The sequence below is a fragment of the Catellatospora vulcania genome, assembly GCF_009720385.1.
Taxonomy (GTDB): Bacteria; Actinomycetota; Actinomycetes; order Mycobacteriales; family Micromonosporaceae; genus Catellatospora; species Catellatospora vulcania.
Genome location: NZ_ML769301.1, coordinates 569535 through 684877, shown reverse-complemented (window position 1 = coordinate 684877; position 115343 = coordinate 569535). Strand labels below are relative to the sequence as shown.

General features: G+C 71.9%; 103 protein-coding genes (1 of these 103 only partly in view). 34 read left to right on the top strand and 69 right to left on the bottom strand.

The window, feature by feature from the left end:
* Window positions 1-81: 81 nt before the first annotated feature.
* Window positions 82-384, top strand: a complete 303-nt coding sequence (locus F6W97_RS03005) for a putative quinol monooxygenase (RefSeq protein WP_155368528.1) — start codon at window positions 82-84, stop codon at window positions 382-384.
* Window positions 385-393: 9 nt separating this feature from the next.
* On the opposite strand, the gene F6W97_RS03000 is transcribed toward F6W97_RS03005, so the two are convergent.
* From F6W97_RS03000 to F6W97_RS02900, 21 genes are all read right to left on the bottom strand, one after another.
* Window positions 394-705 (bottom strand): hypothetical protein, encoded by a 312-nt coding sequence (locus F6W97_RS03000; protein WP_155368527.1) that lies wholly within the window; start codon window positions 703-705, stop codon window positions 394-396.
* 56 nt (window positions 706-761) lie between these two features.
* Window positions 762-1403: a response regulator gene (locus tag F6W97_RS02995; RefSeq protein ID WP_155368526.1), complete on the bottom strand. Its 642-nt coding sequence runs from the start codon at window positions 1401-1403 to the stop codon at window positions 762-764.
* A 5-nt stretch (window positions 1404-1408) separates the two neighbouring features.
* On the bottom strand, window positions 1409-2668 hold the full coding sequence (locus F6W97_RS02990; RefSeq protein ID WP_155368525.1) for a sensor histidine kinase: 1260 nt from the start codon (window positions 2666-2668) through the stop codon (window positions 1409-1411).
* 182 nt (window positions 2669-2850) lie between these two features.
* Complete coding sequence (locus F6W97_RS02985) at window positions 2851-3123, bottom strand: hypothetical protein (RefSeq protein ID WP_155368524.1); 273 nt, start codon at window positions 3121-3123, stop codon at window positions 2851-2853.
* An 11-nt stretch (window positions 3124-3134) separates the two neighbouring features.
* Window positions 3135-6377 (bottom strand): DUF6519 domain-containing protein, encoded by a 3243-nt coding sequence (locus F6W97_RS02980; protein ID WP_155368523.1) that lies wholly within the window; start codon window positions 6375-6377, stop codon window positions 3135-3137.
* 26 nt (window positions 6378-6403) lie between these two features.
* Complete coding sequence (locus tag F6W97_RS02975; protein WP_155368522.1) at window positions 6404-8329, bottom strand: hypothetical protein; 1926 nt, start codon at window positions 8327-8329, stop codon at window positions 6404-6406.
* On the bottom strand, window positions 8326-10812 hold the full coding sequence (locus F6W97_RS02970; protein ID WP_155368521.1) for a putative baseplate assembly protein: 2487 nt from the start codon (window positions 10810-10812) through the stop codon (window positions 8326-8328). The genes F6W97_RS02975 and F6W97_RS02970 overlap by 4 nt, the downstream gene beginning before the upstream one ends.
* The gene (locus F6W97_RS02965) at window positions 10809-13427 is read right to left on the bottom strand and encodes a putative baseplate assembly protein (protein ID WP_155368520.1); all 2619 of its coding nucleotides are present in this window, start codon (window positions 13425-13427) and stop codon (window positions 10809-10811) included. The genes F6W97_RS02970 and F6W97_RS02965 overlap by 4 nt, the downstream gene beginning before the upstream one ends.
* Entirely contained in the window at window positions 13424-13789 is a 366-nt protein-coding gene (locus tag F6W97_RS02960; protein WP_155368519.1) for a GPW/gp25 family protein, read from the bottom strand. Before F6W97_RS02960 ends, F6W97_RS02965 begins: the two co-directional genes overlap by 4 nt.
* On the bottom strand, window positions 13786-14100 hold the full coding sequence (locus tag F6W97_RS02955; RefSeq protein WP_155368518.1) for a hypothetical protein: 315 nt from the start codon (window positions 14098-14100) through the stop codon (window positions 13786-13788). Before F6W97_RS02955 ends, F6W97_RS02960 begins: the two co-directional genes overlap by 4 nt.
* 2 nt (window positions 14101-14102) lie before the next feature.
* Window positions 14103-14651, bottom strand: coding sequence for a phage baseplate assembly protein V (locus F6W97_RS02950; protein WP_155368517.1), 549 nt, complete (start codon window positions 14649-14651; stop codon window positions 14103-14105).
* Window position 14652: 1 nt separating this feature from the next.
* The gene (locus F6W97_RS02945) at window positions 14653-15783 is read right to left on the bottom strand and encodes a hypothetical protein (protein ID WP_155368516.1); all 1131 of its coding nucleotides are present in this window, start codon (window positions 15781-15783) and stop codon (window positions 14653-14655) included.
* Window positions 15776-16126, bottom strand: a complete 351-nt coding sequence (locus F6W97_RS02940) for a hypothetical protein (protein WP_230686359.1) — start codon at window positions 16124-16126, stop codon at window positions 15776-15778. The genes F6W97_RS02945 and F6W97_RS02940 overlap by 8 nt, the downstream gene beginning before the upstream one ends.
* The gene (locus F6W97_RS02935) at window positions 16123-16782 is read right to left on the bottom strand and encodes a CIS tube protein (RefSeq protein WP_155368515.1); all 660 of its coding nucleotides are present in this window, start codon (window positions 16780-16782) and stop codon (window positions 16123-16125) included. The genes F6W97_RS02940 and F6W97_RS02935 overlap by 4 nt, the downstream gene beginning before the upstream one ends.
* Window positions 16779-17048, bottom strand: coding sequence for a hypothetical protein (locus F6W97_RS02930; RefSeq protein ID WP_155368514.1), 270 nt, complete (start codon window positions 17046-17048; stop codon window positions 16779-16781). The genes F6W97_RS02935 and F6W97_RS02930 overlap by 4 nt, the downstream gene beginning before the upstream one ends.
* Entirely contained in the window at window positions 17045-18835 is a 1791-nt protein-coding gene (locus F6W97_RS02925; RefSeq protein ID WP_155368513.1) for an ATP-binding protein, read from the bottom strand. The genes F6W97_RS02930 and F6W97_RS02925 overlap by 4 nt, the downstream gene beginning before the upstream one ends.
* On the bottom strand, window positions 18832-20106 hold the full coding sequence (locus F6W97_RS02920; protein WP_155368512.1) for a Pvc16 family protein: 1275 nt from the start codon (window positions 20104-20106) through the stop codon (window positions 18832-18834). Before F6W97_RS02920 ends, F6W97_RS02925 begins: the two co-directional genes overlap by 4 nt.
* A complete protein-coding gene (locus F6W97_RS02915; protein WP_155368511.1) occupies window positions 20103-20759 on the bottom strand; it encodes a hypothetical protein in 657 nt (218 codons plus the stop codon). Before F6W97_RS02915 ends, F6W97_RS02920 begins: the two co-directional genes overlap by 4 nt.
* Window positions 20752-21300: a hypothetical protein gene (locus F6W97_RS02910; RefSeq protein ID WP_155368510.1), complete on the bottom strand. Its 549-nt coding sequence runs from the start codon at window positions 21298-21300 to the stop codon at window positions 20752-20754. The genes F6W97_RS02915 and F6W97_RS02910 overlap by 8 nt, the downstream gene beginning before the upstream one ends.
* Window positions 21301-21419: 119 nt before the next feature.
* Window positions 21420-21947, bottom strand: a complete 528-nt coding sequence (locus F6W97_RS02905) for a phage tail protein (RefSeq protein ID WP_155368509.1) — start codon at window positions 21945-21947, stop codon at window positions 21420-21422.
* Between the two features lie 8 nt (window positions 21948-21955).
* Window positions 21956-23560 (bottom strand): phage tail sheath family protein, encoded by a 1605-nt coding sequence (locus F6W97_RS02900; RefSeq protein WP_155368508.1) that lies wholly within the window; start codon window positions 23558-23560, stop codon window positions 21956-21958.
* Window positions 23561-23865: 305 nt separating this feature from the next.
* On the opposite strand from F6W97_RS02900, the gene F6W97_RS02895 reads away from it, so the two are divergent.
* Window positions 23866-26565 carry an eCIS core domain-containing protein gene (locus F6W97_RS02895; protein ID WP_155368507.1) on the top strand — a complete coding sequence of 900 codons (2700 nt, stop codon included), beginning with the start codon at window positions 23866-23868 and terminating at the stop codon, window positions 26563-26565.
* Window positions 26566-26637: 72 nt separating this feature from the next.
* Window positions 26638-27987: a methyltransferase domain-containing protein gene (locus F6W97_RS02890; protein ID WP_155368506.1), complete on the top strand. Its 1350-nt coding sequence runs from the start codon at window positions 26638-26640 to the stop codon at window positions 27985-27987.
* Window positions 27988-28001: 14 nt separating this feature from the next.
* Here F6W97_RS02890 and F6W97_RS02885 read toward each other — a convergent pair whose 3' ends face one another.
* On the bottom strand, window positions 28002-28646 hold the full coding sequence (locus tag F6W97_RS02885) for a nitroreductase family protein (protein ID WP_155368505.1): 645 nt from the start codon (window positions 28644-28646) through the stop codon (window positions 28002-28004).
* A gap of 102 nt (window positions 28647-28748) precedes the next feature.
* On the opposite strand from F6W97_RS02885, the gene F6W97_RS02880 reads away from it, so the two are divergent.
* Window positions 28749-29228: a nucleoside deaminase gene (locus F6W97_RS02880; RefSeq protein WP_155368504.1), complete on the top strand. Its 480-nt coding sequence runs from the start codon at window positions 28749-28751 to the stop codon at window positions 29226-29228.
* Window positions 29229-29282: 54 nt separating this feature from the next.
* Here F6W97_RS02880 and F6W97_RS02875 read toward each other — a convergent pair whose 3' ends face one another.
* Window positions 29283-30704 (bottom strand): glutathionylspermidine synthase family protein, encoded by a 1422-nt coding sequence (locus tag F6W97_RS02875; protein WP_155368503.1) that lies wholly within the window; start codon window positions 30702-30704, stop codon window positions 29283-29285.
* A gap of 3 nt (window positions 30705-30707) precedes the next feature.
* Window positions 30708-31274: a hypothetical protein gene (locus F6W97_RS02870; RefSeq protein WP_155368502.1), complete on the bottom strand. Its 567-nt coding sequence runs from the start codon at window positions 31272-31274 to the stop codon at window positions 30708-30710.
* 84 nt (window positions 31275-31358) lie between these two features.
* Here F6W97_RS02870 and F6W97_RS02865 point away from each other — a divergent pair, with 84 nt between their 5' ends.
* The 3 genes from F6W97_RS02865 to F6W97_RS02855 all read left to right on the top strand — a co-directional run bounded on the left by F6W97_RS02865 (window position 31359) and on the right by F6W97_RS02855 (window position 33526).
* Window positions 31359-31793, top strand: a complete 435-nt coding sequence (locus tag F6W97_RS02865) for an NUDIX hydrolase (RefSeq protein WP_155368501.1) — start codon at window positions 31359-31361, stop codon at window positions 31791-31793.
* A complete protein-coding gene (locus F6W97_RS02860) occupies window positions 31790-32386 on the top strand; it encodes a histidine phosphatase family protein (RefSeq protein WP_155368500.1) in 597 nt (198 codons plus the stop codon). The genes F6W97_RS02865 and F6W97_RS02860 overlap by 4 nt, the downstream gene beginning before the upstream one ends.
* A gap of 171 nt (window positions 32387-32557) precedes the next feature.
* The gene (locus F6W97_RS02855; protein WP_155368499.1) at window positions 32558-33526 is read left to right on the top strand and encodes an ArsR/SmtB family transcription factor; all 969 of its coding nucleotides are present in this window, start codon (window positions 32558-32560) and stop codon (window positions 33524-33526) included.
* Window positions 33527-33533: 7 nt separating this feature from the next.
* On the opposite strand, the gene F6W97_RS02850 is transcribed toward F6W97_RS02855, so the two are convergent.
* On the bottom strand, window positions 33534-34496 hold the full coding sequence (locus F6W97_RS02850; protein WP_155368498.1) for a hypothetical protein: 963 nt from the start codon (window positions 34494-34496) through the stop codon (window positions 33534-33536).
* A gap of 3 nt (window positions 34497-34499) precedes the next feature.
* Between F6W97_RS02850 and F6W97_RS02845 the strand changes: the two genes are divergently transcribed.
* Window positions 34500-34841, top strand: coding sequence for a hypothetical protein (locus tag F6W97_RS02845; protein WP_155368497.1), 342 nt, complete (start codon window positions 34500-34502; stop codon window positions 34839-34841).
* Here the strand turns inward: F6W97_RS02845 and F6W97_RS02840 are convergent.
* Window positions 34822-34959: a hypothetical protein gene (locus F6W97_RS02840; RefSeq protein ID WP_155368496.1), complete on the bottom strand. Its 138-nt coding sequence runs from the start codon at window positions 34957-34959 to the stop codon at window positions 34822-34824. The genes F6W97_RS02845 and F6W97_RS02840 overlap by 20 nt on opposite strands.
* A gap of 126 nt (window positions 34960-35085) precedes the next feature.
* Here F6W97_RS02840 and F6W97_RS02835 point away from each other — a divergent pair, with 126 nt between their 5' ends.
* Window positions 35086-35853, top strand: coding sequence for a hypothetical protein (locus tag F6W97_RS02835; RefSeq protein WP_155368495.1), 768 nt, complete (start codon window positions 35086-35088; stop codon window positions 35851-35853).
* 27 nt (window positions 35854-35880) lie between these two features.
* On the opposite strand, the gene F6W97_RS02830 is transcribed toward F6W97_RS02835, so the two are convergent.
* The 4 genes from F6W97_RS02830 to F6W97_RS02815 form a co-directional block, all read right to left on the bottom strand.
* On the bottom strand, window positions 35881-36090 hold the full coding sequence (locus F6W97_RS02830; RefSeq protein WP_230686358.1) for a ferredoxin: 210 nt from the start codon (window positions 36088-36090) through the stop codon (window positions 35881-35883).
* A complete protein-coding gene (locus F6W97_RS02825; RefSeq protein WP_155368494.1) occupies window positions 36087-37283 on the bottom strand; it encodes a cytochrome P450 in 1197 nt (398 codons plus the stop codon). The genes F6W97_RS02830 and F6W97_RS02825 overlap by 4 nt, the downstream gene beginning before the upstream one ends.
* 88 nt (window positions 37284-37371) lie before the next feature.
* Window positions 37372-37866, bottom strand: coding sequence for a universal stress protein (locus F6W97_RS02820; protein WP_330164951.1), 495 nt, complete (start codon window positions 37864-37866; stop codon window positions 37372-37374).
* A 17-nt stretch (window positions 37867-37883) separates the two neighbouring features.
* A complete protein-coding gene (locus F6W97_RS02815; protein WP_230686357.1) occupies window positions 37884-39725 on the bottom strand; it encodes an MDR family MFS transporter in 1842 nt (613 codons plus the stop codon).
* A gap of 86 nt (window positions 39726-39811) precedes the next feature.
* Here F6W97_RS02815 and F6W97_RS02810 point away from each other — a divergent pair, with 86 nt between their 5' ends.
* Both F6W97_RS02810 and F6W97_RS02805 read left to right on the top strand, forming a co-directional pair.
* Window positions 39812-40405 carry a TetR/AcrR family transcriptional regulator gene (locus F6W97_RS02810; RefSeq protein ID WP_230686356.1) on the top strand — a complete coding sequence of 198 codons (594 nt, stop codon included), beginning with the start codon at window positions 39812-39814 and terminating at the stop codon, window positions 40403-40405.
* Between the two features lie 331 nt (window positions 40406-40736).
* A complete protein-coding gene (locus tag F6W97_RS02805) occupies window positions 40737-41828 on the top strand; it encodes a lysylphosphatidylglycerol synthase transmembrane domain-containing protein (RefSeq protein WP_196278947.1) in 1092 nt (363 codons plus the stop codon).
* Between the two features lie 9 nt (window positions 41829-41837).
* Here F6W97_RS02805 and F6W97_RS02800 read toward each other — a convergent pair whose 3' ends face one another.
* Genes F6W97_RS02800 through F6W97_RS02785 form a run of 4 tightly spaced genes read right to left on the bottom strand, consistent with a single transcriptional unit; the run spans window position 41838 to window position 44320 of the window.
* Entirely contained in the window at window positions 41838-42539 is a 702-nt protein-coding gene (locus tag F6W97_RS02800; RefSeq protein WP_196278946.1) for a DUF998 domain-containing protein, read from the bottom strand.
* A gap of 37 nt (window positions 42540-42576) precedes the next feature.
* On the bottom strand, window positions 42577-43770 hold the full coding sequence (locus F6W97_RS02795; protein WP_155368490.1) for an MFS transporter: 1194 nt from the start codon (window positions 43768-43770) through the stop codon (window positions 42577-42579).
* A gap of 42 nt (window positions 43771-43812) precedes the next feature.
* Window positions 43813-44148 (bottom strand): DUF3140 domain-containing protein, encoded by a 336-nt coding sequence (locus F6W97_RS02790; protein ID WP_155368489.1) that lies wholly within the window; start codon window positions 44146-44148, stop codon window positions 43813-43815.
* On the bottom strand, window positions 44138-44320 hold the full coding sequence (locus F6W97_RS02785) for a hypervirulence associated TUDOR domain-containing protein (RefSeq protein WP_330164950.1): 183 nt from the start codon (window positions 44318-44320) through the stop codon (window positions 44138-44140). Before F6W97_RS02785 ends, F6W97_RS02790 begins: the two co-directional genes overlap by 11 nt.
* 136 nt (window positions 44321-44456) lie before the next feature.
* Here F6W97_RS02785 and F6W97_RS41175 point away from each other — a divergent pair, with 136 nt between their 5' ends.
* Window positions 44457-45785: a vWA domain-containing protein gene (locus F6W97_RS41175; RefSeq protein WP_196278945.1), complete on the top strand. Its 1329-nt coding sequence runs from the start codon at window positions 44457-44459 to the stop codon at window positions 45783-45785.
* A 15-nt stretch (window positions 45786-45800) separates the two neighbouring features.
* Here the strand turns inward: F6W97_RS41175 and F6W97_RS02775 are convergent, their stop codons facing one another.
* Together F6W97_RS02775 and F6W97_RS02765 are read right to left on the bottom strand one after the other, a co-directional pair.
* Window positions 45801-47669, bottom strand: a complete 1869-nt coding sequence (locus F6W97_RS02775) for a CASTOR/POLLUX-related putative ion channel (RefSeq protein WP_155368486.1) — start codon at window positions 47667-47669, stop codon at window positions 45801-45803.
* Between the two features lie 286 nt (window positions 47670-47955).
* Window positions 47956-49272 (bottom strand): ThuA domain-containing protein, encoded by a 1317-nt coding sequence (locus F6W97_RS02765; RefSeq protein WP_230686355.1) that lies wholly within the window; start codon window positions 49270-49272, stop codon window positions 47956-47958.
* A 237-nt stretch (window positions 49273-49509) separates the two neighbouring features.
* Between F6W97_RS02765 and F6W97_RS02760 the strand changes: the two genes are divergently transcribed.
* Window positions 49510-50895, top strand: a complete 1386-nt coding sequence (locus F6W97_RS02760) for a serine/threonine protein kinase (RefSeq protein WP_155368484.1) — start codon at window positions 49510-49512, stop codon at window positions 50893-50895.
* Between the two features lie 26 nt (window positions 50896-50921).
* Window positions 50922-52682 carry an extracellular solute-binding protein gene (locus tag F6W97_RS02755; RefSeq protein ID WP_230686354.1) on the top strand — a complete coding sequence of 587 codons (1761 nt, stop codon included), beginning with the start codon at window positions 50922-50924 and terminating at the stop codon, window positions 52680-52682.
* A gap of 41 nt (window positions 52683-52723) precedes the next feature.
* Here F6W97_RS02755 and F6W97_RS02750 read toward each other — a convergent pair whose 3' ends face one another.
* Window positions 52724-54784, bottom strand: a complete 2061-nt coding sequence (locus tag F6W97_RS02750) for a putative bifunctional diguanylate cyclase/phosphodiesterase (protein WP_196278944.1) — start codon at window positions 54782-54784, stop codon at window positions 52724-52726.
* A 353-nt stretch (window positions 54785-55137) separates the two neighbouring features.
* Window positions 55138-55485 carry a hypothetical protein gene (locus F6W97_RS02745; RefSeq protein WP_155368482.1) on the bottom strand — a complete coding sequence of 116 codons (348 nt, stop codon included), beginning with the start codon at window positions 55483-55485 and terminating at the stop codon, window positions 55138-55140.
* Window position 55486: 1 nt separating this feature from the next.
* Between F6W97_RS02745 and F6W97_RS02740 the strand changes: the two genes are divergently transcribed.
* Both F6W97_RS02740 and F6W97_RS02735 read left to right on the top strand, forming a co-directional pair.
* A complete protein-coding gene (locus F6W97_RS02740) occupies window positions 55487-55624 on the top strand; it encodes a hypothetical protein (RefSeq protein ID WP_155368481.1) in 138 nt (45 codons plus the stop codon).
* A 77-nt stretch (window positions 55625-55701) separates the two neighbouring features.
* Window positions 55702-57393, top strand: coding sequence for a pectinesterase family protein (locus F6W97_RS02735; protein WP_155368480.1), 1692 nt, complete (start codon window positions 55702-55704; stop codon window positions 57391-57393).
* Between the two features lie 55 nt (window positions 57394-57448).
* On the opposite strand, the gene F6W97_RS02730 is transcribed toward F6W97_RS02735, so the two are convergent.
* The 3 genes from F6W97_RS02730 to F6W97_RS02720 form a co-directional block, all read right to left on the bottom strand.
* Entirely contained in the window at window positions 57449-58282 is an 834-nt protein-coding gene (locus F6W97_RS02730) for an alpha/beta fold hydrolase (protein WP_155368479.1), read from the bottom strand.
* A 157-nt stretch (window positions 58283-58439) separates the two neighbouring features.
* Complete coding sequence (locus F6W97_RS02725; protein WP_155368478.1) at window positions 58440-58949, bottom strand: mycothiol transferase; 510 nt, start codon at window positions 58947-58949, stop codon at window positions 58440-58442.
* 67 nt (window positions 58950-59016) lie between these two features.
* Window positions 59017-60813 (bottom strand): bifunctional metallophosphatase/5'-nucleotidase, encoded by a 1797-nt coding sequence (locus F6W97_RS02720; protein WP_155368477.1) that lies wholly within the window; start codon window positions 60811-60813, stop codon window positions 59017-59019.
* 215 nt (window positions 60814-61028) lie between these two features.
* Between F6W97_RS02720 and F6W97_RS02715 the strand changes: the two genes are divergently transcribed.
* Entirely contained in the window at window positions 61029-61469 is a 441-nt protein-coding gene (locus F6W97_RS02715; protein ID WP_155368476.1) for a VOC family protein, read from the top strand.
* Between the two features lie 80 nt (window positions 61470-61549).
* On the opposite strand, the gene F6W97_RS02710 is transcribed toward F6W97_RS02715, so the two are convergent.
* Window positions 61550-62590, bottom strand: a complete 1041-nt coding sequence (locus F6W97_RS02710; protein WP_155368475.1) for a hypothetical protein — start codon at window positions 62588-62590, stop codon at window positions 61550-61552.
* A 206-nt stretch (window positions 62591-62796) separates the two neighbouring features.
* Here F6W97_RS02710 and F6W97_RS02705 point away from each other — a divergent pair, with 206 nt between their 5' ends.
* Window positions 62797-65994, top strand: a complete 3198-nt coding sequence (locus tag F6W97_RS02705; protein ID WP_155368474.1) for an ATP-binding protein — start codon at window positions 62797-62799, stop codon at window positions 65992-65994.
* Between the two features lie 22 nt (window positions 65995-66016).
* On the opposite strand, the gene F6W97_RS02700 is transcribed toward F6W97_RS02705, so the two are convergent.
* From F6W97_RS02700 to F6W97_RS02690, 3 genes are all read right to left on the bottom strand, one after another.
* A complete protein-coding gene (locus F6W97_RS02700) occupies window positions 66017-66865 on the bottom strand; it encodes an ABC transporter permease (protein WP_155368473.1) in 849 nt (282 codons plus the stop codon).
* On the bottom strand, window positions 66862-67851 hold the full coding sequence (locus F6W97_RS02695) for an ATP-binding cassette domain-containing protein (protein WP_155368472.1): 990 nt from the start codon (window positions 67849-67851) through the stop codon (window positions 66862-66864). Before F6W97_RS02695 ends, F6W97_RS02700 begins: the two co-directional genes overlap by 4 nt.
* 155 nt (window positions 67852-68006) lie before the next feature.
* Window positions 68007-69926: a family 43 glycosylhydrolase gene (locus F6W97_RS02690; RefSeq protein WP_196278943.1), complete on the bottom strand. Its 1920-nt coding sequence runs from the start codon at window positions 69924-69926 to the stop codon at window positions 68007-68009.
* 254 nt (window positions 69927-70180) lie between these two features.
* Here F6W97_RS02690 and F6W97_RS02685 point away from each other — a divergent pair, with 254 nt between their 5' ends.
* On the top strand, window positions 70181-70855 hold the full coding sequence (locus tag F6W97_RS02685) for an esterase/lipase family protein (RefSeq protein ID WP_155368471.1): 675 nt from the start codon (window positions 70181-70183) through the stop codon (window positions 70853-70855).
* Window positions 70856-70901: 46 nt separating this feature from the next.
* Here F6W97_RS02685 and F6W97_RS02680 read toward each other — a convergent pair whose 3' ends face one another.
* From F6W97_RS02680 to F6W97_RS02660, 5 genes are all read right to left on the bottom strand, one after another.
* A complete protein-coding gene (locus F6W97_RS02680; protein WP_155368470.1) occupies window positions 70902-72812 on the bottom strand; it encodes a hypothetical protein in 1911 nt (636 codons plus the stop codon).
* Window positions 72797-73597 (bottom strand): ABC transporter ATP-binding protein, encoded by an 801-nt coding sequence (locus tag F6W97_RS02675; protein ID WP_407924530.1) that lies wholly within the window; start codon window positions 73595-73597, stop codon window positions 72797-72799. The genes F6W97_RS02680 and F6W97_RS02675 overlap by 16 nt, the downstream gene beginning before the upstream one ends.
* A 2-nt stretch (window positions 73598-73599) precedes the next feature.
* Window positions 73600-73956, bottom strand: a complete 357-nt coding sequence (locus F6W97_RS02670) for a CU044_2847 family protein (RefSeq protein WP_155368468.1) — start codon at window positions 73954-73956, stop codon at window positions 73600-73602.
* A 2-nt stretch (window positions 73957-73958) separates the two neighbouring features.
* On the bottom strand, window positions 73959-78068 hold the full coding sequence (locus F6W97_RS02665) for an nSTAND1 domain-containing NTPase (protein WP_155368467.1): 4110 nt from the start codon (window positions 78066-78068) through the stop codon (window positions 73959-73961).
* Window positions 78069-78180: 112 nt separating this feature from the next.
* The gene (locus tag F6W97_RS02660) at window positions 78181-78615 is read right to left on the bottom strand and encodes a nitroreductase family deazaflavin-dependent oxidoreductase (protein WP_155368466.1); all 435 of its coding nucleotides are present in this window, start codon (window positions 78613-78615) and stop codon (window positions 78181-78183) included.
* Between the two features lie 263 nt (window positions 78616-78878).
* Here F6W97_RS02660 and F6W97_RS02655 point away from each other — a divergent pair, with 263 nt between their 5' ends.
* Entirely contained in the window at window positions 78879-81245 is a 2367-nt protein-coding gene (locus F6W97_RS02655) for an FdhF/YdeP family oxidoreductase (RefSeq protein ID WP_230686353.1), read from the top strand.
* Here the strand turns inward: F6W97_RS02655 and F6W97_RS02650 are convergent.
* Window positions 81229-81597 (bottom strand): winged helix-turn-helix transcriptional regulator, encoded by a 369-nt coding sequence (locus tag F6W97_RS02650; protein WP_230686352.1) that lies wholly within the window; start codon window positions 81595-81597, stop codon window positions 81229-81231. The two genes, F6W97_RS02655 and F6W97_RS02650, sit on opposite strands and share 17 nt — an antisense overlap.
* A 141-nt stretch (window positions 81598-81738) precedes the next feature.
* On the opposite strand from F6W97_RS02650, the gene F6W97_RS02645 reads away from it, so the two are divergent.
* Together F6W97_RS02645 and F6W97_RS02640 are read left to right on the top strand one after the other, a co-directional pair.
* Window positions 81739-82323, top strand: a complete 585-nt coding sequence (locus tag F6W97_RS02645) for an NADPH-dependent FMN reductase (RefSeq protein ID WP_155368465.1) — start codon at window positions 81739-81741, stop codon at window positions 82321-82323.
* A 138-nt stretch (window positions 82324-82461) separates the two neighbouring features.
* Window positions 82462-83106 carry a VOC family protein gene (locus tag F6W97_RS02640; RefSeq protein ID WP_155368464.1) on the top strand — a complete coding sequence of 215 codons (645 nt, stop codon included), beginning with the start codon at window positions 82462-82464 and terminating at the stop codon, window positions 83104-83106.
* A 230-nt stretch (window positions 83107-83336) separates the two neighbouring features.
* Here F6W97_RS02640 and F6W97_RS02635 read toward each other — a convergent pair whose 3' ends face one another.
* The 4 genes from F6W97_RS02635 to F6W97_RS02620 form a co-directional block, all read right to left on the bottom strand.
* Window positions 83337-83903, bottom strand: coding sequence for a hemerythrin domain-containing protein (locus F6W97_RS02635; protein ID WP_230686351.1), 567 nt, complete (start codon window positions 83901-83903; stop codon window positions 83337-83339).
* 43 nt (window positions 83904-83946) lie between these two features.
* Complete coding sequence (locus F6W97_RS02630) at window positions 83947-84441, bottom strand: GNAT family N-acetyltransferase (RefSeq protein ID WP_155368463.1); 495 nt, start codon at window positions 84439-84441, stop codon at window positions 83947-83949.
* An 87-nt stretch (window positions 84442-84528) separates the two neighbouring features.
* Window positions 84529-85095, bottom strand: a complete 567-nt coding sequence (locus tag F6W97_RS02625; RefSeq protein WP_230686350.1) for a type III PLP-dependent enzyme domain-containing protein — start codon at window positions 85093-85095, stop codon at window positions 84529-84531.
* A gap of 312 nt (window positions 85096-85407) precedes the next feature.
* Entirely contained in the window at window positions 85408-86517 is a 1110-nt protein-coding gene (locus F6W97_RS02620; protein WP_155368461.1) for a tetratricopeptide repeat protein, read from the bottom strand.
* Window positions 86518-86613: 96 nt separating this feature from the next.
* On the opposite strand from F6W97_RS02620, the gene F6W97_RS02615 reads away from it, so the two are divergent.
* Together F6W97_RS02615 and F6W97_RS02610 are read left to right on the top strand one after the other, a co-directional pair.
* Window positions 86614-86988, top strand: a complete 375-nt coding sequence (locus F6W97_RS02615) for a PadR family transcriptional regulator (RefSeq protein ID WP_155368460.1) — start codon at window positions 86614-86616, stop codon at window positions 86986-86988.
* Window positions 86985-88358, top strand: coding sequence for a permease prefix domain 1-containing protein (locus F6W97_RS02610; RefSeq protein ID WP_155368459.1), 1374 nt, complete (start codon window positions 86985-86987; stop codon window positions 88356-88358). The genes F6W97_RS02615 and F6W97_RS02610 overlap by 4 nt, the downstream gene beginning before the upstream one ends.
* A 58-nt stretch (window positions 88359-88416) precedes the next feature.
* Here the strand turns inward: F6W97_RS02610 and F6W97_RS02605 are convergent, their stop codons facing one another.
* Window positions 88417-89355 (bottom strand): helix-turn-helix domain-containing protein, encoded by a 939-nt coding sequence (locus tag F6W97_RS02605; protein ID WP_155368458.1) that lies wholly within the window; start codon window positions 89353-89355, stop codon window positions 88417-88419.
* Between the two features lie 81 nt (window positions 89356-89436).
* Here F6W97_RS02605 and F6W97_RS02600 point away from each other — a divergent pair, with 81 nt between their 5' ends.
* On the top strand, window positions 89437-90399 hold the full coding sequence (locus F6W97_RS02600; protein WP_155368457.1) for a hypothetical protein: 963 nt from the start codon (window positions 89437-89439) through the stop codon (window positions 90397-90399).
* 221 nt (window positions 90400-90620) lie between these two features.
* Here the strand turns inward: F6W97_RS02600 and F6W97_RS02595 are convergent, their stop codons facing one another.
* The 3 genes from F6W97_RS02595 to F6W97_RS02585 all read right to left on the bottom strand — a co-directional run bounded on the left by F6W97_RS02595 (window position 90621) and on the right by F6W97_RS02585 (window position 92092).
* Window positions 90621-91184 carry a GNAT family N-acetyltransferase gene (locus F6W97_RS02595; RefSeq protein WP_155368456.1) on the bottom strand — a complete coding sequence of 188 codons (564 nt, stop codon included), beginning with the start codon at window positions 91182-91184 and terminating at the stop codon, window positions 90621-90623.
* 128 nt (window positions 91185-91312) lie between these two features.
* The gene (locus F6W97_RS02590) at window positions 91313-91762 is read right to left on the bottom strand and encodes a helix-turn-helix domain-containing protein (RefSeq protein ID WP_155368455.1); all 450 of its coding nucleotides are present in this window, start codon (window positions 91760-91762) and stop codon (window positions 91313-91315) included.
* A gap of 60 nt (window positions 91763-91822) precedes the next feature.
* Complete coding sequence (locus F6W97_RS02585) at window positions 91823-92092, bottom strand: hypothetical protein (protein ID WP_155368454.1); 270 nt, start codon at window positions 92090-92092, stop codon at window positions 91823-91825.
* Between the two features lie 307 nt (window positions 92093-92399).
* Here F6W97_RS02585 and F6W97_RS02580 point away from each other — a divergent pair, with 307 nt between their 5' ends.
* Both F6W97_RS02580 and F6W97_RS02575 read left to right on the top strand, forming a co-directional pair.
* A complete protein-coding gene (locus tag F6W97_RS02580; protein WP_155368453.1) occupies window positions 92400-92969 on the top strand; it encodes a hemerythrin domain-containing protein in 570 nt (189 codons plus the stop codon).
* Complete coding sequence (locus tag F6W97_RS02575; protein WP_230686349.1) at window positions 92966-95578, top strand: catalase; 2613 nt, start codon at window positions 92966-92968, stop codon at window positions 95576-95578. The genes F6W97_RS02580 and F6W97_RS02575 overlap by 4 nt, the downstream gene beginning before the upstream one ends.
* Before the next feature lie 50 nt (window positions 95579-95628).
* Here the strand turns inward: F6W97_RS02575 and F6W97_RS02570 are convergent, their stop codons facing one another.
* Window positions 95629-97674: an amylo-alpha-1,6-glucosidase gene (locus F6W97_RS02570; RefSeq protein WP_155368452.1), complete on the bottom strand. Its 2046-nt coding sequence runs from the start codon at window positions 97672-97674 to the stop codon at window positions 95629-95631.
* 109 nt (window positions 97675-97783) lie between these two features.
* On the opposite strand from F6W97_RS02570, the gene argG reads away from it, so the two are divergent.
* Window positions 97784-99235: an argininosuccinate synthase gene (gene argG, locus F6W97_RS02565; protein ID WP_155368451.1), complete on the top strand. Its 1452-nt coding sequence runs from the start codon at window positions 97784-97786 to the stop codon at window positions 99233-99235.
* Window positions 99236-99254: 19 nt separating this feature from the next.
* On the opposite strand, the gene F6W97_RS02560 is transcribed toward argG, so the two are convergent.
* The 3 genes from F6W97_RS02560 to F6W97_RS02550 all read right to left on the bottom strand — a co-directional run bounded on the left by F6W97_RS02560 (window position 99255) and on the right by F6W97_RS02550 (window position 102522).
* Window positions 99255-99509 carry a hypothetical protein gene (locus F6W97_RS02560; protein ID WP_155368450.1) on the bottom strand — a complete coding sequence of 85 codons (255 nt, stop codon included), beginning with the start codon at window positions 99507-99509 and terminating at the stop codon, window positions 99255-99257.
* 157 nt (window positions 99510-99666) lie between these two features.
* Entirely contained in the window at window positions 99667-100086 is a 420-nt protein-coding gene (locus F6W97_RS02555) for a DUF6086 family protein (RefSeq protein ID WP_155368449.1), read from the bottom strand.
* A 135-nt stretch (window positions 100087-100221) separates the two neighbouring features.
* Window positions 100222-102522 (bottom strand): HelD family protein, encoded by a 2301-nt coding sequence (locus tag F6W97_RS02550; RefSeq protein ID WP_230686348.1) that lies wholly within the window; start codon window positions 102520-102522, stop codon window positions 100222-100224.
* Window positions 102523-102840: 318 nt separating this feature from the next.
* Here F6W97_RS02550 and F6W97_RS02545 point away from each other — a divergent pair, with 318 nt between their 5' ends.
* Window positions 102841-103353, top strand: a complete 513-nt coding sequence (locus F6W97_RS02545; RefSeq protein ID WP_155368448.1) for a winged helix-turn-helix domain-containing protein — start codon at window positions 102841-102843, stop codon at window positions 103351-103353.
* Window positions 103354-103437: 84 nt separating this feature from the next.
* Here the strand turns inward: F6W97_RS02545 and F6W97_RS02540 are convergent, their stop codons facing one another.
* Window positions 103438-107793 (bottom strand): S8 family serine peptidase, encoded by a 4356-nt coding sequence (locus F6W97_RS02540; protein ID WP_230686347.1) that lies wholly within the window; start codon window positions 107791-107793, stop codon window positions 103438-103440.
* 329 nt (window positions 107794-108122) lie between these two features.
* Here F6W97_RS02540 and F6W97_RS02535 point away from each other — a divergent pair, with 329 nt between their 5' ends.
* Complete coding sequence (locus tag F6W97_RS02535) at window positions 108123-108650, top strand: winged helix-turn-helix domain-containing protein (protein ID WP_230686346.1); 528 nt, start codon at window positions 108123-108125, stop codon at window positions 108648-108650.
* A 138-nt stretch (window positions 108651-108788) separates the two neighbouring features.
* Here F6W97_RS02535 and F6W97_RS02530 read toward each other — a convergent pair whose 3' ends face one another.
* From F6W97_RS02530 to F6W97_RS02510, 5 genes are all read right to left on the bottom strand, one after another.
* Window positions 108789-110120 carry a YibE/F family protein gene (locus F6W97_RS02530; protein ID WP_230686345.1) on the bottom strand — a complete coding sequence of 444 codons (1332 nt, stop codon included), beginning with the start codon at window positions 110118-110120 and terminating at the stop codon, window positions 108789-108791.
* Between the two features lie 150 nt (window positions 110121-110270).
* A complete protein-coding gene (locus F6W97_RS02525) occupies window positions 110271-110678 on the bottom strand; it encodes an arsenate reductase ArsC (RefSeq protein ID WP_155368445.1) in 408 nt (135 codons plus the stop codon).
* Window positions 110675-111424: an aquaporin gene (locus tag F6W97_RS02520; protein ID WP_155368444.1), complete on the bottom strand. Its 750-nt coding sequence runs from the start codon at window positions 111422-111424 to the stop codon at window positions 110675-110677. The genes F6W97_RS02525 and F6W97_RS02520 overlap by 4 nt, the downstream gene beginning before the upstream one ends.
* Complete coding sequence (locus tag F6W97_RS02515; RefSeq protein WP_155368443.1) at window positions 111424-111741, bottom strand: ArsR/SmtB family transcription factor; 318 nt, start codon at window positions 111739-111741, stop codon at window positions 111424-111426. Before F6W97_RS02515 ends, F6W97_RS02520 begins: the two co-directional genes overlap by 1 nt.
* A 92-nt stretch (window positions 111742-111833) precedes the next feature.
* On the bottom strand, window positions 111834-112187 hold the full coding sequence (locus F6W97_RS02510) for an ArsR/SmtB family transcription factor (RefSeq protein WP_155368442.1): 354 nt from the start codon (window positions 112185-112187) through the stop codon (window positions 111834-111836).
* Between the two features lie 89 nt (window positions 112188-112276).
* On the opposite strand from F6W97_RS02510, the gene F6W97_RS02505 reads away from it, so the two are divergent.
* The 4 genes from F6W97_RS02505 to F6W97_RS02490 all read left to right on the top strand — a co-directional run.
* Window positions 112277-112624, top strand: a complete 348-nt coding sequence (locus F6W97_RS02505; protein ID WP_155368441.1) for an ArsR/SmtB family transcription factor — start codon at window positions 112277-112279, stop codon at window positions 112622-112624.
* Between the two features lie 11 nt (window positions 112625-112635).
* Window positions 112636-113121, top strand: a complete 486-nt coding sequence (locus tag F6W97_RS02500; RefSeq protein ID WP_155368440.1) for a GNAT family N-acetyltransferase — start codon at window positions 112636-112638, stop codon at window positions 113119-113121.
* Window positions 113122-113203: 82 nt separating this feature from the next.
* Window positions 113204-114601, top strand: coding sequence for an FAD-dependent oxidoreductase (locus F6W97_RS02495; protein WP_155368804.1), 1398 nt, complete (start codon window positions 113204-113206; stop codon window positions 114599-114601).
* On the top strand, window positions 114601-115343 hold the 5' portion of the coding sequence (locus F6W97_RS02490; protein ID WP_155368439.1) for an MFS transporter. 505 nt of this gene lie beyond the right edge of the window; 743 of the gene's 1248 nt are visible here — the first part of the coding sequence; its start codon is at window positions 114601-114603; the stop codon falls past the right edge of the window. The genes F6W97_RS02495 and F6W97_RS02490 overlap by 1 nt, the downstream gene beginning before the upstream one ends.

Genomic DNA, 115343 nt, shown 5'->3' with positions numbered 1-115343 from the left:
TAATCGGCTATATCGGACCGGCGATCTCGATACTCTCGCGTGGGACGACCCCTGAATCCTCCGCCCGCGACAGGAGCGCAGATGGTCACGATCGGCCTCATGGCGACGCTGCACGCCGCCCCGGGCATGGCGGACGAGGTCGCCTCGTTCCTCACCGGCGCGCTACCGCTGGTCCAGGCGGAGAAGGGCACCGTGGCCTGGTTCGCCTTCCGCATCGACGAGTCGACGTTCGGGCTGTTCGACGCGTTCGCCGACGAGGCCGCGCTGCAGGCCCACCTCGACGGCGACCTCGCCGGCGCGCTGATGGGCCACGCCGGCCAGCTGCTCGCCAAGCCGCCCGAGATCCGCACCGTGCACCTGCTGGCCGCCAAACTGCCGGGCTGAGCGCTCCGTTCAGTAGTGCTCGACGACCACGTAGACGTCGGGTGCGGTGTCCGTGCCCGCCACCTGGACGGTCATGTCGTTGCGCCCGTCGCGGGCGGAGTACCGGGGCGCGGCCGCGTCGAGTCGCCAGCCGTACTCGCCGGGCACCGGCCGCGGCGGGAACGGCTCTTCCGACGGGCGGAGCCCGTGGTACTCGCGCGCGTCCCCCGACCACCACGCCCAGCTCGCCAGTACCAGGGCAGCCGCGGCGAGCACGATGCCACCGAGGCGGAGCAGGCGCGGGCGCCGCGGCGCGTCGAGGTCGGGAGGAGAAGCCGTCACGGCTCGGCACGATAACAGAACCGCAGGTCAGAGCCTGTCGGCTGGACCGGGCGCGCTCAGGAGCGCAGGTACGCCAGCACGGCGAGCACCCGGCGGTGCTGGTCGGCGTCAGGGGCCAGGTCGAGTTTGGCGAAGATGTTGCCGATGTGCTTCTCGACCGCCCCGTCGCCGATGACCAGCGCCCGGCCGATCGCGGTGTTCGAGCAGCCCTGCGCCATCAGTTCGAGGACCTCGCGCTCGCGCGGAGTCAGGGTCTGCACCGGGTCCCTCCTGCCACGCAGCATCAACTGGGCGATGACCTGCGGGTCGAGCACGGTCGCGCCGGAGCCGACCCGGTCCAGCGCGTCCAGGAAGCCGTCGACGTCGACCACGGCGTCCTTGAGCAGGTAACCGACGCCGCCGCGCCCGTCGGCGAGCAGTTCGTCGGCGTACGCCAGCTCGACGTACTGCGACAGCACCAGCACCCGGGTGTCCGGGGCGGAGCGGCGGGCCTGCACCGCGGCGCGCAGGCCCTCGTCGGTGTGGCTGGGCGGCATGCGCACGTCGACCACCGACACGTCGGGCGCGTGCGCGGCGATGACGGCGACCAGGGCCGGCCCGTCGCCCACCGCGGCGACGACCTCGTGACCGGCCTCGATCAGCAGCCGGACGATGCCTTCGCGCAGCAGCACGCTGTCCTCGGCGACGACGACGCGCATCCGCCTCACGCCACCGGCACGTTCGCCGGGGCCTGCGCCACCAGGATCGTCGGGCCGCCCGCCGGGGAGTCCACCGCGAACTCGCCGTCCACCGCGCGCAGCCGGTCGGCCAGCCCGGCCAGGCCGTGGCCCTTGGCCAGGTGCGCGCCGCCCACGCCGTCGTCGGTCACCATCAGGTACACGCGACCATCCTGCTCGGTCAGCTCCAGGCGGGCTGAGGCGGCCCCGCTGTGCTTGGCGACGTTGGACAGCGCCTCGGCCGCGACGAAGTACAGGGCGTTCTCGGTCGCCGCGGGCAGCCTGCCCTCGACGGCCAGGTCCAGCGTGACCGGCACGGTCGAGCGCTCGGCGAGCGAGGTCAGCGCGGCGGCCAGGCCCCGGTCGGCCAGGATCGGCGGGGCGATGCCGCGCGACAGCGCCCGCAGCTCGTCCAGTGTCTCCTTGGCCTGCCCGAGCGCGCCGTCGATGGTCTGCCCGGCGCCGTCCGGGTCGTCGGTGAGCTGGCGTCGCGCCCGGGACAGCTCCATCGCGAGCCGGATCAGCCGCTGTTGCGGGCCGTCGTGGATGTCGCGCTCCAACTTGCGCAGCGCCGCCGCCTCCGCCGACACCGCCGCCGCGCGGCCCTCGGTCAGCTGGTCGATGCGGCCCTGCAGCTGGGCAAGGCGGGTCAGCAGCATCGAGGCGAACCCGGCGTGCAGCGCCGCCATGCCACGCTGTACCGCGTACACGGTGACCAGCGCGAACACGCCCGCGAGGGTGTTGAAAACGGTCCGGGTGGACTCGTTGTCGGCCCCGAGAAGTTTCTCGATCACGATGTTCTGGCCGTCGGTCTCCGGCACGAACCGGCCCCAGATCCAGTAGGTCAGCCCGCCGAGCACCATCGCCCACCAGGTCACGGTGAACACGAAGGCGACGATGGCCACGGGCAGGTTGACGATGCCGTAAAGCAGGTCGAGCCAGCTCTGGCCCTGGCGCAGCGGGTTGGTCAGGCGGCGGATCCAGCCGGCGCCCTCGGGTGCGGGCTGGTAGCGCGGGCGGGGCACCGGCCGGTCGTAGAGCTTCTGCAGTCGCAGCCGCTCGATGTCGGCGAAACCGCGGGCGACCAGCAGCGCGGCGGCGAGCACGGCCACCCCGATGAAGAAGGTGACCAGCGTGCCGACGCCCGCGGCGAACAGCGCGATGCACAGCGCGAACGAGGCGACCGCGAGCGGCAGGCCCAGCAGGTTGTACGCGGCGTCGAGCCCGAGGCGGCGAAGGATCGTCATGTCGCATGACGTTATGCGCCCTGGCAGCCCGTTCCCATCCCGCTGCCCGCCGAGGTGATGGTGGGGACAACCCCACCATCACCGCTGCCCGGTGACGCGGCGGCCGCCCTCTCCAGGAGCGGGCTCGCCAGGGTGCGGGCACAGGGGCGGTCCGGTGATTGCCGCCGGACCGCCCCGCGCGGTCAGATCGTCGGGCCCGGGTGCAGCCGGGACAGCTTGTCCAGGCTCGCGTCCCAGCGTTTGTGGGCCTCGGTGAGTGCCTTCTGCCAGGACGCGGCGGCCTTGGCCTGCTCGGTCAGCACGTCGTTCACCTCGGCGAGGTGCGCCGACAGGTCCTTGTCGGCGTCGGCGGCCTTGCGCACGTCCTTGGCCGACAGGACCTTGCCCAGGTCGGTGCGGGCGGCGGCGGCCAAGCGCAGGTCGCGGGCGACCACCTCGACTGTCTTTCGTGGCATCGTCGGTCTCCTCAGGCGATGGGGTTGAGGGCGGCCCACGGCGCCTGCAGCGGCGATCCGTCGACCTGTATGCCGCCGGTGGTGATGTTGCCGACGACGGCGGCGGCGGCCGCTTCGCCGCTCGCGTCCTTGCCGACCATGATCGTCATCGACGGGTAGCCGCCCTGGACACGGTTGCCGTGCACCGCCGCGGTCGCCCCGGCCAGCCGTACGACGGCCTGCTCGGCGCCGCCCGGCTGGGCGCAGCGGTTGCCGCTCATCAGCACGTCGCCAGGGGTCTGCACGGTGACGGCCACGTCGTCGGCCCCGCCGTGCAGCGTATTGCCGGTCAGCTCGGCGTGGCCCGGCACGTCCTCCTGCAGGTAGGCGAAGCTGCCCGCGAACGACACCCGCCCGGCGGTCGTATCCATCGCGCGCACTCCCCCGGCCCGCTGGCTCACCCCGTTGACCATCGCCAGCGCCGTCCAGCCGGGCCGGGCGACCGGTGCCGGGCCGCCGCTGAGCACGATGTTGTCCGCGACGAGCGCGGTGTCCTGCCAGCCGCCGCAGATGATGCCGTAGGCGTTGCCGACCGCCGCGTTCGGGCTGCCCACCCGGTTGACGGTGTTGCCGGAGATGCGGACCTCGCGGTTGGTGGCGGCCATGATGCCGTAGACGTGCCGGCCCCGGCCTGCGTCGGCCTCGTCGGCGGCGAGCCCGTCGACGGTGTTGCCGACGACCGCGCCGTCCGCGGCGCCGACGACGGCGATGCCGATCGTCGCGCCCGCGCGGCTGAACAGGCCGGCAGCCCGGCCGGCCGACGCGCCCGACGCTGCGGGGTCGTGCGCCGCCGACGGCGCGCCCCCGACCGGCGGGCCGAGCACGATGGTCTGCTCGTCGGCTTCGACCCCGGCCGTCGCCGTACGCCGCCGGGCGGCTGTGGCCTGGGCAGCCGTGGGCTGGGCGGCGAGGAGGCGGCCACCCTCCTCGACCGGGTGCAGGTCCAGGACCTGGTTGTTGTCGACGGCCACGTGGCCGCCGACGGAGCCCGCGGTCGACTGCACGAGGATGCCGGCCGCGCAGCCCTGCACGACGTTCTGCTTGACGATCGCGCTGCGCAGCGGCGCCACCACGACGATGCCGGCGTCGCCGAACCCGCTGACCTTGTTGGCCAGCACGTGCAGCACGCCGTCCAGGGTGTCCGGCGGACCGGTCTCGGCCTCGATGCCCGGACAGCCGGTGCCGCGGTCGGTGGAGATGACGGTGTTGTCGCAGATCCGGGCGCGGCTGCCGGTCAGGATGCCGCCGCCGCGCACCTCCATGATGTTGCCGGTGATCACGAGATCGCCGTCGAGTTCGGCGGCGTCCTGCAGGATCAGGCCGGTCGCGCTGATCGCCCGGTCGGCGCAGTCGCTGAAGGTGTTGCCGGTGATCGCGACCAGGCCGTCGTGCTGGATCACCCGTTCCGCGGAGGCGGCGAAGTCGATGCCGCGCTGGTCGGTGCCGAACAGGTTGTCCCGGATCGACAGGCAGTAGGTGAGCAGCCCCGACTCCTTGCCCTCGGCCGTGGTCAGGGCTTCGATGCCGGTCGCCGACTGGAACAGGCAGCCGGTGACGGACACGAAGCGGTTGAGCCCGGTCAGGCCGAGGCCGGTGCCCTGGCGCTGGACCAGCCACAGGTGTTCGAGCCGGATCAGGGTGTTCGCGCCGGTGAGCGTCACGGCGGGCTGCTCGCCCTGGCCGGTGACCGAGAAGTCGGACAGCACCACGTCCTGGCAGTACGAGACGTCGATGCCGGTGTCGCGGGCCAGCAGCCGGCTGTCCGCGCCCGCCCCGACCAGGCGCAGCGACCGGGCCTCGTGCAGCCGGATCGGCTCCTCGAGCTGGTAGTCGCCGGGGCACAGCCGGACGGTGCCGCCGCCGCGCTGGCGGATCTTCTCGATGGCGTCCTGGACGGTCATCGAGCCGTCCGCGTGCGACTGCGGCGTCACGCAGATCTCGCACTCGCAGCTCTCCCCGGTCGCGACCGGCCAGTCGGGGCGGCAGTCGGACTGGATGCTGCCGGGCATCTTGACCAGCGCGAGCCGGGCGAAGTGGTGGTGGATGCCCAGCGGCGGTGCGGCGGTCAGCTGCTCCAGCGACTCCTCTGGCGTCGGCGCGGTGGCGCGGGCCGCGAACACCCAGTGGTCGCCGGGGCGCGGCTTGCCGGCGCCGGTGAAGCTGAACGCGACGGTGATGCCGTGTTCGAGGGTGACCGCCGATCCGTCCGCCGGGATGGTCAGCAGCGGCGAGTCCCACTTGCGTACGCGCAGGTGGTGCGTCGAGGGGGCGAGGTCACCGGGCAGCGCGCCGGAGAACGTGATCGTCGAGGTCGCGGAGTCGACGGTGACCTTGCGCAGCTCCCCCGGCAGGTGGTTGAGCTCGCGGCGATCGTCGGTGATCTCCACCCAGTCGTTGTCCTTGATCCGCAGCACGTCGTCGCGGCCGAGGGTGTCCAGGCGCAGCTCCGTGGCGGTCACGAAGGTGGCTGCGCTGGCGACGGTCGCGTTGTCGCGCGACCAGAGGAACTGCGTCGGCGAATACAGCTCGACGCGATAGAGCTGGTTCTCCGGCCCGCGGTAGCCCTTGCCGGGCGGGATCTCGCAGGGGTCGTCGGCCGCGTCGACGTCGACGGTGCCGGTGGTCAGCCGGGCCGACGACGGGGCGGTCAGCTCGTTCCACTTCGGGATGTCCGAGCCGCAGGACGCGTCGGCGCCGACCGCGAGCAGGCGCACCTGCCAGGCGATCTGGGTGCGGATCGAGGTGTCGACGCCGATCGCGCTCTCGATCAGGTCCGGGGTGTTCAGGTGCGTGCGTTCGCGCTCCCACACCTGCAGGTAGGCCAGGTGCGTCCCGCTGGTGGGCAGCTTGTCCGGCGTGGGCCAGTAGGGCTGCTTGTCGTAGGCGGTCGTCCCGGTCCCGTTCGGCTCCGCGAGGACCGGGTCGAAGGCCGGGGTGTCGCCGTGGTTCTCGACGAGGACGCCGTCGACGTACATCCGCCCCGCGCCGATGGAGATCGCGCCGCCGGACACGGAGATCTCGAACGCCTTCGGGGTCAGCCGCGACACGATCGTCGGTGTCGGGGCCAGGTCGGCGACCTGGGCGCGCCCGCGCCGGTCGGTGATCGCGTGTTCCTCGTTGAGCTCGGCGTCCACCACCAGCCGGCCCTGCTCGAAGCCGACGCCGCTGTAGTCGTTCCGCGGATCGAACCGCACTCTGCTGAGGTCAGCACCCATGATGGACAGTCCTTGAGGTCGCTGTGTCAACTTGCATAGAAGATGCCCGCCTCGAGGCCGAAGCGGAGGTACTCGTCGAGGCGGGCCAGCAGGTTCGCCTCGCGTTGCGGCGCGTACAGGTGGTTGCCGACCCCCATCTCGCTCTCGTTGTCCGCGCCGCGGCGGATCTCGTCGGCGGTCGTGGCGCGCAGCTGGGCGTAGCCGGGCTCGGCGAAGCGCAGCGAGGTGAAGTCGGGCGGCGGCTGGAACACGCAGCGGTACTTCTGCGGGGTCAGCGACTCCTCGGTGATGAAGCTGAACCGCACGCACCCCTCCTGGCGGCGCGACGCGGTGACGGTGCCGAGCACGATCGAGTTGGAGATGTCCACCCGGACGGCCTCGATCGCGCCGACGACCGTGCTCTCGTCGAGCTTCAGCGCCGCCACCGCCAGCGCCGTGTCGGCCACCGCGGCGGCCTCGACGACGCTGTCACGTACGGCGACGGTGGCGCCCTCGACGGCGGTGATCGGGCCGGTCACGCACCGGTCGATCTCGACGACGGCGAACGGGTGCTCGATGATCAGGCTTGCCGCCGCCGGGGTGCCGGGTTCGTTGGCCAGGGTCCGGGTCAGGCCCGGCACCAGCGTGCAGTGCTTGAGGATCACCTTGCGTACGGCGATGTCTCCGGTGTCCTTGAGCACCAGCGGCCCGCCGCTGATCATGAGCCCGTCCAGCACGACGGCGCCGTCCTTGCCGGGCTTGAGCTCGATCGGTCCGGCGGCGGCCAGCAGCGGCCGGTGCCGGTCGGCGGCGCGCAGGACCACGGTCTTCGCGTCGTCGGTGGTGATCACGGGGGTCTGGGCGTAGCGCCCGTTGTCCTCGATCTCGACCGCGCCGCCGCTTTTTACCTGGTCGAGCGCGGTCTGCAGATCGGGGTCGGCGACCACGGGACCGTCGGCGGCCGAAGGCGACCGGTCGTAGCCGCCCCCGCCGATCCGCATCGCGGTCCCGTAGTGGTAGTTGGCCACGGCCCGGACGGATCCGGTGACCGGGTCCGGGAAGTAGACCCGGCCCAGGACGGGGTCGATGGCGATCTCGCCCGATCCCGGCGCAGGCGCGTGCGCCCAGTCGCCGGGCACGTCGGACAGGTCGCAGAAGCGCACCTTGCCCGGGGTGGCCGCGCCGAGCAGCCCGACCAGCAGGCTGCGGTCCTTGCCGTAGTAGGCGTCCTGATGCGCCTTCAGCCAGCGGCGGGTCAGCGGCAGCGGCACGTCGAGCTGCGTGGCGAGGTGGGCGATCTCGTCCTCGGTACGCGGCGCGCCGTACAGCCGTGAGTCGATGCCCAGCGGGTGGAACCGGAAGCGCCGCTGCGAGCCGGTGTCGGGCACGAGCGGGCTGCGGGTCAGCTCGACGGCCTCGACGCGCCACAGGAAGATGCCGACGTTGTGGATGTTGTACCGCCCGGCCCGGGTGGCGATGCGCCGCACCTCGGCCGTGTGGGCGTAATCGTCGAACGCCGTGCCGATCCACTCCAGCTGGGCCGGGTGGCGCAGGTCGGGGGTGCCGCCCTTGCCGGGCCGGATGTGGTTCATGTACTGGGTGGCGGCCAGCCGCTCGAAGAACTCGACGGCGCGCGCCTTCCAGCCGGTGACGTCGAAGGCGAGCTGCTCCAGCATCGCGGCGGTGCCCTTGCGCCGCCGGTAGGCGATGGTGTTGGCGACCTCGGCACGCGGCGAGCCGAACGGGCCGGACAGCGGCCGGTAGCCGATGAGGTCGCCGAGGTAGGGCACCGCCCACGCGGCGGCGGTCTCGACGAACTGGTCGTCGTAGAACTGGTCGAGGCTCTCCTCCAGCACGTCGATCTGCCCGGCGATCACCTCGATCAGCTGTTCGAGCTGCCCCGCGTCGCGGGTGCGGTACACCCGGGGCATCAGGTCGTAGAGCCGGGCGACGGTTTCGGGGCGGGCGCTCATGTGGGCATCTCCGTCAGCCAGGTCAGCGGATCGGCGGTGAGCAGCAGCAGCTCGGCGCCGTACACCTGCGACTGCGTCGCCTGCGGGCCGTCGGCGAGCAGCCGCTGCTGGTGGGACTGGGCCGTGCCGCGGTAGAGCAGGTCCAGGTCGACGGCGACGACGCCGGCGGCCCGGTGCGCGGCGGCGATGACCTCGGACTGCTGCACGGGCCGGGCGAAGTCGCGGGCGGCGAAGCCGAAGGACGCGGTGAGGGTGTCGGCGACCGCGCGCAGCACCTGGCTCAGCTCGTACGCGGGGTCGCGGCGCACCTTCATCCGCAGCTGGAACGGCACCTGCCGGTGCGGGACGACGACGACGGGCACCAGCGGGTCGCCGTAGCCGTGCAGCGCGTTGACCAGCCTCGCCCGGACCTGCTGCGGGACGGGCGTGCCGCCGGGGCCGGCCACGGTCACCACGATGGTGCGCACGTGGCGTACGGGCAGCACGGTCGCGGCGGCCTTGGCGATTCCGGGGAACGTCCGCGAGAAGTCCGCGTAGTCGGTCAGCGACACCGCCCGCCCGAGCGTGGTCGTCGACAGGGGGATGCCGGCGCGGGCGTGGTCGGCGGCGTCGGGGTCGGCGCCGCCGAGCGCGGGCGCGGGGTTGGTCACCCCGGTCACGCCGAGCGGAGGGGAGCCGAGCTGGGTCAGCGCGCCCGCGGGCAGGTTGCCCGCGGCGCCGGTGCCCTTGCGGTAGCGGGCGCGGACGTTGTGCTGGCCGGTCGGCACCCGTGCGCCGCGCACGCCGTCGCCGAAGCCGACCTCGACGGCGCCGGCCGGGGTGTCGGCGGTGGCGTAGACGCGGTCGCCGGGCCGGGCCGGGTACAGGGTGGGGGTCTCGGTCCACAGCACGTCGTTGACGCGCAGTTCCAGGGTCGACGACGCGCCGGCCGGGTTGTCGGCCTGCACGAACGTCAGCGGCGCGTGCGCGAGTGCGAACCGCTGGAACGCCTTGGCGGCCTGCCCGTCGCCGAGCAGCTGGTGCACGGTCTCACCGTGGGTGGCCGCGGCCACGTTGCCGAAGATCTGCACCGTGTCGCGGGCGTGGTGGTGGGCCAGGTCCTGGGTGAAGGTCAGCACGGTGTCGGGTCCGGACTTCACCGCCGACAGCAGCGTCGCCGTCTCGGTCTGCTGACCCACGACGAGCAGCCTGCGTCCGGGTTCGAGGTCGGCGACGTGGCCGCTGACGGTGATCTGGCCGCCGGTCACCGGTGAGGTGTCGGGCTCCTCGGCGAGGGTCAGCTGCTCGCTGCCGGCGTACACGGTGGTCTGGCGCACCTTGTCGAAGAACGTGAGGTACTGGCTGTAGGAGCCGCTGAGCTTGACGCGGGTGACCTTGCCGGAGATGGCGAACTCGGCCCGGGACAGCTCAGCGAGCGACGCGACGGTGAAGTGCCGGTGCGCCGTGCCGTCGCTGAGCACGATGTGGCTGCCGCCCAGGTCGGGGTGGGAGCCGTCGACGTCGACGCGCAGGTACCAGGGCTGTGACGGGTAGTCGGCCGGGTCGCCCCAGCCGCCGGAGGGCATGGGCTGGATCCAGTACGACGGCCAGTCGGCGCAGGTCTCACACCCGTAGCTGATCTTGAACTCTTTCGCCATGGACTTCCACAGCGGGGCGTTCCAGCCGAACACGCTGAGGCGCTTGCGCATCACGTACGCCGTCAGCGGACCCGCCACGGTCAGCGCATCCTGCCAGGTGACCAGCGTCCGGTCGAGTTTGTCCTGCCGGGCGGCGCTCGCGATCGGCCGCACCTCGAACCCGGCCGCGCCGTGGAACAGCAGCAGATCGCCGGGTTTGAGGTTGGCGGCCAGGCCCGCGGTGTACAGCGACGTGCGGCCGCTGCCGACGACCGTCTTGCGGGTCTGCAGCGGGCGCAGCGTGTTCCACCGCGGGCTCGCCTCGATCGGCTCGACCGTCTCGAAGACCTGCTGCTGCTCACCCGGGCCGGGCACGCTGCGGACCGGGGTCCCGGCGGGGATCGGCACCGACTCGGGCTGGCGTACCCGGTGGAACGGCGACGTCGCGGCCGACACGGCGGCCGGTGGCGGCGGCTCGACGTGGAACGCGAGGTCGGTCGCGGCGGCCACGCCGGGACGCAGCCGGTAGCCGACGAGCCTGCCCAGCTCCGTCAGCGACAGCCGCTCGGTGGCGGTGCGCAGGTAGGACTCCTGCGCGAGCCGCTCGGTGTAGAACGTCAGCACGTCGGCGACGCTCGCGACGCCGTCGAGCAGCGCCATGGTGAAGTCGTCGCCGGCCCGGGTGGTCAGCGCCGCCAGCGCCGGGCGGTCGGCGGAGGTGAGCCCGGCCTGCAGGCTCGCCTTGAACTGCGCGTACACGCCGGGACGGTAGGCGACCTGCGGCAGCGCCGGGCGGTTGAACACCTCGACCGGGGTGGCGGGCGCGACGCCCTGGCAGCACCCGCAGGCGCACTGTCGGCTGCTCAACGTCCACCCCCGAGGGTCAGTTCCAGCACGCCGTGCTCCGGGAAGTTCGGGTTGTTGTCCAGCCGGGCGATCTCCAGCCGGCTCATCGGCAGCACCCCGCTGTCCACTCCGGTCACGCCGGGATCGTTCTGGCGGCGGAACGTGTGCACCTGCACCGACGTCACGCCCGGCACGGCCTGCGCCGCGGCGTAGACCGGGCTCAGGTACACCGGCTGGGCGAAGGTGAGCCGGTCGGCGTGGAACAGGCCGGTCAGCGCCTTGAGCAGCTCTCTGCGTACGGCAGAGCGGGCGTGGGCGGGGCCGACGCACACGTGCACGCCCAGCTCGATGGGCACGAACCGGGGCGCGTCCAGCTCAAGGTCGTAACCGGCCAGCCGGTAGCGCTCCAGCCGCGCCCGCTGCTCCTGCTCGAACGCCGCGTCGACGGGCAGGCCGCCGAACCGGTCCACGGTCAGGAACACGGTGTGCCAGCTACCGGTCCAGCGCCAGGTCGCGGCGGCCCGCTGCACCTGCTCGTCACGGACCGCGACCTCCTCCCAGTCGGCCGGGGTCACCGCCCGCTCCTGCACCAGGTATGCCTGCGGCGCGTCGCGCCGGACCTCGTCGCCGCTCTCCGGCTCGTGGCCACCGCCCGCGGGCAGCGGGTTCGTCACCGCCGTCACCGAGGCGGTCGTCGCGACGTGCACCAGCGTGCCCGCGCCGACATTGCCCGCGACCCCGTTGCCGACCCGGTACGCCGCGGTGAAGACCAGCCCCGAGGCGGGATTGTTCAGCCGCAGGTAGGCGGTGCCGTCGTGCTCGGCCTCGACGGCGAACTCCTCGGCGTCGTCGGCGCTGGCCAGCAGGTCCCAGCGCGGCTGCCAGGTGTGCGTGCCGTCGTCGAGGGTGATCTGCGGCCGGGCCCCGCGCGGCGTCGCCGCGGTCACCGCCGCCGCGGCGACGGGGCGATCCAGGATGGACAGGGTCCCCGCGTCGGCGCGCACCCGCACCACGGTCGCCCCGTCGCTGACCGACCACTCGTCGTGTGCGCCGCGCACCGTCACCGGAGCGTGCTGGAACGTCACCCCGTGGCTGATCAGCCAGTCCTTGACCGTCGTGGTGAAGGTGCGGGCGGTCAGGTCGGTGACGACCCCGGCGTCGAGGTCGGTGGTGACCCGCACCCGGGGGTTGACGTCGACCCGCTGCGACAGCGGCCGGTGGCGCAGCTTCGGCCGGAACCGGGCCGGGACCTGCTTGCGCTGCTCGGTGCCGCAGTGTTCGGTCTCGCCGGCGTAGACCAGGTGCGGCTGCGGGACCTCGCCGAGCTGCTCGGTGGTGCTGCGGCCGTGGTCGGCGACCACGATGTTGCCCCACGCGACGCTGACCGGGTCGGGGCCTGCTGCCTTGGCGCTGACGCACACCGCGAACGGCAGCCGGTCGGCCCGGTCCCAGGCGATCTCGGTGATCGCGACGGGGTCACCGGTCGGCGTCGGCAGGAACTGGCCGCCGGACGGGTCGCTGGACGGCTCGACCTTGGTCAGCCGCACCGCGCAGGTGTGCGCCGGGTCGGCGTCGGCGGTCTTGCCGTTGACGGGACTGCGCACCTCGGCGAAGACCAGGAGGTCGCCCGCTTTCAGATTCGGGTGCTCGCCGAGCAGGGTCGCCGTGGTGCTGCCCTCGGGCAGGCAGCACTCGTCGTCGCCCCAGGTGTAGAAGTGCAGCTCGTTGTGCTCCTCGTAGAGCACGAAGCGGTCGACGGTCTCGAAGACCGCCGCGCCCGCGTTGAGCGCGGCGCGCTCGCCGTCGGCGTCGAGCCGCGGTTTGAGCCCGTCGACCTTCGAGTACACCTTCGTGCCCGCCGCCAGGACCACCCCGTTGCCCTCGCTGGTGCAGCGCAGCAGCGCCCGCGCCGAGCAGCCGTCGTGCAGCCGGTAGTCGACCAGGCGGGCATGGCGGCGCAGCGAGACCCGGCTGCGGGCGGTGCCGAGGTAGGCCTCGGTGGCGATGGCGTCCTGCCGGTACGACAGCCGGTCGGCTTCGTAGGCCAGCAGTTCCACCATGGCCACGCCCAGGTCGGCGGGGTTGCGCTCGCGCCAGCGCGGCGAGACCAGGCTCAGCCGGTCCAGCAGCATCCGCCGGAAGCTCGCATAGTCCTTGGCGAGGTAGTCGAGCTGCGGCGCCTGCTCAAGCTGGTCGTTGCAGTGGCACTCGTCGCGGCAGTCCCAGGTGGCGTCGCAGTCCACCTTGAAGGTGAACTCGACCTCGTCGAGGACCGGGTCGACACCGGGCGCTGTCAGGTGCAGCGTGTAGTACGAGAAGTCGCCCGTCTGATCCGTGCGGACCACCAGGACGTCCTGCGGGTCGGCCAGCCCGGACACGATGCCCGGGTCCTCACCGGCGGGCAGCGCGTTCGCTGCGGCGACCCACTCGACGCCGACGGTGCGGACGCGCTCGCCGCCGTCGATCGTGACCTGGTCCTTGGTGATGCCCGAGGCTGCCTTGAGCAGCCGGACGAGCAGCGTGCGCTGCCGCGGCCCGGCCGTGGCGACTTCGAGGTACTCGATGCCGTTGAGCAGCCCGGCGTCCTTGACCACGCGCAGGCGCCTGTCCTGGCAGCAGGTGTACCTGGTGCTCATGCCGCCGCCCCCGGGGCCGTGAACTGGTCGGTCCGGCGCTGCTGGGTGCGCCGGACGACGTAGTCGACCGACACCCGCAGCGCCCCGTCGTCGCCGGTCACCTCGACCGACTCGACGGCGATGAGGTGGCCCAGCCACTGCTGCAGCGAAGCCTGCACGAGGAACTGCGTCGTGGCGGCGAGCTCGAAGCTGTTGGGTTCGAACGTCAGCGCCAGCAGACCCGACCCGAAGTCCGGCCGCATCACCCGCTCACCGGGGCTGGTGAACAGCACCTGCGCGATCATGTCCTTGACATGCGCCTCGTCGTCCACGGCGGCGGTGCGTCCGGTGGCGTCGAAGCGGTACGGGAACCCGACGTTCATGTGGCCACCGCCCGGGGCTGGACCATCACCGGCAGCAGCGGCGAGCCGGTCGAGCCGCAGATCGACACCCCGGCCTGCACGGCCACCGGCATGCCCATGACGAACACCCGGGCCGCACCGGCGACCCACGTCCCGGTCTGGCAGAACACGCCGCTGGGCGTCAGCGAGCAGCCGGCGATGGCGTACGGCGTGCCGACGGTGACGATCGGCTGGCCGCTGACGGTGACCCGCGGGTTCGGGGCGAGCGGGGTGGCGACCCCGGCGTGCGAGCACAGGATCGCGGCTCCCGCGTGGACGATCGGACCGGGCATCGTCACACCACCGTCAGTCCGCCGGCGTTGACGTCCACCGGTGTGCCGACGATGCTGACCGCCGGGCCGACCAGGTTGATCATCGCGCCCTTGCCGTTCATGACGGTGATGCCGGCGTCGGTGACGGCGATCATCGGCACGCCCCGGCAGAAGATGGTCACGCCGCCGATGCCGGGGGTGTCGTTGATGACGATGCCGTTGAGCGTCGCGGTCTGCAGGGTGATGCCCGGCACGCCCGGCGGCACGGCCTTGGCCAGCACGGGGGTCTCGGCGGCGTTGCCCCAGTAGCCGCCGACCCAGATCGGGTGGTCGGGGTTGCCCTGCTCGAACTCGACCCACACGCCGGCCCCCATCAGCGGCAGCGCGAACGTGCCGTTGTTGATGCCCGAGATCGGCACGCACGGCATCGCCCAGGAGGTGGGCACGACGTGCGAGACGTCCGGCACGATCACCTGCAGGCGGCCGATCTGCATCGGGTCGACGTTGTTGATGACCGTCGCCCGGTACTTGCCGTAGTACTTCTTCGCCGTTGCCTTCGCCGTTGTCGTCATCTCACACCGGTACCTTCGGAAGGGTCGACAGCAGGCCGTTGCGGGCCAGCGTGAACGACTGCTTGTACTCGCCGCGCCTGATCATGTGGTCCACCGAGGACACGTAGTAGAGCCCGTCGAACGCCTCGCCCGCGCCGCGTACGCCGACCAGGCCGCGGGACTTGAGGACCCGGCCGTAGCGGGCGACGTCGAGTGAGCCCTGCCCGAACACCGAGTCCGAGTGCTGCGAGGCGTAGGCCAGGCCGCGCATCAGGGCGACCCACGGCTTGAGCTTCGCGTTCTCGTTCAGGAACTTGATCTTCGGGGGCAGCGGCGGCACCACGCCCAGCGGCGGATTCCACGGGGTGACGTCCGGGATCGGGATCGGCACCGGGACCTTGGAGTGCTGCTCCTGGATCCAGACGACCGGCAGCTCCTTGCGCTCCTTGTCGAAGGTGAACGACAGCGTCTCGACATTGCGGTGCGGGGTGTCCAGGTCGAGGTTGAGCGCGGGCTGCGGCGCGCCGACACGGATCTCCGGGCCCCAGTAGGCCTTGCTGGCGCCGGGCACCGGGCCGGGGTCCAGGTAGAAGACGTACCCGGCCTCGTCGGCGAGCTGGTTGAGATAGGCCAGGTCGGTGCCCTGGTGGCGCGGGATCGACTCGATCGGGATCGGGACGTCCTCGATCATGCTGGGGATCGTCACCGGGATCACCCCGAACGCGGCGTACTTGGCCAGCACGGTCAGCACCCGCAGCACCGGCGGCATCGCCGGGTACGGGATGCCGTCGAACTCGATCCAGTCCATCAGCGCCGACAGGTCCTTGCCCTTGACGACCAGCGTCGGCTCGCCGGCGGAGTCGCGTACCTCGTGGTGGGTCATCACGCCGTCCATCAGGACCTCGGCCCGGCCCCGGATCGTCGCCACGATCACCACCCGCATGATCGGGATCGTGGCGCCGCCGGTCAGCAGGAACAGCGTGTGCAGCGGCGAGCGCCGCGACAGCTTGAAGGTGATCTCGAACCCGCTCTGGGCCTGCCCCGATCCGCACTGGATGCTGACCGTGTCGACGGCCTCCAGCACCTCGCGCGGCACCGGGATCGGCACCGCGGGCCCGATCAGCAGCGACAGCCGTACCCCGCCGTCAAGCATCGGGCACCCCCGGCATGCCCTCCTGCGTGGTGATGCGCAGCCGGGCTCCGACCGTCGCGGTCAGCTCGTCGGGGTGTCCGGCGGGGTTGCCGTCGGCGATACGCCACCACAGCTCGGGGTCGCCCAGGTAACGCGCGGACAGGTTGTCCAGGCGGTCGCCTTCGACGACGGCGTGCTCGCCGAGCGTGCCGAGCCGGTCCGGCTGCGGGACCAGCCTGCGGCCCAGGTAAGCGATGCCTTCGTGCACCTTGACCGGGGTCGCGGCGTAGCGGCTGTTGGGCGGGAAGCTGTTGGCGGGCACGGCCCCCGCCGCGATCAGCGCCTGCAACGGGTCGTAGGTCACGGCATGCCCTCCAGCCCTAGTGCCGACAGTGCGCCCGCGCCGGCCTTGGCCGCCAGCGATTCCTTGTTCTGCAGGTAGTTCATGAACAGCACGCCGCCCTTGTGGCCGAAGCCGACGTCGTCGACCGACAGCACGCGCAGGCCGAGGCTCACCCGGGCCCGGATCGGGTTGAGAGCCGGGTCGAACGCCTCCTCGGCCACGGACAGCTCGGTCAGCCGCACCGGCAGGATGCGGCTCTTGGACCAGACGAACAGCGCCAGCGGCGCCTCGACGGGCAGCACCTCCAGGGTGCCGGAGGCCGCGAGCCGGTCGTTGGCCAGCATCGCCGAGCTCTGCGGGAACGCCATCGCCTCCAGTACCGCCAGCTGCGGGTGGATGCCGTGCTTGACGGCATCGGGGTGCTGGTCGGGGTACTCCAACTGGTCGGTGGCATCCAGTACGGCGTCGAGCTTGAGCGTCTCGACGGCGGCTCCCTTGAGCCGCAGCGCCTGCGACCGGTCGCCACCGTCCCCGCCGGCGGCCTTGATCTGGAAGGTGCGGGTCAGGGTGTCCGGGTTGTACTGCAGCGAGATCACCTTGAGCAGCTTGGCGTTCTTCGGGTCGAGCAGCACGATGCCGCCTTTGACCAGCCGCGGCGATCCGGGAAAGGCGCTCATCGCATGGTTCCTTCCTGGGCCGACGAGGCAGGGCGTGCCGGCACGATGCTGTGGAAGGCCGAACGCGCGACGCTGTCGGCCAGGCCGGGGCCGGTCAGCGGCACCGGGGCCCCGTCGAGCGCGGCGGCTCGGCCCGCGGTGAACTCGCCCTGGTACGCGGCGGCGAGCCCGGCGAGCGCGCGGTGCAGCGCAGCCCGGAACGCTTCGGGGTCGCCGGGGTCGACGCCGTGCAGGATCACCTCGTCGACGGTGACGTTGATCGTCATGCCCAGCCCCCGATCTCGGTGTCGGTGAGCGTCTTGTCGAGCTTGGCGTACTCGCGCCGGGTCGCGGCGAGCACGTGCGCCATGCCGACCGGCTCGTCGGCGGCCGCGGCGAGGAACGCCGCGCCCAGCGCGATGGTGCGGATGTTGCCGCCGGACAGCTGCAGGCGGCCGAGCAGCCGCCAGTCCAGGCCGTCGATGGGCACCTTGGGACCGAACATGCGCTGCCAGATGCGGGCGCGGGCGGCCGGGTCCGGGAACGGGAACGTCACCACGAACCGGATCCGGCGCAGGAACGCCCGGTCGAGGGCGCTCTTGAGGTTGGTCGTCAGGATCGCCAGGCCCCGGTGGGTCTCCATGCGCTGCAGCAGGTAGGAGATCTCCAGGTTGGCGTAGCGGTCGTGGCTGTCGCGCACCTCGCCGCGCTTGCCGAAGATCGCGTCGGCTTCGTCGAAGAGCAGGATCGCGCCGCTGGCGTCGGCGGCGTCGAAGACCCGCTTGAGGTTCTTCTCCGTCTCGCCGATGTACTTGCTGACCACGGCGGCCAGGTCGATCCGGTACAGGTCGAGGTCCAGTTCGGCGGCCAGCACCTCGGCGGCCAGCGTCTTGCCGGTGCCCGATTCACCGGTGAACAGGGCGGTCACGCCGAGGCCGCGGGGGGAGCCCATCCCCCACTGCTCGTACACGCGGGTGCGGTGGCGCACCTGGCCGGCGATGTCGCGCAGCGCGTCGAGCGCGGGTGGGGGCAGCACGACGTCGTCCCAGGCCGCGTACGGTTCGACGCGGTCGGCGAGCTCGGCCAGGCCGGACCTGGACCGGACCCGGCAGGCGTGGTGCAGGCCGCCGGTGTCCAGGCTGCCGGTCTCCAGGTCCCGGGCGATGGTCTCGATCGCGGCGACCTCGAACCGGAACGAGGCCGCGGTCTCGTCGATGTCGTCGCGGGGCCCGGTCAGCTGCCGCCACAGTTCCCGCTGATCGGCCACCGTCGGGCTCGGCACGGTGCGCTCGACGTCGGCGGCCGTCGTCCCGGTGACCAGGACGGGGCAGCCGAGCTGCGCCACGAACGCCGCCGGCGCATCGGTGATCAGCGGCAGCGCGCCGAGCAGCGCCACCTCGCGTTCGACGAGGCGGGCCAGCAGCGCCGCGTCCGGTCCGACCGCAGGCAACTGCCCGCCGGGCACGACCAGCAGCAGCCGGCCCAGTTCGGCGGCGACGTGCCCGGCGACCCGTTCGCGGGTCTGCTCGTCGGCTCCGTCCAGGCGCACGGTCATCCGGCCCGGCCGGGCCGCCACGGTGGCGGCGAGCTGCCCGGCGAGGTCCGCCTGCGCCTGGGTCACCAGCCCGGCCCCGGCGGGCACGGCCGTGACGATGCCGTCGAGGCGGGCGTCGAGGCAGGTGACCCCGGTGAGGTGGTGCAGCACGCGTTCGTCGATGCGCAGCGGCCGGTCGACCAGCCCCGGTCCGGGCCCGAGGTCGACCAGGCACCAGTGCCGCAGCGGCGCGGCATGTGCCAGGGCGTCCCAGTGCCCGGCGTCGAGCGCGGCCAGCGCCGCGCCGAACGTGGGGCGGCTGAACCTGCCGTCCAGTTCAGCCCCGGCGCACCAGAGCAGCACGTCGCGTTCGAAGCCGGTCAGCCGGAACACCTCGACGAGCTGCGCGAGCCGCGAGCCGTCGGCCGGGACGGACTCGGCGGCGGGCTCGCCGCCCAGACAGGCGTGCAGCCGGTCCAGCTCCTCGATGAGCACGCGCTGGTCGGGGGAGGTCCACAGCCGCTGTTCGGTGACGGTCATGGCACTGTCACCTGCCGGTCGGCGCGGAACACCGGCACCGGGCCGCTGTAGTCGATGAAGCGGCTGTCGACGCCGTCGACCCGCAGCCGCAGCGTCGCGGACCCGGCCGGGATCGGCGCGAACTCCGCATCGACCTGCCCGGCGGGCAGCGTCCGGAAACCGGCCGTGGCCTGCGCGGAGTCGAGCGCCACGGTGGCCGTCTGTTCGGGCCGGACCTGCGGGGTGACGTCGACCTGGGCACTCACGCGTCTGGTCACCGCGTCGCGGGTGATGACCGAGGCGCCCGGAACGGGTGCGAGCAGCAGGGCTGCGGCGTTCGTGGTGCGCGGCTGGGCTTCACCGGCCGGGATCAGGGTCACGCTGATGTTCCAGACCCCGGCGGGCCAGATCTGGCCCGCCGACTCGGCCGCGGGCAGGGCGAACGTCAGCTCCGTCGCCGAGGGGTTCGCGCCGACGGCGATCTCGTGCGGGGCGGCGAGCAGCCGGTGCCCCAGGGTGACCTTCGCGGCGGTGCCCGCCAGGTGGTGGCCGTGCAGGGTGATCGTCTCGCCGAGTTCGGCGATGTTGGTGCCGTCGGGCGCGGTGGCCTGCTCGACCGCCGGCAGGGGCGGCACGGTCGACGGCTCGACCACCAGCCGCCGGGTCAGCACGGGCAGCGGGTCGGCCGCCGGCTCCACGCCCTGGATCAGGACCACACTGACCTGGTATGCCGCGCTGGGCCGGTAGTTCTTCTGCACCGCGGACCAGATCTTCGACATCCCGTCGAAGTCCAGCGGCTCCCACGTGACCTTCAGCGTCTCGAACTGGTCGGCGAGCCCGGCGTTGGCGGGCGCCTGGAACGGGCCGGGCAGCACGGTCGGGTCCAGCGGGCTCAGCTCCAGGGCCTTGCGGATCGCGGCCCGGTCCAGGAACGGCCGCTCGTGCAGCAGGTGCATGCCGTAGCCGAGCAGGATCTCGGCGTGCAGGTCCTCGCGGGCGTACGCGGTGAGCAGGTAGTGCAGGTCGACGGCGAGCGGCGGGTTGGCGACGCGACGGCCGCCGCTGTCGCGGGTCGGCAGGTCCATGTTGCGGTACGCGGGGTTGAGGCTCACCCGGTACAGGAACAGGTTGAGCTGCGGCCCCTCCTGCGGATCGTCGAGTTTGATCAGGTCGGGGGCCTTGGCGGACACCTTGACCGGGCTGCCGACGGCGGGCACGGCGTCGATGAGCCCGTTGTCCAGGACGTTGCGCAGCACCGCGCTGACGGCGCCGATGGCCAGGGCGGTGCTCATCGCGGTCTCCCGTCGTCGCCGCGCAGATACTGGGCCAGGGTCAGCCCCTGCGGCTCGCCCGCCCGGTCCGGGATCGCGGCGGCCGGGGGCTGCGGGGCGGGGATCGCCCGCACCTCGATGCGCCCGATGCTGATGTTGACGGCAGGTGGCTGGGGGGCGGTGACGGTCTCGGCTCGCGGGGCGCGCCGGTCCGACGTCTGCGCGCCTGAACGCTGCTCGGCCCGCGTCGGCATCGGTGCCGTTGGCGCGGGCACCGCGTCCTGCCGGGGCCGCAGCCGTCCGATGTCGCCGCCTTCGGCCTGGCGCGCGGTCGTTTCGAGGTGGCGCGTCAAACCATCCGGCCGTGGCGCGTCCTGCGTGGGCTCGACCCGGGCCGGGCGCTGCGGGTGCTCGAACCGTGCCGCGCCAGGCGGCGGAGCGGCGGGCGGGCCGGGCGTGATCGGTGTAGCGGCCGGTGGGCGCGGCGACGCGGCCTGCACCGGGGCCGCGGTCGCCACAGTGCCGGGGCCTGCCGCGATCACGTGCTCGTGGCCGTCGGCGGTCTCACGCGGGTCGGGCGGTGCGGCGTCGCCCTCGAACAGCGTCTGGACCCGCGGGGTGATCGCGCCGGGCACGCCACCCGGCTCGGTCAGCCTGGTGAACAGGTCAGCCATGGCGCACCAGTTCCAGGTAGGAGTCGCGGCGCTGCTGGGACAGGGCGAAGATCTGCTGCTCGGACCAGCCGTACGCGCGGGCCAGCTCGTCGACCTCACGCAGCAGCCGCTGGGCGTGGGTGCGCAGTTGCGCCCAGACGAACTCGGCGGCGGCCAGCGCGGCCTCCCACGCGTACGCGCACTGCGGGCAGACCAGCTCGAAGGTGAGGTCTGCGTACGGGTCCGCCGCGGCGATCCGGGCCGCCAGCTCCGCGCGCAGCGACGGCGGGCACGTCGGCGCGCACCGCTGCAGCAGCAGCACCGCCCCGTCCGGGGCGCCGGCGCAGGCCGCCAGGTCGTCGTCGTGCGGCAGCCGCCAGTCGACGGTCAGCTCACCGGACACCAGCGGCTCGACCGGCGCCGCGGGCGGCATCGCCGAGGTCAGCTCGGCGACGGGAACGCTGAGCTCGACGTCGGTCGCGCAGCGGGGGCAGCGGGCGAGCCCGTCCAGCCGGACGCCGAAGTGTTCGGCGTAGACGGCCAGCAGGGCTGCTTCCCGCATACCCACTGATGGTTGCGGTTGCCTGCCGAAGGCGCGCAGGAGGGCCGCGGGCCGCGCCGCAGACGGCAGGGACCGCACGCTCTCCCACGCGGCGACGATCGCTGCGGGGGCCGTCATCGTCAGCCGACAGGCTCGGTGAAGCTCGGCTCGGCCGGCTCGCCGACCTCGTAGTCCCGCTCCCAGCCCTCGTGCTCCAGCTTGAGCGTCTGGATCGCGACGGCGTTGGCGTTGGCGTCCAGGTCCGGCAGCGCCTGGTACTCCGACACCCACGCCCGGAACACCTTGTACGCCAGCACGAGCTGCCCGGCCTCGTTGTACACCTCGATGATGATGTCCTTGCGGAAGTTCTTCAGCGAGGTCTCCATGCCCAGGCCGGAGCCGTAGTTCCAGACGCGGTTGGCCCACTTCTCGAACTCCGTGTCGTGCGTGACGCCCCGCTCCAGCGTGATCGCCTCGTACTTGGTGCGACCGGGCGACTTGCGCGACGTCGACGGGTCGCCGCCCTCGCGGTGCTCGACGACCTCCGTGGTGCGTTTGAGCGCGCCGACCTTGCTGACCCCGGCGACGTACCGGCCGTCCCAGCGGACCCGGAACTTGAAGTTCTTGTACGGGTCGAATCGCTGCGGGTTAACCGTGAACCTGGCCATCGTTCCTCCTACGCAGCTACCTGGCCGGCCAATTGCTGAAGCTTGATGACGACGAACTCGGCGGGCTTCAGCGGTGCGAAGCCGACGACGATGTTGACGATCCCGCTGTTGACGTGGTTCTGCGTCGTGGTTTCCCGGTCGCACTTGACCAGGTAAGCGTCCTTGGGCGTCTGCCCCTGGAACGCGCCCTGCCGGAACAGGTCGTGCATGAAAGCCCCGACGTTGAGCCGGATCTGGGCCCACAGCGGCTCGTCGTTGGGCTCGAACACGACCCACTGCGTGCCCCGGTACAGGCTCTCCTCGATGAACAGCGCGGTCCGCCGGACCGGCAGGTACTTCCAGTCCGAGGCGAGCTTGTCGTTGCCCTGCATGGTGCGCGAGCCCCAGACCACCTGACCGGCGGCGGGCAGCGTCCGCAGGCAGTTCACGCCCAGCGGGTTGAGCTGGCCGTTCTCGGCATCGGTCAGCGGCACCTCGAACGCGGGCACGCCCACCAGCGCGGCGTCCAGGCCGGCCGGGGCCTTCCACACACCGCGCTGGGCGTCGGTGCGCGCGATCACCCCGGCTACCGCGCCGCACGGCGCGAACGCCTCCAGCTGGTTGTCCCGCAGCGGGTTGGCCTGCTTGAGCCGCGGGAAGAACAGCGCGGCGTTCTTCGAGTTCGTGCCGACGCTGCTGGTGAAGTTGCCCGCGCCGGTGACCGCGTCGTCCTTCTTGGTCCACACCGGATCCACGATCAGCACCGCCCGGCGCTCCTCGCAGTACGCGGCGGCTGCGGTGAGCACACCGGGCTCCACCTTGCCGGCCGTCCCGCCGTCGGGGTCAAGCTCGTACGGCGGCACGCACAGCAGGTTGAACAGGTCGGCGTGGTCCAGCGCCCGGATCCCGCGCTTGCCCGCCGCCGTGTACTCGGCGAGTTTGGGGATCGCGCCGTCGTGGGCCACCTCGTCGGCGGTGGCGACCTTGGTGTTGGTCGCGGTCGCGTTGTCCTTCCACGCGTCCTCGCCGGCCAGGGGCGCGGGGTGGTCGTCGGGCCGCTTGGTGGCCGCGACCACCGGGTCGCCCTTGACCAGCGCGGACTCGTTCTTCAGCACCATGTCCACCCGGCGCGGGCTGTCCAGCGCGACCGACACGTTGCGGAACTCCTCGACGACCCCGGTCAGGTCGTCGCGGACGTACAGGTTGAACAGCTTGGTGTCGGCGGTGTCCCGGGTGTCCCAGTCGACCCGCGCCCGCAGCCGGTTGCCCCACCGGCCGGGGTGCCGCGCGGTCAGCGCGTACTTCGTGCCGCCGCCCTCCGGGTCGAGCTTGACCACGGCGTGCGTCGCGTCGGTGCCCTGCTGCTTGAACAGCCGCACGATGATCGCCTGCGAACCGCCGTTGAGGAAGAAGTCCCGCACCGCGTACGTCATCGGGCTCAGCACCCACAGCCCGCCGAAGACCCGCTCGAAGTCGGCGTAGCTGTTGACGACCACCGGCCCGTCCTCGTCGGTCGGCCCCCGCAGGGCGCGCCCGACGAACGCGGTGATGGAGGTGGCGACGCCGGTGATCGTGCGTACGCCGCTGGAGACCTCTTCGACGTACACGCCCGGATAGCTCAATGAGACCGGCATGACGACCTCCGTGAGGGTGGCTGGATGGGTCGGAGTAACGCCTTGAGGGCGTTCGGCTCTCGCCCGTTCGGCATCGGACACCCCCGGGCAGCCCGTAGCGTAAGCAGCCGACCGCATGGAAATACATAAGATCGACGGTCGGCTACCCGACGCCGCCGGTGTCCCCCACCGGCTGTCCGCGACCGCCTGCAGGCCCAGCTCAGCACCGGTTCCGCCGCTGCCGGTCGGGAAGTGGACACTCACCGCCCGGACCGGCCGCCGGTAGTCTTCGGGCACGTCGAGGTGTCCCAGAGAGGCGGTTGACGGTGCGGGAATCGACCACGGCCGGCCCCCGGCAGCAGGCGGCGGCGACGCCGGCGGTCGCCGCCGCGCCCACCGGCGACACCGCCCCGGCGCACGAGCACGAGGCGAGCCCCGCCACCGGCTTCGACTTCTCGCGGGTGCCCACGAGCGCGGCCGATGCCCGCCCCCCGCGTCCGCCGTCCGCCTCCGGCCTGAACCACGCCGCTCCGGCGGGCCGGACCGTCGCGAGCCCGACCGATCCCCTGGAGCACGAGGGCCACGCGGTCGCCGACCGAATCGCGGGCGTGCGCCCCGCCATGCCCGGCGGGCGCGAGGCCGCGCTGCCCGGCGCGGACACCAGCGGCCTCGGCGCAGGCCGGCCCCTGGACGCGCCGATCCGGCAACGTTTCGAGCACGAGCTCGGCAGCGACCTCAGCTCGGTGCGTATCCACACCGACGCCGCCGCGGCGCGCTCCGCCCACCGGATGGGCGCGTCCGCGTACGCCGTGGACAACCACGTGGTGTTCGGCGACGGCGGGTTCGCGCCGTCGACCGATCGCGGCACGTGGCTGCTCGCGCACGAGCTGACCCACGTGGTGCAGCACGCGGTGCACGGCCGGCACGACGTCGTGCACCGCGCGCCCGAGGACGTGCCGCGGCTGGAGAAGCAGCTGTTCGACGGGGTCGCGGCCGGCGGCGGCGACGGTTACCTGAGCGCCGCCCATGCCCTGAACCAGTTCGCCCCGGGCGACATCACCCGGCTGCTGTCGGACAACCCCGGCAAGGGCCGCAAGGCACTGACGACGGCCCAGATCGCCTCGATCCACCTGGCTGCACGCGACGGCGCGGGTCTCGGGCCGGGCTCCAACGCGGCGGGCTTCACCCGGCCCGCGTTCCTGGACCTGAACATCAAGAACGAGATGGCCAACGACAACTGGAAAGCCGTCGCCGAGTACCTCAACGCGTTCAACGAGACCGACATGATGACGCGGTTGCGCAAGATGACGATCGGCACGATCGACAAGATCCGGCTCGGCGCGCTGGACAACAACAAGGTCGGCAAGGACAGCGGCGTCTTCAAGGTCGCCGAGAGGGCGCGCAAGATCGCCTTCCAGGCGACGCTCGACCAGGAGGCCGGCCCCGGCGCGAAGATCTACTCAAGCGCCCCCGGTGGGGGCAACCCGAACATCGGGGTGCCGGTCGCCGACCAGGAACCGCTGGTCCCCGGCACCGACGGCAAGGCCGATCCGTCCTACATCGACAACAAGCTCGTCAACGTGAGCTACGACGTGCTCACCGGGCTGTTCCAGGCGCAGTACGAGGGCGGCGGGTATCTCGACCTCGACCTCGACACCATGCTCAAAGGGGCGAAGTCGGGGCTTCCGCTGGTGTCGGGCGTCTACTTCAAGCACAAGAAGAACGGGCGCGTCTACCCCACCAACTTCAACAAGCGCGACCTGCCGAACCTCACCGCGTGCGCGCTCGCGATCGAGGCGGCCCTGCCCGAGGCGCACGCCCGGGTCATCGGCGCGATGATCGACGTGGCGGTGTCGGCACAAGGTGTGGCGGGCGCGGTGATCCGGGTCGGCAAGGCCTTGTCAGGACCTGCGGCCAAGGCCACCAAGCCGTCCCCCAAGGCCGACGAGAAGCCTGCACCCAGCCAGGCGGCGAAACCGGGCTCAGGTTCCAACGGCTCCAGCGCGTCGAACGGCAAAGCCGGGTCGCCGAAGTCACCGCAAGGCACGAGCACGTCCGGGTCTAACGGCACAGGTGGGGCGCAGAAGTCACCGCAGGCCATGAGCGCGGCGGACGCGAAGGGCAGCGCGCCTGCCCCGAAGGCGGGCGGCAAGCCCGGCGGCGGCCAGCTGCAGGAGGTGACCTCGGGCACCGGCAATGCGGGTGGCCCGGTGATGGGCATGCCGAACGACATGACGTACCTGAACTCGATCGGGAAATGGCCGACGTACGGCGCGGGTTTCCTGACGCGCGAGGCTCTCGGCCTGGCCAAGGCCTCCGGCCGGGAACTCGGCCATGCCGCCCTGGTGAAGGCCGCTCCCGGCGCACAGGTCCTCGGCGCCACGAAGACCGTCGCCGAGGGACCCGTCATGGTGGGCGGCACGACCATCGCCAAGGCCATCCTCGTCACCGGCGGCAAGTTCGTGCCGCAGGCGGCTGCGGGCGCCGGCCGGGCCGTGCTGTACGCGCTGATGCTGAAGAACTTCACCTACCTGGTAGTGGAACCCGTCAAAGCCCCCGGCGCGGACAGCGCCCCGGCCCAGGCCCCCGGCCAGAGCAGCGGCACCGCCAGCGCACCCGGGCGGGACACCGCGCCGATGACCGACCCGGTCGACAAGACGCCCGCCCAGGCGCCCGGACAGCTCGTCGACGAACCGGCCGAGTGCAAGAAGCTGATCGGCTCCAAGGTCACCCACGACCATCACATCTTCCCGCAGAAGTTCCGGCAGCGGTTCAAGGACATCGACATCGACATCGACGACTGGACGGTGACGATGGGCTGGCAGGACCACGTGGGCAAGGACGGCCTGCACGCCGGGTTCGGCTGGAACGAGGAGTGGGAGACGTTCTTCGACGACATGCCCGAAGTCGGCAAGATGACTGCCGAGCAGGCCCGCGGATGGAAGAAGCGGGCACAGAACTTCGGCTACCGGCTGATGATCGAAGCCGGCATCGACCGCCGCAAACTCCACCCGTACCGCAAGTAGGAAGCCCCCCCCGCCCGGCCAGGCCGAGGAAACCCGCGCGACTCCGCGGCCGCCCGCCGCCATGATGGTCGGATGGGTGCGGATCAGGTCGAAGTGCTGTTCATCGGCGGACGCTCGGGCGTCGGCAAGTCGACGGTCGCCGCGGAGGTGTGCGTCCGGCTGGAGGCGGCCGGGATCGCGCACGTGCAGCTGGAGGGCGACTTCCTCGGGCAGGTCTTCCCCGCGCCCGCCGGGGACCCCGACCGGTCGCGGATCGGGCTGGACAACCTGGCCGCGCTCTGGCGCAACTTCGCCGCGCTCGGCTACCGGCGGCTGGTCTACACCAACACCGTGAGCGTGCTGTACGCCGACGAGCTGGCCGAGGCGCTGGACGCCCCGGTGAAGATCACCCGGGTGCTGCTGACCGCGTCGGACGACGTCGCCAACGGGCGGCTGGCCATGCGTGAACTGGGCAGCGGGCTCGACGTGCACATCGCCCGCAGCGCCCGCGCCGCCGTGAGACTGGACCAGGATTCCCCCGCCGACGTGGTGCGGATCGGCACCGACGGCCGATCGGTGAACGACATCGCCGCCGCCGTGGTCACCGCGACCGGCTGGTCGGCTCAGGGAACGGGTGACGGCCTCGACCGCGAGGCGCTGCGACCGAAGCGCCGGATGTCGTTCGACACCGCTGCGACCACTTACCAGCGAGGTCGGCCGCCGTACCCGGATGCGGTGTTCGAGCTGCTGGCCCGCCGCTGCGGCCTGCGGCCGGGTGCGCGGGTCCTGGAGATCGGGGCCGGCACGGGGCTCGCGACCGGGCCGCTGCTGGCCGCCGGCGCACACGTCGTCGCGGTCGAACCCGGTGCGAACCTCGCCGAGGTCCTGTCCGCCACGCACGGGTGCGAGCAACTGGAGGTCACCGTCGCCGACTTCGAGACCGCAGCCCTCAGCGGCGGGTTCGACCTGGCGGTGGCAGCGACGGCGCTGCACTGGCTCGACCCGGCCACCTCGACCGCGAAGATCGGCGAGCTGGTCCGGCCGGGCGGGTGGCTGGCCGCGTGGTGGACCGAGTTCGGAGACCGCGAGCGGCCGACGGAGTTCCGCGACCGGCTCGACGAGGTGTACCAGGATCTGCTGCCCGGCGAGCCCGGCTACCGGCGGAGCCGGTCGCATGTGCTCGACACCGGCCGGTGGCGCGCGCAGCTGACCGCCGGGGGCTGGTTCGACGACGTCGCGGTCGAGGTCATCAGCTGGCAGCAGACGTTGACTGCACAGACCGCACGCGACCTGTGGTCGACGTTCCCGAACATCGCCGAACTCGCCCCGGACGACCGTGAGCGCTTCCTGTCCCGGCTCGCCGCGATCATCGACGACCTGGGCGGCCACGTCGAGGACCCGCGCCTGACGGTCGCCTACACCGCGGCCCGCGCCGACGGGTGATGGCGGCACGGGGACTACGAGCCGTGCACGCCCCACTGTCCACGGTGGATGACGTCGGCCGTGCCGCGGCGGCGCGCGGCGACGTGCGCGCCCTGGGCAGGGGTGTCCTCGGCGCGGTAGCCGATGCAGATGCCGCCGATCGGCTCGTACTCGGCCGGGATGCCGAACTCGGCGCGCAGCGCGTCCGTGTGCGCCGGGACCTCGGTGACCGCGTCGAAGTCGGGGCCCTGCTGCGGCATGATGCCGAAGAAGCAGGCGCTCAGGCCTTCGTCCACCGCGGACAGCAGCATCATCAGCGCGGCCATGCCGGTGTCGATGTGCCAGTAGGGCACCGGCCAGCGGGCTTCGGCCTGGTCCTCCCAGCCCTTGTCGGGCTGGGCGTAACGGGCGAGGTAGGCGGCCTTGTGCGCCAGCGGGATCACCACGAGCGGGGCGAGCTGCATGGTCGGGGTCTGCGCCATCCGGGTCGGCACGAACGGCCAGAAGCGTGCCCGGTCGGCCGGGTCGGTCAGCGCCAGGAACGCCCAGCCCTGCGAGAACCCGGCCGAAGGTGCGCGCAGCGCGCTGGCCAGGATGCGCTCGACGACCTCGGGGCTCAGCGGGCGGTCGGCGTAGTGGCGCACCATGCGGCGGCGGCGGATGACCTCTGTGAACTCCATGCGGCGGATTTTGTCACGCGGCCTGCGGCGGCGTCCGCCCCATGATCGCCGGGTCGCGGTCGGTACGCTGCTGGATGAGGGCAACCATGGAGTGGAGTGATCGTGGTCGACGGGACTGATCTGGCGCATCTGCGGCGCTGTGTCGAGCTGGCGGAGCTGGCGCTGTCGGTCGGCGACGAGCCGTTCGGATCGGTGCTGGTCGACGCGGACGGCGAGGTGCTGTTCGAGGACCACAACCACGTCGCGTCCGGGGACGAGACCCGGCATCCGGAGTTCGAGATCGCCCGCTGGGCCGCCGAACATCTGACGCCGGAGCAGCGCGCCGCCGCGACCGTGTACACCTCCGGGGAGCACTGCCCGATGTGTGCGGCCGCCCATGCGTGGGTGGGCCTGGGCCGCATCGTGTACGCCGCCTCCTCGGCACAGCTGACCGCGTGGCGTCAGGAGATGGGCCTGGCAGCCGGGCCGGTGCTGCCCTTGGCGATCCAGCAGGTCGCGCCGGGCGTGTCGGTCGACGGCCCGGCCTTGGAACTCGCCGACGCCGTCCGCGAACTGCACCGCCGGCAGCACGGAGCCGCATAGGAGTCAGGAAGGGCACCTTCTACATCGCATGCGATGTAGAAGGTGCCCTTCCTTTCAGCGGTGGGAGCCGATGGTGTGGGGGGTGAAGCAGGCGCCGTTGCGGGTGATGAGGCCGTCGGTGCCGACGCCCTCGCGGATGCCCATGCCGGCGGGCTCGCCGTCGATCATCCAGACCCCCAGGACCGGGTGGTACGGCCCGCCGGGTCCGTCGAAGGACGGCAGCTCGGCGAGGCCTTGGACGATCATGCCGGTGTCGCCGTAGTCGCCGCCGGTGGCGGCCAGCACAGCCCCGTCGCGGACCAGCTCGACGTTCGCGCCCTCGCGGGACCAGATCGGCTTGCGGGCGTAGCTGGTCAGCTCGGCGGGGCGCTCGTCGGCGAAGTACGCGGGCAGCAGCAGCTCGCGGTGCACGGGGTCGTCGCGGTACAGCTCCCACAGCACCGGGAGCAGGGCCTTGTTCGACCACAGGGCGGCGGTCCACGGGGGTTCGATCCAGACGGTGCCGCGTTTGGTGGGGTCGGCCATGTTGGCGAAGATGGGGCGGCCGCCCTCCTCGTGCCACAGCCACTCCCACGGGTACAGCAGGAAGATGACGTCGATGGGCGTCGCGGGAGCGCCCTTGCTGGGCTCGTACACGATGCGGCCGTCGGCCATGTCGACGCCGATCTGCGCCACCTCGATCAGCTCGACCGGGTAGCCGGCCTGCCGCGCCGTCTCGGCGAGGTAGCCCGCGTTCATCAGGTCCTCGCCGGAGGCCTCGCTGCCGTCGTAGGCGAAGTACACCGTGGGGCGCTGCGGGAGCCAGGGGCGGGCGGCGACGAGTTCGCCGAGGTTGCGCCGCCAGGCCTCGATGAGGCGCTCGTGCACACTGGTCCACTGCCGGTCGTAGTGGTGGGTGTGGCCGGTCTCCTCCAGCCACCTCCACTGCACCACGGCGGCCTCCAGCAGTGACGTCGGGGTCTGCGCGTTGTACTCCAGCAACTTCGGGGTGGTGCCGCGGCCGCCGTACCAGATGTCGAAGCGGCCGTAGACGCTCGGCGAGCAGTCGGGGCTCTGCCGGGTGTGCGCGTGCGTGCCGAACAGGTCCTTGTCGCTGTGCGTCCACGCCTGCGGGCTGTTGTCGTACCAGGTGCGGATGACCTGCTCGTGCACGTACTCGGGCACCCCGGCGCGGCTGAGCAGGCAGGTCGCCGGGGTGCACACCGAGGTCAGGTAGGCCTCGCGGCGTACCGCGGGATCGGTGCGCGGGCAGCTCTCGACGATGCGGTCCCCGGCCGCCACGCACATGCGGTGCAGGGTCGCGGCCGACTGCTCCAGCAGCAGGATCTCGTCGAGGTCGAAGTCGTAGAACGGGCCCTCGCGCCAGTACGACGCGACGGAGCCGTCCGCCGACACCGTGTCGTTGAACACCAGGCCCAGCGAGCGGTTGGTCTCCGCCCAGCCGGGCCTGGGAGTGCAGTGGTCGATCCGGCGCACCGCTCAGCTGCCCGCGGTGGTGCCGGAGCCGGTGCCGCCGACGATCCCGGAGCGCACGGTGCTGCCGTTGGTGACCCGCGACGGCAGGCCCCAGGTGGACCGCGCCGAGGTGTCGCCCGCGCTGAACATGTCGCCGCCGGTCGGCACCCGGTCGCCGATGCGCAGGGTGCGCGGGTACACGGTGGAGTAGGCCAGGTAGTAGGGCCAGTCCGTGCCGTAGGCGCGGTCGCCGTCGCACTCGATCGGGTCGACGATGACCTCGTTCTCGTCGACGCAGTAGAAGACGTAGGAGTCGTCGTCGTACACGGGCTGCACGACGGCCGGGGCCGTGGTCCGGATCGGCGACGGCTTGGCCGCGGCTGTCGGGCTCCCCGTGAGCGGTGTCGGCGACGGCACGACCACCGGCTGGGGCTGGTACGACGGCTGCTGGTAGTCGACGCTGCTCGGGATGTACACCGGGTCGTCGGGGGCGTCCGGCCCGAACCCGCACGCGGCCGAGCCGCCCGCCAGTCCCAGGAACGCCGCGCTCAGCATCACGCTGCGCGATCTCAGCCGTACGCCGTCTGCCATGTGTGTACTCCCCGTGTGCCGGATGTGGGCCATCACTGTGACAGGGGTCCGCAAGCGGATCAAGGTTGACCTAGGGTGGGCCGAATGGACGACGAACCTGTGCAGCTGGCCGTGGTGATGCTCGTGAACCGCGACGGCGAGCTGCTGCTGCAGTTGCGCGACGAGCACGCGCCGAGCTTCCCGAACATGTGGGCGCTGCCCGGCGGGCACATCGAGCCTGGCGAGACCCCGGAGCAGGCCGCGCCGCGCGAGCTGATGGAGGAGGCGTCGCTGCGCCCGGACTCCCCGCTGCGGCTGTTCCTGGTCCAGCCGGTGCCCGCACACCACCGGGTCAAGCACTACTTCTACGGGGTGACCTCGTCGGGACAGGACGACGTCGTGCTCGGCGAGGGCGCGGCAATGGTGTTCACCCCCGTCGACCAGGTGTTCGAGGGGCGCGAGTTCACCCCGGGCACGGCACAGGCGATCACCGAGTTCCTCGCCTCGCCCGAGTACTCCGCCCTGCGGGCGCAGGCATGAGCGGGAACCGGCTGCTGTACCTGGTCCGCCACGGTGAGGCGAGCGCGGACGGGCGGCTGACCGACGCCGGGCGGGAGCAGGCCCGGCTGACCGGCGCGCGGCTGGCCTCGGTGCCGTTCGCGTCGGTGCAGCACAGCCCGGTGGAGCGGGCCGCGCACACGGCCGCGCTGATCACGGCGCACCTGCCGGGGGTGCCGGTCGAGCAGACCCCGCTGGCCGGCGACTACGTGCCGTACCTGCCGCCCGCGGACGAGCTGCCGCCCTTCGCCAAGGGCTTCCTCGACGGCTACTCCCCCGCCGAGATCGCCGAGGGCGCGGCGTTGATCGAGCAGGCGGAACGGCGATACACCGCCCCCGCCGAGCACGACACGCACGAGCTGGTGGTGACGCACAACTTCCTGATCGGCTGGCTGGTGCGGCACGCGCTGGACGCCCCGCCCGCCCGCTGGATCGGCATCAACCAGGCCAACTGCGGGATCACCGTGCTGCTCTACCGGGCCGGGCGACCGCCCTCGCTGGTGTCGTTCAACGACCTGGCGCACCTGCCCGACCACCTGCGCTGGACCGGATTCCCGCCGGGTCTGCACGTCTGATCGCGGACGTGGGGCTGGTGCTCGCTCCGCGGCAGCAACTACCCTGCCCGAAGCGGACAAGCAGCAGTCGGAGAGGGCGGCGTCATGGAGCGGACCCTGCGCGGACCGGGCCGGGTCTGAGGGGCCTGGCGGATCGTCGTGTTCCGCATCCATTTCACGCCGCGTGACCTCATGCAGACGCGGATCGTCACCGGCCCGGATCCGCTGTGGGAGATCACGCTCAGCTCCCATCTGCTGGCCCGGCGCAACGAGGATCCGCTGCTGCTGGGCTGGCATCGCGCCGCCCAGCAGTCCCTGCGGGCCGGCACTGCGCTGCGTGGGCGCGCCGACCTGTTCCTCGGCGTCAACTGGTCGCACGGCGACTTCCCCGACTTCCTCACGCCCCGGCCGGGTGAGGGCGGCGTCGACGACGGGCTGGAGGCGGTCGGCAGCACCTGCCCGCGCCAGCTGCGCCGCGACGTGGACCTGGCCGCCGCCGCACGCGGGACGCTGCCCGCCGCGGCCCAGGAACTCGGCGAGGGGCGCCCGGCGGCGCTGCGCGAGCTGACCACCGGCATGCGCGAGTACTTCGAGGCCGTGGTCCGGCCGCAGTGGAACTGGGTGACCGCCTCGTTCGCCGCCGACCACGCCGCACGCAGCCGCGCGGTCGCCGCCGGCGGTCTGGCCGCGCTGCTCGACTCGCTGCACCCGTCGGTGAGCTTCGAGGACGGCGTGCTGCGCGTCGCCGACTACCCGCGAGACCGGGACCTGCACCTGAGCGGCCGTGGCCTGGTGCTGGTGCCGTCGTTCTTCAAGCGGGCCACCCGGCCGATCACGCTGATCGACGACGACCTGCCGCCGGTGCTGGTCTACCAGGTCGACCGCGGGGCCGGGCTGCTCGCGGTCCGCCACCAGGAGGCGCTGTCCGCGCTGGTCGGCCGGACCCGGGCGGCGATCCTGGAACTGTGCGCGGAGGGCGGCTCGACCAGCTCGATCGCGGCCCGGCTGAACCAGTCGCCGAGCACCGCCAGCGAACATCTGGCGGTGCTGCGCCAGGCCGGGCTGGTGTACAGCGAGCGGCGGCGCAACAGTGTCGAGCACCGGCTCGCCCCGCTCGGCATGGCGCTGCTGGAGGGCAGGCCCGGCCCGGCCGAGCAGTGACCGGCACTCAGGCCGGGCGCGGGGCGGCGAAGAGCAGGGCGAGCAGCACCGGGAACTCCAGGTACGCGTGGTAGCTGGCCAGGGCCTGGTACATGGTGCGGCCCTGGCCGTAGTCGATCAGGAACAGCACGCCCAGCACCAGTGCGGCGGCGGCGCCGAGCGCCCACGGCCGCCACCCGGCCAGCCACGGGACCCGCTGCTCGAACGCCGCTGCGGCGTCGGGCGCGTGCCGGGGCAGGAAGCCGAGCCACACCACGTAGTGCATGGCCTGCAGGAACGCGAACACGGCGAGGAAGCGCAGCCCGGCGGTGAGGCCGGGCGGGCTGACCGGCGCGGCGATGGCCTCCGGTGTGCCCGCGAACGCGACGACCGCCGCCGACCCGTCGGCCAGCAGCGGGTCGAACACTCCGGCCAGCAGCAGCGCGGGCACGATGAGGACCCAGCCGAGCTGGGCGGCCCGGAACAGCGCCCGGTCGCGGCCGCCGAGCCGGCGCGACCACTCCCACAGGAAGAACAGCGGCACGATGTTGTGCAGGTGGGCCAGCACCACGAAGTGGTACGCGGGCCAGGTCAGCGACACTGCCGCCGCCCCGGCCAGGACCGGTCCCGCGAGCGGCAGCCGGCGGCGCGGCACCGCGTGCGCCACTCCGGCGGCGAGCACGCCGTAGCAGAGCACGATCTCGGGCACCCGCAGCGCCAGCAGGCGGCAGAACACGATCGCGGTGACCAGCGCCAGCGCGGTCCACAGCAGCCGCCCGGTGAGGACGTGCGCGAAGCGGCCCGCGACGTAGCGCAGCTCCAGCACGTTGTGCAGCACCCCGAACGCGATGAGCCCGAGCACCGTGGTCGCCAGCGGCGCGCGCAGCGCGGCGGCCAGCGCCACGGCCGCGCAGGCGGCGAACCCGAGCACCAGCGCGGACGCCCGCGGCGCGACGGGGGTGCGCGGGGCGGGCAGGGTGGCTACCGTCATGCGATGCTCCGTTACCCGGCCGCGCTCGCGCTGACGCTGGCCGTCGAGATCCCCGTGTACGCGGCCGCGCTGCGCTGGGGCTGGTCGGCGCCGTGGCGGCGGGCGGTGCTGTGCGCGCTCGGCGTGAACCTGGTGACGCACCCGGTGCTGTGGTGGCTGCTCGCGCCGCGGACGGCGCTGGCTGCGTACCCGCTGCTGATGGTCGTCGCGGAGGTCGTGGTGTGCGGCGCGGAGGCGGCGCTGCTGGTCTGGTGGCTGCGGCGGCGCGACCCGTTGCTGGCCGTGCTCGCGGTCGCCGCGAACGCCGCGTCGGTGCTCGCCGGGCTCATTTACGCGAGCGCTTGACCAGCACCACGACCAGCACGATCGCGGCCACGACGACGAGCAGGCACACGCAGACCGCGGCCAGCCCGAGGCCCGTGTACTCCGGTTGCGGGGCGACGTCGGCGAGAATTCTCGGCATCGGTCCAGTATCGCGATCTTCGCCCGGCCGTCCACCGGCCGAACGTGGCGTCCACGATGGCCGGTCGCCGCGAAGTCGTCCTGCGGGCCGCACGGCGCGGGGGTGGATCATGTGATCAGATGAGCCATGGGCGACGGCTGGCGCGAGGTGGCGAGCGACGAGGCGGATTGGCTGGCCGAGCTGCGGCCGGACGGCGCGTGGACGGGATACGACCCCGGGGAGCGGCCCGACGCGGCGTGGATCCTGCATGCGATGTACGAGTGGGAGTCGGGGTCGACCCAGACCACCCACCACGACCTGCGCCGCAGCCTGCTCGACGCGAACCTGGTCGAACCGGAGCTGGTCGGCGGCATCAACATCGACGAGTGGGGTGTCGTCGACACCGGCGGGGCCGTAGGCCGCTCGCAGCATCCCGGGGCCGGCTGGCGGCGGCTGCGCTGGGCCGAGCTGGCGGCGCGCACCGACGAGCCGGTCGTGCCGCCCGGCAGCTCGCCGGACTTCCGCAGCCTGCCCGGGGCACATCCGGGCGGCAGCTGGCCTGCCAGCATCGAACCGCCGGGCGAGGGTTCGCTGGACCGGGAGGGCTGGTCGCGGCTCGTCGACCTGCTGGTGGGCTGGTCCGGCCCGGACACCCCGTGTCTGGCGTACATCGCCCGCGGCGCGGCTCCGGACCAGGAGTCGCACGTGCTGGCCGGGCCGCTCGGCGAGGCGGCCGCGCTCTACGACGACGAGCGCGGCAGCGGCTCCCCCGCGAACCTGTGGCCCGCCGACCGGTCGTGGATCACCTGGTCCGACTGGGACCTGTGGGGCACCAAGGTCGCCGGCCCACCCGCCCTGATCGAAGCGATCCTCGCCGACCCCGAACTGGAAGCCCTCCGCCTGCCCTGGGCCTGACCCGCGCAATCCGCGATCGTGGCGCGGTCAGGTCTCGGTGACCTCGATCGCGGCGGCGGGGCAGTTGTAGGCGGCTTCGCGTACCGTGTCGTATTCGGATTCGGGTGGTTCCGGCAGGCGGAGGACGACCAGGCCGTCGGCGTCGTCCTGGTCGAAGACCTCGGGCGCGGTGCGTACGCAGTTGCCCGAGCCGCAGCACGCGTCCCGGTCGACGGCGACCCGCAGCCGTCCGCTCACCAGGTCACCGGCAGCCGTTGCACGCCGAACACGACCGCGTCGCGGTAGCGCACGTCGCCGGGCGCCACGGCCAGGGCGAGGCCCGGCAGGCGGGTGATCAGCTCGGACATGGCGATGCGCAGCTCGGCGCGGGCCAGCGGCTGGCCGATGCACTGGTGGATGCCGAACCCGAACGCCATGTGCTGGTGCGAGCCGCGGTGCAGGTCGAACTCCTCGCCGTCGGGGAACACGTCGGCGTCGCGGTTGGCGGCCGACAGCAGCGCGATGACGCCCTCCCCCGCCGCGATGCGGTGCCCGCCGACCTCGGTGTCGACGACCGCGACCCGGGTCAGGCCGGTGCGCACGATGGTCAGGTAGCGCAGCAGTTCCTCGACGGTGTCGTCGATCAGTTCGGGCCGCTCCCGGAGCTGGCGGAGCTGTTCGGGGTGCTCCAGCAGCACCAGCGTGCTCAGGCCGATCATGTTGGAGGTGGTCTCGTGGCCCGCGATGAGCAGCAGCACGGACAGGCCGACCAGCTCCTCCTCGGTCATCTCGCCGGTGGCGACGCGCTCGGCCGCGAGCCGGCTGATCAGGTCCTCGCCCGGTGAGTCACGCCGGGTCGCGATCAGGCGGGTCAGGTATGCGCGCATCTCCTCGATGGCGTCGCGGACCTGCTCTGGCGGACTCGACCAGGCCAGCAGGATACGGCTGCGCTCCTGGAAGTAGTCGTGGTCGGCGTACGGGACGCCGAGCAGGTGGCAGATCACCATCGACGGGACCGGCAGCGCGAAGTGCTCGACCAGGTCGGCGGGCTGCCCGGCGGCGCGCATCGACTCCAGCGCGTCGACGACGGTCTGCCGGATCAGCGGCTCCAGCGTCCGGATGTGCTTGATCATGAATTCCGGCGTGAGGATGCGGCGGAACTTCGTGTGCTCGGGCGGGTCCATCCGGATCAGCGAGCCGTCCGGGCGGCGCGGCATGTCCTCGGGGATCGGCCGGATCAGCGGGAATCCGGGCCGGGTGAAGTCGCTGGAGAAGTCGGCGCTGCGCAGCAGCTCGCGCAGGTGCTCGTGCCGGGTGAACAGCCAGGCCTGCGCTCCGGTGGGCAGCTGCACCCGGCCCACCCCGTCGGGGCCGAGGTCCGGCAGCAGCGGTTCGAGCCCCGCGTTGCCGAACGGGTAGGTCGGGATGTTCGTGGCCAGCGTGTCGGACATGTGAGACTCCCCCGTCGAACCCCCAGGACCCCTCCAAGTTACTAGGGTTTGCCCCGTTTAGCGGAGTTCTGGCCGACCGGCCGGCTGGTCAGGGAACCACGACCACCGGCCAGCGCCCCTGCTTGACCAGCCGGGTCGCCACCGAGCCCACGAACCGGTGCCCCGCCTGCGCGGACGCCCCGACGACCAGCATGTCCGCCTTCAGCTCATCGGCCGCGGCCCGCAGCTCCGCGTACGGGTCACCGCTGCGCACCACGAACGAGACGGGCAGCCCCAGCTCCTGCGCCGCCTCGCGCACCTGTTCCCGCAGCTCCGCGGCCAGTTCCTCGGCGGTCTCCGCGGCCGCCACGGCCGCCTGGCCGTAGATCGCGTTGACCAGCCCGGCCGACTCCCCCACGAACACCACGACCAGGCGGCTGCGCTGGCGGCGGGCCAGCCCCGCGGCGTAAGCGGCGGCCCGCTCGGACGGCGGGGTGCCGTCGACCCCGACCATGATCATGCGTGGTCCGTCGGTGCCGCGTTCGAAGGCGCACGGGGCCGCCGCCGGGCCGTAGTGCTCGGTGCGTTGCTGCGGGAGGTCCACGGCCAGGCCTGTCCTGCTCAGCCCAGCGCCGGAGCGGACTCGCCGAACACGGCCGCCGCGGCGGTCGGCGCGTGCGCGCGTGTCGCCGAAGTGCTCGGCACGTTGCCCGGGACGGGACCGAAGCCGCTGGGCACCCGAACCGTGGCCGGCGCGTAGCCGTGTGCCGGCGCGCCGACGGGTGCCCGCTCCGCCGCCTGCGACTGCCCCGCGTAGACGTGAGAGCGCGTCGCTGCCGACGGCTCGCAGGCGTGCGCCGGCAACGGAGCGTGCGAGCGGGCGTCGGCGTGTGATGGAACCTGGGCCACCGGTGCGGGCTCGGTCGGCGCGGGAGCCGGGGCCTCGGCGCCGGAGCGCAGCACGATCTCGGGCAGCAGCAGCGCGGCGATGACGCCGACCACGCCGATGGCCGCGGAGATGAGGAAGATGTGGCCGGTGGCGTCGCCGTACGCCTCCCGGACGATGGCCTGGGCAGCCGGGGGCAGCGTCTTGAGGTTCAGCGAGCCGCCGCCCGAGCCCGCGGGCAGGCCCGCTGCGGCCAGGTGCGCGGCGATGATCGACTGGACCCGGTTGGCCAGCACGGCGCCCAGCACCGAGACGCCGATCGTGCCGCCGAGCGAGCGGAAGAAGGTCACCGATCCGGTCGCCGCGCCCAGGTCCTTCATGGCGGCGGTGTTCTGCACCGCGAGCACCAGGTTCTGCATGGTCATGCCGACGCCCAGACCGACCAGCAGCATGCCGGTGCCGATCATGGCCAGCGGAGTGTCGTGGTCGATGAAGGACAGCCCGCCGAAGCCGGCGACCAGCACGATCGCGCCGGTGACGATGTACGGCTTGACCTTGCCGGACTTGGTGACCATGCGGCCGGTGACGGTCGAGGAGATCAGGACGCCGAGCATCATCGGCATGGTGAGCAGGCCTGCCTCGGTCGGGGTGTACCCGCGGCCGATCTGGAAGTACTGGCCGAGGAAGACCGAGCCGCCGAACATGGCCATGCCGACCGCGAGGCTGGCGAGGATGGACAGCGCGGGGACCCGCTTGCTGATCACGGTGATCGGCACGACCGGGCTCTCCGCCCGCAGTTCCACCCACACGGCCGCGGCCAGGATCAGCAGCGACGCGCCGACCATGGCGAAGGTCTGCCAGGACAGCCACTCGAACGAGTTGCCGACGAACGACACCCACACCAGCAGCGTGCTCACGCCGATCGCGATCAGGGCCGCGCCCAGGTAGTCGATCTTCGCCTTGACCCTGGCCCCACGGGGCAGGTCGAGAGTCAGCCACAGCAGCGCGAAGGCGATCGCGGCGATGGGCACGCCGATGAAGAAGCACCAACGCCAGCCCAGCCACGAGGTGTCCACGATCAGGCCGCCGAGCAGCGGCCCGGCCAGCGTCGCCACGGCCATGACGCCGCCGAGGTAGCCGTTGTAGCGGCCGCGCTCGCGGGGCGGGATCATCGCCGCGATCACGATCTGCACCAGGGCCTGCAGGCCGCCGACGCCGATGCCCTGCACGGCACGGGCCGCGATGACCTGGGTGGTGTCCTGGGCGAAGCCGCTGAGCAGCGAGCCGATCACGAAGATCACAATCGCGATCTGGACCAGGAGTTTCTTACTGAACATGTCCGCCAGGCGCCCCCAGACCGGGGTCGTCGCAGTGGCGGCGAGCAGGGTCGCGGTGACGACCCAGGTGTACTGCGTCTGGGTGCCGTTCAGCTCGCCGACGATACGCGGCAGCGCGGTCGACACGATGGTCGAGCTGATCATGGCGACAAACAGCACGAGCAGCAGCCCGCTCAGGGACTCCAGGATCTCGCGGTGGCCCATGCGCAGGTGGCGGGGGGTGTGGCCGGGGTTGCTCATGGCATCGAATATGGCACCAAACTTGCGCAGTGTGCAAAGTTTCCCGATGTGCATTCCACCACGCCGGCCGGTATCGTCTCCTGCTCGTGGAGCCGACGACGACCCTGCGCGAACGCAAGAAGGAAGCGACCCGGCAGGCCCTGCACGAAGCCGTGCTGCGCCTGGCCGTCGAGCGCGGCCTGGACGCGGTGACCGTGGACGCCATCGCCGACGAGGCCAACGTGTCGCGGCGTACCTTCTCCAACTACTTCGCCAACAAGGAGGACGCCCTCCTCCACGGCGACCGCATGCGCATCAACGGGCTGCTCGAACTGCTGCGCGCCCGCCCCGCCGGGGAGTCCCCGTGGCAGGCGCTCACCGCCGCGGCCCTGGCGCAGTTCGAGCAGATCGGCGAAGTCGACCCGAACTGGGTCGCGCAGACCCGGCTGCTGCGCCGCCACCCGACCCTGCTCGCCCAGCAGGCGGCCACCCAGGCGACCCTGGAGCAGGAACTCGCCGCCGAGATCGCCGCGCGCGACCCCGGCCACCCCGACGAGCCGATGCGCTCCCGCGTGCTCGCCGCCGTCTTCATGGTCACCCTGCGCACCGTGTTCGGCCTGTGGGTCGAGAAGCGCGGCGGCGTGGCCCTGCCCATCGCCGTGCGGGCCGGGCTGGTCCGCGCCGCCGAACCGTTCGTCTAGCCCACTGCACGACGCGGGTCACGAGGCTGCGCCCGCATTCAGCAAATTTTGCGCTGTGTGCAAGATTACGAGTCGCTCTCCGGGAACCCCGCCGGCGGTAGGGTCCGTGATCGTGAAGGCACTTCGCCGGCGTACCGCCCCGAAGGTGTGCCGACGCCGGGTCCGGCCCTACCGGTCCCCGCGCCGGCAGGCCGCGATACCCGGCGAACGGATCGCGGGACGTCGCCCTCCGCCGAGCACGCCCGCCGCGCGGGGGCCGTCGCCCGAGGATCCCGTTTCGCCCCGACCGGCCGCGCCGGGCCGGCGGCGCTGGTTCCGCAGGCTGCTGCCGGTGGCCGTGGTCGTCCTCGCGCTGCAGACCGTCCGCGACCAGATCCCCGGCCTCGACCAGATCGAGCCGGTCGTGGCCGGCGGCGACCTGCTCTGGATCGGGGTCGCGCTGCTGGCCGAGATCGTGTCGATGTCACTGTTCGCCCGGCAGCAGCTGAGCCTGCTCAAGGGCGTCGGCGTGCGAGCCGGGCTGGGGGCCGCCCTTGCCCTGACGTACACCCGCTCCGCGCTGGCCATCAGCATGCCGGCGGGCACGGCCGTCTCCGCCGGGTACGCCTACCAGCGATACCGCCGCTGGGGCGCGGGCCGCGAGTCCGCGACCGCCGTGATGATCATGTCCGGGGTCTGCTCCTTCGTCGCCCTGGCGCTGCTCTACGTCGCCGGCTTCCTGCTCACCCTGCTGGCCGCGCCCATGTCCACCTGGCAGGACCAGCCCGTCCTGACCGTCGCCGTGCTCGCCGTCAGCGCCGCGACCGTCGCCCTGCTGGTGCGCCACCGCATCCGGGCCCGCGCTCCGCTGACCATCGACGGGCCTGTCGACGAGGAAGACCTCGCCTACCTCGCCACCGCGCCGGAGGTGGCCGCCGCACCCGGCGGCCCGGAGCCTGCCCTGCCGTCCGGCCTCGTCCGCACCCAGCTGCGGCGCCTCGGGCAGCTGCTGCGCGACGTGGTGGCGGTCGCCGAGAGCATGCCGCTGCGGCACCGCACCGCGGCGATGGGCTACGCGGCGCTCAACTGGCTCTTCGACCTGGCCTGCCTCGCCGCGGTCGCGCAGGCCTTCCACCTGCCGCTGGACCTGCTCCAGCTCGGCACCGTCTACGTGGCGGCGCAGCTGGTCCGGCAGATCCCGATCACGCCCGGCGGCATCGGCGTCATCGAAGCGACCCTGCTCGCCGCGCTGACCACCGCCGGCGCGGAGCCCGCCGCGGCCGCCGCGACCGTGCTCGGCTACCGGCTGCTGTCCTGCTGGCTCGTCATCCCGGCGGGCCTCACCACCTGGGCGTTCCTGCGCCGTGCGGACCGCCACACGCCGCCTGCGGCGGCGCCTGCACCGGTCCCGGCAGCCGCCGCCGCGATGCCGTCGGCGTCCTGAACCTGCGCGTTACCCGTTGGACGGCTGAGCGACCGGTTCAGCGGCGACCTCGCCGTCGCGGGGCCCGGCCGAAGCGCGCCACGCCCAGCGGCCCAGCGCCAGCACCGTGAGCACCTCGAAGGTGGCCAGCCCGCGCTCCACGAAGCCGAGTGGGATGACGTCCCACCACGGCAGCCCGGTGTACGGCGTGAGCAGGTACGCCCCGGCGATGACGCCGAAGAAGGCGAGGGCGGCCAGCGCGGGGATCGCGGTCAGCCAGACGCTGCCCCGCCAGCGCCGCTCGCGCCGCCACATGAGGGTGACCAGCAGCGCGCCCAGCGGCAGGCTCACGAACGCGACCAGGCTCGCCATCCGGTGGATGGTCCCGTGCGTCGACGGCCCGACGGACCAGTCGTGCTTCGGGAAGTACACCACCGCGGCCAGGCCCGCCGACCACAGCAGCAGACCGAGCGCGGCGAACGAGGCGGGCCGCACCAGCCGGGCGTACGCCAGCGCGGCGAACACAGCCAGCGACCCCGCGGCGAGGACCAGCACGCCGAGGTTAAACACCCAGCCGGTCTCGAAGTAGGCGTACTCGCTGATGGTGCGGCGGATCGGGCTGATCGCCGCCGTCGGCGGGAGCACGTGCAGCGCGGACACGGCCAGCACCCCGGCAAGGACGGCGGCGAACCCGGCGGCGGCGAACGTTCGGGCGAGTGCGGCGGACGGCATACCCCCGATCATCGCGTATCGGAGGTCGGCGCGGGGGTCAGGCGGAGGCCGTCGCCGGTTCCGCGACGGGAGTGCCGGCGTAGGCCCCGGCCTTGCCCGAACGCCAGGCGAGCACACCGCAGCCCAGCGCCAGCAGGGCGCACACCGGCCACAGGGCGCCCGGGGCGACGCCGTAGAGCAGCGCGCCCAGCGGCGCGGCCAGCATGGTGCCGCTGGTCGCCGCGCCGCTGTAGAGGCCCTGGTAGCGGCCGGTCAGCTCGGTCGGGGCGCGGTCGAGCACGTGCGCGGTGGCGGTGGTCTTGTAGAGGATCTCCCCGGCCGTCAGCACCACCATCGCGGCGATCACCACCGCCGCGGTGGAGCCGAGGCCGAACAGTGCCATGCCGGCGCCGACCAGCGCGTATCCCACGGCGATAATCCCGGTCGCGGGCAGCCGCCGCAGCAGCATGGTCACCGGGATCTCCAGCAGCAGGATCAGCCCGGAGCCGACGGCGAGCACGGTCGCGTACACGGTCAGCGCCTGGCCGTTGTCACGCAGGTAGACCGGCAGCGTCGAGTACAGCTGGCGGTAGACGACGTCGACCACGACGATCGCGGGCAGCAGCATGAGCAGGCCGCGGTCGGCGAGCACGCTGCGCCACAGCCCGGCGGGCCGGTCCCCGGCGAGGGTGGGCAGACGTTCGGGTTCGGCCCGCAGCAGGGCCGCGGTGACCGCCCGGACCGCGAGGATGACCAGGCCGTCGATGACGAACAGGGCGGTGAAGTGCTCCACGGCGAGCAGCGCGCCGACCGGCGGGCCGATGACGCAGCCCGCGTTGAACGCGGCCCGGCTGATCGCGACGGCCCGCCGCCGGTCGCCCGCGGGCACGGCCAGCGCGGTCAGCGCGCCCTGCGAGGTGCCCGCGGTCGCGCCGCTGTAGCCGAGCAGTGCCGTCGACACGGCCAGCAGGGCCACCGGCGTCCACGGCATGAGCAGGGTGACGACACCGGCGATGGTGGAGGCGAGCAGCATGACCCGGCGGTGGCCGTACCGGTCGCCGAACCACCCGCCGGTGAAGTTGCCGGCGAGCAGGCCGACGCCGAGCGCGCCGCTGATCAGGCCCGCCAGTTCCAGTGGCAGCTGCCGCGGGCCGGTGAGATACAGGAACAGGAACGTGAAGACGAATGACCCGGCGGCGTTGACGAATCGTCCGACAGCGAGGATCCACACGACCCGGGGTGTGTCACGCACGCACGCACCCTAGAGCGCGTGATCATGATCGCGCAAAGCCGTTTATCTGCTCAGCGGGTCGTGGCCCCAGTTCATCAGGGAGTACCGCCACGGTGTGTCGGCGATGTCGCCGGACGGGCGCTGGGCGAGGTGCCGGAGCACGTACCCGACGACTTTGCGCATGTGGGCGAGGTCGGCATCGCTGAGTTCCGCCTTCTTGGCACGCAGCAGGCCGACGATGCGCCGCCCGGAGGCGTGCCCGGTCGACTCGCCCCCGCCGTCCTTCTGCCCGACCGCCTTGGAGTCGGCGCTGTCGAGCCACTTCTCCAGCTCGCCTGCGGTCATGTTCACGACTTCGGCGAAGTCGTGGTGGGTCTGGTCGCGCTCGTCAGCGTTCACGGCGCAGTGCCTCGGGTTTGTGCACCGCGTCGCGGCCGGTCTTGTCGCTGGTCACCCGGTACTGCGGGTCCTCCTCGGTGGCGGCGACGGAGCGTCCGGCAGCCTCGCCGCGGTCGGTGATCTTCTCCTCGACGGTGCCGTGCACGGTCTGGCCGTGGCTACGCCATGTCACTTTGTCGCCTTTGCGAAGTTTCTTGTGCTCCCCCATGCGGGCCTTCGTTCCCGCCCGCCCGCCCGCCAAACCTCGGCCACTGGACGCGGCCTCCTACTGTGCATCCGGCCCCGTTTCGCCGTCCGAAGGAGACCTCGTGCACATCACCGCGCATCTGGACGTCGACGTCGTCGCCGTGGAGACCGAGGATCAGCTGTCGGTGCTCATCGAGCTGACCGCGCCGCCGGCTCCCGCGGCCGCCGGGCCGCGCCCGCCGTCCACGCTGCAGGTGGTGCTGGACCGCAGCGGGTCGATGAGCGGCGCCCGGCTCGAAGGCGCGAAGACCGCGCTGATCAGCCTGGTCGACCGGCTGGACCCGCAGGACAACTTCGGCCTGGTCGCCTTCGACGACCGGGTCGAGGTGACCGTGCCCGCCGGGAAGCTCACCGACAAGCTCGCGGTGAAGCGGGCGATCGCCGAGCTGCAGGCCCGCGGCAACACCGACCTGTCCGCGGGTTACCTGCGCGGGCTGCAGGAGGCCAAGCGGGTCGCCGGGGCGGGCGGGGCGAGGCTGCTGCTGGTGTCCGACGGGCACGCCAACGCCGGGGTCACCGACCCGGCCGCGCTCGGCGGCGTCGCCGCGAAGGCGTACGCGGACAAGGTCACCTCGACCACCCTCGGCTTCGGACTCGGCTACGACGAGCGGCTGCTGTCGGCGATCGCCCGCGGCGGCGTCGGCAACGAGCTGTTCGCCGAGGAGGCCGACACCGCCTCCGCCCTGATCGCCGGTGAGGTCGAAGGGCTGCTGTCGCAGACCGCGCAGGCCGCTTCGCTGCAGATCACGCTGTCTCCGCAGGTGCGGGCCGTGCGGATCGTCAACGACCTGCCGGTGACCGCGACCGGGAACACGGTGCTGGCCGAGCTGGGCGGTTTCTACGCCGACGAGACGCGCAAGCTGCTGCTGGTCTTCGACATCCCGGCCATTGCCGCGCTCGGCCTGGCCCAGGTCGCGACCTGCGAGTTCACCTGGGTCGAGCTGCCGAGCCTGACCCAGCACACGGTCACCGTGCCGCTGCACGTCAACGTCGTGCCGGGCGACCAGGCCGCGGGCCGTGTCCCGGACCCGGTGGTGCGCACCGAGCTGGTGTACCTGCAGGTCCAGGAGGCCAAGCGCCTGGCGTCGCGGCACCTGAGCGCCGGGGCCTCGGACGCGGCGCTGGCCGAGATCCGCCGGGCGCAGGGCGCGGTCACGGACGCCCTGGCCGCGGCCCCGCCCAACCTGCGCGCGGACCTGGACGAGGAGGTGTCGTCGCTGAACTACCTGGCCCAGCAGACCGAGCAGGGCATGATCGCGCGGGCGGCGAAGTACTCCTCGTCGGACTCGTCGTACAAGTCGCGCAGCCGTGGCCGGACGCTGCCGCCGACCACGGGTGGCTACACGAACGAGCCGCCGAACGCTGCGCCGCCGACGTCCGGTCGCAGCTGATCGCCGCCACGCCGGTCAGCTGCTCGACAGGACGATCACCCGGTCGATGGGCGGCATGAGCTGCTCCTTGTCGGGGTTGAGGACCACCCCGTGCCCGTCGCCGCTGTCGGTCACCCGGTAGCCGATGGCGACCTCGCCCCGCCGGGCGGCCGACGCGACGACCGTCGCGAAGGTGATCGTCGCCCCGGCCCGCAGGTAGTAGCTCGCGGGCCGGATGTAGATCTCCGCGCCGTCGGCGTCGAACAGGTCCGCGAACACCGACTCCAGGTGGCGGTTCTCCGAGATCTGGGTCATCAGCAGGCTCACCAGCTGCTCGCTGACCACGAAGTCGTCGGCCTTGGTCAGCTGGGCCAGGGCCCGGTCGCGGTCGTCGCGCATCTCGCTGACGATCGACCCCGGGCCGCGCCCGGCCAGGATGTCGCGCAGGTGCAGCAGGGTGACCAGCACCCGCGAGTCGGCGGTCAGCGCGTCCAGGTCGTCGTCGGACAGCACGATCACGTTGTGGTACGACGCCACGTCCAGCGACTCCAGCACCCCGCGGTCGCGGGTGTCGCCGGCCTTGGAGCGGATCTGCAAGTGGCGCAGCCGGGTCGCGAGCCGTCCTACGGCGGGGTTCGCGTCGGCCCGGTCGGTGACCACGTCGACCGTGGAACCGGCCGCCACGTAGACGTCGAGCTGCTCGACGATCCGGGCGGCGCGGCGGTTCCAGCCCAGGATGAGCGTGCTCTCCGGAGCGGCGGGGCCGCGCACCCCGTGCACGATGGCGGTGTCGTCGACGGCGAACGGCGCGTTCGCCAGTGTGACCATCGAGTCGTCGCGGGCCAGCAGCACGATCCGGTCGCCAGGGCTGATCATCGTGCCGGGCGGCGGGTTGAGCACGGTCTTGCCGTCGGCCAGCAGCAGCCCCAGCGGACAGCACTGCCTGTACGCCAGCAGCGCCTGCGCGAACGGCCGCCCGACCAGGCTCGGCTCGACGGTCATGTAGATCTCGTCGCCGCCGAAGTCGAACAGGTCGTGGTAGACCACCGACAGCTTGGACTGCCGGGCCGTCTGCACGATGAGCCGCGCGCCGATGTCGTCGCCGTCGAGCACGATCGCGTCGCCGCCGGCCAGCTTGGCGACGGCCCGGTTGCGGCTGTCGCGTACCGCCGCGACGACGTGGTGCGGGCGGCCCCGGAACGCCGGGCCCTTGTTGATGGCCAGCAGGGTCTTGAGCACGTACGCGTCGGCGTCCTCGGCGGTCGCGCCGTCCGGGGCCAGCACGATGATCGACCTGGCCTCGTTGAGGTTGACCATCTCCAGGTCCTTGAGGTCCAGCGGGCTGCCGGTGCGGAAGATCAGCCGGGTGCGGCCGGTGGCGCCGATACGGTGCTCGACCCGGTCCTCCATGGTCACCTTGTCCTGCTCGGCGAGCACGACCACGGCGGCCCGGCGGCGGCTCGAGTTCGCCTCCACCATCTCGGTGATCACCGTGTAGATCTGGTCGGACCAGCCGAGCACCACCGTGTGGTCGCGTTCGAGCACCGCCGAGCGGCCCTTGCGCAGCTGCTCCAGGCGGCGGTTGATGCCACTGGTGAGCAGACCGATCAGGGCGCTCGCCACGAAGATGCCGCCCAGCGCCAGCACGAACCACATCGGCAGGACGATCCAGTCGGCGTCGGTCGGCGCGGACAGGCTGAAGGCGGTGACGAAGGTGGACCACAGCACGCGCAGCGGGTCACCGTCCATGGTGCTCGGGGCGACGATTTCGATGGCCACGGTGACGAGCAGCACCAGGCCGAACGAGGCGACGGCGAGCCAGCCGATGAGCCCGGTGGTGCCGCGGGACATGGTGTTGTCGAACCAGTAGCGCATCCGGGCGCGGAGGCTCACTCGACGGGCCATGAGCTGGAGGTCCTTTGAACGCAGGGAGGGGGCATGCGTTGCTGTCGATCCAGGTGCCGGCTCACTCTAATGGCGGCCGGACGCGCCCCGCGGCGGGGTCGCGGACCGGCCGGTAACGACGGAGCGGGCCGGTGCCCGAGGCACCGGGGCGCCCCCCCCCCCCCCCCGGGGGGGGGGGGGGGGCCCGCCCGGCGCGGCCCCCGCCCGGGGGGGGGGGGGCGCCCCGCGGGGGCCGGGGGGGGGGGGGGGGGCCCGCCCCCCCCGCCCCGCCCGCCCTCCCCTGCGGTTACGGCTGCTGTACCAGCCGGAACGACTGCGCGCCGGTGCCGTTGCAGGCGTACTGCACGAGCTGGACGCTGTCGGCCGTGGACGCCGCCGGCACGTCGAGGCACTTGCCGCTGTTGCGGTTGACCAGGTGGTAGTAGCCGCCGCCCTCGGCGACGGGCTGCCACTGCTGGTTGTTGCCGCCGCTGTAGGTCCACAGCTGGATCGGCGCGTTGTCGGCCGTGGACACGTTGGTCACGTCGAGCGAGCGGGCGCTGTTGAGCCGGATGTCGACGTGGGAGTACCCGCCGGTGGTGGGCGTGAAGCGGTACTGCTGGGCATTGGAGCTGTTGCAGCTGTACTGCTGGATCGCCGTGCCGTTGGCCGACGCCGCGGCACGGGCGTCGACGCACTTGCCGCTGTTGCGGTTCACCAGGCTGTACCAGGCGGTCGGCGAGATCGGACCCGACGACGCCGACGGCGACGGGGAGGCCGTGGGGCTGGGACCGGGGGTGACCCCGCCGAGCCACAGCAGGCCGTCGATCAGCCAGCGGTTCTGCACCTCACTGGCGAACGTCGAGGACAGCCGGGTGTTGGTGCTGTAGTTCATCGCGTTGTGCCCGAAGTTCGCGTACAGCATCTTGTAGTTGCGGTTGGTCCAGATCAGCGGGTGGTAGCCGCTGTACCAGGTCTGGTTCGGGTCGGTGCCGACCGGGTAGCTGCTCGCGTCGATCGAGGCCAGGATGTCGATGCTGGAGTTCTGACGCAGGTCGTTGCGCCAGGAGTACCACTCGCTGACCGCCGAGGTCCAGGTCGCGGGCAGCCGCGTGGTGGACGGGTGGGCGCGTTCGGTGCGCATGGTGACGCTGGTCGGGCCCCAGGTGTTGGAGACGAACGCGCCGGTGCCCAGGAACGTGTTGTAGTACCAGCTCCACGTGTTCGGGTCGGTGTTGAACGCGGTCACGTGGAAGCCCATCCACGCGCCGCCGTTCTGCATGTACTGCTGGAACGCGGCCCGCTGCCCGGACGGCGGCGCGTCGTCCAGGAACATGATCACCTTGTACTGGGCGAGGTTGCCGGTGTTGAGCCGGCTCCAGTCGGTGGTCGCCTCCCAGGTGAAGTTGTTCTGCGCGGCGGCCTGCGGGAACCAGACCAGCGCCTCCTTGTCGAAGTCGATGTGGGCGGCGTCCCAGGTGCCGTTGTAGAAGGCGAGCACCTTGAACGCGGGCGCGGCCTGGGCGGTGCCCGGCCCGGCGACGAGCGTGGCCGTGATCGCGGTCAGCAGCGCGGCCAGCGCGGCGAGCCACCACCTGGCGGTGTTGTGCAGTGTTCGGGACACGACGGTTCCTCCGGTTTCGTGCATAGCGGGGCGAGGAACGGGTTCTGCCCCTCCAGGACCGCCTGGTGAAACCGTTCGTAAACATTCTTAACTGACGATTCGTCGATAGGCAAGATTGATTTCCTATTCGGATGACGCGTCCATCCCGTGAGGAGAACTCACCTCCGGGTAACCACGGTGGACCGGCGGCGCTATCCTTGCGGCTCGTTGGTGGATCATCGGGATTCAGGAGGGCAGATGGCCGGCACGGCGGACGACCTCGTTCCCGACGTCAGTCCGCTGACGAGCCACGACCCGCGCACCCTCGGCCCGTACCGGCTGCTGGGACGGCTCGGCAAGGGCGGGCAGGGCGTCGTCTACCTCGGCGCCGACGGCAGCGAGCGCCTCGTCGCGGTCAAGACGATCAACGTCGACCTGCAGCACAACCCGAAAGCCAAGGCGCAGTTCGCCAAGGAGATCGCCGCCGCCCGGCGGGTCACCCCGTTCTGCACCGCGCAGATCCTGTTCGCCGAGATCGACACCGAGCTGCCGTACGTCGTCAGCGAGTACATCGCGGGACCGACGCTGCACAAGCAGGTCCGCGACCACGGGCCGCTGCCGGACAACGCGCTCTACCGGCTCGCCGTCGGCACCGCGACCGCGCTGGCGGCGATCCACCAGGCCGGGATCGTGCACTGCGACTTCAAGCCCGACAACGTCATCCTCGGCGGCGACGGCCCGCGCGTCATCGACTTCGGCATCGCCCGCGCGCTCGGCGCGGAGACCATGTCCGGCCACGTGATGGGCACCGTGCCGTACATGGCGCCGGAGCGGTTCCACAATGTGGACGTCGGTCCGGCATGCGACATCTTCGGCTGGGCGGCGACCATCGGCTTCGCCTCGTCCGGGCGGGGGCCGTTCGGGCATGACTCGATGGCCACGGTGATGGCGCGGGTGCTGTCCGAGCCGCCCGACCTGGACAATCTGACCGGGACACTGCGCGCGCTCGTCGTCGCGTGCCTGGCCAAGGACCAGCACGCCCGGCCCAGCGCGCAGCAGGTCCTGATGCGCCTGCTCGGCCACGAGGCCGCCCCGGCCGCGCCGGTGCCGCTGGTCGAAGCGCTCCAGGAGGGCAGCGACGCGGCGACGGCCCTGCTCCAGCCGGGGCAGGACTCCCCCACCGCCGCGGCGCCCGCACCGACGGCGACCACCCCGCAGCCGACCGCCACGGCTGCCGTCACCGCGACCGCCGCGCAACCGGCCCCGCCGACCGTCACCGCGCCCCGGCTGCCCACCGATCCGAACGCGGCGTCGCCGCATGCCCCCGCGGTGCCGCAGCCCCCGGCCACCAGAACCGCGCCGGCGGTGACCCCGCCGTCGGCGGGCAGCCACGGCCGAGCCGAGCCCCAGGCTTCCGCCGGTGGCCGGGCCTCCCGGTCACGGCGGCTGCTGCGGCAGATCGGCGACCCGCTCGGCATCGCCACCGCGCTCGTCCTCGGCGCGGGCGGTTTCGCGGCCGGTTACGTCCCGTCGGGGCAGACCGGGACCGGCGCTGCCGTCGGCGGCGGCGTGCTCGTCGTCGTCTACCTGGTGCGCCTGTTCACGGCCGTCGCGCTCGACGACGGCCGGCCCGACCACAGCTGACCCGACCGCGACACAGGAGGATTGCCATGGCTTCGCGCCGGACCCAGCGGTGGCTGCCGGTCGCCTTCGCCGCGACCGTCGGCTTCGCCCTGATCGCGGGCTCCTACACGTACGTCTCGGCGGTCGCCGGGGACCGCAGCGACTGCGTGGCGCTCGACGTCGTCTCGTCCACCGAGAAGAGCGAACTCGTCAAGGACCTGGCCGAGCGGTACAACGGCAGCCGGCGGCGCTTCGGCGACCGGTGCGCCGACGTCACCGTCACCGGTCTCACCTCCGGGCAGGCCATGCAGGCCCTGGCCGGGGACTGGGGCGCGCTGTCGGGCACGGGCAGCCCGCGGCCGCAGGTGTGGCTGCCGACGTCGACGCTGTGGACCGGCCAGTTGCAACTGCTCGACCAGGCCGCCGGGCACCAGGTGCAGACCGGCGGCGAGTACGAGTCGATCGCCAACAGCCCGCTGGTGATCGCGATGCCCGCGACCAAGGCCCGCTACCTGCAGCAGCAGGGGCCCCTGGGCTGGGGCGACATCCTCGGCATGTCCGGCGAGCAGGGCTGGGCCGAGTTCGGCAAGCCGGAGTGGAAGCGGTTCACCTTCGGCAAGGACAACCCCAACCTGTCCACCTCTGGCCTGGCCGCGACCATCGCGACGTACTACGCCGCGACGAAGACCTCCAGTGACCTCACCACCGCCGACCTGCGCGACCCGAAGGTGACCAGGTTCGTCCGCCAGATCGAGGCGAACGTCTCGCACTACAGCGACGACGTGGTCGACCTGCTGCGCGCGCTGGCCGCCGCGGATCTCGCCGAGGTCGACGGGGCCGCCGGCTCCGATCTCAGCGCCGTCGTCACCCAGGAGGAGCTGGTCTACCTCTACAACACGGGCGCGCTGAGCAACGGCAAGAAGCCCAACGAGCAGCTGGTGGCGCTGAATCCGAAGGAAGGCACCTTCAACCTCGACCACCCGTACGTGGTGCTGCCGCAGGCCGACGAGGCGCAGCGGGCCGCCGCCGCGGACTTCCTCGCCTTCCTGCAGGAGAAGCCGCAGCAGCGGGAGTTCGCGGCCATCGGATTCCGCGACCACGAGCGGGCCGCCTCCGACGACCTGGTCCGTGTGGTGGGCGGCAACAAGGCCGCGGGCACCTACTTCGAGCCGCCGTCGCCCGAGGTGGTGCAGGGCATCAAGGAGGGCTGGGCGACACTGCGCAAGAAGGCCAACATCCTGATGACGGTCGACGTGTCCGGTTCGATGACGTCGAACAAGGTGGGCAACACGAACCTCACCCGGCTCGCCTACGCGACGGCCGCCGCCAAGAAGGGCATCGAGCTGCTCAACAGCGAGGACCGGGTCGGGCTGTGGTCGTTCTCCTCCAAGCTCGACGGGGCGGCGAAGCCCTACCGGGAGCAGCTGCCGCTGGCGCGGCTGGACGACGACCAGTTCGGCGCGAAGCTGGACAAGGTGCGCTCGGGCGGCGGCACAGCGCTGTACACGACCATCCGGGCCGCGCACCGGCACATGCTCGACAACTACGACCGCTCACGGATCAACGCGGTGGTCGTGCTGACCGACGGGGAGAACGAGTACCCGGAGGACAACGACCTGAACAAGCTGCTGCGCGACATCGAGCTCGACCCCGACCGGCCGGTGAAGGTCTTCTGCATCGCGTTCGACAAGGCCTCCGACCTGCTCTCCTTGGAGAAGATCGCGGCCGCCGGCGCGGGCAAGGCGTTCGACGCCCAGGACCCGGAGAAGGTCGACGAGGCCTTCGTGAAGCTGCTCAGCAGCTTCTGATACGCCCCGCCGACCTCTGCCGGGTCGCGGTCAGGTGAGTGTCAGCAGCGCGCGCCGGCCTGCTCCGGGTAGTGCGCGGGCGCGGGCGTCACCGGCAGTCGGTGCTGCGTGGCGAGTTCGGACAGCGCTGCCGACGACTTCGCCGCGGCGGCGGCGACCAGGTCGGGGATACGCTCGGCCGGCACCGCGGGCGACAGCAGGTAGCCCTGCATCAGCGAGCAGCCGGCGTCGCGCAGCTGCCGCCGGGTCTGCGCGTCCTCGATGCCCTCGGCGACGGTACGCAGCCCCAGCGTGCCGGCCAGCGCGATGACCGACGACACGATAGCGCTGTCGTGCTGGTCGGAGGTCATACCCGCGACGAACGACCGGTCGATCTTGATCTCGTCGAGCGGGATCATCCGCAGGTGCTGCAGGGACGAGAACCCGGTGCCGAAGTCGTCCAGCGCCAGGCCGACGCCGAGATCACGCAGCTGGTCGATGGTCCGCATGGCGCGGGCCGGATCGGCCATCAGGGCGCTCTCGGTGATCTCCAGCTGCACCATGCGGGCAGGCACCCGGTGCTCGTTGAGCCGGTCGCGCAGCCGCTCGACCAGGTCGTCGCGGAACAGGTCGCGGATGCTGACGTTGACCGAGGTGCGCAGGTCGAGCCCGGCGGCCCGCCAGCGCCCGGCCTGCGCCACGGCGTCGTCGATGATCCGGTCGGTGAGCTGGTGCATCACCGGGGTGTGCTCGATGACCGAGATCACCGTGGCGGGTGAGACGGGGCGGCCGGTCGGGTCGGTCCAGCGCAGCAGCGCCTCCACGCCGACGATCCGGCCGGTGGCCAGGTCGGCCTGCGGCTGGTAGTGCACGGCGATGCGGGTGCGGTCCTCGGTCACGATGGCGTGGCGCACCTGGTCCAGCAGGGCCAGGCGCTGCGGGTGCCGGTCGGTGCCGGGGCGGTACAGGGCCACGCAGACGTTGTCGCGCTTGGCCTCGTACATGGCGATGTCGGCGTGGCGCATCAGGGTGGCGAAGTCCTCGCCGTGCTGCGGGCTGACCGCGACCCCGACCGCGGCCGTGACCTCGACCTCGAGGCCGCTGAGCCGGACCGGGCCGTTGACGGCGGCGCTGATGCGCTGTGCGGCCTGCAGGGCCCGGTCGGCGTCGGCCTCGTCGAGCAGCACGCCGAACTCGTCGCCGCCGAGCCGGGCGACCAGCGCACCGGCGGGCAGTCCGCCGCGCAGCCGCTCGGCGACCGCGGTGAGCAGCTGGTCGCCGGTCTCGTGGCCGAGCGAGTCGTTGACGTACTTGAAGCCGTCGAGGTCGAGCAGGAGCAGGGTCGGGCCCTGTCCCTGGCGCAGCGGCTCGGCCAGCGTCTCGGTGTACGCCGACTGCAGGCTGGCCCGGTTGCCGAGCCCGGTGAGCGGGTCGGTGAGCGCGGCCCGCTGGCGTTCGGTGGACAGGCGCGCCATGCGCTCGACCGCGTACAGCGGCATGATCACCAGGGGCACGAAGCCGAGGCTGACGTGGCCGGTGACCGCGAGCACAGGGCTCAGCATGGTCAGCGCGCCCAGGTGCACGGCCGGGTCGCGCATGGCCAGCAGGCGTTCGCGCAGGCTCCCCGGCGGCAGGCCGCGGCCGGCGGGCGCCGTGCGCCGCTGGGTCACGGTGACCAGCCAGCCGTAGACGGCCACGAAGACCAGGGCCGCGCCTGCCACGGCGACGGTGTCGTTGACCAGGTCGGCCATGTTCACCGTGTGGAACGGGTTGGGCTCGCCGACCAGCAGCACCAGGTAGGCAGCGCCGAAGGCGACGGCGTACCGGGCGGCGCTGAGCGCGGCGTCGCGCCAGGGCTGGCGGGCCCGGACGGCGATCACGGCCACGGCGAGCGTCTGGACCACGATGGCCGGGCCGAGGTCCCAGCACAGCAGGATCGCGAAGGTGAAGACCAGGGACGGGCTGATCACCGCGCCGAGGGCCTTGCCGGTGGCCGGCAGGTAGGTGACGGTGGCGGCGGCCAGCGCCAGGAACGCCATCACCCAGAACGGGGCCTTCTCCATGGCGAGCGGAACCTGCGCCAGGGTGAGGGCCGCCAGCACGACTCCGGTCAACGTCAACACGGCCGGCACCATTGCCGGTCGTCGGATCAGGGGCAGGCCACTTACAGCCAGTGGCGTCACATCGCCCTCCAAGGCACCTCGTGGGCTGAGATCACACGAGCCGCCAGCCTAACCGAGCAAAACGGGAAATCCGAGTAATCCACGCTTTACTCAGATTTCCCCCACAACTTCGGTTGCCGGGGAATGGACGCAGAACCGCCGCCGATGCGCCCCATCAGCCCGATCGGGCGATTCCCAGCGCGCGACCGCCGCACTGGCCGAAATCGCTCGACTTGCCAGGCAAGCGGGCGAATGCGGGGTCAAGATACGCACGGGCGCCAGGCAAGTCGAGCGATCTTGGCGGGCGGACCGAGTCAGTGGTCGTCGATCATCCGATCGAGGCGGCGTACCAGGACGGCGTGCTCGTCGGCGAGGCGCTGCACGCGTGCGGTGTCGCGCGGGTCCAGGGTGCGGCGGAGTTCGGCGACGACCTCGATCTCGCGCTCCCACTTGGCCACCCGGTCCGCGTCGGGCGCGGGCCCGACTTCTTCCTGCTCGATGAGGACGGAGTAGCACACGATCGCGATCCCCATGATGTCCAGGGCCGTCTGGTGGCTCACCGCCAGCCCTGCCGGCAGGGCGCTCTCCGGCGCGTTGTGCGCCACCGACTCGGTCACCGACACCTCCATGTCGACCGGTGTGCCGCAACGATGATCGGCCACCGTGGTGGACGATACGCCCTGCCCGGAACGGCCCGACAGCAGCATCGATCATCGCGCCGACGACGTGATCCGCCGCACTGCCGCCTGGCTGTCCCGCGCGGCTCGCGCATCGATTGACATCACGATGGCGGCCGCGTAGGTTGCGGCGGAAAGCGCTTTCCATTTCGTGCGGCGTCCCCGAGGGGACGCCGACGCCCCACAGAGTGGAGCCGACACATGACCATCACCGACAGTCCCCGCCGCGCACGCTGGCGAACGGCGGCGACCGCCGCCGCGGGCCTGGCCCTGGCCACCGCCGCGGCCACGCTGACCTTCACCGCCGGCGCCGCGGCGGCCACCCTCTACGCCGACGACTTCGAGGACGGCAACTCGACCGGCTGGACCTCCTCCGGCGGCAGCTGGACCGTCACCACCGACGGCAGCAAGGTGCTGCGCCAGTCGGGCACCAGCTCCGACGCCCGCGCGCGAGCCGGGTCGTCGTCCTGGCGGGACTACACCGTCACCGCCCGGGTCAAGCCCACCGCCTTCAACGGGTCGAACCGGTTCACCGCCCTCATCGCCCGCGCGCAGTCGAACACCAGCTACTACTATCTGGCCCTGCGGTCCAATCACACCGTCGAGCTGAAGAAGCTGGTCGGCGGCTCGTCGACCACCCTGGCCACCGGTTCGGTCACCGTCACCGCCGGCACCTGGTACACCCTGTCGCTGTCGGTGTCGGGGACCGCGCTGCGCGGCACGGTCAACGGCGCGACCGCGCTCACCGCAACCGACGGCCAATTCGCCACGGGCGGGATCGGTGTCGCGACCTTCTACGCCGCCGCGTCCTTCGACGACGTGACCGTGTCCGACAGCGCAGCCCCCTCCCCCAGCGCCTCTCCCCCGGCTTCGCCCTCGCCGTCGAGCAGCCCGTCGCCCTCGCCGTCGGCCAGCCCGCCACCGGTCGGCGCGATCGTGGTGGCCAAGGACGGCAGCGGCCACCACACCACGGTGCAGGCCGCCGTCGACGCCGTACCCGCGAACAACACCAGCCGCGTCACCATCAGCATCAAACCCGGCACCTACCGGGAGCTGGTGACCGTGCCCGCGAACAAGCCGTTCGTCTCGTTCGTCGGCAGCACCGGCAACGCCACCGACGTCGTCATCACCTACGACAACGCCAGCGGCACGCCCAAGCCCGACGGCAGCGGCACCTACGGCACCACCGGCAGCACCTCGGTCATGCTGGAGGGCAACGACTTCACCGCCCGCAACCTCACCTTCTCCAACACCTTCGACGAGGCCGCCCACGACTACAGCGCCGAGCAGGCCGTCGCCGTGACGACCCGCGGCGACCGCCTCGTCTTCGACAACGTGCGGATCCTCGGCAACCAGGACACCCTGCAGCCCAGCTCCCCCAACGCGGCGACCGTCAGCCGGGCGTACTACCGCAACTGCTACATCGAAGGCGACGTCGACTTCATCTTCGGCCGCGGCACGGCCGTCTTCGACCGCTGCGAGATCCGCTCGCTGAACCGCGGATCGGCGGACAACAACGGGTACGTCACCGCGGCCTCGACCACGATCACCAACCCGTACGGCTACCTGTTCACCCAGTGCACGCTGACCACTGCGTCCGGCGTCGCCGCGCAGAGCGTCCACCTCGGACGGCCGTGGCACCCCAGCGGCGACGTGAACGCGATCGCGCAGGTGCTCTTCCGTGACTCGGTGCTCGGCGCGCACATCAAGGGCTCGCCCTGGACGGACATGTCCGGCTTCTCCTGGCGGGACGCCCGGTTCTTCGAGTACCACAACACCGGCCCCGGCTCCACCGTCACCGCCGACCGGCCGCAGCTGGCCGACGCGAACGCCCCGCAGTTCACCGCCCAGGCGTACCTGGCCGGCAGCGACGGCTGGAACCCCGTCAGCTGAACTGATGGGAAGGGCACCTTCTACAACGCATAGCGATGTGAAGGTGCCCTTCCTTTCACAGGAAACCGTGGAGGGCGGCGCGGAAGGCGGCGGGCTGTTCGACCCACGGGTGGTGCCCGCACCGCTCGATCACGGCGAACTCACCCGCCGGGAAGAGCCCGCACAGCGCACGCACCGGGGCGAGCCCGGCGCTGCAGTCCTGCGCACCTGCGACGACCAGCACGGGCGCGGTGACCTCGCCGAGTCGCTGCGCGAGGTCCGCGGGCGGCTCGACGCTGAAGTAGGCCCGGTTCGCGGCGAAGCTGTACAGCGCGGTCGCCGCATGGGCCTGCTCGCGTTCGCCCCACGCCGCGTAGCCGAGCGGGGCGACCAGCCGGTACCACGCGTTGAAGCCGGCGTCGTCGTGGGTGCCGGGGCCGGTCGCCCAGGCCGCGACCGCGGCGTCGAAGACCGGGTCACCGCGCCGCGCGTCGATCATCGCCGGGGTGTCGGACGGCTCGTCGACCAGGTAACCGGCGGGCGGTGTGACGAGCACGAGGCCCGCGAGCCGGTCCGGGTACCGCGCCGCGTAGCTGATCGCCAGCCGGGTCCCCGCCGAATGGCCCAGCAGGAGCAACCGGTCCAGACCGAGGTGGACACGCAACTGCTCGACGTCCTCGGCCTGCCGCCAGAACGACGCCGTCTCCGCGGACTCCGGCAGCGGCGAGCGTCCCACGCCGCGCAGGTGGGGCAGGATCAGAGGCCGTGTGTCGCCGAGCCCGGCGAGGTCGCCGAGGTATCGCGGATGCATGGCCGCGCCACCGGCGAGCGCGATCACCGGGCTGCCGTCGCCGTGGTTCAGCTCGTCGTAGTGCAGCGTGGCTCCGTCGGAGCCGAAATAGGTCGTCATAGGGAGTCGCCTTTCGGGGATGCCTCACGGGCGCCCCGACGGCCACCTACGTCAGATGGACCGCACTGCCTTGTGGAGGGGGAGCACCCAGCCTGTTGTCGCGTTGATGGGTCTCACCTCCTCGGTCGGTCGCGTGCGCGGTCACGTTACCAGACGATCATGCAGGGGTGTCGGCGGCGGCGAGCTCGGCCACGATGTCGAGGTGGCCGGCGTGGCGGGCGTACTCCTGCACCAGGTGGAACAGCACCCGCTCCAGGGTGGCCGGCTCGGCGCCGTCCCAGCGCTCGCCGGGCTGCCCGACCGTTGACAGGTCCGTGGCGAGCACGACCTCGCGGGTGTGCTCGCCCTGCGCCCGCAGCACCGAGACCAGCTCGATCAGCGACTCGGACGGGTCCACGTGCCAGCGGTCGTCGCGGCGGTCGCCCCACGGGTAGCCGACGTCACGGCCCTCGAAACCCCACGTGATCCACCGCAGCTCGACATACCGCAGGTGTTTGAGCAGCTCCACCGGTGTCCAGCCGGACGCGAGCCGGCTGTTGCGCTGCTCGGCCTCGGACAGCCCTTCGACGGTGGTGATGATGTCGGCCCGGAAGTAGTCGAGGTACGCGGCGAACACCTCGTTGCGGGAGCCGATCGGCGCGGTCGGGCTGGGCGGGGAGTCGGTCACCTGTCGAGTATGCCGCCGAACGCGGCGCGCGGGACCGAAGACCGGCCCCGCGCGCCGTACACGCGGGTCAGAAGACCGGGACGCCCTCGCGGACCAGGCGCCAGTTCTGCTGGAAGAAGTCGGCCGGGTCGATCGTGCCCTTGGCCTGCGCCCAGTCGATGAGCAGCTGGCGGATCTCCTGCTGCTCGTTGTAAACCTGCGTCTTGACGATGCCGGGGAAGCCGCCGCCGCCGCTGCGCCGGTAGTTGTTCACCGCGACCACGAACTGGTCGGCGTCGGCGACCGGAGTCGTCGCGCCCGCGTGGTTGAGCACCGTGATGCGCTGCCCCACCGGCTTGCTGATGTCGATCTCGTAGTCGACGCCGGAGAACGTGTCGTAGTTGTAGTCCGGCACGGTCGGCTCGCTGATCGCAGCCGGGTCGACCGGCGCGCCCGGGGCGAGCGTCCGGAAGTACTTGGCGGAGTACTCCAGGTACGCCCGCACCTCGGCGCCGGTGAGCACGACAGCCTCGAGGGTGTTGTCGTAGATGTACAGCCCGGCGAGGTCCTTGATCTTCACGTCGCCGGCCGGGAACAGGGCCGTGCGGCTGAACGGCGCGGCGATCGACAGCACCGGCAGGCCCGCCTGCGGGGTGCCGACCATGGCCGCGGCCACCGTGTCGGTCTGCACCTTGTTGATGAAGTCGAGGATCGGGGTGTCGAGGTAGCGGGACTTCTCCGCGGACAGCTCGACGACCGAGGTGGCCACCACCTGGTTGATGTAGGCCACGGTCTTGTCGTGCTGCGCCTTGACCGCGGCGACGACCTTCGGGTCCTCGACGACGGTGTTGGTGTTCAGCATGGTGGCGTGCTTGGCGGTGACCTTCCAGCGGCCGCGCTCGCGGCTGAGCGTGAAGTCCATCCGGGTGACGCGCTGGCCCCACTTGGACGGCTCGGACAGCAGCACCAGCTCGCCGGTCGTCTCGTTGGCGACGAACTTCTCCACGACCTCGTTGTGGGCGTGGCCGAACAGGATCGCGTCGATGCCGGGCACCTGCTGCGCGATCAGCGCGGTCGGGTTCTCGTTGGGCAGCAGGTCGCCGTAGCTGGACACGCCGTTGTCGCCGCCGTGCGCGGAGATCAGCACGACGTCCGCGCCGCGGTCGCGCATGATCGGCACGTACTTCGCCGCGGTCGCGATCATGTCCTCGAAGCGCAGCTTGCCCTCGACGTTGGCCTTGTCCCAGATCGCGACACCGGGGTTGGTCAGGCCCAGGATGCCCACCCGCAGCGACGGCGCGCCGTGGCCCAGCGAGACCTTCTTGATCACGTACGGGGTGAACGCCGGCCGGCCGGAGCGCGCCTTGACCGCGTTGGCGGCCAGCGCCGGGAAGCCGAGCTGGCGGATCCACAGGTCCAGCAGCGGCAGGCCGTAGTTGAACTCGTGGTTGCCCAGGGTGATGGCGTCGTAGTCGATGACGTTCATGGCGCGGGCCATCGGGTGCCGCTCACCGGTCGAGGTGATCGGCTCCTGCTTGGCGTAGAACGTCGCCAGCGGGGTGCCCTGGATGGTGTCGCCCGCGTCGAGGACCAGCGTCGCCTTGCCCTTGCGCTCGGCGCGGATCTGGTTGACCAGGGTGGCCACCTTCGCGACGCCGACGTCGTTGTGCGCGCTGTCGTCGTACTCCTTGTCGCGGTAGTAGTCCCAGTTGAAGACGTTGCCGTGGGTGTCGGAGGTGCCGAGGACCGTCAGGTCGTAGGTCTGCGGCTGCCCGTGCCCGGCCGCCTGGGCCGGAACGGCGGCGACCAGCGGCCCGGCGACGACGGCCGCGGCCGCGCCGGTGAGCAGCTGCCGCCGCGACGGCATACCGGAGGGGGAGGTCATGTTCGCGCCTTTCCATGGGGGTCGCGCCCGGTGGGGCGCCGCCCCGCACCCTAACCAAACGGCTAGTCCCGTGCCACCCGATCGACCAACACCGCTGGCCCGCCACCGGCCGTCCCGCTTGATCGTCGGACTTGCCGGGCAGATGCTCGTATCTTGGACCCGCTTTCGCCCGTCTGCCCGGCAAGTCCGACGACCTTGGGCGCTACCGTGCAGTGATGGAGCAGCGCATCAGCATCGTCACGCTCGGGGTCGCGGATCTGGCACGGGCACGGGCTTTCTACGAGCGGCTCGGCTGGCACGGCCAGGAGATCGAGCAGACCGTGTTCTTCCAGACCGGCGGCATCGCGGTGGTGCTCTGGGGCCGGGACAAGGTCGCCGCCGACGCCGGTGTCCAGGATCCGGGCGGTGACGGCTTCGGCGGTGTGTGCCTGGCGCACAACGTGCGCACCCGCGCCGAGGTCGACGCGATCATGGCGGTCGCGGTCGCGGCCGGGGCGGCGGTGACGAAGGACGCCCAGGAGACCTTCTACGGCGGCTACGCGGGCTTCTTCACCGATCCGGACGGCCACGTCTGGGAGATCGCCCACAATCCGGGCTTCACCCTGGCCCCGGACGGATCGCTGATCCTGCCCGACTTCAGCCGCCCGACAGACTGACCGCCCAACCCGAACCCACCGACCGTCAGGAAGGGCACCTTCTACAACGCATGGCGATGTGAAGGCGCCCTTCCTTTCCGTCAGAAGGGGATGAAGCCGTAGAGGGCGAGGTGGTTGGATTTGGTGGTGCCGACGGTGTGGCCGATCGGCGAGGATTGGACCGCGCCCTTGATGAACAGGTAGTCGATCTTGCTGGAGCCGTTGGTCGCCTTCGTGCCGTAGCCGGTCATCCCGTACGTGCTCAGCGTGCTGGCCGGGATGCCCGTGCGGTTGGCGTCGACGCCGACGATCCGGATCGTGGACGCGTTCAGCAGGGAGGTGGCGTCCGCCCCGAGGTGGATGCCGGTGCTGCCGATGCCTTTGTCGCCGGCGCCCGCGCAGGCGTTCTGCCGGTTCTCCTGGGGCAGGTGCATGGTCGCCACGAACACGCTGGTGCCGGTCGCCTTGACGGTGAAGCGGGCGGCGATGGCGCTGGTGCGCTTCCACTTCCACTCGTCGGTGCTGCCGTCGTCGTTGTTCGGCGGCTTGTACAGGGTGCATCCCGCACCGTTGTCGTAAGCCGTGCCCGGCTTGAGCCAGCCCGCGCTCCAGTACGCCGACACGTCGCCGGACGCCAGGCTGAGCCGCTGCGTGTTGTAGATGATCCCGTTGGTCTGCTTCTTCTTCAGGTCGCCCAGGGACTGGTCGTCGCACCGGTGCGTGCCGCCCCACGGCTCGGGGTCGTCCCAGACCACGATCGCCTTGTACGTGCCCGCCGGGTAGCCGAACTTCGCCGACAGCTGGTCGGCGTAGGCCGAGGCCTGCCCGCTGCCACGCACCTGCTGCACGATGAGGATGTCGGGCGCGACCACGCCGCTGGTGCCGGTCTTGCCGGCGTCGTCGACGAGCATCGAGGTCAGGTGGTCCGGGCCGGAGATGCGGGTGCACGACCCGTCGGCGTTGTTGGTCACCAGGTTCTCGATGTTGTTGTTGTAGACCCGCAGCACCCGGTCCGCGACGGCGGCCGCCGGGGCAGCCGGGGCCGGCGCGGCAGCTGATGTGGCAGGCGCCGCGAGACCTGCGGCGAGCAGCACCGCCGCCAGCCCGGCGACGTGAGCGAACCTGCGGTGACGAACCGGCATGGGGCTTCCTTCCCACCGATGGACAGCCGACCGGTTCACGATGACGGCATTGCCTACATTCGCCCTACATCGGGGCTACAGGCAGGTGTCCGAGCCGAAAAGTCTCGGGCGGCCGGTGGCATCACGGCCGCGATGTCCGCCGGTGGCGGATAACCTGGTGCCCCGATGGGCATTCAGGGCACGGCGACGACCACGCGGGGGACGGCATGACCGCGCGGTTGATCGGGCGTGCCCACCCGTCGGCGGTGCTGCACGACGAGGTGACCCGGGCGATGGCCGGGCACGGCGGGCTGGTGCTGGTCGCCGGGGAGGCCGGCATCGGCAAGACCTCCCTGCTCACCGCGGCGATGGCGCAGGCCCGCGCAGCCGGTGCGCTGGTCGTCGCCGGGACCTGCTGGGACGCCGAGAGCGCGCCCGGGTTCTGGCCGTGGACGCAGGTGCTGCGCGCGGTGCGCCGCGGGGTCGGCGAGGACGACTGGGCAGCGGCGCGGCGGGCCGGCGGGGCCGGGCTGGCGGTGCTGCTCGGTGAAGGCGGCTCCGACGCCGGGCTCGCCGAGCTGGACGGCGAGTTCCCGCTGTTCGACGCGGTCACCAGCGCCTTCGTCGCGCTGTCGCAGCGGCGACCGGTCGTGGTGGTGCTGGACGACCTGCACTGGGCCGACGCGGCGTCGCTGCGACTGCTCCGATTCGCCGCGCAGCACACCTGGTCGGAGCGGGTGCTGCTGCTCGGGGCATACCGGGACGTCGAGGTGGAGGCTCCCGGGCACCCGCTGGCGGCGCTGATGCTGCCGCTGTCGGTCAAGGCGACCACGGTCACGCTCACCGGGCTGGGCCGCGACGAGGTCGCCGAGTTGATGGCGCGTACGGCGGGCAGCGCGCCGGACCCGGCGCTGGCCGCGGAGGTGCACCGCCGCACCGGTGGCAACCCGTTCTTCGTGGAGCAGACGGCACGGCTGTGGCACAGCGGCGGCGGGGTGACGGCGATCGCGCCGGGCGTACGGGACGCGCTGGCCCGGCGGCTGGCGTTGCTCCCGGCGGACGTCACCGCGCTGCTGGCCGGTGCGGCGGTGCTCGGCCGGGAGTTCCCCCGGCAGGTGCTCGTGGCGGCCTCGGGCAACCCGGCCGCCGAGGTCGATCGGCTGCTGGCGTCGGCCGAGGAGGCCCGGCTGGTCGCCGCGCTCGGCACGGGACGGTACGGGTTCACCCACGACCTGGTCCGCGAGGCGCTGCACGACGCGCTGCCCGAGCTTGTCCGGCAGGAGCTGCACGCGGCGGTGGTGCGGGCGGCCGAGGCCTCGCCGGACGTGGCCGGGCAGGTGCTGCCCGCCGACCTGGCCCGGCACGCCTACCTGGCCGGGCCGCTGCTGACCCCGGAGCTCGCGGTCGCGCGGCTGCTGGCGGCCGCCACGGACGCCGGCGACCGGCTGGCCACCGACGAGGCGATCGCGCACTACCGGCGGGCGCTGGCGATCGTGCGGGAGCCGGCCCGGCGGGTCCGGGTGCTGGTCGACCTGGGCCGCAGCGTGTACCACCTGGGCGACAAGTCGGAAGGCTGGCACCTGTTCGAACAGGCCGCCGAGCTGGCCCGCGGGAGCGGCGACGGCGAGCTGCTGGCCTGGGTGGCGCTGATCGTCCACCGGCACGGCCGCGACGGCGACCCGCACACCGACCTGCGGCGGGAGCTGCTGCGCGACGCCTACCGGATCCTGCTCGGCGACGGAGCGGAGGCCGCGACCCCGGCCCAGCTGGCGCAGAGCCTGATCGTGCGCACCGAGGCGCTGGCCCGCACCGGCCGCGACGACGAGGCGCTGATGTTCAGCCTGTGGGCGCGCCACGACCTGAACTGGGGGCCGGGCGGGGCAAGGGAGCGGGAGGCGCTTACCGCCGAGATGGAGGAGGTGAGCCGACGCTCGGCCGACACCGGCACCGAGGCGCTGGCCGCGTCGTTCCGCTGGGTGGCGCTGCTGGAGATGGGCGACCCGGGCTACCTGGAGCAGGTACGCGCGTTCGTGGCGGCGGCGCAGCGCGACGGCAGCCTGCGCATGCGGATCTCGCTGCTGGTGGACCAGGCCGTCGTCGACACCGCGCGGGGTCGTTTCGCCGAGGCCGCGGACCTGCTGGCGCAGCTGCGCACCAGCGAGGGTCACCCGCACGCCGACTTCGCGTTCATGCAGTACCACCTGGAGTGGGCGCTGGCCGTGCAGCGCGGGCGGTTCGCCGAGGCGGACCGGCTGCTGGCGCAGCTGGACGCGCAGGACCACCCGTACCTGCCGCTGGTCCAGGCGATCACCGCGGTGGAGCGCGGGGACCCGGGCGAAGCTCTGCGCCTGGTGGCGGCTGCGGAGGCGCGCAACGAGCACGATCCGTACCCGACCTCGGTCACCCGGCTGTGGCTGCGCCTGCGGGCGCAGCTGGCGGCCGCGACCCGCGACCCCGAGCGGTGTGCCAAGGCACGAGCGGCGCTGATCCCGTATCGCGGAGAGTGGGCCGTGTCGCTGTGGGGCTGTGACGTCAGCGGCCCGCTGGACTTCTGGCTGGCCGAGGTCGACGCGGCCACAGGGCGCTGGGATGAGGCCGTCGCCGATTACACGGCCGCCGCGGAGTCGTCCGACCGGATGCAGGCCCGGCCCTGGGCGGTGCGGGCCCGCGCGGGCCTGGCACGGGCCCTGGCCGGCCGGGACGGCCCAGGCGATGCGCAGATCGCCGCCGGGCTGCGGGTTCAGGTGGCTCGCGAAGCGGCCGAGCTGGGCATGGCGCAGCTGACCACGACCGCACCGCTCGAAACCGGGGCCCGCGACCGGTCCGACGGAGCAGTGAGCAAGCCGCCGGGCGACGCGGACACCCCAGCGGCGGACGCCGCGTGCGAGTTCCGGCGGGTGGACGCCACCTGGCGGCTGCGGTACGCGGGCCGCACCGTGCACCTGCCCGACGCCAAGGGCCTACGTGACCTGCACGAGCTGCTCAGCCATCCCGGCACGGACATCCCCGCGGTGGAACTGGCCGACCCGCCGGGCGGCGCGACGGCGGCAGCGGCTCGGCGGATGGGCGCCGACCCGGTGCTGGACGAGACCGCGAAGGCGCACTACCGGCAGCGGCTCACCCAGCTCGACGACGCGCTCGACCTGGCCGCCCGGCGCGACGACGCGGCCCGGCGAGCGGCACTGGAGTCCGAGCGTGACGCACTGCTCGCTGAGCTGCGGGCGGCCGCGGGGCTGGGTGGCCGCACCCGGCGGCTCGGCGACGACGGCGAGCGCGCCCGCAAGGCCGTCACCGCGCGCATCCGCGACACCCTGCGGCGGCTCGACGAGCTGCACCCGGAGCTGGCCGCACACCTGCGCGCGACCGTTTCGACCGGCAACGCCTGCGGTTACCACCCGGACACGGCGCTGCCCTGGCGGCTGTGAGCGCCGCCAGGGCAGGCAACCGTCACTTGCGGTTGTACCGGTGCATGGTCAGCGTGCCGAACACGGCCGTGCACACCGCGCTCGCCACCAGCACCCAGGTGATGGCCCCGGCGTCGGGAGCGCCGGCCATCACCGAGCGCACCGCGGCCACCAGGTGCGTGATCGGGTTGACGTCCACGAACGCCTGCAGCCAGCCGGGCATCGTCAAGGGCTGCACGAAGACGTTGCTGAGGAAGGTCAGCGGGAACAGCACCAGCATGCTGACGCCCATCACCGACTTCTCGCTGCGCAGGATGAGGCCCAGCCAGGTCCAGATCCAGGAGAACGCGAACGAGAACAACACCAGCAGGCCGATCCCGCTCAGCACGCCCATGGCCCCGCCGCCGGGCCGGAAGCCCAGCGCCAGGCCCACCCCCACGATGACGACCGCGGCGAGGACGTAGCGCAGCACGTCACCGAGGATCATGCCGACCAGTGCGGCGGGCCGCCATACGGCCAGGGTGCGGAAGCGGTCGAAGACACCCTTCTCGATGTCGGTGTTCAAACCGACCCCGGTGTACATCGTGATCATGACGACGCTGGTGACCATGATCCCGGGCAGCAGGTACTGCAGGTACTCACGCGGTGAACCGGCCAGCGCGCCGCCGAACAGGTACGTGAACATCAGCGTCATGATGATCGGGAACATCGTGACGTCGAACAGCTGCTCGGGCACGTGCTTGATCTTCAGCATCGCGCGCCAGCCGAAGGTGAGCGACGCCGACACCGGGCCGGGCCGGCGCGGTTTCGTGCCAGGTGCCAGCACAGCTGCGATGCTCTCGGCCGACGGCGTGTAGGCGGTCGCGTCAGGGGCGACAGTGGCGGTGCTCATGCCTTCTCCTCGTTGCGCGCGGCCTTGTCGGTCAGGGCCAGGAAGACCTCGTCGAGGCTGGGCTGGCCGAGGGAGAACTCGTCGACGACGATGCCCGCTCCCGCCAGCTCCGCCAGAGCCCGCGAGCCCGCCGCGGCGGCGTCCACGGCGGCCCCCGAGCCGCCGACCCGCGCGGTCAGCGCCACCGGGTCGGCCTCCTGCTGCACGGTCGTGTCCAGCACCTTCGCCAGGATGCGCTCGGCGTCGGGCCGCTGGGCGGCGTCGCGCAGCCGCAGGTGCACCGTGCCCGCCCCGATCGAGGACTTGAGCTGGCCCGGCGTGCCCTCGGCGATGACCCGGCCCTCGTCGATGACCGCAATCCGGCCCGCGAGCTGGTCGGCCTCGTCCAGGTACTGCGTGGTCAGCAGCACCGTGGTGCCCTGCGCCACGACCGCCCGAATGATCTCCCACACCTGGTTGCGGCTGCGCGGGTCCAGGCCCGTCGTCGGCTCGTCCAGGAACAGCAGGTCCGGGGTGTTCAGGATGCTGGCGGCGATGTCGATGCGCCGCCGCATGCCGCCGGAGTACTTCTTCACCTGCCGGTCGGCCGCCTCGGTCAGGCCGAACGCGGCCAGCAGCTGGGCTGCGCGCTCGCGGGCGGCCGGTTTGCGGTAGCCGAGCAGCCTGCTGAGCAGGATCAGGTTCTCGGTGCCGGTCAGGTCCTCGTCGACGGACGCGTACTGGCCGGTCAGGCTGACCCGGGTGCGCACCTTGTCGGCCTCGGTGCGCAGATCGTGCCCGAACACCCGGGCCTCTCCCCCGTCGGGGCGCAGCAGCGTGGCCAGCATGCGCACCGCCGTGGTCTTGCCCGCCCCGTTGGGCCCGAGCAGGCCGTACACCGTCCCGGCGGGAACCGCCAGGTCGAGGCCGTCCACCGCCCGGGTCTTGCCGAATGTCTTGACCAGCCCGGCAGTCTCCACTGCCAGACCGGTTCGGTTCACCGCCATCGGATTCCTCTCGTCCACCACGTCAGCGGCCGGGTCGCACGGTGCACCGACCCCGCCACCCGGTAGGCGCCAGACGCCCCGCCAGATCAGATCTGGCGGGGCGTGCGCTCCGCCGTCATCGGGTCAACCGAGGACGCGCGCCCGGTGGAAACGGGTCAGCCGAAGGCGCGCAGTTCGTAGATCCGGGTGGCGATCTCGGCGCCCTGGGTGGGGGTGCCGACGTTCAGCCGGACGTAGCGACCTGTGACGTTGACGGCGTGGGTGCTGGTGGCCGCGGTGTTGGCGGTGACGTTGACGGCCTGGGCCCAGGTCACCCCGTCGGCGGACACCGAGATGGTGAACGCCTTGGTGTTGAGCGCCGCCGATTCACCGCCCGCCTGTGCATGGGCGACCTCGAACCGGTTGATCGCCCGCGTCACGCCGAGGTCGACGCGCAGCCAGGCCCCGGACACGGCGGAGCAGAACTTGTCGGCGTTGCCGCCGTTGACGGTGCCGTTCACGGCCTTCTCCGGGCCTTCGCTCGCGGCGCAGGCGGCGGTGCCGGTGGCGGGTCGACCGAGCGCGAAGTTCGTTCCCACCACTGCGGGCGGGCTGACGGCGACGTTGTCGAAGGCCGCCGCCGCGTTGAACACCCGCACCCCGTTCGCCCCGGTGGGGTAGGTAGCGTCGGTGACGTTGATCTTCGGGGTGGCCATGTCGCCGACGTACACCTTGATGGAGGATCCGACCGCGGTCACCCGCAGCCGATAGGTCGTGCCCACGGCGACGGTCATGGCCGTGGCCTGCAACTGGGTCCAGTTGTTGTTGACCCGGCCGAGCACGACCCGGCCCGCGGGGCTGATCCCGGCGTAGTAGCCGGTGTAGCTGTCCGTGCCCACCGCGGCGTTGGTGGTCCGGAACAGCAGCCCCGCGTCACCGCCGCCCGACGTCACGGCCACGTCGGCGTCGTAGGTGAAGTCGCCGAAGTTGGTGTCCAGCAGCGCCTTGCCGCCCAGTGAGTTCGCGGCCGTGTACCGGCCGCCCGTCGCCGACCAGGAGCCGCCATAGGTCCGCCAGCCCAGCGCGTTGTTGTCGGCGAAGTTGTCGCGCACCCGCATGGTCACCGGAGCGATCGTGCCGTCGGCGTTGAAGACCATCCGGTCGTACGCGAGCTGCCGGTGGTTGCCGTCGGTCTCGCTGAGCGGGCGGCGGTGGTAGACGATGTACCAGGTGTCGGTGCCGGGGATGTTGACCACGGAGTTGTGCCCGGAGCCGCGGGCCACGGCCGCGTCCTGGGCGAGCACCTTGCCGAGCCGGGTGAACGGGCCGAGCGGCGAGTTCGCGATGGCGTAAGCGACGGAGTAGTCGGGGCCGGTCCAGCCGCCCTCGGACCACATCAGGTAGTACTTGCCGTTGCGCTTGAACATCTGCGGGCCCTCGACGTAGCCCGCGGGCGTGATCTCCTTGTAGACGCTGCCGTCGACATGCGTGCCGAGGCTGATCATGTCGGCGTTGATCTTTACCACGTTGGCGTGGCCCCAGCCGCCGTAGAACATGTAGGCCTGGCCGTCGTCGTCGATGAAGACGTCCTGGTCGATGGGCTGCGCCCCGTTCTGGAACTGCGCGATGAGCGGGCGGCCCAGCGCGTCGGCGTACGGGCCCTGGGGCTGGGTCGCCACCGCCACGCCGATGCCGCCGAGGGCGGCGTTGTTCTGGATGTCGTTGGCCGCGAAGTACAGGTAGTACTTGCCGTTGCGCTGGATCGGGGCCGGCGCCCACATCGCGTACGACGCCCAGGAGACGTTCGCCTTGGTGAGCACGTTGGCGTGCTTGGTCCAGTTGACGAGGTCGGTGGACGAGAACGCGTCGAGGTAGGTCTGCTCGGCGTAGCTCTTCGAGGTGGTCGGGAACACCCAGTAGCGGTCGCCGTAGACGACCGTGTCGGGATCGGCGTACCAGCCGTCGGCGAACGGGTTGCCCGCCTCGCTGGTGGTGTAGTCGGGCGGCGCGGCCGGGGCTGCGGGCGCGCCGAGGACCATCCCGGCGAGGGCGGCGAGCAGGGTGGTGGCGGCGATGCGGCGGAGACGGTTGCCCATCGGCTCTCCAGTCAGTGGATCGGGTCGGCTTCGCTCACGTTCAATCCCACATCAACGAAACCGAACACATGGGAACGCAAAGTGGCCGCCGTACCACCGGCCATCAATATACGTCGACACATAGCGATTCGGCGATGCGGCGCACGGATCCCCTGCGCCGTAAGCGAACCGGCGATTACACCGATGCAGACGGTGGGGCGGTGCTCCGATGCTCTTTGGCACCACGCGCATCGTCCCAACGGAGGGCTCCCGCAATGCGTATCCGCCAACGTCTCATCGCCATCGGCGCGGCCATGGTCGCCGCCGCGGCACTCGTGGTCGCCCCGTCCACGCCCGCGAACGCGGCGACCAGCACACCGGTGATCTTCGTGCACGGCTTCATCGGCAACTCGTCCAACTGGACCACCGCGCTTTCGGTGTTCCGGTCCGGCGGTTTCACCAACCTCTACACCTACGACTACAACTGGGCCGGCTCCAACCAGATCAGCGCGGCCGGACTGCGTGACAAGGTCAACCAGGTCAAGGCCCAGACCGGCGCGTCGAAGGTCGCCATCGTGAACCACTCGATGGGCGGCCTGGTCACCCGCTGGTACCTGGAGGAGCTCGGCGGGTCGGCCAACGTCAGCCACGTCGCGTCGATCGCCGGCGCGAACCACGGCACCACGTACGCCGGCGCGTGCCTGATCAACGCCTCGTGCATCGAGATGTACCCGGGCTCGCTGTTCCTGCTCGACCTGGCCGACGGGGACGAGACGCCCGGCGCCGCCAAGTACCGCACCTGGTACTCGGCCTGCGACGGCATCATCATCCCGTACACCAGCACCCGGCTGGACGGCGCGACGAACACCAACGTGCTGTGCGAGACCCACATCGGGTTCCTCACCAACACCAGCGTGCTGACCCAGATCCGCGGCTTCATCGCGGCCTGATCCCCGCGCGGCGCTCCCCTCCCTCGGGCGGGGAGCGCCGCCGTGCTCAGACCGATTCGAGTTCCCGGGGCGCGTCCTCGGATGCGGCCGGGCGCTTCTTCGGGATGCTCGCCCGGACGGCGAGGTAGTACAGCCAGCTGCCGATCAGGACCATCACGGCGGCGACCGGCCACCGGTACGGGCCGGGCAGGTACATCGCCAGGAACCAGGACTTCACCTGGACCCCGGCCAGCAGGAAGATCATCGGCACGAGGCCCTGCGGGAAGAGTGCGATCGAGCCCAGCGTCCAGCCGACCAGCGCGATCCGGGCGTCCCGCTTCGACACCTCGGCCCTGACCCCCTTGTCACCGGCCACCTTGACGCCGACTGCCTTGACGCCGCGGCCGGTCCGCAAGAGGAACAGCAGCTCCGTGCCGCGCGCCCGCAATTGCGTGACCGCCACGCGCCCGAGCCACCATGCCAGCAGGACACCCGTGGCCACGCCGACCGGCACCGCCGCCCACAGCAGGAACTCGTTGCCGTACACGGTGCCGAGAGTGAGCAGGACCGCGGGCGGGACGGCCGGCAGCAGCCCGCCCCAGAACATCAGGTTCGCCTGGCCGGTGGTGTCGCCGTGCTCCAGCGCGTTGTCCGGCCGCCGGTGGGCGTCCGGGCCGGGGGCCGCGGCCACCACCGAGATGAGCGTGCCCAGCCCGGCCCCACCGCCGAGCAGCGCCGGGAGCAGCGCCAGGACCCACGGCCAGGTCCAGGTCAGCCCGCTCCACACGGTGAAGCCGACTGCGACGGCGTACGCCACCGGCCCGAAGATCAGCAGATAGGCGAGCTGCCGTCCGCGTACGTCGGCGCGCTCGCTGCCGGTGTGCAGGGTCAGCCACAGCGCGGTGCCGTCCTGGCCGTAGAGGTTCGACACGGACGCCCCCGCCATCACGGCCAGCGCGGGGGCCGCCCAGGGCAGCAGCAGTCGCTCGCCGAACGTGAGCGGCAGCAGGGTCGTGCCGAGGGCCCACACCAGCGGCACGAACACCGCCTGCGTGCGCAGCGGGTCGCGCCGCCAGGTACGCAGCTCCTTGCGCAGCACAGCCCCGGTACGCCCGGCGAACAGTCCCCGGCCGGACGGGGCGACCTCGCGCGAGCCGCGGATGGTGACCCGGGCCCGGCGCGGCGTGCCCAGGCTGCGACTCCAGACGAGCAGCAGCGCCACGATGAGCAGGCCCAGCCCGGCGAGCGCGGCCAGCGCCCGCCACCACCGCCCGCCACCGGCCGACTCGACCGCGACCAGTCCCCACCCCGACGGCAGTGCGCGCACCGTACGCGTGAAGCCGGACCCGAACCCGGTGTCGAGCACGCCCGAGACCTGGATCGCGACGGCGACCATCCACCCGGACTGGCTGAGCACCATCATCGCCGCGATGAGCGCCCCGGTGAACGCGGCGCCGATGCGGGACTTCGCGACGACCCCGAACACGACCGTCGCGACCCGCGACAGCAGCACCACGAAGACCACCTGCAGCACCACTGCGGGCACCGCGACCAGCACTGCCCCGAAGCCCAGGCGGGCGGCGTAGACGAGCAGGCTGAGGAACGCCAGCAGGGTCACCGCGGTGGTGACGCCGACGAAGGCCGCACCGAGCAGCCCGACGGCCAACTGCCGGCGCGGCACGGCGAGCAGGGCGAAGTGATCGGCGCGCAGCAGCGTCGAACCGCCCCAGACCGGGCCCACGACCCAGCCCAGCGCCCACATCAGGTAGACCGCGGCCAGCAGGTCGGCGACCACGGCCGGCTGCGCTGTCTCGACCAGGCTGAGCCAGATCGTCGCCCCCGCGAGGACGATCCCGAGGACCCCGCCGACGACCATCCAGGCCGCCTTGCCGCCCGTCATCGAATGGCGCAGGATCGCCAGCTTCATCCGGACGAGGACGGCGACGGTGGTCGGCCCGCCGCTCAGGACGCCAGCCACGACAGGCCCTGCCCGGCGTCGACCTCGACACCGACGAGACGGACGAAGGCGTCCTCCAGGGTGCCGCCGCCGCGGACCGCGTCGAGCGGGCCCGCCACGACGACCTTGCCCTTGGCCATCACGGCGACGGTGTCGCACAACTGCTCGACCAGCGCCATCACGTGACTGGACAGGATGACCGAGCCGCCGCCTCCGACGAAGCGCACCAGGATCGACTTGAGGGCGGCCGCGGAGACCGGGTCGACCGCCTCGAACGGCTCGTCCAGCACCAGCAGTCGCGGGGCGTGCAGCAGTGCCGTGGCCAGGCCGATCTTCTTGCGCATGCCGGTGGAGTAGTCGACGATCAGGGTGCGCTCGGCGGCGCCCAGCTCCATCACGTCGAGCAGCTCCTGGGTACGCCCCGTCAGGACGTCGTCGGGGATGCCGCGCAGCTGGCCGAGGAACGTCAGCAGTTCCCGGCCGGTGAGGCGTTCGGGCATGGCGAGCCCGTCGGGCAGCACACCCATGAGCGCCTTCGCCCGGACCGGGTCCGACCAGACGTCGACGCCGAACACCGCCGACCTGCCGGCGTCGGGTCGCAGCAGGCCGACCGCCATCGACAGCGCCGTCGTCTTGCCTGCGCCGTTGGGTCCGACGAGCCCGAAGAACGACCCCTGTGGCACGGCCAGGTCGACGTGGTCGACGGCGACGGTGTCGCCGAACGCCTTGTGCAGCGCGGTCAGCCGCAGCGCCGCCGGTTCCGCGACGGACTCGGTTTCAGCGACCTGCCCGGTCGGCGTCTCCACGATCATTCCCCCGGCTGCCGAGGGTTCGGGACCGGGCTGCGTTCCGGGCCGGACCACTCCATGGTGAGGGTGAGATGACCTTCGCTGGCGGCCTTGGCGATCACCACACCGGACTCGGCGGTGATCTTGATGCCGATCTCGACGGTGAACTTGTCCGGCCGCTTCGGCAGCGAGCTGACCTGGTCGGTCACCGTCTGGATCACTGGGCGCAGGCGGCTCATCATGGTCTGGAAGCTGTCCCGCGCGGTGGTGATGTGGTCGCCGACGCCGGCCGCGACCAGCTCGTCACGGTCACCGTCACTCGGCTCCACCAGCAGCTGTGTGCCGTCCTCAAGGGTCACTTCGATCAGCGGTTGCATGGTCAGCCTTTCCAGCTGGGACAGATGTCCTCGTCGTCGGGGTTGCCCGCGGCGTTGGCCCGCTCCTCATCGGTGAACCCGCGGCTGAGCACACCGCACAGACTCGCCCGCCACTGCTGCGGGTCGAGGGAGTACCGCTGTATACCGAAATCGGTGTCGCTGGCGGTCAGCGTCGTCGCGTCCCCGTCGATGCTGATCCGGTCCAGCCCGACATCGTCGGCCCTCGGCAGCACGAGGGTACGCAGGAGTTCCCCTCTACCTACCGACCACACCGCGATTTGCTCGCCCTTCTGCAGGTACAACGTGTCACCGTGCAGACTCTGGATCTGGCAGCAGATCTCGACCGCGGTGTTGTCGGGAGGCGTCATCGGCGCGCCTGACCTCCCGGTGCCGAAGTCGGCGACGCGGACCTGGCCGCGCTCGCCGCGCACCGCGAGGCGGTCGCCGCTCTCGTCGAAGACGAGCTGCTGGGGAAGCAGCTCGCCTTCGAGGTGGAAGATGTCCTGCCGCTTGCCGGTGTCGATGTTCCACGATGTCATATCGCGGTCGGCGGTGTGCAGCACCAGCAGCCGCCGCAGATCGCTGTAGTCGCACTTTCCGTTGCTGGCCTCGGTGTCGATCCCGTCCTCGCCGGTCAGGTCGAGCGGATCCTGCGGGCGCATGCTCGGATAGTCCCACCGGCGCAGGATGCTGCCGTTGAAGTGGACCAGCGTCGTGTCGGTGCGCACGACACAGGCCCAGCCGAGCCGGTAGCCCTCGGGCGGCGGCGGAAGTTTCGGGCTGGGCCGCGTGTCCAGCCGGTGGCGTACCTGTGCCGGATCGCGCAGGTCGCGCAGTGACATGGTCTTGTCGTCGTCGGAGGCGGTGAACAGGTAGCGGTCGTCGGCGAGCAGCACCCGCTCCCTGTCAGGCAGCGCGCTGTTCACCCGCCGTCCCGAGGCGAGATCCCACAGCCGCACGGGTTTGGCGCCACGGGCCACCGCGAGCGATCCGACCGCATCCACGGGCTGCGCGTCGACCCCGGTCAGATCTGCGCCGAGCTCGGTGAGGCTGTCCCGGCGGACGTTCGCCACCACGACAGCGCCGTCGGCGGCGTAGGCCACCATCCAGCCGCCGTCGTGGGGCAGAGCGACCGGCACGACCCTTTGGCCGAAGAGCCCGTCCGAGCCCTGATGCGGCATGGCGACCGTGGTCGCCAAGCCCGTGTCGGTGTCGATGACGTGCAGGGCCTGCCGGCCCCGGGAGACCACTTCATCCGGCATGTTCAGTAGCACGTCTCCGGCCGGGTCGAAGCCGAGCTGGACACCGAACACCCCCATGCACGAGGTGGTGAGCTCCCGGACCTGTTCCATCGCGGGCAGCTCGTACATCCGCAGCGGCGACCGCCTGCTGAGCTGCGGACAGCGCACCAGCCACTTGCCGTCCGGGGTGACGCCCGCGACGTCGTCAGTGATCGTCTGCACGGACCGACCGGCGTTGACGTCCCAGATCAGGGTCTCGCCGGACAACAGCTTCAGCAGCACCGTTCCGGCATCGGGTCCGAACCACGCGTCCGTCACGTTCTCCGGGGGCAACGCGGTCTCGGAGCGGTCCCGCAGATTCCAGATCATCGCCCGTATCGGGTCACCCTCGTGCCTCTGGACGCGCAGCAGCAGGGCCTGCCCGGAGACGTCGAACCGTTCCAGGTTGATCCGGTGGTCGAACGGCAGGTTGACGCGCTCGCCGTCCGGCAGGATGACGAACACGTCGTGCGAACCGACGAAGGCGATCCTCGTGCCCGACTGGTCGGTGATGACATCCTGGGCTCGATCTGCCAGCACCTCAGAGACGGGCTGCCCGGCGCCGTCGAACCGCCAGCGGCGCAGGTCCGGCTCCGCGGTCAGCAGGGCCGGCGGATCGCTGGTGACAGCCAGTCCTTGCACCTTCTCAGTGCCGGGCAGCATGTGCTCGATGTTGTTGAGCTGGGCGTACAGCTGGAACAGGGCGCTCTCGGACTCCGGCAGCGCCCGGTTGTGGTAAGCCGTCAGCGCGGTCGCCACAGCCTTGCTCGGATCCGTCGTGAGCATCCGCACCGCCTGCGCGGCCTGATCCCGGGCGCGTGCGTCCCGCAGATCCGACTCGAGTTCCGCACTCTGAGCCTTCACCACGAGCGCGAACCCGCCGGTCGCCAGCAGCAGCACCACCAGTGCACCGGCGGCCGAGCGCCAGGCCCAGGTGAAGCGGCGGCTGCGCTGCTGGCTGGCCAGGATGAAGTCCCGGTCGGCCTGGGTGAGGTCGTCGCCGTTGGTGCGCAGCCAGTTGCGGGCCGCCTCCAGCCGCACGCCGCGCAGCGGTTCCTGCTGCTCGCGGCTGATGCGCAGGCTCTCGTACCACTGCCAGAAGTCGGCCGACTCCTTCAGCCAGTCCTCCAGCCGCTGCCAGCGGCGGGTCAGCGCGTCGTGGGTCAGCTCGTAGGTGACCGCCCCGCTCTCCCGGTCCTGCGATGTCACGACGAGCCGGGCGGCGGCCAGTTCCCGCGCGACGGCCAGCATCGCCGGGGTCAGGTCCTGGGCGCGCACCGGGCGGCGCAGCGCGGTCCCGGCGGCGGTCGGCTGCACCAGCCGCAGCATCAGCGAGCGCACCGCGGGCAGCTCGGCCTGCGGGATCCGCTCCCGCAGCACCTCTTCGGCGTATCCGGCGATGACCCCGCCGACCCCGCCGAGCGCGTCGTACGTCTCGTGGGTGAGCACGTCACCGGGCTCGGACCGCCACAGCCGTTCCAGCAGGAACTCCACCATCGGCAGGGCGCCCGCGGTCGCGCCCGCGTCGGTGAGGATGCGGTCCACCAGCCGCGGTTCGGCAGCCCGGCCCGCCGCCGCCAGCGGCCCCTCGACGGCCTCGCGCAGCGCGTCGCCGGTCAGCGGGGCCAGGTACGTGATCGCGTGGGTCCACGCCGCGCCGAGCCCGGACAGCGCCGCCGCCTGGTCCAGGAAGTCCGAGCGCAGCGTGACGATGACCCGGACCGTACGGGTCGACTCCCACAGTGCCCGCAGCAGCGTGAACAGCTCGGTCGCCTGGGCGGGTTCGTGGCCGACGAGTTCTTCGAGCTGGTCGACGACGATGATGAGCCGCTGGGCGTACGCGTGGTCGAGTGCCCGGACGACGAAGTCGCCGATCCGCCCGGCCCGCAGCGCGGCGGCGATCTCGGCGGGGGTGGCGTCGGGCAGGTCGAAGGCCTGCGACAGCGCGCGGGTGAGCACGCCATCGGCGGTGACCCCGGCCGCGACCCGCAGCCCGACGATGATCGCCGGGCGGGCCCGCAGCCGCGGCAGCACCCCGGCGGACAGCAGCGACGACTTGCCGGTGCCGGACGCGCCGTTGAGCACGGTGAACGGCTCCCGCCACACGGTTTCGGCCAGCTCGGCGGCCTCGGTCGCGCGTCCGAAGTAGAGCGGGGCGTCCTGCTCGCGGAACGGCTCCAGGCCCCGGAACGGGCTGTCGTCCCACCGGCCCGGCGGCTCGGCCCAGCCGGCCAGTTCCGGTTTCGCGGCGAGCAGCGCGGCCGCGGGCTGGGCGTACGCCGTGCGCCGCCCGGCCAGCGCCTCCGTTGCGACGATCATGCCGGTCACGGCCTGGCGCTCGTCGTCCCAGACCGGGCCGCCGCTGAAGCCCTGCGTCGCCCAGAAGCCGGCGTTGCGGTCGTCGTCGATCTGCAGCCAGCCGGAGCCCTGCCGGCCGTGCATGGTGCCGACGGCCCACACGCCGTCGGGGTGGTGCTCCGGGAAGCCGAACATCCGGCACCGGTGCCCCCAGGCGTCCGGCACGTCGACGAGGCGCACCGGGCGTACGGCGTCGGGGGCGGGTCCGGTCAGCCGGAGCACGGCGATGTCGGTCTCCCGCCGCGGCTGCCACAGCTCGATCACGGCCGTGCCGGTGGTGCCGGTGGCCAGGAAGCGGATCTCGACCTGCGCGCCGACCCCGGGCTCGGCGGGCAGGCGCGCGAACAACTTGGTGATCACGTGCGCGGCGGTGCAGACCAGGTCGGGCGCGGCCACGAACCCGGCCCCGATCGGATGACCGTTCGGGGCGTTGATCGAGACCATGCCCGCGTTCAGTCGTTCCTCGGCAGACATTCCCTGCCCACACCCTTTCCGCACCGGCCGGCGCGGAAGGGCCCCGGCACGACGAAGCCTCCATATTAGAGGCAGGTCCCGTCGCGCGAGGCCCCTACGGGAGGCGGTGGAGTCAGGCCGGGTCGAGGATGAAGACCGGGATCTCCCGGGTGACTTTGCGCTGGTAGTCGGCGTAGGTCGGGAACGCCTCGACCGAGCGGTCCCACCACAGGCGACGCTCTTCGCCGGTGGCCAGGTGCGCCCGGTATGCCTTGCGGACCGGTCCGTCCTGCAGCATGACCTCGGGATCGGCGACCAGGTTGTGGTACCAGTCGGGGTTGCTCGGCCGCCCGCCGACCGAGGCGACCAGGGCGTAGCTGCCGCCGTGTTCGACCCGCATCAGCGGGGTCTTGCGGATCTTCCCGGATTTCGCGCCACGCATCGTCACGACGACGACGGGCTTGCCCATGATCGTGGTGCCCTTGGTGCCGCCGCTGGACTCGTAGGTCTCGACCTGCTTGACCGACATGTCCCAGGTCCCGGGAACGTACTCCCCTGTGAGCTCCATTCGTCACACCTTAGGCGAACCGGCCGATCGCGCGGCAGCGACGCCCGCACGCCATGGCGGGGACGTGGACCCGGGCGGTGCGCAGCGAAGAGACGGATTTACCGAACACCGCTCCGGCCGCGGCCCGCGCGCATAAAATGATCTCCGTCTGAGCCGGTCGCGGCCCCGATCCGGGAGCACGGCAGCGGCCGGCGGTCCTGCTGACGGCACAGACCTCCGGCGGTGGCCGGTTCCGGGAGGTGCCCGCGAGGAAGGCGGAACCGATGGCACCGTCACCCGACCCGGCAGCCGACGCCGAGCAGCTGATGATGGGCGCCGTGCCCGGATCGGCGGCGCTCGGGCGCGGCCCCGTCCCGGACGGCGACTACGCCCGGCACGAGTACCACCACCCGGCGGCGGGCTGGGGTGCGGCGCGCAGCGTCGGCGAGGTCCTGCTGCGATCGCCGGAGCCGGTGGAGGGCATGCGGGCGCTGCTGGTCATGAACCATGAGGACGGCGGCTTCGACTGCCCCGGCTGCGCCTGGCCGGACGACCCGACCGGGCTGCGCCTGGACATCTGCGAGAACGGCGTCAAGCACGTCACCTGGGAGATGACCCCGCCACGGGCCGATCGGGCCTTCTTCGCCGCGCACCCGGTCGGCGAGCTGCTGAACTGGAGCGACTACGACCTGGAGGCGGTCGGCCGGCTAGCCGAGCCGATGGCCTACGACCCGGACACCGACCGCTATGTGCCGATCTCCTGGGAGGACGCGTACGCCCTGGTCGGTAGCACCTTGCGCGGCCTGGCGAGCCCGCACGAGGCGGCGTTCTACACGTCCGGGCGGCTGAGCAACGAGGCGACTTTCCTGTACCAGCTGTGGGTGCGCGAGTTCGGCACGAACAACCTGCCGGACTGTTCGAACATGTGCCACGAGGCCAGCGGCCGGGCGCTGACCGCCGCCATCGGCTCCGGCAAGGGCACCACCGACCTGGCGGACTGGGAGCAGGCCGACGCGATCTGGCTGATGGGCGACAACGCGGGCAGCAACGCGCCCCGCATGCTGACCTGGCTGGCCGAGGCCGACCGGCGCGGCGCGGCGCTGGTGCACATCAACCCGCTGATCGAGGCGGCCTCGCGCCGCACCATCGTGCCGCACGAGTTCGTCGACATGGCCACCTTCCGCACCACCCGCACCGGGACCCGCAACGTACAGGTCCGCATCGGCGGCGACCTGGCGCTGATGCGTGGCGTGGCCAAGGCCGTGCTGGAGGCAGCCGGCAGCGACCCGTCCGTGCTCGACCGGGACTTCATCGACACGCACACGTCCGGCTTCGACGACTACAGTGCCGCCGTCGCGGCGACGCCGTGGGCGGACATCGTGCGGGGCTCCGGCATCAGCGAGGCCGACATCCGCGCGCTGGCCGCGTCGTACCTGGACTCGCAGCGCGTCATCATCGCGTGGTGCCTCGGGCTGACCCAGCACGAGCACGGCGTGGACACGGTCCGCGAGATAACCAACGTGCTGCTGCTGCGGGGCAACATCGGCCGGCCGGGCGCCGGGCCGTCACCGGTCCGCGGGCACAGCAACGTGCAGGGCAACCGGACCTGCGGCATCGACCACCGGCCGGGCGCGGCCTTCCTGGACCGGCTGGCGCAGGCGTGCGGCATTGACCCGCCGCGCGAGCACGGACTGGGCACGGTGGCGGCGATCGAGGCGATGCGGCGCGGTGAGGTGAAGGTGTTCGTCGCGCTCGGCGGCAACTTCGCGCTGGCCGCGCCCGATCTGCCGCGCACCTTCGAGGCGCTGCGCAATTGCGACCTGACCGTGCAGGTGAGCACCAAACTCAACCGCAGCCACCTGGTGCACGGGCGGCGCGCCCTGATCCTGCCCTGCCTCGGCCGGTCCGAACGCGACCGGCAGGCAGGCGGCGAGCAGGGCGTGACCGTCGAGGACTCGATGGCGACGGTGCACATCTCGTACGGGATGAAGGATCCGGCCTCCCCGGACCTGCGCTCGGAGTGCGCGATCCTCGGCGGCATGGCCCGCGCGACCCTGCCGGACAGCCGTACGCCCTGGCAGGACTACGTCGACGACTACGACCGCATCCGCGACACCATGTCCCGGGCGCTGGAGGGTTTCGAGGACTTCAACGCCCGCGCCCGCCGGCCGCACGGTTTCCGGCTCGCCCAGCCGGCCCGGGAGCGGGTGTTCCTGACGCCGTCGGGCCGGGCCGAGTTCTGGGCCGGGCCGCTGCCCGACGACGTCGACCCCGGCGAGGGGCGGCTGACGCTGACCACGGTGCGCTCGCACGACCAGTTCAACACGAGCATCTACTCCAATGACGACCGCTACCGCGGCGTACGCGGACTGCGCACGGTCATCTTCATGAACTCCGACGACATGCGCGACCGCGGGCTCGCGGAGTTCGACCTCATCGACGTGACCAGCTTCTCCCGCGACGGCAGCCGGCGCACCGTGTACGGGTACCGGGCGGTCGCGCACCCGATCCCGCCGGGCAACGCGGCCGGGTACATGCCGGAGCTGAACGTGCTGTGCGGGCTCGCCGACGTCAGCTCCCAGAGCGAGCAGCCGGTCACCAAGCACCTGGTCGTCGAGGTGACCAGGCAGCCCGTCACGGCTGGTGGGTGAACGCGCCAGGGTTGCGGGTGGTCCATTCGAGCAGCGGCTCCAGCGCTGCCATCAGTTCCAGGCCGCGGGGTGTGGGCGAGTAGAGGATCTGCACCGGCGTGGTGGGGATGACCTGGCGCTCGATCAGGCCGTGCTGCTCGAGTTCGCGTAGGCGCTGGGTGAGCACCCGGTCGGAGATGCCGTCGGCGAAGGCGCGGTAGTGCCCGAAGCGGCGGGCGCCGCGCCGCCCGGCCAGCATGATCATGCCTACCCAGCGTCGGCCGAGCAGTTCCAGCACCGGCTGGAAGCCGCGGCAGGCGGCGTCGCTGGCGTCGTGGTGGTCGGGCACGTAGGCCGAGAGCGCACTGGTCACTTACCGATAGTAAGCAGCTAACCAGGGTTTTGCCCACTCGGCCGCACCACGCCAAGCTGGGGATACGCGGTGATCAAGGTCCTGCCGCGGGGTCGGCGGCATGACCGCCGGCTGCCCAGCCACCGGAGAAGGAACCACGACATGCTCATCCAGGTCATCAACGGCACGACCCGCGAGGGACGGTTCAGCGAGCGGATCGCCCACTGGGTGCTCGGCTTCGCCCGGCAGTACGACGGGGTCGAGTTCGAGCTGGTCGACCTGCGCGACCATCCGCTGCCGTTCTTCGACGGGAACGCCCCCATGTGGACCCCGCGGCAGTACGCCGACGAGGCGGTGGCCCGGTTCGGGCGCACCGTGGACCGCGCCGACGGCTACGTCGTGCTGGCCGCCGAGTACAACCACGGCTACTCGGCAGTGCTCAAGAACGCCATGGACTGGACGTACGCCGAGTGGCACCGCAAGCCGGTCAGCTTCGTCGGGTGGGGCGGCGTCGGCGGCGCGCGGGCCATCGAGCAGTTGCGGCAGGTCGTCGTCGAGTTCGAGATGGCTCCCCTGCGCCACGCCGTGCACATCGCCCCCGACCTGTATCTGCCCGCCCGCGACCAGGCCGACCCGACCGACACGGCCGTGTTCGCACCCGCCGAGCCGTTCCTCAAGAAGCTCACCGACGACCTGCTGTGGTGGGCCGTGGCGCTGCGTACCGCGCGGACGCGCGACGCGGCCTGACCGCGGCCGCCGGCCGGCGGCCGTTGACGGGGCGGCGGGCGCCCGGCCGGCCAAGGCTTGACCTCAACCGAACCTGAACTTCTAGGTTGCCTCCAGGGCCGCGGTGAACGACCGTGCTGCCCGCTCAAGGAGGTTCACATGACCGACCACGCTGAGATCCCCGAGCGCTACCGCTACAGCGTGATCCCGCACATCATGGTCGACGACGCGGCCGCCGCGATCGACTTCTACCGGCGGGCGTTCGGCGCCCGCGAGGACATCAGGATCGACGCTCCGGGCGGCGGGATCCTGCACGCCGAGATCACCGTCGGGCGGTCGGTGCTCATGCTGGGCGACGCGAGCGTGGCCGAGGCTGAATCCGGCTCCTTCGCCGCGCCGGCCTCGCTCGGCGGCGGTACGACCGTCACCCTGCACGTCTACGTTCCGGACGTGGACAGCCTAGCGAAACAGGCGGAGGCGGCGGGCGCGCAGATCCTCCAGCCGCCGACGGACATGTTCCACGGTGACCGCACGGTCATCCTCAAGGACCCGTCCGGCCACATGTGGGTGTTCCTCACCCACCTCGAAGACGTGCCGGAGGAGGAGCTGCACCGCCGCATCAGTCGAGCGGAGCCGCCCGGCTCGCCCGCGGAGCCGCAGGCTCCGACCATGCTGATCGCACCTGCCGCGGTGCCGGTCAGCACCACTCGTCGCGTCGTCCCCACGTCGTCCACACCCCCGCCGACAGCCGATTTCCCCAGCCTAATCGGGTTCACCGTCACGAATGCCCAGTTCACAACCTAGGTCCAGATCAGCTGGGCGGCGTCCCGGACGGACGCTGACATCAGCTTCACGCCCCGCACGCCGCCCGCAGCTGCTCGGCGGGTCCGCGCAGAACCCGGTGCTCAGCTCCGCCGCACAGGCCCGGATCAAGTTCAAGAAGGACAAGAACGAGATGCGCGTGGTGGTCACGTGCGCGGGAGACGAACCCAGTGTCCAGGTCCTGCCGGACGACGACTGACGCCGCCCTCGCGTCAGCTCGGTGCGTCGCCGAACCTGAACACCATGTCGGACCAGCCGTTATCAGCCACTCCCGCGTCGAGTGCCGCGCTGATCGCACGTTCCTCGTAGGCGAAGTGGGATTCCATGATCGCCATGAGTCCGTCCAGCTCGCGCCCGACAGCGTCGAGCGCGGAGCCGTCCGATCGGGCGGCTACGGCGGCGAGATCGCCCACCCGGGACAGGATCGACGTGATCAGCCCGTGGTCCTCGACGAGTTTGGCGATCGTCGGGGCGAGATCGGGGCGCTCGTGGAGTAACCGGTCGAACATTCCGGTGTCCTCGCCCTGGTGGTGCGAGGTCAGCGCGGCGCAGAACGCCAGGCAGTGGGTCAGCAGCACGGCTGCGCCGAGTTCGCGACGCGCGATACCCGATCTGATCTCACGGACGCGTTGCCGTAGTTCCTGATGTGCTCGCGCCAGCTGCAGGCTGAGGGCGACCGCACGGTCGCCGTCGGGGGAAGCCACTGGTGGGCGGGTCCCTTCGATCCCGCACCTCCATGCCTGGCGCAGTCCGCCACCGGCACGCGATGCTGCCGCCATCCGATCATGGCGGGTGCGGGGACCGCAAGCTCACCGCCCGGTGCTAGCCGTCGAGCGGCTTCGCCATGATCTGCTCCCGGCGCACACCGTCCGGCATCAGGTCACCGATCTCCTCGGTGAGGTGGAAGCCGTTGCGGCGGTAGAGCGCGGCGGCGGAGGCGTTGCCGTCCGCCACGGCCAGCTTCAGCACGTGCGCGCCCACCTGCCTGGCCCACTGCTCCACCGCTGCCAGCAGCCGGTCTCCGACGCCCTGGCCGCGGGCGTCGGGATGCACCCACATCGAGATCAGCTCGACCACGCCGGGTTCGCCGGTCGGCACGCCGCTCGCCATGCCGGCCGGGCGGCCCCCGATCGTCGCGACGAGATTGTGCGAACCGGGTATCTCCAGCCGCCCGCGCCAGCGCTCGGCGCGATCACCGTCGCCCTGCCAGTCCGCAAGCCGGGCCCCGAAGGCGTCCGGCGCCTCGGCCAGCGCGGCAAGCCGCAGTTCCCGCCAGACGGGCCAGTCGTCGGCGGTCAGCACCCGCAATTCGATCATGGACAGCAGTCTGCCCGCACGCCACGCATACCCGCCAGCGCTTTCTCCTGCCCCCGCCGGTCCGCTTCGCATCGGCCACGGCGTGGCTCACGCCTCGTCGCGGTGCAGGAGGTCGTCGAAGATCTCCCTGCGTACGAGCACCCGTGCCTGCCCGTCGCGGACCGCGATCAGCGGCGGTCGGCCCACCAGGTCGTAGTTGGACGCGAGCGGGAAGTGGTAGGCGCCGCAGCCGGGCACGGCCAGCAGGTCGCCGGGCCGCAGGTCGGCGGGCAGCGGCTCATCGCGGACCAGCACGTCGCCGGTCTCGTCGTGGCGGCCGACCACGGTCGTCGACACCGTCGCCACCGGACTGGCCCGGCCGACCAGGACCGCGGTGTAGCGGGCGCCGTAGAGGGCCGGGCGGGGGTTGTCGCTGAGGCCGCCGTCGACCGCGACGAGCTGGTGGCCCTGCTCGTGAGGCCACGGCTGAGCAGCGCCTTCGCGGCGTAGTACACCTGGGTGGGGCCGAAAGCCGCGCCGTAGGCGGCGCAGCGTTCCCGGACGTCGGCTTCGTCCAGGACATAGGCGGGTGTGCCGAACTCCTGCTCGATCTCCATCAGCGGCACGCCGCCGATGCTGACGCCGCCACGCCCGTGTGTGGTGGTCAGCGGCCACAGCGCCCGATCGAGCCGGCGGGGCGGCAGCGAGGTGCGCAGTGAGGGCAGGACGTCGCCGAGGGTCATCGCGACCCCGCCGACCGGGACGTGAGGGGAGGTGGTGGACGTGCGGATGGCCGGGCGGGCCGCCGTATCGGCGGGGTACGGCGAGGGGGCTGTCGGTGTCACGGTCCCATGACACCTGGACATCAGGTGTGCCGCCCACGGCCTTGACACGATCGCTACGGCGTCGGGCGGCTTCTTGACGCCGCGGCGGCGGCGACGGACCAGGGCCGGGTGTGGAGCACGCCGGTATCGCGGCGCCGTGCCGTCAGCTCGGCCGGAGCCGGGCGACGAGTTCCGTGGCGCGCCGCCACCAGTACTCGTACCGGCCCGGGAACAGGTCGTTCAGCGTGTCGAGGCGCTCGAACGCCTCGGCAGCGTAGGCCGGGTCGTCCTCGGCCTCGCCGATGAGCAGGCAGACGTTGGCCAGGGAGCCCGCGACCAGCAGCGGCGCGTGCTCGGCGTACTCGCGCAGGATCGGCTCGGCCAGGCGCGCGGACCGTGCGGCGTCCGCCCTGCGCCCCTGCGCCAGCAGGACCTCGGCCTCGGTGGACAGCGGCATCCCCCAGCGGCGGCGCTGCGCGGCGGTCGCCGGTGCCCCGTCGGTCTCGCGCAGCACGCGCTTGGCCTCACCGACCGCGGCGAGGGCCTCGTCGAAGCGGCGCATCCGGGTCAGCGTCGTGGCGTGGTTGGTCAGCGCGGTGGCGAGCAGGTGCCGGGTGGGCCGGTCGGCCTGCGTACGGGCGAGCGCGATCGCCTCCGTCTCGGCGGCCTCGGCGTCGGCGAAGCTGCCGAGCAGGGTCAGCGACGTGCCCCGCAGCACGAGCAGCTCGATCTCGATGTCGCGGTGGCCGCCCGGGGCGGTGGCGCGCAGCACGTCGAGGGCCTGGCCCAGCGGCGCGAGGGAGTCGGCGGTGCGGCCGAGGTCGGCCAGCGCCGCACCCCGGTTGAGCAGCAGGGGCACCCGGCCGACGGCGGACAGCACCTCGGGCGCGGTCTGCTCCAGCTCGGTGAACAGGTCCAGGGCCTGCTCCCCCGCGGCGAGGCTCTCGGCCGCCCGGCCGAGCTGGCGCAGCACGAAGCTGCGCAGCGACATGAGTTCCGCGCCCAGCACGTGCACCAGCTGCGATCCCTGGACCGCGGGCGAGCGCCAGACGGCCTCCGCAGCATCGAGCACGGCCAGCGCGGCGGGACGGTCCGGCTCCTGCTGCACGGCCAGCCAGCGGGCCATGCACAGGCGTACCCAGACCAGCATGGTCGCGCCGTCGTCGCCGTCCAGCGCGTACTGTGTCTCCAGCTCGCGGGCGAGCCGGAGCGCGCCGGCGTGGTCGCCGAGGTTCGCGAGCCGCTGGGCCGAGGTGAGTGGATCCTGCTGCACCCGCCCAGCCTGCCACACCATGATCGCGAAGGGCGTTGCACGCCGTCATACCTAGAACTAGTATGCATAGCAGTTCTAGGTATAGGCGGTGTCCTCGTGCACATCACGAAAGATCTCGTCGCGGCCTCGGCGACCCCCCTCGTGCTCGGCATCCTGGCCGAGGGCGAGAGCTATGGCTACGCGATCCTCAAACAGGTCAACGAACTGTCCGGGGGCCATCTCGAATGGACCGACGGGCTGCTCTACCCGCTGCTGCACCGGCTGGAACGGCTGGGCCACGTCGAGGCGACCTGGCACACCCCGGTGGAGGGGCGGCGCCGCAAGTACTACCGCATCACCGACCAAGGCCTGAAGGAGCTGGCTGAGCAGCGCCGCCAGTGGGCCGCGGTCGTGGACACCCTGCGCGGCGTCTGGAACGCCGGCACGGCGCTGCGCCCCATCCCCGCGCCCGCCTGGGGCGTGACCGGATGACCGTCGACAGCGGCAGCGACCTCGAGAAGCAGATCGCCGAGTGGCGCGCCTACATGCGCCGCCGGCGCGAGCTGCACCAGCCCGACGCCGAGGAGCTGGAGGACCACCTGCGCGACCGGATCGCCGAGCTCACGGCGGCGGGACTGCACAGCGACGAGGCGTTCCTCATCGCCGTCAAGCGCATGGGCAGCCTCGACGAGCTGTCCCGCGAGTTCGCCCGGGAGCACTCCGAGCGGCTGTGGAAGCAGCTGGTGCTGACCGGCGACGACACCGGCACACCAGCCGCCGGCGCGCGGCGCGACCTGCTCATCATGATCGCCTTCGCGGTCGGGGCGGCGCTGGCGTTCAAGGTGCCGGCCCTGTTCGGCGTGGACATCAGCGACAACAGCGGCGGCGACTTCTACCTGCGCAACTTCGGCCTGTTCGCGCTGGCCCCGCTGGCGGCCTACTTCGCGTGGCGGCGGCGGGTGAGCCCCGGCGTCCTCGGCGTGCTGGCCGCGCTGTTCGCCCTCGGGGCGGTCGCGGCCAACGCCTACCCGACGGCCATCGAGTCGCAGACCGCGGTGCTGGCGGCGATCCACCTGCCGATCGCGCTCTGGCTCGTGGTCGGGGTCGCCTACGCGGGCGGCGAGTGGCGATCGGACCGGCGGCGGATGGACTTCATCCGGTTCACCGGCGAATGGCTCATCTACTTCGTGCTCATCGCCCTCGGCGGCGGCGTGCTGACCGCGTTCACCGTGAACATCTTCTCGGCCATCGGGCTGGACGCCGAGACGTTCGTCGGGTCGTGGCTGGTGCCCTGCGGCGCCATGGCCGCGGTCGTGGTGGCGGCCTGGCTCGTGGAGGCGAAGCAGAGCGTCATCGAGAACATGGCCCCGGTGCTGACCCGGGTCTTCACCCCGCTGTTCACGGTCACGCTGCTGGTCCTACTCGGCGCGATCGCCTGGACCAGCAACGGCATCGACGTCGACCGCGACGTGCTGATCATCTTCGACCTGCTGCTGGTCGTGGTGCTCGGCCTGCTGCTGTACGCCATCTCGGCCCGCGACCCCGCAGCCCGGCCCGGCATCTTCGACAAGCTGCAACTCGCCCTGGTGCTCAGCGCGCTCGTCATCGACGTGCTGGTGCTGGCGGCGATCACCGGCCGGATCACCGAGTTCGGGTTCACCGCCAACAAGACGGCCGCGCTGGGCGAGAACATCGTCCTGCTGGCCAACCTGTCCTGGTCGGCCTGGCTGTTCCTCGGCTTCATCCGCGGCAGGCTGCCGTTCGGCCGGCTGGAGCAGTGGCAGACCCGCTACCTGGTGGTGTACGCGGCCTGGGCCTGGATCGTCGTGCTGGCGTTCCCGCCCTTGTTCGGCTTCGCCTGACCCCAGGCATCCCCTGATGGGCGACGGCGCGGCTGAGATCAGCCGCGCCGTCGCCATTTCAGTCGGCAGGGCGGTTGCCGAAGGCCTTGCGGTAGGTGCGTGGCGGCACGCCCCGGCGGCGCACGAACTGCTCGCGCAGCGCGGCCGCGGATCCGAATCCGACCTGCCGGGCGACCTCCTCGACCGGCAGGTCACTGGCCTCCAGCAGCTCCTCGGCGCGGTTGAGCCGCTGTGCCAGCAGCCAGGCGTGCGGGGTGCTGCCGGTCGCGTCGGCGAACCGGCGCAGGAACGTGCGGCGGCTGGTGAGCGCGCGGGCGGCCAGCTCGTCGACGGTAAGCCGCCGGTGCGTGTTGGCGCGGGCCCAGGCGAGCACCGCACCGAGCCGCTCGTCCTCGAAGCCGTCGGGCACCGGCGCGGTCACGTACTGCGCCTGGCCGCCGTCGCGGTGCGGCGGGATGACCAGCTCCCGGGCGACGTCGTTGGCCGCCGCGGCGCCGAACTCGCGGCGGATGAGGTGCAGGCACATGTCCAGGCCCGCCGCGGCCCCGGCACCGGTGACGACCGGGCCCTCGTCGACGTAGAGGACGTCGGTGGCCAGCTGCACCGCGGGATAACGCTCGGCGAACTCGGCGGCGAAGCGCCAATGCGTGGTCGCCCGGCGCCCGTCGAGCAGGCCCGCCTCGGCCAGCACGTACGCACCGACGCAGTGGCTGGCCACGGTAGCGCCACGGGCCGCCGCCGCCCGGAAGGCGTCCGCGACCGCAGCCGGCGTCTCCCGGAATCGGCTGCCCGGCAGCGCGATGACCAGGTCGGCTTCGGCAAGCCGGTCGAGCCCGGCGTCCACCTGCACGGCGAGTCCCAGATCGGTGCGCACCTGGCCCGGCTGCGCGGCGCAGACGTCGAAAGCGAACCGGCCGCTGAAGATCTCGCCGACCAGCCCGAGGCCGAAGGCCGCCACACCCTCGGGGGCGTACACCGTCACAGATCGGAAAGACATGCCGTGATGATGGCACGTTCCTTGCGATCAGTGGCAACCGTGCCGGTCGTCCTCGTCGGCCCGGCGTCACACGATTGCCGCATGGACCGACGCACCCCGATAGACCTGCTCCGCCCCTGGCGTGAGTGGCACCGGCCGCTCATGGTCAACGTGATCCTGATGATCGCACTCGCCCTCGTCGCCGCGGTCGGCATCGCCGTCGACGACCGCACGATGCTCGGCGAGTCGGTCTGGGTCAAGCCACTGAAGTTCGCCATCGCCTTCACGCTGTACTCCGGCTTGCTCGCCTGGCTGGTGACGAAGCTGCGCAAGGCCCGCAGGTTCGGCTGGTGGGCCGGCACGGTATTCGCCGTCGCCGCGACCGCCGAGGTCGCCGGCATCACCGTCCAGGCCGCAAGAGGCACGTTCAGCCATTTCAACAGCAACCTCGACGACACCGTGACCGTCGCCATGACCCAGCTGTTCACCTACGGCGTCGCCGGAATCCTCATCGCACAGCTGGCCGTCGCCGGGACGGCGCTCGCCCAGGGCGCCTTCGGCAAGCCCGTCACCAGGGCCGTCCGGCACGGCCTGGTCCTGGCCACCGTCGGCATGCTCGTGCCGGTCTGGTGGATGACGACCAACATCAGCGAACGCACGGTGGTCGACGCCAACGGTGCCGCCGTCACGATGTACCAGGGACACGGCATCGGCGACCTCGACGGGCACGGCATGTTCCTGACCAACTGGAGCGACTTCCGCGTGCCGCACTTCGTCGGGCTGCACGGCATACACGTGCTGCTCATCACCGCCGCGGCACTGGCCGTGCTGGGGCGCAAGGTGCCCGCGCTGCGCGACGAGTCGGTGCGGGCCCGGCTCGTCACGATCAGCGGCCTCGCCTACGCGGGCCTGCTGGGGGTGCTCACCTGGCAGGCCGGGCGCGGACAGTCGCTGATCCATCCCGACGCCGCCACGGCACTGGCCCTGGGCGTGGTGTCCGCCGGCGCCGCCGCCGCGGTGGGTGCGGTCCTCGTGCCGACGCTCCGGCGGGCGGCAACCGCCTGAACCAGGCAGCTGCGCCGCCGGCAGAAACCACCCGCCTGCCGGCGGCACAGCCCTGTCCACACGCCGGGTCAGGCGATCGAGTCGTACCCCGTACCACGCGGACGCGTCCAGGACCTGCGCGGGCGTCAGCGGGTCGCCGAGCAGGGTGACTATCGTGTCGTTCAGGCCCTGACCGCTGGGCACCTGCTCGTCACCGTCGCAGCCCCACCGGACGGGGGACCTCAGCCCCCGGCCGGCGGCTGCCACTCCCGGGCCAGTACGGCGAAGACGAGCTGGTCGGCCCACTCTCCCCGGTACAGGTAGCTCTCGACGTGGCGCGCCTCCTGACGCATGCCGAGCCGGGTCATCATCCGGGCCGACGCCTCGTTGCCGCCGTGGCACCGCCCGTAGATCCGGTGCAGCCCGAACTCGCCGAACCCCCAGTCCAGCAGCGCCCGGGCGGCCTCGGTGGCCAGCCCGCGCCCGCCGTGGTCCGGGTGGAAGATGTAGCCGAGTTCGGCCGTGCGGTCCGCTTCGCTGCGCCATACCAGTTCCACGGTTCCGATCACCCCAGCGTCGGCGACGACGGCCAGGGTCAGCACGTCCCCCTCCACCCGCAGCGCGTCCTCGCCCGCCATGACCCCCACCGACCACCGCGACTGCTCCCGGGTACGCGGCCCGGGGCCGAGCGTCCAGCGCGCGACGTCGGGCCGGCCCTGCCAGGCGTACACGTCGTCGAGGTCGTCGAGGGTGATCGGGCGCAGGGTGAGCCGCTCGGTGCGCATCGGGTACACAGGCTGGGACATCACGTGATCCTAGGTGTCCCCCGCCTGCGACGGCCTCCTCTTTCGACGGCACGCTCCACCAGGCGGAGCGGACCGTCCCGCCGTCGACGCGGAGCATGTCCCCGCTGACGTATGCGCCGAGGTCGCGTTCAGGCGCGCACGGTCAGCACGGCGGTGTCGAGGATCCGGTGCCAGTCGGACTCACCCAGCGGCCGGACCGCCAGCGAACCCATGACCGCCATGGCGTGCAGCAGGCGTTCCCGCAGCGCCGTCGCCGGTGCGCCGGTGACCTCGGCCATTCGCGCCGCCTCGGCCGAGAAGCGCGCGGACCGCGAGAACTGCACGAGCGAGTCGGGCAGTGCGGCGGCCGGCTCGGGCACATCGCCCTCGACGAGCTCCACGATCAGGCTTGCGCCCAGCGCACCGGCGAGGCTGCCGACGGCGGACAGGGTCGGATTGCCCCGCCCGTTCTCCAGGTTGGCGATGCAGGGCACGGACAGCCCGGCATCCACGGCGACCGAGGCGATGGTGCGGCCCGCCGCCGTGCGCCGGTTGCGCAGCAGGGCGCCGAGATCGACGCGCCCGCGTCCTGACGGCAACCGGAACCCGTGCCCCGACGGGGGCGGCGACCACGACGGTCGCCGCCCCCCGTCGGCGTCTCAGCCCGCGGCGGCCTCGTCGCGCTTCGGCCGGGCGATGGCTGCGGGCACCTCGGCGTCCTCGTCGTCGGGCAGCACGGCAGCGGAGGTGACGGCCCCCTCACCCGAGGTGGCCTGCGAGGCGTCCTCGGCGAACTTGCCCGGAGGCTGGGCGAGGTCGTGCTGGACGTGCTCCACGCCCTCGGCGGACGGCTGGCCTGCCGGTCCACCGGAGCCGGAGCCGCCCTGGCCGGCGTCTCGCCGCGTGGTGTCGCTGTATTCCTGCGTCATGGCGCGGTCCCCTCATTCCGTGGCGGGTGTCCCTGCCTGCGCACCTCGCGCGGACGCGGGCCCGGTTCCCCGTCGGGTGGAGTTCCCCTTGCCCCGCGAGTCAAACCATCGGCAGCACGCGACCGGCGCTGGAGTTGGGGCTGGGCTGGGCATTAGGGGCTAATCGGGCATATCTGCGTTTGCCCAGCTCAACGTTGGGTACCTTGCATTCAGACTGGTCCAGGCAACTTCTCCGCAGCCCGGTTCACCGGGGCATCGGCCCGCTGACGGCGATGAAGCCCAGCCGTCGACCCGAACGGAGCATGCCATGACCACAGCCCGACAGGACGTCATCGACACCTTGCTCGGCCAGCATCAGCAGATCAAGCTGCTGTTCGCACAGGTCGAGTCCGCCACCGGCGAGCACAAACAGGAGCTGTTCACCGAACTCGTCGCCACCCTGGCGGTGCACGAGACCGTCGAACAGCAGCTGGTGCACCCGCTGGCAGAGCGGGAACTGCCCGACGGGGCGCAGGTGGTGCCGTCCCGGCTGGCCGAGGAGGACGAGGCGCGACAGGCGCTGTCGGACCTCTACGCCCAGGGCGTTGCGGACGCCGGTTTCGACGCCGCGCTCGCGGTCCTGCGTGACGCCGTGGCGGCCCACGCGGAGGCCGAGGAGGAGCTGGAGTTCCTGCGGCTGCGCGAGGTCACCGAGCCTGCCGAGCTGGCCCGGATGGCGGCGGTCATGCAGTCCGCGCAACTGCTGGCGCCGTCGGCCGCCCACCCGGACGTCGCCGACGGGCAGTCACAGCCGTTGCAGGGACCACCCGACGAGGTGTTCGACCGGGTTCGTGAGCTACTCGCCCGGACAGCAGGGGGAAACGAGGTGCGGTCGTGACGGCCAGGCAGCGCAAATCCACCGAGGGCGCGGCAACGAAGAAGACGGCGAAGACGGCCGCCGCGCCGAAGCCGGACACCGTGCAGAAGGCCACTGCCACGAAGGCCGTCCCGGCGAAGACGGCGGCCAAGCGCGCGGCTGCGCCGCCTCCCTCTCCGTCCGGCCCCACTGCGGCCAAGGTCGCGGGCTCGGCGAAGACGGCTCCTGCCGCGAAGACCGCCCCGGCGCGCCGGGCCACGGCCGAGAAGGCCGGTGCCCAGGTCGCCGCGGCCAAGGCCGGACCCGCCGTGCAAGCCGCCCCGGCCGAGAAGCTCGCCGCCAAGGCCGGGCCCGGGGCCAAGCCCGTCCCGCCGAAGAAGTCCGCCGCCGCGGCCGGGCCGAGGGCGAAGTCCGCCCCGGCCAAGAAGGCCGGGTCGCGGCTGGCCCCGGCCGCCGTCGCCGAAGCGCTCGCCCGCGCCGAACGCAACGCCGCCGCGTCGGCCGCACCGGGCGGCGACGCCAAGACGGCCCAGCTCGACGCCCACCGGCTGAACAAACTCGACACCGAGCTGACGACCGACCAGGGCATCCGCGTCGAGGACACCGACAACTGGCTGCGGGCCGGGCCGCGCGGTCCGGCCCTGCTGGAGGACTTCCACGGCCGCGAGAAGATCATGCGCTTCGACCACGAGCGCATCCCCGAGCGGGTGGTGCACGCCCGCGGCTCCGGGGCGCACGGCTACTTCCAGCCTTATGACGGTTCGCTGGCGCGGTACACCGCTGCCCGGTTCCTGACCGACCCGGGGACCCGTACGCCGGTGTTCGTGCGGTTCTCCACCGTGCAGGGCTCCCGCGGGTCGACCGACACCCCGCGCGACGTGCGCGGGTTCGCCGTGAAGTTCTACACCGACCAGGGCAACTACGACTTCGTCGGCAACAACATGCCGGTGTTCTTCATCCAGGACGGCATCAAGTTCCCCGACGTCGTCCACGCGGTCAAGCCCGAGCCGCACAACGAGATCCCGCAGGCCGCGTCGGCCCACGACACGTTCTGGGACTTCGTCACGCTGCAGCCCGAGACCATGCACCACGTGATCTGGCTGATGTCGGACCGGGCGCTGCCGCGCAGCTTCCGCACCATGCAGGGCTTCGGCGTGCACACGTTCCGGCTGGTGGCCGACGACGGCACCCGCACCTTCGTCAAGTTCCACTGGACGCCGCTGGCCGGCGTGCACTCGCTGGTCTGGGACGAGGCGCAGAAGATCTCCGGAAAGGACCCGGACTTCAACCGCCGCGACCTGTGGGAGTCGATCGAGGCAGGCGTCTACCCGGAGTACGAACTCGGCGTGCAGCTGATCGCCGAGAGCGACGAGTTCGCGTTCGACGACATCGACCTGCTGGACGCCACGAAGATCATCCCGGAGGAGGTCGTGCCGGTGATCCCGGTCGGGCGAATGGTCCTGGACCGCAACCCGGACAACTTCTTCGCCGAGACCGAGCAGGTCGCCTTCTGCCTGCAGAACGTCGTGCCGGGCATCGACTTCACCGACGATCCACTGCTGCAGTCGCGGCTGTTCTCCTACCTCGACACGCAGCTGACCCGGCTCGGCGGGCCGAACTTCGCGCAGATCCCGATCAACCGGCCGCTCGCGCCGGTGCGCAACCACCAGCAGGACGGCTTCCACCAGGACGACATCCCGCTGGGGCAGGCCAACTACCACCCGAACTCGCTGGGCGGCGGCTGCCCCGTGGTGCCGGGCGCCGGCGGTGGAGCGTTCGTGCACACGCCGGAACACGTCGACGGGATCAAGGAGCGCAAGCGCTCGGAGACCTTCTCCGACCATTACAGCCAGGCCACGCTGTTCTGGAACAGCATGGCCGCGTGGGAGAAGGAGCACATCGTCGCGGCGTACCGCTTCGAACTGGGCAAGGTCGAGCACCTGCACATCCGCGAGCGGATGGTCGAGCACCTCAACCAGATCGACCACCAGCTCGCCGTCGCGGTGGCCGCCGGGATCGGGGTGCCGTCCCCGGCCGCGGGACCGGCCAACCACGGCCGGATGTCTCCGGCGCTGAGCCAGGCGAGCCTGCCCGGCAGCACCGGGATCGTCGGCCGCAAGGTCGCGGTGCTGGTCGCGGACGGCGTCGACGCCGGGGTCGAAACCGTGCGTGACGCCCTCGTCCTGGACGGCGCGGTCGTGGAACTGCTCGGGCTGGTCGACGGGCCGGTGACCGCGTCGACGGGCGGTGCGCTGCAGGTGACCCGGGCGATGAACACCGTCGCCTCGGTGCTGTACGACGCCGTGGTCGTCGCCGACGGCGATGCGGCCGTGGACAAGCTGGTCAACGACGGCTGCGCGGTGCACTTCGTGGCCGAGGCGTACAAGCACGGCAAGGCGATCGGGGTGCTCGGGGTCGGCGACCGGCTCGTGCAGGCGGCACGGCTGCCGGTGTACGAGGCGTCGGACCGGGTCGCCGGACCGCCCAGCAAGCCCGCCGCCGGCGCGCTCGACGGGGTCGTCTTCCTCGCCCCCGGCAAGGTCGCCGACAACACGTTCCTGGCCGAGCTGTCGGCCGCGATCGCCGCGCACCGCCACTACGACCGCCCGGTCGACGGCATCGCCGCCTGAGCGGGATCGATCGGCCGCGGCTCCGTCAGGCGGGCCGCGGCCTGGCGGGATCAGATCTCGACGGTGTGCCGCCGACCGCGGACGAGCATGTGCTCCAGGCGCAGCGGCCCGTCGAACGCCGCGGGGCGCTGCGCCCACCGCAGCGTCCCGCCCTCCACGTCGAGGCCGAACAGGGTACGCAGCACCAGCAGCACCGACCCCGCCGACCAGGCCTGCGGCGAGGATGGTGTCGGGTACTCCACCGGCTTGTCGCCCTGGCGGTCGAAGCCCGCGAAGACCTCGGGCAGCCGGTAATCGAACGCGGCCGCCGCCTCCAGCAGCTTGACCGCGAGCTCGGCGGCCTGGTCGCGGTGTCCATAGCGGCGCAGGCCCTCCGCGATGATCGCGGTGTCGTGCGGCCAGACGGTGCCGTTGTGGTATTCGATCGGGTTGTAGCCGTGGTCGGCGCTGGACATGGTCCGGATACCCCAGCCGGAATGCATCCGTGGGCCGAGCAGCAGCGCGACGGTGGCCTCGGCGTGCTCGTCGTCGACGATGCCACTCCACAGCAGGTGGCCGATGTTCGAGGTGGCCGCGTCGACCTGGCGTTTGTCGCCGTCGAGGGCGAGCACGAAGTGGCCGCGTCCGGTGTGCCAGAAGTCGGTGTTGAACCGCTGCCGCAGCGCGTCGGCCTCCTTGTCCAGCTGCTCGGCGAAGTCGGGGTCGTGCCAGACCTCCCGGGCCAGGCGGGCGGTGCGGCGGCGCGCGTCGTAGGCATACCCCTGGATCTCGCAGGTGGCGATGGGCGGGTCGGCGACGCGGCCGTCGGCGAACATGATCGAGTTCCAGGAGTCCTTCCAGCACTGGTTGGCCAGGCCCTGCGGAGACCGGGTCCGGTACTCCAGATAACCGTCGCCGTCAGGGTCTGCCGGGCCCCGCATCCAGGCCACGGCGGCCCGCGCCGCCGGTTCCAGGCTGCGGACCAGCGCGGTGTCGGCGGTCCACCGCTCGTACTCGTCGAGCAGGATCAGGAACAGCAGGGTCGCGTCGTGCGTGCCGTAATAGGGGCTGTGCGGAGTGCGGCCGGTGACGGTGAGTTCGCCGTGCCGCAGTTCGTGCGGGATCTTGCCCGGATCGGCGTCCCGGAAATCGTCCACCTCCCTCGCCTGCACCGTGGCCAGCGCCTCCAGGGTGGTCCGGGCGAGCCGGGCGTGGAACGGCAGCGCCTGGTAGGCGGTGATGAGGCTGTCCCGGCCGAACAGGGCCATGAACCAGGGCGCGCCGGCGGCCGGCACCGAGTGCGCCGCGCCCGGCAACGGGCGGAACCGCAGCGCGGCCAGGTCGAGCAGGGCATGCCGGTAGGCGTGCCGGGCCGGGTCGAAGCTCGTGTGCAGCACCGGGGAGCTGTCCAGCCACTGCTGCATCGTCTGCGGCATGTCCGGTTCCAGTTGCCCGAACCCGCCGTGTCCCACCCGGAGCTTGTGCGCGCCCTGGTTGTCCGAGCAGATCACGTCGATGCAGGTGGTCCAGGTGCCGCGGGCGGGCAGCTTGACCGCCCACCGCATGCCGGTCGGCTGGAGGACGCCGGGCTCGGAGAAGGTGACCGAGGTCGCGCGGGTGAAGCCGCCGTTGCGGTATCCGAAGGTGATCGTGTCCGTGTCGACGGAGACGGTCACCTGCCTGGAGCCGATCTTCTGGTCCTTGACCTCGAAGACGTCGGCGAAGTCGGCATCCAGGGACAGTTCGAGGGCCAGCTCCAACTCCTCGTCGCTGTAGTTCTCGACGATCAGGTCCTCGTGCACGCCGGTCGCGACGATGCGGTCGCGCCGCACGGACACCGTCGGGTTGACGCCCACGCTCACGCTGGGCAGCGTCGCGTGGATGCGGGCCGAGTAGTACTGGGGCAGGTCGTAGCTGAGCAGGTGCAGTTCCGCGCCGTCGAGGGTCAGCCGCCACGACGACAGGTGCCGGGTGTCGGCGAAGTACAGGCCGTCCTCGGGTCCGTCGGTGTCGCCCAGCCCGTTCGTGGTGAAGAAGGTGCTCCCGTCGAGCAGCACCAGCCGTGCCTGCGACATCGCCACCACCAGCCGCTTCAAGGACTCGGGGTCTCCGCTCACAGGCTAGACCCAGGTCAGGCCCGACATGACCGATGCGCGACATGAGGCCCGCGACTCACTCCACCCAGCGACTTGCATAGTCATACGGCCGTGTGCATATACTTTGCAGGTGTCCAAGGTACTAACGTCCCTTCCTGTCGGTGATCACGTCGGAATCGCCTTTTCCGGCGGCCTCGACACCTCAGTAGCTGTCGCGTGGATGCGCGAAAAAGGTGCGATTCCGTGCACCTATACCGCAGACATCGGCCAATATGATGAACCGGACATCGCTTCGGTGCCCGGCCGCGCGCACGCCTACGGCGCGCAGGTCGCCCGGCTGGTCGACTGCCGCGCGGCGCTGGTCGAGGAAGGCCTCGCCGCCCTGGCCTGCGGCGCGTTCCACATCCGGTCCGGCGGCCGCGCCTACTTCAACACCACCCCGCTCGGCCGTGCCGTCACCGGCACCCTGCTGGTGCGGGCGATGCTGGAGGACGGCGTCGGCGTCTGGGGCGACGGCTCCACGTTCAAGGGCAACGACATCGAGCGGTTCTACCGCTACGGCCTGCTCGCCAACCCGTCCCTGCGGATCTACAAGCCGTGGCTGGACGCCCAGTTCGTCAGCGAGCTCGGCGGCCGCAAGGAGATGTCGGAGTGGCTGCTCGCCCGTGACCTGCCCTACCGCGACAGCACCGAGAAGGCGTACTCCACCGACGCCAACATCTGGGGCGCGACCCACGAGGCCAAGTCCCTCGAACGCCTCGACACCGGCATCGAGATCGTCGAGCCGATCATGGGCGTGCGGTTCTGGGACAGCACCGTGCAGATCGAGCCCGAGGACGTCACAATCGGCTTCCAGCAGGGCCGGCCGGTGACCATCAACGGCAAGGAGTTCGGCTCCCCCGTCGACCTGGTCCTGGAGGCCAACGCCATCGGCGGCCGGCACGGCATCGGCATGTCCGACCAGATCGAGAACCGGATCATCGAGGCCAAGAGCCGCGGCATCTACGAGGCGCCCGGCATGGCGCTGCTGCACGCCGCATACGAGCGCCTGGTCAACGCGATCCACAACGAGGACACCGTCGCCGCCTACCACAACGACGGCCGCCGCCTGGGCCGGCTGCTGTACGAGGGCCGCTGGCTCGACCCGCAGTCGCTGATGCTGCGCGAGGCCCTGCAGCGCTGGGTCGGCTCGGCGATCACCGGACAGGTCACGCTGCGGCTGCGGCGCGGCGAGGACTACTCGGTCCTCGACACGACCGGCCCCTCGCTCAGCTACCACCCGGACAAGCTGTCCATGGAGCGCACCGAGGACTCCGCGTTCGGCCCGGTCGACCGGATCGGCCAGCTGACCATGCGCAACCTCGACATCGCCGACTCGCGCGCCAAGCTGGAGCAGTACGCCCAGCTCGGCATCGTCGGCAGCGGCTCGCACCTGCAGGTGACCGCCGCAGTACAGCCCGGCCCGCACCAGCTCATCGGGGTGCTCCCCGAGGGCGGCGCCGACACGATCGCCTCCCGCGGACACGTGCACGGCGGAGACGAACTGCTCGACAACGCCGCCATGGAGTCCGGCACCGACTGACCCGCGGGAAGGGCACCTGCTAACGCCAAGCGTTGTAGAAGGTGCCCTTCCTACCGGATGCGGCCAGTGAGAACAGCAGCGCGACGCGCAGGTCGGTCTCGTCCTCGAACTCCTCAGGTCCGCGATCGCCGATCTCTGCGAGATCGCGGTCAACAATCGGCGAACTCCGCCCACGGCAGGCCACGAACATGCCGGCCAGGAACCCATGTCGCTGCGAAGCCCACAACTTCTGGGTTGTGGTTACCACCCAGAAGTTGTGGGCTTCAGTAGACACGTACTGCCCTGGCAGGGTTGTCGACAGGCACTACGCCACGCGCGGACATGGGCGACGATCGTCGCTGTACCCCGACATGATGCGGCGGCGGGTGTGTCGGTCGCAGGTCCGTAGGCGTGCTCCAGCGACGCCCAGGCGTTCTCGCCGACGGCCGCCGTCACCGCGCCATCGTCCGGTCGAGTTCGCGGGATCGGGCGAACAGTGCCACGATGTCACCGCTCACGTCGGGCCTCTCGGTCGTGCACGAGTGATCCCGCGGCTTCGCCACGACCGGCTCGGTCAGCGCGGGCACGGCAAGCCCGGCCCTTTCGGTCAGGACGACCGCCGTGGCGAGGAATCCCGAGATCAGGGTACGCAGCGCGGTGTGGGTCGAGCTGAGGTGGCAGCGCGCGAGCGCGTCGACGAATGCCATGAACTGCACGGGGTCCACCTGGTACTCGTCCTGCTCGGTGTCGTGCAGTCCGTGCGGGGTGTCCACGAGTTGCGCCATGACACCGGCGGTGCGGTAGAACAGTTGCCCGACTCTGCTGGCCGGGTTCCACAGATCCTGGTCGCCGATGCTGAAGTACTGACTCACCGCGACATGATCGCGCATGACGGCGATGTCGGCGGGCTTCCGCGGCGATCCCGTGGTCGCGTGCTGGCCGGCTCCACTCAAGCCGGGTGTCCGGAGGCGGCGAACGCCGCCAGCGCCGGATGCTCGATGTGGCGGCTACCCGGCGGCGGCTGCCAGGACGGCGGGCAGCGGCTGGTGGTGCAGGACTTCCAGGCGGGCGACCGCGCGGGTCAGCACGACGTACAGCCGCTGCTGCCCACGGGATTCGGCGGCCACGATCTCGGCCGGCTCCACGACGATCACATGGTCGTACTCGAGCCCCTTGACCAGGCCCGCGGGCACCACCGTGACGTGGGGCGCGTCGACGGCCGACACGATCGCCCCGCTCATGTGATCGGCCACGACGACGGCGACACTGCCCTCCCCCGGCGCGGCCCGCGCGGCGTCGCGCACGGCCGCGGCAAGGTCGTCGACCTGCCGCACCGACAGCTCGCCGCCCGGCCGGTACGACTGGGTCGGCTCGATGCCCGGGGCCAGCACCCGTGCCGCGTAGTCCGCGAGCACCTGCGGCACCCGGTAACCGGTGCGCAGGTCGAGCATCCGGGCGTCGCGGCGGTCGAGCCGGGCCAGCAGTTCCTGCCACGTCGGGGCGGCCAGTGGATGGGTCGCCTGGCCGAGGTCGCCCACGATCGTCATCGAGGCGTACGCCGCCCGCCGCCCGATCATCCGGCACTCCATCGGGGACAGGTCCTGGGACTCGTCGAGGATCACGTGGGCGTAGTCGTCCCAGGTGGCCGGCTCGTCGTCGGGTTCGGCTACAGGCAGCGGCTCGGCGAGCACCGGCACGTAGCCGTCTTCGCCGTAGGGGTCGAAGCCGTCGATCCAGCTGACGACCTGGTGGCCTTCGCGCAGGATGATCGCCGCGGCCCAGCGCTGTGCCTGGGCGCTCGCGTCATTGTCGATGCTCTGCCCGGCGACCGCCATCGGGGTGGGCAGTCCGGGCGCGTACAGGCTCCAGCCGTCGTGCAGCCCGCAGCTGAGCACGAAGGTGTCGACCAGCTGCGGGCCCATGGTCAGTTCCCGCAGCCGCGCGGGCTCGACCTGAGCCTTGGGAGCGGCGGGCGGCTCGCCGAGCAGCTCGTCGAGTTCGTCAAGCAGCGGCACGTCGTCCACGGACCAGTCGGTGCGACCGTGGTAGGACGCGGCGAGGGCCTCGGCCGCCTCGTCGCCGAGCACGCCGCGGACCCGGTGGGCGTCGCCGAGCCAGGCCAGCACGTCGGCCGGGGTCAGCCGGGGCCACCAGGCCGCGAGGAAGCGCCGGAACTCGGGGCGGTCGCCGACGTCCTCGACAAACAGCTCGCGTTCCAGGTGCTCGCCGTCGACCGCTGCCCACAGCGCCTCCAGCAGCGCCTTCGCGGCCAGAGGCCGGCCGGAGTTGGGCAGCGTGCCCGACGCCGCCGCGCGGGTGCGCACCACCTCGCGGACGGCCCGCAGCTCGGCGTGCCCCAGCTTGATGACCTGGCCTGCGTACACCAGTTTCAAATGGTCCGGTGCGGTCGGCGGTGCCTGCCAGATCAGCTCGGCCAGGGCGGCGTCCATGAGGAGGGTGCTGCCCTTGATCTCGGCGACCGGCGCGGGGTCGCGGCGGGTCGCGGTCACGCCGTCGACGAGTTCGCCGATGGCGCGCAGGTGGATGCTGTCCTCGCCGAGGGCGGGCAGCACCCGGCTGATGTAGTTGGTGAACACCGTGGACGGGCCGACGACCAGGACCCGCCCGTCGGCGAACCGGCCCCGGTCGGTGTAGAGCAGGTACGCGGCGCGGTGCAGGGCGACCTGCGTCTTGCCGGTGCCCGGACCGCCGGTGATGAGGGTGACACCGCGGGCGGGGGCCCGGATCGCCTCGTCCTGTTCGCGCTGGATGGTGGTGACGATGTCGCGCATCTGCGGGCCGCGGGCGCGCTGCAGCGCCGCGAGCAGCGAGCCTTCGCCCAGTACGCGCAGGTCTCCGGCGTCGTCGGGGGTCAGCAGGTCGTCGTCGAGGTCGACGACCTCGCGGCCGCGGCTGATGATGACGCGGCGGCGCACGACGCCGAGCGGTTCGCCGGGCGTGGCCCGGTAGAAGGCCGCCGCGGCGGGGGCCCGCCAGTCGATGAGCAGCGGTTCGCGGTCCTCGTCGCGTACGCCGAGCCGCCCGATGTGGTAGGTCTCGCCGTCGTCGAGGTCGAGCCGCCCGAACACGAGTCCTTCGGCTTCGGCGTCCAGCGAGCGCAGTTTCCCGGCCGCGTGGTGGACCATCGCGTCGCGTTCCACGAGTCCGCCGGCGGGTCCGGCGGCGGCGCGGCCGTGGCCCTCCTTGGCCAGCTGTTGGGCCTGGGTGCGCATGGTGTCGGTCCGGTCGTAGACGCGGTCGACGACCTGCTGCTCGCTGGCGATCTCCTGCGTTCTTGCGTCAGGCACAAAGCTCCCCGGTGAGTGGCGAATGGGGTGGAGTCACGAGCTTATGTGCGACTCAGCGCACAAAGATCGTCATTCGGGCCGATTCGACGTGGGGGGACGGTCCGTTAGAATGGAACTGCGGGAGGGACAAGCGAGGAGCTTGGCACACCTCCCGTCGCCGTATCCGGTGTGTTCGACCCGGACATCAGGCACTCATCGCCACCGATATTTACCCCCATCGAGACCCGTCGTCGGTTAGGGTCGGGGCACCTATTGCGGATCTTTCGGTCGGCAGCGCGGAAACCCCCTGGAACCAGCGGGGAGCGGGAAGGTGGGCAGATGCGGGGAATTCCGGTCTCCTCCCTGGTCATCGGCATCGCATCCTCGCCTGCCGAGCGGCGGCACCTGGCGGGTCTGCTCGGCGGGAGCGCCGCCCTGCTGATCGTCTCCAGCGTCGACCAGGCCCGGGAGTTCCTCGGCGTGCCCCGTGCACCGGCGCCCGCGGCCGCTCCCCCGGTCCAGGCCGCAGCCGCCCGGCATGCCGAGCATCCGCCTGCCGTGCCACCGGCCGATCTGGGTGTCGACTCCGACCGCCGGGTGCTGCGCTGGCGCGACCGGGAGATCGGGCTGACCCGCTTGGAGCACGACTTCCTGCTCTGCCTGACCGAGGTCCCCGGCCAGGTCTGGACCTACGAGCGGCTGCACCTGGAGGTGTGGGGCAACAAGCACCTCGGCCGCGGCTCCGACATGCACTCCGTGGTACGCCGGGTGCGCCGCAAACTCGCCCGCCTCAACGCCTCGGTGACCGTGCACGCGGTCCGTGGGGTCGGTTTCCGCCTCGCCCCGGTCTGACCGCCCCGGGCGGCACGCCGCCGGACATGGCCCGGCCCGCCCGGTCGAAGGACCAGGCGGGCCGGATCGGCTAACGGTCAGCCGTCAACACTTGATGGGAGACAACACGAAGTCCTCCACCGTGGGTGTGCTGGTGTTGATCCTCGTCTGACGGGTCTGCGGCTTCCAGCCGTCCTTGGCGACGATCAACTGCAGCGGGTTGTTGCGGCGGTCCATCCAGTAGGCGTACTTGCCCTGGGCGTCGGTGGCGAAGGTCCACGAGTTCGCCCACGAGTCCACCTGGACCACCGCGCCGACGATCGGCGAGCCCACGCCCTGGCAGCTGGTACCGGTGACGGTGCCCAGCAGCTTGCCCCAGGTCTTCGGCGGCGTCACGTTCATCGTGACGTCCACCGGAGCCACCGTGTACGGCGTGTTCTCCTTGATCCCGACCGAGGCGGTGTACTTGCCCGGCTGGTCGACGTTCGCCGTCATGGTGACGGTGACGGTGACCTTCGCACCGGGTGCCAGCGTGACGGCGGTCTTGTCGATCGTCAGCCAGCTGACGTCGGCGGCCGCATCGGCACAGCCCTCAAGACCCGGCAGGACCTCGCTGTCCGGCGTCGCGCTGAAGTTGCCCGACGAACCGCCGATCTTGTAGAAGCCGCACGCCGCGCCGCCGCGGTACCGGGCGGTGTTGGCGTTGGGCAGGTTGGACCAGGAGCCGGTCGCCGGGTCGTAGGCGAAGCCGGCGTTGGTGATGGCCCCGCCCTGCGACCCGCCGACGACGAGCAGCCTGCCGCTCGCGACGGCGAACGAGCTGGCCCAGCTGTCGACGGGCGCGTCCGCGATGGGCGTCCAGGTGTCGGTGCCCGGGTCGTAGGAGTAGCTCGCCTTCTGGGCTGCGGAGCCGTCGTTGCCGCCGGTGCAGTAGATCGTGCCGTCGATGCCGCCGCAGGAGGCGAAGGCCACCGACTTCGGGTAGTCGGCGACGGCCGCCCAGGTGTCGGTGGCGGGGTCGTAGCGGACCACGTCGTTCGACATCGGGGTACAGGCGGAGGTGGTGCAGCCGCCGATGGCGTAGAACTTGCCGTCGGCGACGGCCTGCCCGGCCGCGGAGCGCGGTGCGGGGTTGTCGGCCTTCTCCGTCCAGGTGTTGGCCGCCGGGTCGTAGGACCAGGTGGTGCCGTCCGGGCCGGAGTCGCCCCAGCCGCCGGTCGCGATGATCTTCCCGCCGACGACGCCCACTGCCATGGCGTTGCGGGCTCCGGGCAGATCGGCGATCGCCGTCCAGGTCTGGGCGATCGGGTCGTAGACGAAGTTCTTCGTCGTGGAGTCCGACCCGTCACTGCCCGCGATGGAGTAGACCTTGCCGTCGAGGGTCACCACCCGGTTGTCCATCACGTTGGCCGGGTAGTCGGCGATGTCCGTCCAGGGGTCGGCCTGCGGGCCGACCGCGGGCGAGACCGCGTTGGGCGACTTGCCCGACGACTTCTTCGCCAGCGACGTCGGCACGTTCAGCCGCTGCTCCGGTGCGCCGGCACCGCCGAGGACCTGCTGCTTGGTCGTCCGCGAGCCGTCGGCCCGCAGCAGCTCGAAGCCGCCCTCACGCTCACTGAACTCGACCTCGACCGGTGCCCCGCCGGTGTTGGTCACGGTGAACGTCTTGGTCGCCTTGCCGGTGGGCATGAGGACCGTGGCGCTCAGCGCGGCCGGAGCCACCTTGAGCCGGCCCGCCGCGAGCTGGAACGTCGCCGCGGTCGCCCAGTCGGCCTGGACCGTGACGGACTTGCTCAGGCTGACGTAGTTGCCGGCCCGCGCGGTGAACGGGTGCGCGCCGGTCAGCGACGAGTAGAGCCAGTAGAAGCCGTCGGGCAGTTCCGGGTCGTCCGGGGTCGCCACCGTGGTGGCCTTCTCGGCCGGCCGGTCGTCGCTGGTGACGGTCGCCCCGTTGACGTAGCTGCTGTCGTTCTTGTCACGGACGTGCCCGACCACCAGGCCGCCGCCGACCGGCGCGCAGGTCACCTGGCTGCCGATCAGCACGTTGTCGACCTCCCACCACCACTCGTACGACGCGTCGTAGTAGTGGAAGCGGACCTGGACCTGTGCCTGTCCGGCGGCCTGCGGGATCGGGATCTCGGTCGTGCGCGGCCCGCGGAAGTCCGCCGCCTGCCGGAGCACGTTGGTCCACGTGGCGCCGCCGTCGAGGCTGAGGTCGACGTCGGCCCGGTCCGAGCCCAGCTGGTTGAAGTCCTGGTTGAACCGGATGACCGGCGCTGTGACGGCCGTCAGGTTCACCACCGGGCTGACCAGCGAGGTGTCCTGCTTCCCGCCGAGCCCGTAGTCGTCACTGTCGATCATCGCGAAGTTGCCGCTGCCGCCGGTGAGGTTGCCGCGGCCGCCGTCGTCGGTGAACTTCCAGACCTGGCCGGTTCCCGCGATGTCCACCACGGACCAGCCCGGCGGCACGGTCGTGCCGTCGAAGGTCTCGTACTCCCCGTCCGAGCCGTAGCCGTAGCCGGGTGCCGTCGTGCACTTGGCGGGGTCCACCGGCACGGCGACGTTCGCGACGGTGTTGCCCGTCCCGACCACGACCTCCTTGGTGACGGTCTGGTAGCCCGGATACTGCGGCTCGACCTTCAGGGTGTACGTCGCCCCGGCCGGCAGCCGCAGGCTGTAGCGGCCGTTGACCGGAGTGGTGTGGTCGTAGACGCCCGACGGGCCCTCCACGGTGACCTTCGCGTACAGCGGCCAGCCGTGGCCGGAGCCGTCGGTGACCGAGCCGGTGACGTCGACGCTGGGCACCGGGCTCAGCGCGACGTCGACGGTCGTGGTCGCGCCGTCGGTGACGGTCGCCGACCGCGTGACGCCGGTGTAGCCGAACAGCGCCACCGCGACCTGGTAGTCGCCGACCGGCAGCAGGGTGGAGAACCTGCCGTCGGCGCCGGTGGTCACTTCACGCCCGATCGCGCCGGTGACGGTCACCGTCGCGCCGGCCAGCGGGCTGCCGGTGGCCGCGTCGGTGACGGTGCCGGCCAGGGTGCCGGTGTCGCCGATCGGCGCGGAGTTGAGCAGCACGAGAGCGTCCAGCCGGCCTTCGCCGTAGACGTTGTTGTCGGCGGCGGTGCCGCCGCACTGGGCGTCGGCCTTGTCGATCGCCGCGCCGTTGAGCAGCGCGCGGGTCGCGTCGATGTCGCCGACCAGCGCCGGGGCCGCCGACCACAGCAGCGCGATCGCGCCGGCAAGGTGCGGCGCGGCCATCGAGGTGCCGCTGAAGCTGGCGTACCCGTCACCCGGCACGCTCGAGCGCACATTCACGCCCGGCGCGGAGATGTTCGGCTTGATCTCGCCGTTCTGCCCGACACCCCGGGACGAGAACCCGGCGATGTTGTTGTTGACGTCGTACGCGCCGGTCGAGTAGTTGCTGACCAGGCTGCCCGGCGAGCCGCTGGTCTGGCAGCCGGAACCGTTGTTGCCGTTGGACCAGGTCCCGAAGATGCCCGACGCGGTCCAGGCCAGCGTCACGTCCTCCATGAACGGGTCGTTGGAGGGCAGCTCGGTGCCCCACGAGTTGTTGATGATGTTCGGCCGCTTGGCGGCGTTCGGGTTCTGGCCGTCGAGGTCCGTGGGCTCCAGCATCCACTCGCCCGAGGTGATCAGGGCGGCGTCGCTGGGGCAGCAGCCGTTGGCCGCGATCCACTTGACCCCGGGGGCGACACCGATCTGGTTCGCGCCGTCGGAACCGGCCATCGTGCCCATGGTGTGCGTGCCGTGGCCGTCGTCGTCACAGGGCGCAGCCGCACAGGTGTCGGCCGCGTTGAACCAGTTGTAGTCGTGGTCGAACGTGCCGTCGCCGTTGTTGCCGCGGTAGGAGGCCACCAGCGCCGGGTGGTCGAACTGGACGCCGGTGTCGATGTTGGCGATGGTGATGCCCTCGCCCTTGACGCCGTACTGGGACCAGACGTCGTCGGCGTTGATGTTCGCGATGCCCCACTCGAGGGCGTTCACCGTCTGCTCGTCGGCGCCCTTGACGGTCTCCGGCACCTTGTAGACGATCGGGGCGTAAAGGCCTTCGACCTCGGCGTGCGCGGCGTACTTCTGCGCCATGGCCAGCGAGCCGCTGCTCACCTTGATGGCGTTGGTCGCCCAGAAGGTCTGGTACTTCACGCCCGCGCTGTCGAGGTCGGCGCGGACCTTCGCCTGGCTCTCGGCGGCGGTCTTGCGCAGGGCCTGGGCGACCGCGGTGCCGCGCTGTGCCCAGTCCTTGACGGCTTTGGCCTTGCTGAGATCGGCCCGGTCGGTGAACCGGATCCAGAAGTCTCCCTGGTTGTTCTTGGCCTGGAACTGCTTGGCGAGTTCCGGCCGGATCTTGTCGCCGACCGCGGCCTGCGCCGCCTGCGCGGCCGATCCGCTGCCGACCAGCCCCGTCACGGCGAGGATCATCGCCGCTCCGGCGCTCACCACTGATCTGGTGCTGCGCCATCTCCATTGTGGACGTCTGAACATCGGTGCTGCCTCCCTCAGAACGACCCCGAGTCAACGAGCCAAAGTGAGGGTGCGGGGGAATTCCGGCACGATGGATCCGAACCGGCGACCCCCCTCTGTGACACCCCCATACACCGCGCGGGTCACGCCGGTTGCCCGGTTGGACACTATGATCGAGCAGAAAGGACGATCAATAACTTGACGTGAGCAACTTGTCGCTAACGGTTGCCAGGTAAGCGGCATGCTTGCCCATCACTGTCAGGACCATGACGAGAGCTGGGCGGCAAGCCCTTCCATCCCGGGCGGTGACGGTGACCGAGGACGAACGCACTTCAACGAGGTCCACATCGGACGACAGCTCGTTTCCGCTGCTGATAGCGGTCGCGCCGTCACCGGCCGAACGCATCCGGCTGGCCGAGCGCCTCGACGGCATCGCACCGCTGCTGCTGGTGGCCGACCTCGACGAGCTGCGCCGGCTGATCGCGGCTCCCCAGCAGCGCGCCGAGACCGCGCCGGCGGGCGACAACGCCCTGGTCATCGACGCGGCCCGGGCCACGGCCCGCTGCCGCAACCGCGAGATCGACCTGACCCGGCTGGAGCTCGACCTGCTGACCTGCCTGACCACCGAGCCGGTGCGGATCTGGAGCTACGCCGAGTTGCACCGTTCGGTGTGGCGCGACGAAGGGCTGGAGCGCAAGGCCGACGTGCAGTCCGTGGTCAAGCGGCTGCGGCACAAGCTGCGCCAGCTCGGCACCGGCGCCACCATCGACGCGGTGCGGGGCGTCGGGCTGCGGCTGACCGACCGCCGGCAGCCGCGGATCGGGCGTGCCTGATTGCTGCCTGAAACAGGCAACGGGCTGCCTCATGCGAGCCAGTCGCTCCGCTGACCGCGTGGCGATCGACGCGTCCGAATGCCGACACGTTCCCGAGCCGGGCAACGGATTCCCGCGGAGACCGGGTGTCCGGCCCCGTCAGCCGTGGTCGTGCCGGGCCGGTGCGGGATGCCGGCGGGAGTCCTCCTCCGGCGGCAGGCCCCAGGCCTGTTCGAGCGCGTCGGACTGGCGCGGACGCGACCGGCGGGGCGCCGGGACCTTCGGCGCGTTCCCGTGGCTGACCAGGGCCGCCAGCGCGGTGGTGATCGGCACGGCGGAGATCAGCCCGATGGTGCCGACCACCGAGCGCACGATCTCCTGCGCCAGGAACTCGTTGGTCAGCATCTCCCCCAACGGTGCGCCGCCCGCGGTGAGCAGCAGCAGCGTGGGCAGCGACGCGCCGGCGTACGCCAGCACGATGGTGTTGATGACCGAGGTGATGTGCGCCCGCCCCACCCGCGACGCGGCCCGGTACAGGCCGGTGAAGCCCAGGTTCGGGTTGGCGTCGGCGAGTTCGGCCACGGTGTAGGCCTGGGTGACGGTGACGTCGTCGAGCACGCCGAGCGCGCCGATCAGGATGCCCGCCAGCAGCAGGCCGGGCATGTTGATGTCGGCGTTGACGAACGTGACGTACATCGACTCCTCGCTGGCCATGCCGGTCAGGTGCAGCAGCGACACCGACAGCGCCGACAGGCCGCCGGTCAGGGCGAGGGCGGTCAGCGTGCCCAGCACGGCCATCGAGGTGGGCGCGTTGAAACCGTGGGTCATGTAGAGCACCACCAGCATGATCGCGGCTGAGCCGACGATGGCGACCAGCAGCGGCGAGCTGCCCTGAAGGATCGCGGGGACCACGAACATCAGCAGGACGGCGAAGGTGAACCCGAGCCCCGCCAGCGCCGACACGCCGCGCCAGCGGCCGAACGCGATCACCGCGCCGACGAACGCCAGCACCAGCGCCCACAGCCCGTCGGTGCGGTCGTGGTCGACGATGTCGTACTTGATCACGCCCTCCTGGTCGAAGGACTCGGTCTCCATGACGATGACCTGGTCGCCGTCGGCGACCGTCGGCGCGCCCGGCCCGGAGGGGATCGAGGTGGTGACTACCTTGCCGTCGGTCAGCCGTACGACGACCTCTCCGCATACCGGCGGCTCGGTCTGCTCGGGGGTCTGCACCGGCGGCTCGCCCGCGTCGGCGCAGTCCATGACGTGTACCGAGGCCACGACGCCGTCGTGGTTGACCGACCCCGTCCACGGCTCGGTCTTGAGGTCGCCGGGCCAGAGCAGGAACAGGCCGACCAGGGTGAGCACGGCGGCGGGGATCAGCGCGCCCAGCGTCAGCCGGGTGGCGCGACGGGACACCGGGACCGGGCCGTGGGCATGGGAGTGCCCGGCGTGCTCGTCGGCGGGGTCGAGGTCGTGTGATCGGCTCACCGGATGCTCCTCGGCGGTGGTCGACGCCACGGCACCCCGGGGCAAGGGGCAGTGGAGTCGCTGTCAGCGTCCGGCGAAGTGTAGTAGCAGCTCGGGCCGTCCCCGGCGCTGAGGCGAGCACGTCACGCACGGTCGCCCGGCAGGCTGCGCTCAGTTGCCGCGGAGGTCGTCCAGCAGCGCCTGGACCCGGTCGCGGATCTCGTCGCGGATCGGGCGTACGGCGTCGATGCCCTGCCCGGCGGGGTCGTCGAGCTTCCAGTCCTCGTGGCGCTGGCCGGGGAAGTACGGGCAGACGTCACCGCAGCCCATCGTGACGACCACGGAGGAGGCCTCGGCGTCGGCATGGGTGAGGATCTTCGGGGTCTGTCCGGTGATGTCGATGCCGACCTCACGCATGGCCTCGACGGCGACGGGGTTGATCTGGTCGGCGGGCGCGGACCCGGCGGAGCGGACCTCGACGGCGTCGCCGGCCAGGTGTCGCAGCCAGCCCGCGGCCATCTGGGACCGGCCGGCGTTGTGCACGCACACGAACAGCACGCTGGGCTTGGTGGCGGTCATCGCAGTCCTCCTGAGGTGAGTCGTCCGATCGGTGCGTCTCGGACACGAAGGGGCGTGCCCGAGACCGCGGTCGCCCTCACGTACAGCGCCGCGACCAGCCCCATGCCGGCCAGCGCACCGACGATCTGGGCGGCGACGAATGCTGGAACCGAGGCCGGCGCGATGCCCGCGAAGGAGTCGGTGAACGCCCGGCCGATGGTGACAGCGGGGTTGGCGAAGCTGGTGGAGCTGGTGAACCAGTACGCCGCACCGATGTAGGCCCCGACGGCGGGCGCCGCGAGCGCGGCGCGGCCGGTGCGGGCCAACGCGAACACGAGCAGCAGCAGACCTGCCGTCGCGACGACCTCCCCCAGCCACAGACTCGGCTGGTCACGCGTGGTTGCCGAGAAGCCCTGACCGACCTCGAACATGGCGTTGGCCAGGGTCGACCCGGCGACCGCGCCGAGGATCTGGGCCGCGACGTAGGGGCCGACCGCCCTGCCGGGCAGGCCTGCCGAGTCGTGTCTGTCCGACCACCACGCCGCTACGGTCACCACCGGATTGAAGTGCGCGCCGGACACCGGGCCGAACATCAGGATCAGGACTGCGAGTGCGAACACCGTCGCCGTCGAGTTCTCGAGCAGCTGCAGGCCGACGTCGTTCGGTGACAGCCGGGTGGCCGTGATGCCCGAGCCGACGACGGCGGTGACCAGCAGCATGGTGCCGAGGAACTCGGCGAGCAGGCGCCGGGGCAGGGTGGCGGGCATCAGCACTCCCGGCGGTTGTCGGCGGTCGCCCGCGCGCGTGCGGCGAGTTCGCTCAGGTGCGCGGCTGCGGCGTCGAGGGCTTCGGCGTTGAGGTGGTAGTAGGTGTAGCGGCCGTACGGTTCGGCCTTGACCACCCCTGCGTGCCTTAGGGCGCGCAGATGGTTCGACACGTTCGGCTGCGTCAGGCCGAGGTCCTCGACCAGATGACAGGTGCAGGCGGGGCCTGCGGCGAGGGCGTCGACGATGGCGGCGCGGACGGGGTCGGCCAGCAGCCGAACCACCTCCGCCGGCGCATCACCGGAGACTGATATCACCACGCGGTAATCAAACAGTCCCCCGGTCAGCCACGCAACTTCGCGATCATGAACATTGGGTGACGCGGTCGCGCCCGGCGGCCCGCGGCGAGGCTTCAGCCCGCCGGGGCGATGTCCAGGACGGCGGACAGGGCGGCCATGCGCGGGCGGTTGGCCCGGTACCAGACCCAGGTGCCGCGCCGGTCGGACTCGACGAGGCCCGCTTCGCGCAGCACCTTCAGGTGGTGCGAGATCGTGGGCCCGGTCAGGTCGAAGGCGGGGGTCAGATCGCAGACGCAGGCCTCTCCCCCGTCGGCGGAGGCGATCATCGACAGCAGCTGCAGGCGCACGGGGTCGCCGAGGGCCTTGAACGCGGCTGCGAGGTCGGCGGCGGCCTCGGCGGGCACGGTGGCAGCGGCCAGGGGGGCGCAGCACACCTCGGGTTCGAGCACGGTCAGCTGCTTCGACATGCCCCTAGGTTGACAGGTTTCGAAGCAGACGGCAACGCCGGTTGCCTCGGCTCACCTCGCCGTTTATCATCGCCTATCGGCGATAAACGATGATGTTGGAGGATGAGGTGGAGGAGCTGCTCGACCGCGAGGTAGCCCAGCGGTACGCATCCTGGTTTCGCGCGCTGGCCGACCCGACCCGGGTGCAGATCGCGGAACTGCTGGCCCGCAAACGCGAGCAGATGAGCGTCGGGCAGATCACGACAGCGGTGGGTCTGGCGCAGTCGACGATCTCCCAGCATTTGAAGATCCTCGCCGAGGTGCGCTTCGTGCTGGTCGAGGCGTCGGGCAGCGCGAATCTGTACCGGATCAACGAGAACTGCCTGAGTTGCTTCCCGACCGCCGCCGACGTGGTGATGGGCCGGCCGGTCGCCGCGCCGGGAGAGACCCCGTGCTGAGCATCCGGCCCATGACCGCCGCCGACGCGGACGCGGTGCTGGCGATCTACCAGCAGGGCATCGACACCGGCAACGCCACCTTCGACACCACCGCCCCCACCTGGACGGCGTTCGACGCCGGCCGGCTGGCCGAACACCGCCTGGTCGCCTGCGACGAAGCCGGGCAGGTGCTCGGCTGGGTGGCGGTGAGCCGGGTCTCCGCGCGACCGGCGTACGCGGGAGTGGTCGAGCACAGCGTCTACATCCACCCCGCGGCCCGGGGGCGAGGCGTCGGGCTCGCCCTCATGCAGGCATTGATCACCTCGACCGAGGCGGCCGGCATCTGGACGATCCAGTCCGGGATCTTTCCCGAGAACACCGCCAGCCTGGCCCTGCACCGGGCGGTCGGATTCCGCGAGGTCGGCGTCCGCGAGCGGCCGGGATGCCTGCACGGGCAGTGGCGGGACGTGGTCGCAATCGAGCGGCGCAGCACGGTGGCGGGCACCGCATCAGGCTGAGTTGACAGATTTCTAAGTAGGCGGCACTCTAATCAAGTCGCTTAGAGAAACTTCGAAACAAGGAGCTGTCGCCATGACCGCGATGAGCACGCAGCACAACCTCCCGATCGTGGTGGTGGGCGCCGGCCCGGTCGGCCTGGCCGCCGCCGCGCACCTGGCCGAACGCGGCCTGGACTTCCTGGTCCTGGAGGCCGGCGACGGTCCCGCGGCGGCCATGGCGAGCTGGGGGCACGTGCGGGTGTTCAGCCCCTGGCGGTTCAACCTCGACCACGCCGCCCGCCGCCTGCTGGAGGCCGACGGCTGGATCGCGCCGGACCTGGCGGAGCTGCCGCTGGGCGCGCAGCTCGTGACCGAATACCTCGAGCCGCTGACCAAGCTGCCTGCGCTCGCCGGACGGGTCCGCTACGGCGCGAAGGTGGTGGCGATCAGCCGTGACGGCCTCGACCGGGTCCGCACCACCGGCCGCGAGAGCGCCCCGTTCCTGATCCGCCTCGCCACCGGCGAGGAACTCACCGCACGAGCGGTGATCGACGCCTCCGGCACCTGGCCCACCCCCAACGTGCTGGGCGGCTCCGGCCTGCCCGCGCACGGCGAGCCCGAGGCCGCAGCATTCATCGAGACCGCGCTGCCCGACGTGCTCGGCGCCGACCGCGAGCGGTTCGCCGGAAAGCACACGCTCGTCGTCGGCGCGGGCCACTCCGCGGCCAACACCCTGCTCGCCCTGGCACAGCTCGCCACCGAGACGCCCGGCACCACGGCGAGCTGGGCGATCCGCACCGGCGCGGCCACCCGCACGTACGGCGGCGGCGACGCCGACGCCCTGCCCGCCCGCGGCGCGCTCGGCACCCGGGTCCGGGCGCTGGTCGAGTCCGGTGCGATCACCCTGCACTCCGGGTTCTCGGTGCGCGCCGTCACGATCGACGACGGACAGGTGACGGTGACCGCCCGCAGTGGCGCGCGCGTGACCGTGGACCGGATCGTGTCGGCCACCGGCTTCCGGCCCGACCACACGATCGCGTCCGAGCTGCGCCTGGACCTCGACCCGATCATGGGCTCGACCCGGGCCCTGGCCCCGCTGATCGACCCGAACCAGCACTCCTGCGGCACCGTGCCACCGCACGGCGTCGACGAGCTGACCCAGCCGGAGGCGAACTACTTCGCGGTCGGCGCGAAGTCCTACGGCCGCGCGCCCACGTTCCTCATGGCCACCGGCTACGAGCAGGTCCGCTCGGTGGTCGCCGCCCTGGCCGGGGACTGGGACGCCGCCCGCGACGTGCAGCTGGAACTGCCCGAGACCGGGGTCTGTTCCTCCTCCGCCGCGCTCGGCGCCGACGACGAGGCCGCGTGCTGCGGCACACCCGAACCCGCCGCCGCCGACGCGCCGCGTGGCCTGTCCACCGGGATCGCCGGCGGGCTGCTGACCCTGCCCGTGGTCCAGGCCGTCACCGTCGGGGCCGAGACCGGTGGATGCTGCGGCTGATGCCCGACGTCACCGTGCCGGCCGCGGCCTCCACCACGGAGGCCGGCGGCCGGCACACTCTGCGGCCGGTGGTGGCCGCGCTCGCCGTCACCCAGACCATCGGGTACGGCGTGCTGTACTACGTCTTCAGCGTCTTCCTCACCCCCATGGCCGCCGACCTGCGCACCTCCCCCGCGGCGGTCACCGGGGCGCTGACCGTCAGCGTGCTGGCCACCGCCGCGGCAGCCGTCCCGATCGGGCGGTGGCTCGACCGCCGCGGCGGCCGAGGCATGATGACCATCGGTTCGGTCCTGGGCACCGGCGCGGTGCTGGCGTGGTCGCAGGTCACCGACGTCAGGCAGCTGTACGCGGTGTTCGCGGTGCTGGGGGTCGCCTCGGCGATGGCCCTCTACGAGGCGGCGTTCGCCGTCATCGTCGCCACGGGCACCGCGTCGCAGCGGGCCGGGGCGCTACTGGCGGTCACCATCGTGGCCGGGTTCGCCAGCACGATCTTCCTGCCCCTGGCCGCCGGGCTGCAGGAGCACCACGGGTGGCGGAACGCGCTGGTCGTCCTCGCGCTTGGCTACGGCCTGATCGCGGTGCCGCTGCACGCCCTGGCGGTCCCGGCGCGGCCGCGCCGGCATCGGGTCGCCGCCGCCGTCGACCACACCGCGCGGCGGGCCGCTGTCCGCGGCGCACTGCGCCACCGCGGGTTCTGGCTGCTGACCGCCGCGTTCGTCGTGCACGGCAGCGCCGTCGCCGT

Coding starts and splice junctions, on each gene's coding strand:
- F6W97_RS02580 (WP_155368453.1), top strand. CDS start 92,400: ATGACCACAGCCCGACAGGACGTCATCGACACCTTGCTCGGCCAGCAT.
- F6W97_RS02595 (WP_155368456.1), bottom strand. CDS start 91,184: ATGTCCCAGCCTGTGTACCCGATGCGCACCGAGCGGCTCACCCTGCGC.
- F6W97_RS02840 (WP_155368496.1), bottom strand. CDS start 34,959: ATGCCGAGAATTCTCGCCGACGTCGCCCCGCAACCGGAGTACACGGGC.
- F6W97_RS02645 (WP_155368465.1), top strand. CDS start 81,739: ATGCTCATCCAGGTCATCAACGGCACGACCCGCGAGGGACGGTTCAGC.
- F6W97_RS02950 (WP_155368517.1), bottom strand. CDS start 14,651: ATGACGACAACGGCGAAGGCAACGGCGAAGAAGTACTACGGCAAGTAC.
- F6W97_RS02730 (WP_155368479.1), bottom strand. CDS start 58,282: ATGACGACCTATTTCGGCTCCGACGGAGCCACGCTGCACTACGACGAG.
- F6W97_RS02865 (WP_155368501.1), top strand. CDS start 31,359: ATGGACGACGAACCTGTGCAGCTGGCCGTGGTGATGCTCGTGAACCGC.
- F6W97_RS02610 (WP_155368459.1), top strand. CDS start 86,985: ATGACCGTCGACAGCGGCAGCGACCTCGAGAAGCAGATCGCCGAGTGG.
- F6W97_RS02705 (WP_155368474.1), top strand. CDS start 62,797: ATGACCGCGCGGTTGATCGGGCGTGCCCACCCGTCGGCGGTGCTGCAC.
- F6W97_RS02935 (WP_155368515.1), bottom strand. CDS start 16,782: ATGAGCGCCTTTCCCGGATCGCCGCGGCTGGTCAAAGGCGGCATCGTG.
- F6W97_RS02890 (WP_155368506.1), top strand. CDS start 26,638: ATGGGTGCGGATCAGGTCGAAGTGCTGTTCATCGGCGGACGCTCGGGC.
- F6W97_RS02600 (WP_155368457.1), top strand. CDS start 89,437: ATGGACCGACGCACCCCGATAGACCTGCTCCGCCCCTGGCGTGAGTGG.
- F6W97_RS02670 (WP_155368468.1), bottom strand. CDS start 73,956: ATGCAACCGCTGATCGAAGTGACCCTTGAGGACGGCACACAGCTGCTG.
- F6W97_RS03005 (WP_155368528.1), top strand. CDS start 82: ATGGTCACGATCGGCCTCATGGCGACGCTGCACGCCGCCCCGGGCATG.
- F6W97_RS02710 (WP_155368475.1), bottom strand. CDS start 62,590: ATGCCGGTTCGTCACCGCAGGTTCGCTCACGTCGCCGGGCTGGCGGCG.
- F6W97_RS02585 (WP_155368454.1), bottom strand. CDS start 92,092: ATGACGCAGGAATACAGCGACACCACGCGGCGAGACGCCGGCCAGGGC.
- F6W97_RS02755 (WP_230686354.1), top strand. CDS start 50,922: ATGGCTTCGCGCCGGACCCAGCGGTGGCTGCCGGTCGCCTTCGCCGCG.
- F6W97_RS02715 (WP_155368476.1), top strand. CDS start 61,029: ATGGAGCAGCGCATCAGCATCGTCACGCTCGGGGTCGCGGATCTGGCA.
- F6W97_RS02945 (WP_155368516.1), bottom strand. CDS start 15,783: ATGCTTGACGGCGGGGTACGGCTGTCGCTGCTGATCGGGCCCGCGGTG.
- F6W97_RS02510 (WP_155368442.1), bottom strand. CDS start 112,187: ATGTCGAAGCAGCTGACCGTGCTCGAACCCGAGGTGTGCTGCGCCCCC.
- F6W97_RS02720 (WP_155368477.1), bottom strand. CDS start 60,813: ATGACCTCCCCCTCCGGTATGCCGTCGCGGCGGCAGCTGCTCACCGGC.
- F6W97_RS02995 (WP_155368526.1), bottom strand. CDS start 1,403: ATGCGCGTCGTCGTCGCCGAGGACAGCGTGCTGCTGCGCGAAGGCATC.
- F6W97_RS02825 (WP_155368494.1), bottom strand. CDS start 37,283: ATGTCCGACACGCTGGCCACGAACATCCCGACCTACCCGTTCGGCAAC.
- F6W97_RS02965 (WP_155368520.1), bottom strand. CDS start 13,427: ATGAGCACCAGGTACACCTGCTGCCAGGACAGGCGCCTGCGCGTGGTC.
- F6W97_RS02990 (WP_155368525.1), bottom strand. CDS start 2,668: ATGACGATCCTTCGCCGCCTCGGGCTCGACGCCGCGTACAACCTGCTG.
- F6W97_RS02605 (WP_155368458.1), bottom strand. CDS start 89,355: ATGTCTTTCCGATCTGTGACGGTGTACGCCCCCGAGGGTGTGGCGGCC.
- F6W97_RS02735 (WP_155368480.1), top strand. CDS start 55,702: ATGACCATCACCGACAGTCCCCGCCGCGCACGCTGGCGAACGGCGGCG.
- F6W97_RS02855 (WP_155368499.1), top strand. CDS start 32,558: ATGCAGACGCGGATCGTCACCGGCCCGGATCCGCTGTGGGAGATCACG.
- F6W97_RS02505 (WP_155368441.1), top strand. CDS start 112,277: ATGATGTTGGAGGATGAGGTGGAGGAGCTGCTCGACCGCGAGGTAGCC.
- F6W97_RS02905 (WP_155368509.1), bottom strand. CDS start 21,947: ATGGCCAGGTTCACGGTTAACCCGCAGCGATTCGACCCGTACAAGAAC.
- F6W97_RS02685 (WP_155368471.1), top strand. CDS start 70,181: ATGCGTATCCGCCAACGTCTCATCGCCATCGGCGCGGCCATGGTCGCC.
- F6W97_RS02495 (WP_155368804.1), top strand. CDS start 113,204: ATGAGCACGCAGCACAACCTCCCGATCGTGGTGGTGGGCGCCGGCCCG.
- F6W97_RS02915 (WP_155368511.1), bottom strand. CDS start 20,759: ATGGCTGACCTGTTCACCAGGCTGACCGAGCCGGGTGGCGTGCCCGGC.
- F6W97_RS02910 (WP_155368510.1), bottom strand. CDS start 21,300: ATGCGGGAAGCAGCCCTGCTGGCCGTCTACGCCGAACACTTCGGCGTC.
- F6W97_RS02665 (WP_155368467.1), bottom strand. CDS start 78,068: ATGTCTGCCGAGGAACGACTGAACGCGGGCATGGTCTCGATCAACGCC.
- F6W97_RS02660 (WP_155368466.1), bottom strand. CDS start 78,615: ATGGAGCTCACAGGGGAGTACGTTCCCGGGACCTGGGACATGTCGGTC.
- F6W97_RS02700 (WP_155368473.1), bottom strand. CDS start 66,865: ATGAGCACCGCCACTGTCGCCCCTGACGCGACCGCCTACACGCCGTCG.
- F6W97_RS02975 (WP_155368522.1), bottom strand. CDS start 8,329: ATGAGCGCCCGCCCCGAAACCGTCGCCCGGCTCTACGACCTGATGCCC.
- F6W97_RS02775 (WP_155368486.1), bottom strand. CDS start 47,669: ATGGCCCGTCGAGTGAGCCTCCGCGCCCGGATGCGCTACTGGTTCGAC.
- F6W97_RS02835 (WP_155368495.1), top strand. CDS start 35,086: ATGGGCGACGGCTGGCGCGAGGTGGCGAGCGACGAGGCGGATTGGCTG.
- F6W97_RS02925 (WP_155368513.1), bottom strand. CDS start 18,835: ATGACCGTCACCGAACAGCGGCTGTGGACCTCCCCCGACCAGCGCGTG.
- F6W97_RS02525 (WP_155368445.1), bottom strand. CDS start 110,678: ATGACCGCCACCAAGCCCAGCGTGCTGTTCGTGTGCGTGCACAACGCC.
- F6W97_RS02520 (WP_155368444.1), bottom strand. CDS start 111,424: ATGCCCGCCACCCTGCCCCGGCGCCTGCTCGCCGAGTTCCTCGGCACC.
- F6W97_RS02815 (WP_230686357.1), bottom strand. CDS start 39,725: ATGAGCAACCCCGGCCACACCCCCCGCCACCTGCGCATGGGCCACCGC.
- F6W97_RS02985 (WP_155368524.1), bottom strand. CDS start 3,123: ATGCCACGAAAGACAGTCGAGGTGGTCGCCCGCGACCTGCGCTTGGCC.
- F6W97_RS02690 (WP_196278943.1), bottom strand. CDS start 69,926: ATGGGCAACCGTCTCCGCCGCATCGCCGCCACCACCCTGCTCGCCGCC.
- F6W97_RS02860 (WP_155368500.1), top strand. CDS start 31,790: ATGAGCGGGAACCGGCTGCTGTACCTGGTCCGCCACGGTGAGGCGAGC.
- F6W97_RS02655 (WP_230686353.1), top strand. CDS start 78,879: ATGGCACCGTCACCCGACCCGGCAGCCGACGCCGAGCAGCTGATGATG.
- F6W97_RS02980 (WP_155368523.1), bottom strand. CDS start 6,377: ATGGGTGCTGACCTCAGCAGAGTGCGGTTCGATCCGCGGAACGACTAC.
- F6W97_RS02640 (WP_155368464.1), top strand. CDS start 82,462: ATGACCGACCACGCTGAGATCCCCGAGCGCTACCGCTACAGCGTGATC.
- F6W97_RS02955 (WP_155368518.1), bottom strand. CDS start 14,100: ATGCCCGGTCCGATCGTCCACGCGGGAGCCGCGATCCTGTGCTCGCAC.
- F6W97_RS02920 (WP_155368512.1), bottom strand. CDS start 20,106: ATGAGCACCGCCCTGGCCATCGGCGCCGTCAGCGCGGTGCTGCGCAAC.
- F6W97_RS02695 (WP_155368472.1), bottom strand. CDS start 67,851: ATGGCGGTGAACCGAACCGGTCTGGCAGTGGAGACTGCCGGGCTGGTC.
- F6W97_RS02900 (WP_155368508.1), bottom strand. CDS start 23,560: ATGCCGGTCTCATTGAGCTATCCGGGCGTGTACGTCGAAGAGGTCTCC.
- F6W97_RS02545 (WP_155368448.1), top strand. CDS start 102,841: ATGCGGGGAATTCCGGTCTCCTCCCTGGTCATCGGCATCGCATCCTCG.
- F6W97_RS02885 (WP_155368505.1), bottom strand. CDS start 28,646: ATGGAGTTCACAGAGGTCATCCGCCGCCGCCGCATGGTGCGCCACTAC.
- F6W97_RS02960 (WP_155368519.1), bottom strand. CDS start 13,789: ATGAACGTCGGGTTCCCGTACCGCTTCGACGCCACCGGACGCACCGCC.
- F6W97_RS02760 (WP_155368484.1), top strand. CDS start 49,510: ATGGCCGGCACGGCGGACGACCTCGTTCCCGACGTCAGTCCGCTGACG.
- F6W97_RS02500 (WP_155368440.1), top strand. CDS start 112,636: ATGACCGCCGCCGACGCGGACGCGGTGCTGGCGATCTACCAGCAGGGC.
- F6W97_RS02870 (WP_155368502.1), bottom strand. CDS start 31,274: ATGGCAGACGGCGTACGGCTGAGATCGCGCAGCGTGATGCTGAGCGCG.
- F6W97_RS02845 (WP_155368497.1), top strand. CDS start 34,500: ATGCTCCGTTACCCGGCCGCGCTCGCGCTGACGCTGGCCGTCGAGATC.
- F6W97_RS02850 (WP_155368498.1), bottom strand. CDS start 34,496: ATGACGGTAGCCACCCTGCCCGCCCCGCGCACCCCCGTCGCGCCGCGG.
- F6W97_RS02930 (WP_155368514.1), bottom strand. CDS start 17,048: ATGACGATCAACGTCACCGTCGACGAGGTGATCCTGCACGGCGTCGAC.
- F6W97_RS02800 (WP_196278946.1), bottom strand. CDS start 42,539: ATGCCGTCCGCCGCACTCGCCCGAACGTTCGCCGCCGCCGGGTTCGCC.
- F6W97_RS02630 (WP_155368463.1), bottom strand. CDS start 84,441: ATGATCGAATTGCGGGTGCTGACCGCCGACGACTGGCCCGTCTGGCGG.
- F6W97_RS02635 (WP_230686351.1), bottom strand. CDS start 83,903: ATGGCGGCAGCATCGCGTGCCGGTGGCGGACTGCGCCAGGCATGGAGG.